This window comes from Comamonas sp. UBA7528 (assembly GCF_002479375.1).
Lineage (GTDB): Bacteria > Pseudomonadota > Gammaproteobacteria > Burkholderiales > Burkholderiaceae_C > Comamonas.
The window spans coordinates 356,984-472,326 of record NZ_DLMU01000005.1 but is presented as its reverse complement, the minus strand read 5'-3'; the positions used below and the strand labels follow the sequence as shown (position 1 = coordinate 472,326).

Sequence of the window (115,343 nt, the reverse complement as noted above, 5' to 3'; positions counted from 1 at the left end):
ACCGGTACCAACGGACACGGTGCCCGTGGCGTTGTTTTTCAGGGTGCCTGCGTTGCTGATCGTGCCTTCCGTGGTCAGCGTGCCGTTGTTGTGCAGCCGGCTACCGCTGTCGATGTCCAGTTGACCGCTGGCGCTGTTGAACAGAGTGCCGGCGTTGACCAGCCCGCTATAGCCTTGCATAGCATTGGACAGGTGCAAGGTGCCACTGTTGGTGAGTGTGCCGTGGTTGGTCAGTATGTCGTTGATGGTCAGGGTGCCGGCATTGTCCAGCGAGGCGTAATTAACCAGCGAGCCATTGTTGGTCAAGGTGCCCTCATTGCGCAGCACGCTGCTCGCATTGCCTGTGGTTCCGTTGTACAGCACGCCGTTGTTGATCAGCGTGCCGGTATTGAACAGCCCGCTGCCAGGCGAGGCCTGCAGATCATTGGCATTGCTCAGCGACCCGTTGTTGGTCAAGGTGCCGTCGTTGTTCAGCGTGTGGTAGTTGGTCAACGTACCACCAGTGTTCTTCAGCGTGGCACCAGTGTTGTTGTTTAGCGTACCGTAATTGTTCAGTTGGTTGGCGACGCTGTTGATCAGCGTGCCGTTGTTGTTCAGCGTGCCGAACGCGTCATTGACCAACTGGCCATCACTGTTGGTGAGTGTTCCGTCGTTGGTGAGCGTGCCCTTGTTACGGAGTTCGTCGCCGCCTTCATTGGTCAACTGGCCGTCGATATGGTTGTTGAACGTTCCCAAGCTGATCAGCGTGCCATGGTTGTTCAGTGTGCCGTCGTTGTTCAACGTGCCATAGGCGTTGATCAGGGTGTAGCCGCTGGTGACGTCCAGCGTTCCGGTGGCGGCAATGTTGCCGCCAGCGAACTCGTTATCGGGGTAGTTGACTGCCGTCATGGTCTCGCTGACGCCCGCAGCCACATCGATGTCGGGCGGTGAATAGGCCGCAGCGCCCATGCTCATCAGCCCCATTGCCAGCGCGGCGGCCAAGGGTTTCCATGCAGGCAGGTCGGCCGACGGAAAAGACAGTGCCAGGCGGGCGCGGCGAAGGCTGGTGCCGCCTGTGCGTGCGGTTTCGGGGGCTGCCACCCAGGTACCCAAGGTGGCGTTCCAGATGCTGTGGTAAATGCGGTTCATGAAGGGGAGTTCCAGTGTTTCCGGGGCTGATGGGTTGCCAGCCCCGCTGCCGCATGCGCTGCGCAGCGACGAACGGTAGTGCACTGTAAGGTAAAAATTACAAAATTTAACAATTGGGTAAGCTTGTTCTTTGGCGTTTGCCACGGAGGCCCATGCGCACATGGGCTGCAGCACGGTTCCTTGTGGCGCCATTTCCATAGCCGGTGTGGCAGAGGCCTGTCTGCGCGGGATGGTTCATGGGACATGGCACGCCGCAGGGCCGTGATCTCGTGCAGCAGCGTGCCGTGTTGGAGGGGGGACGGCTGACTGCGTGCGATGGGGGATCCGCAGCCCGCTGCCCAGGAGCTTTGATCCAGTCGCTTTGCAATGGAGCGCTGCCGGTGCGCATGGCCGCAGCGCCGGCCTGCAGGCGCTGCTAGTCCGCCACCCGGTGCAGCGTCCGGTATTCCGCCGGGCTGTGGCCGGTCCAGGCCTTGAAGGCGCGCAGAAAGCTTTTGTCGCTGGCAAAGCCGCAGGCCTGGGCGATGCGTTTGAGCGGGCGGTCGCTGCGCAGCAGCAAGGTGGTGGCGCGGTCCAGGCGCACGCTGTCTTTCAGGGCCTGCAGGGTCTGGCCTTCGGCCTGTAACTGCCGGTGCAGGCTGCGGGGTGACACCAGCAGGGCGCGGGCCAGGGTGTCGGCGGTGTGCAGCAACTGGGTGTCGGCCACCAGCAGCTGGCGCACGCGGGCGCTCCACTGCTTTTCGCGGCGATAGGGCAGTACCTGGATGGGCAGGGCGCGTTGCAGCATCTGCTGCAGCGCGGTTTCGTCGCGGGCCAGCGGCAGGTCCAGCAGGCGGGCTTCAAAGCGCAGGCTGGCCCAGGGGGCGTCAAAGCTGACCGTGCCGGGGAACATCAGCGGGTAGGCGTCGGCATGGGGTGGTGCCGCAAACGGGAAGCTGGCTTCCAGCAGCGGCAGGCGGGCGTCGATCAGCCAGCTGGCCACGCCATGCGCGTTGCGCAGCAGCGAGACGGTGCAGAACTCCCGCACCGGGCCCAGGTCGCGCCGCTCCTGCAGGCGCAGCTCGGCCAGTTCGCTGTGGCGCACCAGCTCCAGCGTGACATCGTCATTGAGCAGCCCATGGTGGCGGCACCAGCGCGCCATGGCCAGGCCCAGCGTGGGGCTGCTGATGCTGGCGCGCGCCAGCATGCCGTAGCTGCCCCAGGGCAGGCGGCGGCCGAACCAGCCCAGGGCTTCGTCGTCCAGCTCGCGCATGGCATGGGCGCAGAGCAGCTCCATCTGCAGTGCGGTGATGCGGGCGCGGGTCTTGGCCACCTGTTCTGGCGCAATTTGTGCCGCTTGCAGTGCAGCAATCGGGTCCAGGTCGCGTTTGGCATAGGCCCAGACCACGGCCTGCACAAAGGCCATGGGCGTGAGTGCAGGGGAGGCGTGCAGGGCGGAGGCGGTCTCGGGGACCAGGCTGGGCGTGTACATGGTGTGGCAATTATTGCAACCTTGCTGACGCCATCTGGGCAGGAGAGACCCGTATCCTGAACCCACCTATCGACATGGCGGCGCCACGCAGCGCTGCCGGCAGCAGGAGACACATTCCCATGGACGCCACCCTTTTGTCCACCAGCCATGCACGCGGTGCGACCGACCAGCCGCTGATCGAGCAGACCATTGGTGACTTCTTTGCGCAGATGGCTGCACGCCAGCCCGCGCGTGAGGCCCTGGTCAGCCGCCACCAGGGGTTGCGCTATACCTATGCCGAGCTGCACCGCAGCGCCCGCCAACTGGCCAGCGCACTGCTGGGCCTGGGGCTGGCGCCGGGCGACCGCGTGGGCATCTGGAGCCACAACAACGCCGAATGGGTGCTGATGCAGCTGGCCACGGCGCAGGTGGGCATCATCCTGGTCAACATCAACCCGGCCTACCGCACGGCCGAGGTGGAATATGCGCTGAACAAGGTGGGCTGCAAGGCGCTGGTGGCCATGCCGCAGTTCAAGACCAGCGACTACCTGGGCATGCTGCGCGAGCTGGCGCCCGAGCTGTCCGACCACACGCCCGGTCAGCTGGAGGCCGCCCGCCTGCCCACACTGCGCACCGTGGTGTGGATCGACGTGGCGGACGAAGGTGACGACCAGCCCGGCATGGTGCGCTTTTCGGATCTGCTGGCCGAGGGCCATGCCGAGGATGTGCGCATCGACCAGATCGGAGCCACGCTGCAGAACACCGATCCCATCAACATCCAGTTCACCAGCGGCACCACGGGCTTCCCCAAGGGGGCCACGCTGACGCACCGCAACATCCTGAACAACGGTTTCTTCATCGGCGAATGCATGCGGCTGACGCCCGAAGATCGTCTCTGTATTCCTGTGCCGCTGTACCACTGCTTTGGCATGGTGCTGGGCAATCTGGCCTGCTTTACCCACGGCAGCTGCATCGTCTACCCGAACGACGGTTTTGATGCCCTGAGCGTGCTGGAAGCGGTGCAGGCCGAACGCTGCACCGGCCTGCATGGCGTGCCCACCATGTTCATTGCCGAGCTGCAGCACCCGCAGTTCCAGACGTTCGATCTGTCCACGCTGCGCACCGGCATCATGGCCGGTTCGCCCTGTCCCATCGAGGTGATGAAGCGTGTGGTGCGCGACATGCATTTGTCCGAAATCACCATCGCCTACGGCATGACGGAGACCAGCCCGGTCAGCTGCCAGAGCGATGCCGGCACGCCGTTGGAAAAGCGTGTGGCCACGGTGGGCAAGGTGCAGCCGCACCTGGAAGTGAAGGTGATCGATCCCGACACCGGTGCCACGGTGGCGCCCGGCACATCGGGCGAGCTGTGCACCAAGGGGTATTCGGTGATGCACGGCTACTGGGGGGACGAGGCCAAGACGCGCGAAGCCATCGATGCCGAGGGCTGGATGCACACCGGCGACCTGGCCACCATGGACGCCGAGGGGTATGTGAACATCGTCGGCCGCATCAAGGACATGGTGATCCGTGGCGGCGAAAACATCTACCCGCGCGAGATCGAGGAGTTTCTCTACCGCCATCCGCAGATCCAGGATGTGCAGGTGGTGGGCCTGCCCGACAGCCGCTACGGCGAGGAGCTGTGCGCCTGGATCATCGCCAAGCCCGGTGAAAGCCTGGACGAGGACGGGGTGCGCAGTTTCTGCCAGGGCCAGATCGCCCACTACAAGGTGCCGCGCTACATCCGCTTTGTGGACGCTTTCCCGATGACGGTGACCGGCAAGATCCAGAAGTTCCGCATCCGCGAAGAGATGGTGGAACAGCTGCAGCTGACCACGGACCGCACGGCATGAGCTGCACGGCCCGTCGCACTTCCCCCGGCTGCGCGCCGTGGCGCTCAGTGCGCCCCGCCAGCGTGGGGCAGGGGCGTCAGGCCGGCGGCACGGCGGGCCACCACCAGGCGTTTGCGCAGCGCCACTTCCGACATGTCCAGCTCGCTGACCATGGCGCGCAGGGTCTCGTCGTTGATACGGTGGGCCTGGCGCTCGGCGTACAGGGTGTCGCGCTCCACGTGAATGCAGTGCAGGCGCAGTTCCATCTCGCGCAGATAGCGCAGGCGGCGCTCCTGCACCATTTCGGGCGTGTCGCGCTGGGCTTCGGTAGAGGTGGCCACGCCGCTGTCGTCCAGCAGGTGGATGCGGTTGCGGTACTCCTGGGTGATGCGCCCCACCACTTCCTGGTACTGGGCGATCCAGGCTTCGTCGTGCTTTTGCGCTTCTTCCTCGGTCATGGTCAGGCTGGCAATGGCCGCCTTGCAGGCCGCGGCGCGGGCACTGCGCTCCTCGTGCTGGGTCTCGGTGTCTTCGTGCGCGGGCATGCGGCGCAGCAGCAGCGGCAGGGCGATGCTGCCCAGAATCAGCGTGAACAGAATCACTCCGGTGGCCAGAAAGGTCAGCAGATCGCGCGAGGGAAAAGGTACGCCGCTGCGCATATGGACCGGAATGGACAGGGCCGCCGCCAGCGTGACCGCACCGCGGATGCCGGCCATGGTGGTGGCCAGGTTCAGCAGGTGGGAGGGCTTTTCCAGCATCTTGCCCTCCTGGTGGGCGCGGCGCAGGGCGCCGTGCACGCCCAGCGTGATCCACACCCAGCGCATCAGCAGCAGGGCAAAGGAAATCACCACCACATAGGCCACCAGCTTCCACCAGTCGTCACCGGCGTCCAGCAAGGTCACGCCGATGATGGACGGCAGCTGCAGGCCCAGCAGCAGGAAGATGGCACCGTTGAAGGCCGACTCCACCATGCTCCAGGTGCCCTCGGTCTGCAGGCGCTCGGAGATGAAATTGCCACGGTCCAGATCGGCAAAGTTGGTGGCAATACCGGCGGCCACGGCGGCCAGAATGCCCGAGACCCCGATTTTTTCGCCCGCGAGGTAGGCCGCGAAGGGCAGCAACACCAGCAGCAACACCATCTGCGTGGCGGCCAGATCGCCCACGCGGCGGGTGATGGCATCGCGCGCGGTGCTGAAACCCCAGCCCATCAGCGCACCAATGCCCAGGCCGCCCACGGCCATCCAGGTGAAGTCCTTGGCCACGGCGCCCCAGGAGAAGGCGCCGGTCAGCGTGGCGGCCACGGCGAACTTGACGGCCACCAGGCCGGACGCATCGTTCAGCAGCGATTCGCCTTCGAGCATGTGCATGGTCTTGTGCGGCATGCCCAGGTTGCGCGTGATGGCCGATACGGCCACGGCGTCCGTGGGCGAGACCACGGCCGCCAGTGCAAAGGCCACCGTCAGCGGGATGGACGGAATCATCCAGTGGATGAAGTAGCCCAGGCCCAGCACCGTGAAGCACACCAGGCCGAAGGCCAGCAGCAGGATGGGACGCGCCAGGGCAAAGAATTCGCGCTTGGGAATGCGCCAGCCGTCGGCAAACAGCAGCGGCGGAATGAACAGCAGCAGAAACAGTTCAGGATTGAAGCTGATGTGCAGCCCCTTCTGGGGCCAGGCAATCACGGCGCCCAGGGCAATCTGGATCAGGGGCAGCGGAATGGCGCGCATATAGCGTGCGGCAATGCCGGTGACGGCACCGAGCATCAGCACGAGCAGGACGGTTTCAACGGTGTGCATGGGGGCATTTTCTGTGAGAGCACCCGGCGCGCGCGTATCGGAAAGAAGCAAAAACCATGGGAAAAACTAGGGTAAACCCGCAAAGGTAGACGATGAACATTCTGGGGACACAACTCAACCCGCGTTCCGCGGATTTCCAGGCCAATGCCGCTGCGATGCAGACGGTGGTGGACGACCTGCGTGCGCGCTGTGAACAGGTGGCACTGGGGGGCGGTGAGGCCGCCCGTGCCAAGCATGTGGCACGCGGCAAGCTGCTGCCGCGCGAACGCGTGCAGCGCCTGCTGGATCCGGGTACGCCGTTTCTGGAGCTGGCGCCGCTGGCCGCCCTGAACATGTATGGCAACGATGCACCGGGTGCCGGGCTGATTGCCGGCATCGGCCGCGTCAGCGGCGTGGACTGCATGGTGGTGTGCAACGATGCCACGGTCAAAGGCGGCACCTACTACCCCATCACGGTCAAGAAGCATCTGCGCGCCCAGGAAATTGCCGCGCAGAACCATCTGCCGTGCATCTACCTGGTCGACTCCGGCGGCGCCAACCTGCCGAACCAGGACGATGTGTTTCCGGACCGCGAACACTTCGGCCGCATCTTCTTCAACCAGGCCAATATGAGCGCCCAGGGCATTTCCCAGATTGCCGTGGTCATGGGCAGCTGCACGGCTGGTGGTGCCTATGTGCCGGCCATGAGCGATGAGTCCATCATCGTCAAGAACCAGGGCACGATCTTTCTCGGTGGACCCCCTCTGGTGAAGGCGGCCACCGGCGAGGTGGTCAGCGCCGAAGACCTGGGCGGCGGCGATGTGCACACGCGCCTGTCCGGCGTGGCCGACCATCTGGCGCAGAACGATATGCATGCGCTGGCGCTGGCCCGCCAGGCAGTGGCGAATCTGAACAAGAACAAGGCGTCAGCGCCGGGCGACAGCACGCCGGCAGCGCCGCTGTTTGACGCCCAGGAACTGTACGGCGTGATCCCGGTGGATACGCGCAAGCCATTCGATGTGCGCGAAATCATTGCCCGCATCGTGGACGGCAGCCAGTTCGACGAGTTCAAGGCCCGCTTCGGCAGCACGCTGGTCTGCGGTTTTGCCCGCATTGAAGGCATGCAGGTGGGCATCATCGCCAACAACGGCATTCTGTTCAGCGAGTCGGCCGTCAAAGGCGCGCACTTCATCGAGCTGTGCTGCCAGCGCAAGATTCCGCTGGTGTTTCTGCAGAACATCACCGGCTTCATGGTGGGCCGCAAGTACGAGAACGAAGGCATTGCCCGCCACGGCGCCAAACTGGTCACGGCCGTGGCCACGGCGGCGGTGCCCAAGTTCACCATCATCATCGGCGGCAGCTTTGGCGCCGGCAACTACGGCATGTGCGGCCGCGCCTTTAGCCCGCGTTTCCTGTGGATGTGGCCCAACGCGCGCATCTCGGTGATGGGCGGCGAGCAGGCGGCCAGTGTGCTGGCCACCGTCAAGCGCGACGGCATCGAAGCCAAGGGCGGCAGCTGGAGCGCGCAGGAGGAAGAGGCCTTCAAGTCCCCCATCCGCCAGCAGTACGAAGACCAGGGCCACCCCTACTACGCCACGGCCCGCCTGTGGGACGATGGCGTGATCGACCCGGCAGACACCCGGCGCGTGCTGGCGCTGGGCCTGTCGGCCAGCCGCAATGCACCGATCGAGGACACGCAGTTCGGCGTGTTCCGCATGTGAAAGGGAGGATGCCATGACTCACCGTTATCTGACCCTGACCGTCAACGCCGGCGTGGCCACCGTCACGCTGACGCAGCCGGAGATCCGCAACGCCTTCAGCGACGAAGTGATTGTGGAAATCACCGAGGCCTTCCGTGTGGCGGGCGAGCGCCCGGATGTGCGCGCCATCGTGCTGGCGGCGGAAGGCACGGCGTTCTGTGCCGGTGCCAACCTGAACTGGATGCGCCGCATGGCCGACTACGACCGTGCCGAGAACCTGCAGGATGCGGGCGCATTGGCCGAGATGCTGCGCACCATCTACCACTGCCCCAAACCCACCATCGCCCGCGTGCAGGGCGATGTCTATGCCGGCGGCATGGGCCTGGTGGCGGCCTGCGACATGGCGGTGGCGGCAGAGAACTCCGGCTTCTGCCTGAGCGAGGTGAAGATCGGTCTGGTGCCCGGCACCATCGCCCCCTATGTGCTGCGGGCCATGGGCGCGCGTGCCGGCCACCGCTACTTTCTGACCGGCGAACGCTTTGATGCGGCCGAAGCGCTGCGCATCGGCTTTGTGCACCAGGTGGTGGCGGCCGAGCAACTGGACGATGCCGTGGACAGCCTGCTCAAGGCGCTGCTGGTGGCCGGGCCGGACGCGGTGCGCAGCTGCAAGAAACTGGTGCTGGACGTGGCGGAGCGGGAAATCAACGCCCAGCTGATCGCTTCCACCGTGGAGGTGATTGCCGATATCCGCGCCAGCGAGGAAGGCAAGGAAGGCGTGCAGGCCTTTCTCAGCAAGCGCAAGCCTTCCTGGCTGTCGTGAGAGGTCTCTGACTTCCTGAAAGCGCACGGCCATGACCGAGTACTGGAACGCCTTCCTCCAATGGCTGCACCGTGTGGGCCTGCACCCCGACCGCGAGGCGGTGGAGCAGGCGGCACGCCAGGCGGGCGATGCCATGGCATCGGCCGGCGGCGCGGTGGCGGACACGGCGGGCAAGGCCCTGAGCGGCATGGACATGGCCAGTTTGCTGGCCCTGGCTGCGGCACTGGGCTGGGCCAGCGGCTTCAGGCTCTACATCGTGGTATTCCTGGTGGGGCTGCTGGGCGCCACCGGCCTGGTGGTGCTGCCCGGCGGCCTGCATGTGCTGGAACACCCGGCCCTGCTGTTTGCCAGTGGCGGCATGCTGTGTGTGGAGTTCCTGGCCGACAAGATCCCCGGTGTGGATTCGCTGTGGGACTTGTTGCAGAGCGTGCTGCGCGTGCCCGCCGGGGCGGCCCTGGCTGCAAGCGTGTTCGGTGCCGACAACGCCACCATGGCCACGGTGGCCGCACTGATGGGCGGCACGCTGGCGGCCACCAGCCAGGCCGCCAAGACCAGCACCCGTGCGCTGATCAACACCAGCCCGGAGCCGTTTTCCAATGTGGGTGCCAGCCTGGTGGAGGACACCACGGCCGTCGGCGCCATCTGGCTGGCGCTGTCCCACCCGCTGGTGTTCGGCGTAGTGCTGGTGGTGGTGGTGATCGCCATGTGGGTGGTGACCTGGATGCTGTGGCGCTTTGTGCGCGGGGCGGTCCGCCGCCTGCGTGGCTGGTTCGGTGCCGAGGCAGACGCACTGCCAAAGACCTAGAGATCTAAAGACTTGGCGGCTTGTGCAATTTGAGCGGGCACAAGCGCCTGAGAAGACCCCAAAATCCTGGAGACAATATGTTCACAAAGATCCTGATTGCCAACCGCGGTGAAATTGCCTGCCGCGTGGCGGCCACCGCCCGCCGGATGGGCGTGCGCACCGTGGCCGTGTATTCGGATGCGGACGCGAACGCCAAGCATGTGGCGGCCTGCGACGAGGCCGTGCACATCGGCGGCAGTGCGCCCAAGGACAGCTATCTGCGCTGGGAGCGCATTCTGGAGGCGGCCAGGCAGACAGGGGCCGAGGCCATCCACCCCGGCTATGGCTTCCTCTCGGAGAACGAAGACTTTGCCAATGCCTGCGCGGCCGCTGGCCTGGTCTTCATCGGCCCGCCCGCCAGTGCCATCCGTGCCATGGGCCTGAAGGCCGAGTCCAAGCAGCTGATGGAAAAGGCCCAGGTGCCGCTGGTGCCCGGCTACCATGGCGCCGGGCAGGAACCCGCCATGCTGCACCGGGAGGCGGACCGTATCGGCTACCCGGTGCTGATCAAGGCCAGCGCCGGTGGTGGCGGCAAGGGCATGCGCCTGGTGGAAAAAAGCGAGGACTTTGCTGCTGCGCTGGAGTCGTGCAAGCGCGAAGCCATCAACAGCTTTGGCAACGATGCCGTGCTGATCGAGAAATACGTGCTGCGCCCCCGCCATATCGAGATTCAGGTGTTTGGCGACACGCATGGCAACTGCGTCTACCTGTTCGAGCGCGATTGCTCTGTACAGCGCCGCCACCAGAAGGTACTGGAAGAGGCGCCTGCCCCCGGCATGACCGAGGCGCTGCGCAAGAAGATGGGCGAAGCCGCTGTGGCTGCCGCCAAGGCCGTGAACTATGTGGGTGCGGGCACAGTCGAGTTCATCGTCGAACAGCCCGGCGGCTATGACCAGCCCGATGCCATGCAGTTCTACTTCATGGAAATGAACACCCGCCTGCAGGTGGAGCATCCGGTGACGGAGGCCATCACGGGCGAAGACCTGGTGGCCTGGCAGTTGCTGGTGGCGGCAGGGCAGCCGCTGCCCAAGCCGCAAAGCGCGCTGAAGATCATCGGCCATGCCATCGAGGCACGGATCTGCGCTGAGAACCCCGAAAACAACTTCCTGCCCGCCACCGGCAGCCTGAACGTCTACCGCAAGCCCGATTGCACCAGCTTTGCCATCGGCGATGTGCGCGTGGACGACGGCGTGCGGGAAGGCGATGCCATCAGCCCCTTCTACGACAGCATGATCGCCAAGCTGATCGTGCATGGCGACGACCGTGCCCAGGCGCTGGCACGGCTGGATGCGGCGCTGCAGCAAACGCATATCGTGGGCCTGGCCACCAATGTGCAGTTCCTGCGGCAGGTGGTGAAGAGCACGGCCTTTGCCACGGCCAAGCTGGATACGGCGCTGATCGAGCGGGAGCGTGCCGTGCTGTTCGGTCAGGATGACGTGGGCCGCCAGCTGGCGATTGCCGCTGCCGTGGCCGCCACGCTGGAGCAGGAAAAAGCCACCCAGACGGCCGACCCCTTCAGCCAGCGTGACGGCTGGAGCATGTATGGCCGCTCGCAGCGCTACTTCCAGTTTGCCTACCAGGGCATGGAGCTGGCGGCCACGCTGGCCTACGCCCAAGGCGGCGCCCCGGCGCAGCTGAGCGTGACCGAAGTGGGGGCGCAGGCCGCAGGTGAAGCCCAGACACTGCAATGGCGTGCTGTGGGCACCAGTGGGCTGGATCTGCAGCTGGGTGCGCAGCGCTGCTCCGTGCAGGTCTATGTGCAGGGCGAAGCCGTGACCGTGTTCACCCCGGCCGGCAGTGCCCAGCTGACCGAAGTCGATCTGCTGGCCCATGCCGGCGACAGCGGCGCCGAAGGCGGCCGCCTGACGGCGCCCATGCCCGGCAAGGTGGTGTCGTTTGCGGTACAGGCCGGCGACAGCGTGACCAAGGGCCAGCCGCTGGCGGTAATGGAAGCCATGAAGATGGAGCACACCATTGCGGCACCAGCCGATGGCGTGGTGCAGGAGCTGCTGTACGCACCCGGCGACCAGGTGGCGGAAGGGGCGGAGCTGATCCGCATCACCAGCGCCACTACTGTGGCGGCTTGAATGGCGGAGGGCGCGGCTGGGGCGCACATGGCGAGCGGTGATGGCCGCCATCGAAAAGTGTGCGCCCTGCGCGTCTGCCGAAGGATGGGGGCCGTATCTGTTGGAAACCCAGTCTTCATGAGCCCATGCAGCTCCTTTTTTTGCCAAGGGCTTGCGCTGCCGATGACAGCGCCACCCTGCCAACCCGGTTACGCTTGCGCGCCATGAGAGTCACTTTTTGTTGTACGGGCACCAAGGCCGAACCTTGGCTGGAAGGCTTGCGCGCCGCGCTGCCGGATGCGGACATCAGCGTGTGGGCGCCAGGCGCGCCCCAGGCGGACTATGCCGTGGTGTGGGCGCCGCCCCAGCAGTTCATGGACGAGCAGCCGGGGTTGAAAGCGCTGTTCAACATCGGCGCCGGTGTGGATGCGCTGATGAAGCTGAAGCTGCCGGCCAGCGCCCAGGTGGTGCGCCTGGACGATGCCGGCATGTCGGTGCAGATGGCCGAATATGTGACGCAGGCGGTGATCCGCCATTTCCGCGAGCTCGATGGCTATGAGGCCGATATGCGCGCCGGGAAATGGGCGTTCCGCAAGCCGCGCACGCGCGAGGACTTCACCGCGGGCGTGATGGGCCTGGGCGTGCTGGGCGAACGCGTGGCCAAGGCGCTGACGGTGTTTGATTTTCCGGTGCTGGGCTGGAGCCGCTCGCCCAAGGCGGTGGACGGTGTGCGCACGCTGCACGGCAGCGATGGTTTTGCGGAGTTTCTGTCGCAGACCAAGGTACTGATCAACCTGCTGCCGCTGACACCCGAGACCGAAAACATTCTGAACCGCCAGAATCTGAGCCAGCTGCAAGCCGGCGCCTATGTGGTCAACGTGGCGCGTGGCGGGCATCTGGTGGAGGACGACCTGCTGGCGCTGCTGGCCGAAGGCCAGATCGCCGGGGCCACGCTGGATGTGTTCCGCCAGGAGCCGCTGCCCGCCGGCCACCCGTTCTGGGCCGAACCGCGCATCACCATGACACCCCATACCTCTGCCCGCACGCTGCGCGATGAAAGCATTGCCCAGATCGTCGGCAAGGTGGTGGACCTGAGCCAGGGCAAGCCCGTCAAGGGCATGGTCGACCCGCGGCGCGGGTATTGACCCGATGACCTGACGAGGGGGATGGCGGATTTGGCCGCACAGCAGGCCCGAGTGGGCAACAATGCGGCCCGTTGTGCAGCTGGAATCCTGGAATGAACATGCGTCCCCACGCCACTTTGGCACCCCTGAATGACCGCCGCCCGGCCCCCCGGTGGGGAGGCGGCTTGACGGCCCTGGCCTGGCTGTGGTTGTTTCTGCCTCTGGTGTGGATGTGGCCTTCCTCGCGCACCCTGGGGGATGTGGTGCTGTCGGCCCTGCTGTGGTGCGGTTGCCTGCTGTGGCGCCCCTTGACCCGCGTGGCGGCATGGCTGCTGGTGCTGGTGGGGGCCTGCTATCTGGGTTATTTCTACGCCGTGCGTTCGGCGCCGGACGAGTTCTTCTGGTATTCGGTGCTGGGTGCCTCCACCATGGAAGCCTGGGAGTACGCCAGCTCCTACCGGCTGCAGGATCTGGCGAGCCTGCTGTGCTGGCTGCTTCCCGCAGTGGCTGCTGCCGTGCACCTGTGGCGCCGCGCGCCGCTGTTGACGGGGCGGGTGCTGCGGGGGGTGGGCTGGGTCTGCTGGCTGGTGTGGGGTGTGCTGGCAACCACCGGCGTGGCCAAGGGCTATGGCCTGGAGGGCACGCTGCGCCGTGTGGACCGGGTGTACCCCATGACCCTGGGCGAGTCGTACGCGCGGTATGCCCATGCCGCCGAATCGATCTACCGCATTCCGCCCATGGCGCCTCCCGCTGCACCGCCCATGGCCGATGTGGTGGTGATGGTGATCGGCGAAAGCGCCAGCGCGCAGCGTTGGTCCCTGCTGGGCTACCAGGGCAACGATACCAATGCAGCGTTGCGCCCCTGGCGTGACGGGCTGGTGGCCTTGCCGGTGACGGCCAATGGCAACAACACCGGCAAGACGGTTCCGGTGCTGTTGACGGGGCAGCGCATGGCAGAGATGCCGGAGTCCGGCGTGGTGACCGTGCTGGACCAAGGTCGGGCCGCCGGCTTCCGCGTGGAGACGCTGAGCAACCAGAGTGCGTCGGGCATGTCGCTGAGTTTTGCGCACGCGGCATTCCGCCAGCGTTCCGACCGGTTTGTGAACCTGCAGGATGGCCTGCAGGACGGGGCGTTGACGGAGCTGCTGGCCAGCAGCCTGCAGCAACGGGCGGCGGGGCAACCTGCGCTGATCACGCTGCACATGTATGGCAGTCACCCGCGGGTCAACAAGCGCTATCCGCAGGATTTTGCGCAGTGGGAAGACCCCTACGACAACAGCATCGCCTATTCCAGCAGCCTGCTGGCCGACTGGATTGCCCGGCTGAACGCCCTTGAAGGGGTGCGGGCCGCGCTGGTGTATGTGTCCGACCATGGACAGAATTTCCCGCAATGCGGAGGTTCCTACACCCATGGCAGCACCCGCAGCGCGTACGAAGTCCCGTTGCTGGTATGGGGGAATGCCGCCCTGCGCCAGCAGCAGCCGCAGTGGTGGGGACAATTGCAGAAAGTGGCCGCTCACGCCGTGGCCCCCGATGGCAGTCTGCGCCAAACCAATCTGCTCTATACCGGCGTGGTCCAGGATCTGCTGGGCTACCAGGTGCATGCGGTGGACAAGGGCGCGGCCAGCCATGTCAGTCCGTCGGGTGACGGACCCTATCCGCCCACGGCAGAGCACAACGGTTGCGATGACTGGTTTGCGCAGGTGGCGCAGCAGCATCCCGCTGCCACGCCTTAGGCCTTGCAGCGGATACCGCCACGATGACCCGCTACCCGCTACCCGCTTGCGCACCGCCCGACGATGTGAATCTGAACAGGAGACAGCCATGACAAGTTATCCCCAACGCGTGAAATTGGTCGACGTCGGCCCCCGCGACGGTCTGCAGAACGAGAAGCAGCCGGTGCCGGCAGCCGTCAAGGTGGAACTGGTGCACCGTCTGCAGAATGCAGGCCTGACCGAGATCGAGGTCACCAGCTTTGTGTCGCCCAAATGGGTGCCGCAGATGGCGGACAACGCCGAGGTGATGGCCGCCATCGCGCGCAAGCCGGGTGTGCGCTATTCGGTGCTGACGCCCAACCTGAAAGGCTACGAAGCAGCGGTGCTGTCCCGGCCCGACGAGATCGTGGTGTTTGGCGCGGCCAGCGAGGCGTTCAGCCAGAAGAACATCAATTGCTCCATTGCCGAGAGCATCGAGCGCTTTGCGCCCGTGGTGGAAGCGGCCCGTGCCGCCGGTATCTACGTGCGCGGTGCGATGAGCTGCACCGTGGGCTGCCCCTATGAGGGCGAGGTGGCGCCGGAGCGCGTGGCCTATCTGGCCAGGCTGATGAAGGGCATCGGCGTGCAGCACATCGGCGTGGCCGACACGATTGGCGTGGGCACGCCGGTCAAGGTACGCAAGGCCATCGAAGCCACGCTGCAGCATTTCGACATCAACGATGTGTCGGGCCATTTCCACGATACCTACGGCCAGGCGCTGTCCAACACGCTGGCCGCACTGGCCATGGGCGTGTGGCAGTACGACACCTCGGTGGCCGGTCTGGGCGGCTGCCCCTACGCCAAGGGGGCGACGGGCAATGTGGCGACCGAAGACGTGGTCTACATGCTGCACGGCATGGGCATCGACACCGGCATCGATCTGGACCAGCTGATCGATGCCGGAGCGTTCATCAGCGAGCACCTGGGTCGCCCCACGCAGTCGCGGGTGGCCAAGGCCGTGCTGGCCAAGCGCGCGAGCAGCGCAGTCTGCGAGGCCGTGTGATGTGCGGATCGGAATTGCACCAGTTGCCCGAGGGCGTGCAGCGCGTGGCGCGCTATCTGCAGGAGGCCGGTCATGCCCATGGGCCGCAGATGCTGGATGGCGCGGCCCGAACCTCGCAGGAAGCAGCGGACCAGCTGGACATTGCCGTGGGACAGGTGGCCAAGAGCGTGGTCTTCAAGCGCAAGGAAGATGGTGCCCATGTGCTGGTGGTGGCGGCCGGCGACCGCCGCGTGGACGAGAAGAAGCTGGCGGCCCTGGTGGGCAAGGTGGGGCGCGCCGATGCCGACTATGTGAAGGCGCGCACCGGCTTTGCCATTGGCGGCGTGAGCCCGGTGGCGCACCTGCAGCCGCCGGTGACGGTGATCGACGCCAGCCTGGCGCGCTTTGAGGTGTTGTGGGCGGCGGCCGGTCATCCGCATGCGGTGTTTCCGCTGGATATGGCGGCGCTGCAGCAGCTGACCGGTGCGCCGGTGGTGGATGTGGTGGAGTTGCCGGCCGGGGAGGTCGCATGAGCTGTCCTTTGCCACCCGATGCCTTGCTGGACAAGGCCCGCACCGTGCTGGGTCAGGGCCTGCTGGACGCCCATGCCGTGGAGGCACCGCCTTCGCCCTGCATCTCGGTCTGCCGCATGGATGACGACCGCAGCCACTGCGTCGGCTGCCTGCGCACCTTGGATGAATTGCGCCAGTGGGGCAAGTCGGATGCCGCCACGCAGCGCCAGATTTGGGGCGCCGTGCTGCAGCGTTGCGGCATGGCGCAGCCCACGTTGTGAGTCGGATAACGCCCTAGCGGCACAGGGAGGCGCAGATGCGCGAGATCACGTTCTATCTGGATTTTGTGTCGCCCTATGCCTGGCTGGCGTTCGCCCAGTTGCCTGCGCAGCTGGAGGGCATCAGCTGCCATGTGCGCTACCGTCCGGTGTTGCTGGGCGCGTTGTTGAAGCAGCACGCCAACCCCGGGCCTGCCGGTATTCCTCCGAAGCGGGCATGGACCTACCGCCATGCCGAGTGGCTGGGACATGCGCAAGGCACGACGCTGCAGATGCCGCAGCGCCACCCTTTCAACCCGCTGCCCCTGCTGCGTCTGGCGCTGGAGTGCAGCGAGGACGGCTGCATCAACCGCTTCACGGCGGACGCATTGTTCCGCCATGTGTGGGAAGGCGGGGGCGACGTACTGGGGGCGGAGCGCATCGCCGCCTTGCGTGAGCGCCTGGCGGCGCAGCTGCGCACCGATGCGCAGGCCGCAGAGCGCGCCAAGGGCCTGCTGCGCACCAATACCGAAGAGGCCGCAGCCGCGGGCGTGTTCGGCGTTCCCACAGTGAGCGTGGACGGCCGCACCTTCTTCGGGGTGGATGGCCTGCCCATGCTGCGGGACTATCTGCAGGGCGGAGGCTGGTTCACCCAAGGCCGCTGGGAGGCGGCTGCAAGCGTGGAGCAAGGCTTGCAGGCTTGAATGCCTGCGCTATGCCCAATGCCTTCAATTTCGCCGTTTCCCCGTTCGATTGTCTGACGCCTGACGAGCAGGCCCTGGTCCGCAGCGGCGTCGACATCGCCTACTTTCCCGAGGGTGCTGTGGTGCTGGACCGGGGCATGGCGCCGACCCACCTGTTTGTCATCATCAAAGGCCATGTGGAGCAGACCGAGGGCGAGCAGTTGCTGGCCTCCTACGGGCCCGAAGACTGCTTCGATGGCCGGGCCCTCGTGGCGGGGCGTGCCAGCAGCCGTTTTGTGGTGGTCGAAGAGCTGGTGGCCTACCAGCTGGCGCATGAGACCGTCAACGAGCTGATTGCGCGCAACACGGCGTTCGGTGCGCTGCTGTTTGCCGATCTAGGCCACAAGCTGGGGACCCTGGCTCAGCGCGCCGACCAGCATGAGCGGCAGTCCCTGACCCTGATGCGGGTGGAGCAGGCCTTTGTGCGCCCCGCCCATGTGGTGGATGCGGCCACCGACATCGTCAGCGTGACCCGGCTGTTCCAGGAACAGCGCACCACCAGCGTGCTGGTGTCCGGGCTACCGCAGGGCATCGGCATTTTTTCCAATACCACCTTGCAGCGCGCCATCCTCGACGGGCGCCCCCTGGCGCAGCTGGCGGTGGGCGAGTTCGCCAGCAGTCCGGTGATCAGCGTACGGGCCAGCGACCAGTTGGGGGATGCCATGGCACTGCTGCTGCGCGCCCGCGTGCACCGGCTGGCGGTGCTGGACGGGGACGGCCAGGTGTGCGGGATGCTGGAGGCGCTGGACCTGTTCAGCTTTCTGGCCAACCATTCCCACCTGATCCTGGTGCAGATCGAGCAGGCCGGCGACCTGCAGGCGCTGGAGCAACCGGCCGCACAGATCACCCAACTGCTGTCGGCACTGCACCGCGGCGGCACACGCATCGCGCTGATGGCACAACTGGTGCAGCAGCTCAATGCCCGGCTGTTCGAGCGCGCCTGGCAGATGCTGGCACCGGCCGATCTGGTGGCCAACAGCTGCCTGTTCGTGATGGGCAGTGAAGGGCGCGGCGAGCAGTTGCTCAAGACCGACCAGGACAACGGGCTGTTGCTGCGCGATGGATACACGCCACCGGCCGATCTGGACGCCATCTGCCATGCCTTTTCGGCGGTGCTGCAGCGTTTCGGCTACCCGGAATGCCCCGGGCACATCATGCTGAACAATCCGGAATGGCGCGGCAGCGTCAGCGACTTTGGCCAGCGTGCCAGGGAATGGCTGCTGATGCCCAGTGCCGACAGCCTGATGCGGCTGGCCATTTTTCTGGACGCCCATGCCGTGGCCGGTGATGCCGCGCTGCTGGCCGGGGTGCGCCAGCAGTTGCAGAGTCTGGCCACGGACAACGATGCCCTGATTGCCCGCTTTGCGTCGGTGATCGACAGCTTCGGCGAATCCGGCGGCTGGTGGAACCGCTTGCTGGGCCGCAGCGATGCATTCAGCAGCGTGCATCTGAAGAAAGCAGGCATCTTTCCGCTGGTCCATGGCGTGCGCAGTCTGGCGCTGGTGCGGCATGTGGACACCACCAGCACGGTGGACCGCATCGAAGCGCTGGTCGCCGATGGCACCCTGGATGCCCCGCTGGGGCGAGAGATGCGAGAGTCCTTGCACCTGCTGATGGGCTTGCGGCTGCAGGCGGGCCTGTCCGAGATCGAGCGCCACCGGCCGGTGACGGGGGAGGTGGACCCTTCCACCCTCAGCAGCCTGGAGCGGGATCTGCTCAAGGATGCCCTGGCGGTGGTGCGGCGTTTTCGCACGCTGCTGCAACAGCGTTTGCGTCTGGATGCGCTGTGAGTACGCGTCCGTACCCGTGGCACCCGCTGCGCCACTGGCTGGAGGGCTGGCGCCGCCAGCGGCTGCTGCGCCAGCTGGCCGATCCGGCCCTGGCCTTTGTGCTGGACCCGGCGCCGCCGGACGAGTGGGTGTCGCTGGACTGCGAGACCACCGGGCTGGATGTGCGCCGGGACCACATTGTGTCCATCGGTGCCGTGCGCATCCAGGGGCAGCGCATTCTGACCAGCCAGCGGCTGGAGCTGCTGGTGCGCCCGCCCCATGGTGTCAGCGCCGACAGCGTGCGCATCCACCAGCTGCGTGCGCGGGATCTGGCCCAGGGCCTGCCCGTTCAGGATGCGGTGCTGCAGCTGCTGCATTTCATCGGCAGCCGGCCCTTGGTGGGCTACTACCTAGAGTTCGATCTGGCGATGATCAACCGGGTGCTGCGGCCCTTGCTGGGTATTGCGCTGCCGCAGCCACGGAACGAAGTGTCCGCGCTCTACTACGACCACAAATTCCGGCAGCTGCCACCCCACCGACAGCAGTCGCCGGAGATTGATCTGCGCTTTGACACGCTGATGCGAGACCTCGGCCTGCCGCAAAGCCGCGCGCACGATGCCGTCAACGATGCGGTGATGGCCGCACTGGCCTTCATCAAACTGCGCCAGCTGCAGGGCGCGCGGTGACAGTGGTGCGGTGACAAGCGCCGTGGACCGCAAGGTCACGCGGGGCCACAGGCCATGGGCATGAAAAAAGCCGGGTTCTCGAACCCGGCTTTTGCATGACGCCAGCGCGGCAGCCGCCGCGCTGCGAGGGGCTTAGTGGCCCGATGCGCCCGATGCGCCGAACCCGGTTTCCGAACGCACTTGCTGAGCTTCGAAAGCCGCACGTTCCTTGTCCGCCTGGCCGCTCTTGTCGAGCACCGAGAACAGCCATACGCCCACGAAACCGATGGTCATCGAGAACAGGGCGGGCGAGGTGTAGGGGAACCAGGCCGAGCCGGGAGGGTTGCCGAACGTGGCTTCCCAGACCGAGGGCGACACGATGGTCAGGCCCACGGAGGAGACCAGACCCAGGAAGCCGCCAATGACGGCGCCCTTGGTGGTGCAGCCCTTCCACAGCACCGACAGCAGCAGCACGGGGAAGTTGGCCGATGCGGCGATCGCGAAGGCCAGGGCCACCATGAAGGCGACGTTCTGCTTCTCGAACACAATGCCCAGCAGCACCGCGATGACGCCCAGTGTCAGCGTCGTCAGGCGGGAAACGCGCAGTTCCGACGCGCTGTCGGCCTTGCCGTTCTTGAACACGGTGGCGTACAGGTCGTGCGACACGGCAGAAGCGCCCGACAGCGTCAGACCCGCCACCACGGCCAGGATGGTGGCAAAGGCCACGGCAGAGATGAAGCCGTAGAACACATCGCCGCCCACGCTCTTGGCCACCAGCACGGCCGCCATATTGGCCGTGCCAGCGCCGCCCTTGATGACGCCCTTGACGGTGTCCGCCATTTCGGGGTTGGTCAGCACCATGGTGATGGCGCCAAAGCCGATGATGAAGATCAGGATGTAGAAGTAGCCGATCCACACCGTGGCCCAGCCCACGGACTTGCGTGCTTCCTTGGCGTCCGGCACCGTGAAGAAGCGCATCAGGATGTGGGGCAGGCCGAGCGTGCCGAACATCAGCGCCATGCCGAAGCTGATGGCCGAGATGGGGTCCTTGATGAAGCCGCCGGGGCCCATGATAGACAGGCCCAGCTTGGCCGCCACATCGGGCTCCTTGCCGCCGGCTTCTGCGATCGCGGTCTTCACCTTCACGCCTTCGGCGAACAGCGTTTCAAAGCTGAAGCCGTACTTGGACATGATCATGAAGCCCATGAAGGTCACGCCGGCCAGCAGCATGCAGGCCTTGATGATCTGCACCCAGGTGGTGGCGGTCATGCCGCCAAACAGCACATAGACCATCATCAGCACACCCACCAGCACCACGGCGATCCAGTAGTCCAGGCCGAACAGCAGCTTGATCAGCTGGCCCGCACCCACCATCTGGGCGATCAGGTAGAAAGCCACCACCACCAGGGTGCCGCTGGCGGCGAACATGCGGAAAGGACCTTGGGCAAAACGGTAGCCGGCCACGTCGGCAAAGGTGAACTTGCCCAGGTTGCGCAGGCGTTCGGCCAGCAGGAAGGTCAGAATGGGCCAGCCCACTAGGAAACCGATGGAGTAGATCAGGCCGTCGTAGCCGCTGATCATGACCTGGGCGGAAATGCCCAGGAACGATGCGGCAGACATGTAGTCCCCCGCAATCGCCAGGCCGTTCTGAAAGCCGGTGATGCCGCCGCCAGCGGTGTAGAAATCGGCGGCAGAGCGGGTCTTGGAGGCAGCCCACTTGGTGATCCACAGGGTGCCGGCCACAAAGGCCACAAAAAGAATGATGGCGGTCCAGTTGGTGGCTTGCTTGGCGGTGTCGCCAATGTCGCCACCGGCGGCCAGGGCAGAGCCCGTCGCCGAGAGCATGAGAGAGGTCGCCAGCGTGGTTGCCAGCGTGCGTTGCATGGAGCTCTTCATTTTGACTGGGCGTCCTTCAGGATTTGCTGGGTCAGCTGGTCGAACTCGTTGTTCGCGCGGCGGATATAGAACAGCGTGATGGCCACGGTGAACACGATCACGAACAGGGCAATGGGTATGCCCAGGGTGGTCACGCCGGAGCTGCTCAGTGGCTGGGCCAGAAATTCCTTGTCGAATGCAATCAGCGCCACATAGCCGTAATAGACGAGCAGCATCAGCACAGTCAGCACCAACCCCAGGCGATTGCGCTTGCTGCGCAACTCCAGATATTTCGGGTTGCGCTGGATTTTGGTGACCACGGTATCGGTCATGAGTTATGTCTCCTGCGGTTTGTTTCTGTGCCGCAATAGGCATAAATGCTCACTGCGACACCGCAGGCGATTCTGGGTAGAAGTACTGACCTTGCACTTACGGCAGTGCAACATAAGCCGCAGGGTTTGCCCTTGGATTTTCACATCAAGAAAACAAGCCCTAGGGTTGCCACCGAAGCTGTAAGAACCGGTTCAGTTCGGCGTCAATCTCTGTAAGAATCACGTCAGAGCGGTGTCAATCTGCTGATGGATAGTGAATTTACGTGCCTGTCGCCAAGGCTCGTTACATATTCATACATCAGGAGACAAACATGGCCATTAACGCAGCAAAGGGCGTCGGCGCGCAGGGGGCGGGCACAGCCCGGCCCATGACGCCCGAAGAGCGCAAAGTGATTTTCGCGTCTTCACTCGGAACCGTTTTCGAGTGGTACGACTTCTACCTGTACGGTTCGCTGGCGGCCATCATTGCCAAGCAGTTCTTCAGCGGGCTGGATGCCGGATCGGCCTTCATCTTTGCGCTGCTGGCCTTTGCTGCCGGCTTCATCGTGCGCCCCTTCGGCGCGCTGGTGTTCGGCCGCCTGGGCGACATGATCGGTCGCAAGTACACCTTCCTGGTGACCATCCTGATCATGGGTGTGTCCACCTTCATCGTGGGTATCCTGCCCAACTATGCTGCCATCGGCGTGGCGGCACCGGTCATCCTGATCGTGCTGCGCATGCTGCAAGGTCTGGCACTGGGCGGTGAGTACGGCGGTGCGGCCACGTATGTGGCCGAGCATGCACCGCACGGCAAGCGCGGCGCCTATACCGCCTGGATCCAGACCACCGCCACGATCGGTCTGTTCCTGTCGCTGATCGTGATCCTGGGGGTGCGCACCACCGTGGGTGAAGAAGCCTTCCAAGACTGGGGCTGGCGCATTCCGTTCCTGGTGTCGCTGGTGCTGCTGGGCATTTCGGTGTGGATCCGTATGCAGCTGTCCGAGTCGCCCGCCTTCCAGAAGATGAAGGCCGAAGGCAAGGTCTCCAAGGCACCGCTGTCGGAAGCCTTTGGCCAATGGAAGAACCTGAAGGTCGTGATCTTGGCCCTGGTGGGCCTGACCGCCGGACAGGCCGTGGTGTGGTACACCGGCCAGTTCTATGCCCTGTTCTTCCTGACGCAGCAGCTGAAGGTCGATGCCGTGACGGCCAACCTGATGATCGCTGCCGCGCTGCTGCTGGGCACGCCTTTCTTTGTGGTCTTCGGCACGCTGTCGGACAAGATCGGCCGCAAGCCCATCATCATGATGGGTTGCGTGCTGGCCGTGGTGACCTACTTCCCGGCCTTCAAGATGCTCACCGAAGCCGCCAACCCTGCGCTGGCCGCCGCGCAGGCCGCCAACAAGGTGGTGATCGTGGCAGACCCGGCCGAGTGCTCGTTCCAGTTCAACCCCACCGGCACGACCAAGTTCACCAGCTCCTGCGACGTGGCCAAGCAAGCGCTGTCCAATCGCTCGGTGAGCTATGAAAGCGAAGTCGCTCCGGCTGGTACGCCGGCCGTGATCAAGATCGGCAGCCACACCATCCCCAGCTACTCGCTCAAGGGCCTGAGCCCCGACGAGCTGAAGGCCAAGGGTGCCGAGTTCAACAAGGCTGTGAGCGAAACACTGAAGAACGACGGCTATCCCGAGAAGGCTGATCCCGCCAAGATGAACAAGGTCATGATGGTCGTCATCCTGTTCTATCTGGTGCTGCTGGTGACCATGGTCTATGGCCCCATCGCTGCCATCCTGGTGGAGATGTTCCCCACCCGCATCCGCTACACCTCGATGAGCCTGCCCTACCACATCGGCAATGGCTGGTTCGGCGGCCTGCTGCCCACCATGTCCTTCGCCATCGTGGCGCAGACCGGCAATATGTACAACGGCCTGTGGTACCCCATCATCATTGCCGGTGCGACGGCCGTGATCGGTACCCTGTTCCTGCGTGAAACCAAGGACGTGGACATCTACGCCGAAGATTGAAAACGCACCATTTGGGCGCAAGCCTGGATGAATCTGCACCCCGATGGCGCAAGCCGTCGGGGTTTGCTTTTTGCGGCTGGTGCATGGTGGTGCGCGGTGTTGTTGCAAAACATCAGATGCCGCTTTTGCGCCCAGCTGGCAAGGGTTTTGGGCGACATGCCACCTACAATTTGTCTACCTAGCAGCCGTCAGAAGCAAGGCATAACGCCTCAAGCCTTCGGCCCCGCTGGCACCAACGAACTGAAACCATCCACAAGGAAATCCAATGAAGATCCAACGTCTGATGCTGGCCGTTCTGGCCGTGTGCGGTACCTCGGCTGCTCTGGCTCAAAGCAGCGTGTCCATCTATGGTCGTTTGAACACCTCGATCGAACGTCAAAAGATCGGTGATCAAAGCACCACCGGCATGTTCAACAACGCTTCGCGTATCGGTTTCAAGGGCGTGGAAGATCTGGGCGGCGGCCTGAAGGCGGGTTTCCAGCTGGAAGCCGGTTTTGGCTCGGATGATGGCTCCGGCCCCCTGAACTTCAAGCGCCAAAGCGAACTGAACCTGTCGGGCAACTTCGGTATGCTGCGCCTGGGTCGCTGGACTGCAGAGTCCTACTACGCTGTGGCTGACTACGGTGTGCTGGATGAGCCCAACCACGACACCGGCTTCTTCTCGGACCAGCTGTACAGCTATCTGATGCGTGATGACAACAAGATTGCATACCGCACACCCGTGCTGGGTGGCTTCACCCTGGAAGGTGCAATGTCCTTCCACGAAAAGGCGGATGGCATCAATGCCACCGGCCCTTACGCCAACAAGAACGCTTATGACGTTGCTGCCAATTGGGAAAGCGGTCCGCTGGCTTTGGGTGCTGGCTACACCAAGTTGGGCGATGCCAAGCAGTATGGTCTGCGTGCCCACTACACGATCGGCGACTTCCAAATCGGCGGCTACTACCAGCGCTCGGACAATGTCGGCTTTGATATCAGCCCCACTGGCACTGGCGGCTTTGGTGCACTCGGCGATTTCGGCAAGCGCAATCTGTTCCGCCTGACCGGTGGCTACACCTTCGGTGCTTCGCAAATTGCCGTGGGCTACGGCCACGCCGGCAACATCGGCGGTCGTGATGACACCGGTGCCAGCCAATTCATCCTGGGCTACAACTACAACCTGAGCAAGCGCACCAAGGTGTACGCTGCCTACACCAAGATCAACAACAAGGACAACGCCACCTACGGTGGTGTGGGCACGGCTGGGGCTGGCAAGAATGCCTCCAGCTTCGGCGTCGGCGTCCGCCACAACTTCTAATCACCGGGCAGCGTAAGCTGCTTGCAATCCAAGGCTGTTTCAATCGGCCTTGGTCTGCTTCAAGGTGCAGGCCCTGCGTTGGCAACAACGCAGGGCCTTTTTCTTGGTCCAGAGCCCGCCGGCCATTGCGCCATTGTTGGTACACAAGATGATTGGAGACAAAGCATGTGGAAGATTGTTGTGGGTTTTGTGGTGTTTGCCGCAGTGAGCCTGTTCGTGATCATGAAGGCCGGTGACAAGGTGGATATGAGCGGTGAAAAGCACGGCGCCGATGCCGTGCATGTGCCGGAGCCCGCCCCTGCAGCGTCTGCCGCTCCGGCCGCAGAAGCGCCTGCCGCCGCACCGGCTGCCGAGGCACCCGCTGCACCAGCCGCAGCCAAGTAAGGCCCACACAGCCGATGCGGGCGCTGCGTGCGCCTGCTGCCAAGCCCCTGTCGCAACGCAGGGGCTTTTTTGTTGCCTGGGGCCGGAGGAGGGGATGCCTCATCGCGATTTGTGCAGCATGCAAGCGCAGAGGCTGCTCCTGTTTGAAGAGCGCCGGCCAGGAATGCGCGAGGGATGCGGTACAGGTGCCTAGAATGTTCGGCCTCCTTCTGAAAAGTACACCGCAATGACCCAGGGCCAGATCCGCATCCGTGGCGCACGCCAGCACAATCTGCAAAACGTTGACCTCGACATCCGCACCGGTGAATTGACGGTGGTGACCGGTCCCAGCGGCTCGGGCAAATCCAGCCTGGTGTTCGACACGCTGTTTGCCGAAGGCCAGCGCCGCTATGTCGAGACGTTCAGCGCCTATGCGCGCCAGTTTCTGGACCGCATGGACAAGCCCGCGGTGGACCGGGTGGAAGGCGTACCGCCCGCGATTGCCATCGACCAGACCAATCCGGTGCGCAACTCGCGCTCCACGGTGGGCACGATGACGGAGCTGAACGACCACCTGAAGCTGCTGTTCGCCCGCGCTGCGCATTTGTTCGACCGCGCCACCGGTCTGCCGGTGCAGCACGACACGGCAGAGACGATCTACGCCGCGTTGCAGCAGCGCTGCGAAGCCGCGGGCGACCCGCGCATTGCGCTGACCTTCCCGGTGGAACTGCCGGCCAATACCTCGGCCGAAGAGGTGGAGCAGTGGCTGTCGGCCAGCGGTTTCACCAAGGTACAGGCCGAGCGCGAGGTGGAGCGCGCACACGCCGCAGCGGATGTGCCGGCCAAGGGCAAGAAGGCCAAGGCCGTGGCCCCCGAGAAAATCAAGGTGCTGGACGTGGTGGCCGACCGCTTTCGCGTCAGCCGTGTGGAACGTGCCCGGGCCATGGAGGCCATCGAGGTGGCGCTCAAGCGCGGCAGCGGGCGGCTGACGGTGTATGTGATGCCGGAAGAGGGCGAACAGTCCCTGTGGAAGTTCTCCGAAGGCCTGCATTGCCCGGAAAGCAATCTGAGCTACACGGCACCCATGCCTTCGCTGTTTTCGTTCAACTCCGCCGTGGGCGCATGCGACAGCTGCCGTGGCTTTGGGCGGGTGATCGGCGTGGACTGGGGGCTGGTGATTCCCAACGACAAGCTCACGCTGCGCACCGGCGCCATCAAGGCCATCCAGACGCCGGCGTGGAAGGAGATCCAGGACGATCTGATGCGCCATGCCGAGGCCGAAGGCATTCCGCGCGACATCGCCTGGAGCAAACTCACGGACGAGCAAAAACGCTGGGTGATCGACGGCTCGCCCCAATGGAACGGCAAGTGGAACCAGACCTGGTACGGCATCCGCCGCTTCTTCGAGTACCTGGAAACCAAGGCCTACAAAATGCACATCCGCGTGCTGCTGTCCAAGTACCGCAGCTACACGGAATGCCCGGCCTGCCAGGGCGCGCGGCTCAAGACCGAAAGCCTGCTGTGGCGCATCGGCGGCAAGCCGCAGGCCGATGCGGTGCTGCAGGCCGAACAGCGTTTCATGCCGGTGGGCGTGGACTGGTCGCCCGCACAGCTGCAGGCCTTGCCGGGATTGAACCTGCACGATCTGATGCGCCTGCCCATCACCCGGCTGAGCCAGTTCTTTGACAGCCTGAAGCTCACGGACCAGATGGGCCTGGCCGAAGGCGAGCTGCAGGCACTGAAGCTGCTGAACGAGGAGATCGGCACCCGCCTCCGCTACCTGGTGGATGTGGGGATAGGCTACCTCACCTTGGACCGCCAGAGCCGCACGCTCAGCGGTGGCGAGGTGCAGCGCATCAACCTGACTACGGCCCTGGGCACGTCGCTGGTGAACACGCTGTTTGTGCTGGATGAACCCAGCATCGGCCTGCACCCGCGCGACATGGAGCGCATCACCCAGGCCATGCACCGCCTGCGTGATGCCGGCAACACGCTGGTGGTGGTGGAGCATGACCCGGCGGTGATGTTCGCTGCCGACCGCATGATCGACATGGGCCCCGGCCCCGGTGCCAAGGGTGGACATATCGTGTTCGACGGCACGCCCGAAGAACTGAAGCGGGCCGACACCCTGACCGGTGCCTACCTGGGCGGCCGCAAGCAGGTGGGTTTCGGCATCAAGCGCATGGTGACCGAATCCACGCCGCGCCTGATTCTGGAAGGCGCACGCGAACACAATCTGCAGAACCTGAACGTGGATTTCCCGCTGCAGCGGCTGGTGACGGTGACTGGTGTGTCCGGCTCCGGCAAGTCCACGCTGATCCAGGACATTCTGGCGCCTGCGCTGATGCGCCACTTCGGCAAGCCCACCGACAGCCCGGGCGCGCACGACCGCCTGCTGGGGGCCGATCACCTGGCCGATGTGGTATTCGTGGACCAGTCGCCCATCGGCAAGACGGCCCGCTCCAACCCGGTGAGCTATGTGGGTGCCTGGGACAGCATCCGCGAGCTGTTCGCGCTGACGCCGCTGTCGCAGCAGCGCAGCTACAACGCGGCCAAGTTCAGCTTCAACAGTGGTGACGGCCGTTGCCCGACCTGCGGCGGATCGGGCTTCGAGCATGTGGAGATGCAGTTCCTGTCGGATGTGTACCTGCGCTGCCCGGACTGCAACGGCAGCCGCTACCGGCCGGAGATTCTGGAAATCACGCTGGAGCGTGGCGGCCGTGCCCTGAGTGTGGCCGATGTGCTGGAGCTGACCGTGGCCGAGGCCGCCTTGCTGTTCAGCCAGGATGCGGACGTGATCCGCGCGCTGCAGCCCATCGTCGATGTGGGCCTGGAATACGTGAAGCTGGGCCAGCCCGTGCCCACGTTGTCCGGTGGCGAGGCGCAGCGCCTGAAACTGGCGGGCTTTCTGGCCGAAGCAGCGCGGACGGCGTCCAAGTCCAAACAGAAGCTGGCGCGCAAGGGCACGCTGTTCCTGTTCGATGAGCCCACCACCGGGCTGCACTTCGAGGACATTGCCAAGCTGATGCGCGCGCTGCGCAAGCTGCTGGAAGCCGGTAACAGCCTGATCGTCATCGAACACAACCTGGACGTGATCCGGGCCAGCGACTGGCTGATCGACCTGGGGCCGGAGGGCGGCGATGGCGGCGGCCAGATCGTGGCCCAGGGCACGCCCGAAGAGGTGCGCCAGGTCAAGGCCTCGCACACCGCGCAGGCGCTGCGCGAGTACGACCAGGCCATGGGGGTGGGCGGCCAGCGCGTGGAAGAAGTGGCGCCCATGCTCACCAAAACGGAGCGTTCCAAGCGCGCCGCAACGGCTTCGGCCTCCGTGGCCAAGAATGCCATCGAGATCGTCAATGCCAAGGAACACAATCTGAAGAACCTGAGCGTGGACATCCCGCGCGGCAAGTTCAATGTGGTGACCGGGGTGTCGGGTTCGGGCAAATCCACGCTGGCGTTTGACATCCTGTTCAACGAAGGCCAGCGCCGCTATCTGGAATCGCTGAACGCCTATGCACGTTCCATCGTGCAGCCGGCCGGCCGGCCCGAGGTGGATGCGGTCTGGGGTATTCCGCCCACCGTGGCCATCGAGCAGCGCCTGTCGCGCGGCGGGCGCAAGTCCACCGTGGGCACGACCACCGAGGTCTGGCATTTCCTGCGCCTGCTCTACGTGAAGCTGGGCACCCAGCACTGCGTACACGACGGCGCCGCAGTGGAGCCGCAAACGCCCGAACGCATTGCCGCACAGCTGCTGGGCCATTTCAAGGGCCAGCACATCGGCCTGCTGGCGCCGCTGGTGATTGCGCGCAAGGGCGTGTACACCGAGCTGGCCGACTGGGCGCGCCCCAAGGGCTACACGCACCTGCGTGTGGATGGCGCGTTTCTACCGACCACCGGCTTCCCGCGCCTGGACCGCTTCAAGGAACACACCATCGAGCTGCCGGTGGCCAGCGTGAAGGTCACTGCCGCCAACGAAGCCGTGCTGCGCACGCAGCTGGCCAAAACGCTGGAGATCGGCAAGGGCGTGGTGCATGTGCTGTCGGGCATCGACAACCTGGAAACGGCGATCACTGCCGCCGACCAGGGCAAGGGCGTGGGCACCCTGCAGGTGTTTTCCACCCAGCGTGCCTGCCCCATTTGTGCCACCAGCTATGCCGAACTGGATCCACGCCTGTTCAGCTACAACAGCAAGCACGGCTGGTGCCCGGACTGCGTAGGCACGGGCGTCAAGCTGACCAAGGAACAGCGCAAGGTCTACGACGACAGCACCTTGGCCGAAGACAACCGTGGCCGCGAGCTGACCTTTGATGGCCAGGAGGTGGAAGACCTGCAGGAAACCACCTGCCCCAGCTGCAAGGGCACACGCCTCAACCCTACGGCCCGGGCCGTGCTGTTCCACGGCCTGTCGGTGACAACACTGGGCCAGATGGCGGTGACCAGTCTGCGCGAATGGTTCCAGGCGCTGCAGCCCACAGGGCGTGAGGCCGACATTGCCCGCGATCTGCTGCCCGAAATCCTGGGCCGCCTCGAGTTCCTGGAAGAGGTAGGTCTGGGCTATCTGACGCTGGACCGCGGCGCCCCCACCCTGAGCGGGGGCGAGGCGCAGCGCATCCGCCTGGCCGCCCAGCTGGGCAGCAATCTGCAAGGCGTGTGCTATGTGCTGGATGAGCCCACCATTGGCCTGCATGCCCGTGACAACCACATCCTGCTGAACGCCCTGCACAAGCTGGGCGACAAGGGCAACACCCTGGTGGTGGTGGAGCACGATGAAGACACCATCCGCCGCGCCGACCATGTGATCGATATCGGCCCCAGCGCCGGCAAGCGCGGTGGCGAACTGGTGGCCCAGGGCACACCGGCCGACATCATGGCGGCCGCCAACTCGCAGACGGGCCGCTATCTGCTGCACGCCATGCGCCACCCCTGCCAGGCACGCCGCCCGGTGTTGGGGATGGTGGATGCGGCCACGCTCGGAACCGATGCGGCCTCTGCGCCGGCCGAGGGCGTAAAGCCCAAGAAGCGGACCAAGAAACAGATCGCGGCCGATGCGGCCGCGGCGCTGCAGGCCGCCAGTGCCGAGGCCAATGCCCAGCTGGGGCAGCCGGTGTCCACGGCCGGCCCGCTGCACTGGCTGACGGTGGCGGGTGCCCAGTTGCACAATCTGCAGGAGGTGGAAGCCAGCGTGCCGCTCAAGCGCCTGGTGGCGGTGACGGGGGTGTCCGGATCTGGCAAGTCCACGCTGGCGCGCGATGTGCTGCTGGCCAATGTGGCCACGCTGGTGGCCCAGAACGCCACCCGGGCTGGCCGCGAAGAGATGGAGGCGGGCAAACGCATCAAGCTGGTGGGTGCCAAGACCGTGACCGGCACCGAGGTCATCGACCGCGTGCTGGAAGTGGACCAGACGCCCATCGGCAAGACGCCGCGCTCCTGCCCGGCCACCTACATCGGCTTCTGGGACACCATCCGCAAGCTGTTTGCCGACACCTTGGAAGCCAAGGCGCGCGGCTATGGGGCCGGGCGCTTCAGCTTCAACACCGGCGAAGGCCGCTGCCCGGCGTGCGAGGGCCAGGGCATGCGCACCATCGAGATGAGCTTTCTGCCCGATGTGAAAGTGCCGTGCGAAACCTGCCACGGTGCGCGTTTCAACGCCGAGACGCTGGCGGTGACCTGGCGTGGCAAGAGCATTGGCGATGTGCTGCAGATGGAAGTGGACGAGGCCGTGGCGTTCTTTGCCTCCATGCCCAACATCGCCCACCCGCTGCAATTGCTCAAGGATGTGGGCCTGGGCTATCTGACGCTGGGCCAGCCTTCGCCCACGCTCTCCGGGGGCGAAGCCCAGCGCATCAAGCTGGTGACCGAACTGACCAAGGTGCGCGACGACGTCACCAAGCGTGGGAACAAGGCGCCGCACACGCTGTATGTGCTGGACGAGCCCACGGTGGGCCTCCACATGGCCGACGTGGACAAGCTGATCCGGGTGCTGCACCGCCTGGTGGATGCCGGTCACAGTGTGGTGGTGATCGAGCACGATCTGGATGTGATTGCCGAAGCCGACTGGATCATCGACCTGGGCCCCGAAGGCGGCACCGGTGGTGGCCAGATCGTGGCAGCGGGTACGCCGGAAGACCTGGTCAGGGCCGGAACCCACACCGGCAAGGCCTTGGCACCGGTGCTGGCACGGACCTGAGAAAAGCCTAATGGCCTGCCGACCATGCAGGACGCGGCAGGCCAAGGGGGCTCCTTCCGGCAAGGGCTACGCGATGGTGTGCCTGTGGGCACCCTGGCGTGTGGCGGTGCGGGGTGCCAGACCAGGCCTTATGCCAGGGGGCTTCCGACTGGGGCCGGTCATGCCCAGGAACGGCGCACGACCGGTGATTCCCTGGGGGCGATGTCAGTGCCCCACCACGGCCACGGGCATGGCGCCGGCCGCGGAAGGCAGGCGCTGGCTCCAGCCCACCAGGAGCAGCCCCACCACGGTGAGTGCTGCTGCAGACCAGCCCAGGGACAGCAGGCCGATGCCCGACAGCACCAGACCGCCCACCCAGGCGCCCAGGGCATTGCCCAGGTTGAAGGCGGCAATGTTCAGGCTGGACGCCAGGTTGGCGCCTTGCGCGCCGGCTTGCTGCAGCACGCGCATCTGCATCGGCGCCACGGTGGCAAAGGCCACAGTGCCCAGCAGTACCACATAGACCATGGCGACGGCGCTGTGGCCAAAGGCCCAGCGGCCGGCGGCCAGCACCACGGCCAGTGTGGCAATGCTCAGCACCAGAGCGCGCATCACGCCGCGGTCGGCCAGCTTGCCGCCCAGTAGGTTGCCTGCGGCCAGACCGGCACCAAACAGCAGCAGCGTCAGTGCCACCAGGCTGCCGTCCATGTGGGTGATCTGCGTGAGCAGCGGCTCGATATAGGTGTAGAGCGCAAACACACCAGCAAAGCCGAACACGGTGATGCCCAGGCCCAGCCAGACCTGGAGATTGCGCAGCACGGCCAGCTCCTGATGCAGCGGGGGCACGGCAGGGCGGCCTTGGTCACGCGGCACGAACGCCACCAGAATGGCGAAGGCCACCACGCCAATCGCGGCCACCGCAGCAAAGGCCATGCGCCAGCCAAAATGCTGGCCGATCCAGGCGCCGGCAGGCACCCCCAGCAGGGTGGCCAAGGTCAGGCCCGAGAACATCAGCGCAATGGCCGAGGCTTTTTTCTCCGCCGGCACCAGGCCGGTGGCGACCACGGCGCCCACGCCAAAGAAGGTGCCGTGGGTCAGCGAGGTCAGCACGCGCGCAGCCATCAGCGACAGGTAGTTGGGGGCGATGACGGCGGCCAGATTGCCGGCGATGAAGATCAGCATCAGCCCCAGCAGCAGGCGCTTGCGGGGCCAGTGGCGGGTGAGCAGTGTGAGCACCGGGGCGCCCACCGCCACGCCCACGGCGTAGCCCGAGATCAGGGTGCCGGCCGTGGGGATGCTGATGCCCAGGTCGCTGCTGACCTGGGTGAGCAGGCCCATGATGATGAATTCCGTGGTGCCAATGCCAAAGGCACCGGCGGCCAGGGCCAGAAGAGAGAGCGGCATGGAAATTGTCCTGTGAAACGTCGAAAACGGTAGGGGGGTGACTGTGCGCGTTGCGGCTTCCTTTGTGTAGATGGAATAATGGAAATGCATTTGTGCCTGTGTGGAATAAATAACCCCGCTATTGCCTGCCATGCCTGATATCCCCCGTTTGTCGCCGCTGGTTGCTCCTGGCAGCGAGGTCAACCGTTCTGGCGAGCTGGAAGTGCTGGTGCTGGTGGCCGAGCAGGGCAGCCTGTCGGCCGCGGCGCGGTTGCTGGGGGTGTCGCCTTCTGCGGTCAGCAAGACCATGTCGCGGCTGGAGGCCCGGTTGGGGGTGCAGTTGTTGCAGCGAAGCACCCGGCGTGTCCAGCTGACGGCAGAAGGGGCGCAACTGGTGGAGCGCGGCAAGCGCCTGCTGGCAGATCTGAACGAGCTGGAAGCCGCCGTGGCCGCCCGCAGCGCTCCCCAGGGGGTGGTGCGCATCAGTGCCAGCTCCGCAACCGGCCAGCGCCTGCTGGTGCCGCTGGTGGCGCCGTTGCTGGAGACGCACCCCGGCATACGGCTGGAACTGCTCTTCACCGACCAGGTGGTGGACCTGGTGGAAGACAGCATCGACATTGCGATCCGCTGGGGCCAGCTGCCGCCCTCTGACATGGTGGCGCGGCGCCTGGGCGCCACGCTGCAGGTGATTGTCGGGGCGCCGGACTATCTGGCACGCCATGGCGTGCCACTGCATCCGGATGAGCTGTCTGCCCACCGGCGGCTGGGCTGGACCTACCAGCGTGCCGTTCCGCACTGGCCATTCCTGGTGGACGGCCGGCGAGTGGCGGTGGAAATTGGCGATGTGCTGCGTGTGAACGACGGCGATGTGTTGCGCAGCCTGGCCGTGCAAGGCGCCGGGCTGGCACGGCTGTCCCTGTTCCATGCCTGGGAAGATCTGCAGGCCGGCCACCTGCAGGTGGTGCTGGAAGACTTCAACACCGGCGATCTCGAGCCCATCCATGCGGTCTACCCTGGCAAGCCGGACCGCCTGCCGCCGCGCACGCGGGCGGTGCTGGATTTTCTGCAGGCCCGGGTGGACCTGCGCCACGCGGCCCAGCTGCCGCCACCCTGGCGGGCGTAAACCGTTTGCAGCACCTGCGGCGCATGCCCACGCGCCACCCAGGCGACAATCCGGCCCACCATGACCGCCCCTGAACAGCGCACCATCTACCTGCAGCCCGCCGCACCGCCCAAACCGGCCATGGGCGCAGCGTGCAATGGCTGCGGACTGTGCTGTCTGGCCGAGCCTTGTCCGCTGGGCATCTGGGTGTCACGCCGCCGCACCGGGGCCTGCAAGGCCCTGCAGTGGGACGAAGCGGGGCAGCACTACCGCTGCGGCATGGTGAGCGATCCGGGCGCGGTGCTGGGCTGGCGGCAGCCCTGGGCCGTGCGCCTGGTGGCCCGGCTGGCGCGGCGCTGGATTGCGGCGGGCGCGGGCTGCGATGCCGATTGGGAAGCGCAGAAGGCGCATAAGGCGCCGCCGCGCCGGTGACGTGCTCAGCTGCGCTTGCGCGGCTTGTCCACCAGGGGCGTGCGTGCCAGTCGCCGTGCGTTGCTGCTGGCTTTGCGTTCAATGGGGGTGAGCGCTGCATTCACCACCTTGGCCATGGGGGCGCTGCTGCGTTCGGCCAGCTTCCACATCGCCCAGGGTGAGCCACCCAGCATGCCCCCGGACAGCGCCGTCTGCCAGGTGGACCAGGCCATGCTCCACGGGCCTTGCAGCATGGCATTCCAGGCGGCCCACCATGACTGGGCAAACGCCATCTGCTTTTCCAGCACCATGCCGGCGAACTCTTTCTGGTCCCGCGCACTGGGCACCGGCCCGGCCAGGGCCATGCGGGCCAGGCGGTGGGCCACCACCTGGGGGGCGGCAATGCCCAGGTCGAGGGTTTTTTGGTGCGCCTGGACGGTGGCGCGGCGAGAAGCGGATGCCATGGGAATCACCTCCTGGAACCAGTCTGGCACGCAGCGGCGGAGCTGCCGTGCATGGCCGTGGGGAATATCGGGAATGGGGGCTGCACAGGAATGCGCAGGCTCAGAGAGAGCAGAGAGCACCCTGCCCACCATAAAGCGGACGGCGCTGCCGTGGGTTGACGCCTAGGCGACGCCTTCTAGGGGATTGCCCGCAATGGCGGCACACTGGCGCAGTTCTACATTTGAAATGTCATTTCTTAATAAGAAAAATGACATTGCCGCCATCCGTAGGGACCGCGGCCGGCCACCCGATACGAGAGACAGAGACATGGCATTCACTTTCCGCACGCTCACCCTGGGCGCAATCGCCACCGCTGCCGTCTGCAGCGCAGGCCTGGCGCTGGCCCAAGACCCGGCCCAGTGGCCCACCAAGCCCATCAAGCTGACCGTGCCCTACACCCCGGGTGGATCGACCGACATCGTCAGCCGCACGGTGTTCGATGCCGTCAGCAAGAAGCTGGGCCAGCCCGTGATCGTGGAAAACCGCCCGGGTGCCAACAGCACCATCGGTGTGACGCAGCTGGCCCGCGCCCCTGCGGACGGCTACAGTTTTGTGAGCGTGCTGGCCGCTTACACGGTGAACATGTCGCTGTACAAAAAGCTGCCTTACAAACCCACGGACTTCATCGCAGTGAGCCACATGGCCGATCTGCCGATGTTCCTGTTTGCCGCCAACAAGCTGCCGGTGAAGAGCGCCAAGGAGCTGGCCGAGTATGGCAAGACCCACCCGCTGAACTACGCCTCCAGCGGCACCGGCGCCAGCGCCCACATGATCGGCGCGCGCTTTACCCAGGAAAACGGCCTGAACGCCCAGCATGTGCCCTACAACGGCAGTGCCCCGATTCTGTCCGACCTGATGAGCGGCCAGGTGGATGTGCTGTTTGACCCTGCGCTGGTGCCTATGCCGCATGCCAAGAGCGGCAAGATCAAGGTGCTGGCCGTGGCGTCCAAGCAGCGCTGGCCCGGTGAGCCGAATGTGCCCACGATGGAGGAGTCGGGCTTTCCCGGCTTTGTGATGAATTCCTGGGTGGGCCTGCTGGCCCCCAAGGGCACGCCCCAGCCCATCGTCGACAAGCTGTCCAGGACCATTGCCGATGCCGTGCAGTCGCCCGAGGTGAAGAACAAGCTGGAGCAACTGGGCTTTGGCGCCATCGGCAGCACGCCCGCGCAGTTCCAGGCCCTGATCGACAAGGACACGGCCATGTACAAGAAAGTGATCGAGACCGCCAAGGTCAGCATCGATTGACGCTGGAAGCACAGCACTGAACCGGGGCATCCTCCGGACGGTGCAAGGCCGGAGCGCCGCAACAAAAAAGCCCGCAGACCTGGTGCTGCGGGCTTTTTGTTGGAAGTCACGGAGACGGCGCTGGAGGGCTGTGCCGGCCGCTCTTCCCGCACCAGCGCTGTCTATGCCGCCAGGATGTGGTCGGCCAGCTGCACAAAACCGTCGCCGCGCTCGGCAGTGGTCACATAGCGCGGCAGGTGGTGCAGCTGCGGCACGAAGCGCGCGATATTGGCCACGCCCACGGACAGCGGAACGTTCTGGAACATCAGCTGGTCGTTGGTGGAGTCACCGATGTAGATCCACAGGCCCAGCGTGGCGTCCAGGTCGATGTCAAACAGCTCGCGCACGATCCAGCGCGCACCTTCCAGCTTGTTGTGTGCGCCGAACCAGCCATTGATGTGGATGGAGCTGACGGTGGCGTTCATGCCGGCCGCCTTCATGATCTGCACGCACTGGTCGATCTGCGCCTGTGGCATGTGGGTGAACTCGCTGTGGTCCACGGCGATGTCGCATTCACGGCCCATGGAATCGGTGGCGCGGCTGGCACCGGGTACCGTGGACTCGATCTGGCTCAGCACTTCCTGCATGCGCGCAAAGTTGTGGACCCGGCTGTCTTCGTCCTGCTGGTAGAGCTTGTCCAGCCCGCCATGGCCATTGCGGCGCAGCGCCACGGCGCCGTTCTCGGCCACGATGGCATCCACCGGCCAGGCCGATGCAAATGGCACGCTCCAGCCGACGGGGCGGCCGGTGATGGGCACGACCTTCAGGCCGACTGCCTTGAGGCGGGCGATGGCCGCCACCACATGGGCAGGCACCACGCCCTCGGTGGTCAGGGTGTCGTCGATATCGGTCAGCACGCCCAGCACGTTCGCGGGAACCGGCAGTGCAGACAAGGGTTGCAGAAATTCTTGGCTCACAGTTCTATCCAAATAAGCCAGCCCGCATGTGCCTGGCAGATGCGGGCTGTGTCGCTCACCAGTGGTGATCAGTTCGCGGATCCCAGGGCCAGGCCCGCATGCTCGCGCAAGGGGTGGAAGTGGATCTTGGGGAAGCGCTCCTGCGCCAGGCGCACGTCATACGGGCTGGTGCACAGATAGGCCAGCGTGTCGGCGGCATCGTGCGCCAGGCGCAGGGGGTAAGCGTTTTCAAACTCGCGCAGCTCGGCCGGGGAGTTGGCCGTGATCCAGCGGGCGCCGGTGTACTGGCAGCCTTCCAGGCGCACGTCGCAGTCGTATTCGGTCTTCAGACGGTGCTGCACCACTTCAAACTGCAGCTGACCGACCGCGCCCAGCAGCATGTTGCCGCCCACATCGGGCTTGAACACCTGGATGGCGCCTTCTTCGCCCAGCTGCATCAGACCTTGCTGCAGCTGCTTGGTACGCAGCGGGTTCTTCAGCACCACGGTCATGAACATTTCGGGCGCGAAGAACGGCAGACCGGTGAATTGCAGGCTGGGGCCGTCGGTGATCGAGTCGCCCAGCTGCACGCCACCGTGGATGGTGAAGCCGATGATGTCGCCGGCATACGCTTCATCCACTGCTTCGCGGCGTTGGGACATGAAGGTGACCACGGAGGTGGGGCGCAGTTCCTTGCCGGTGCGTTGCACCTTCATCTTCATGCCGGGGGTGTACTTGCCGGAGGCCACGCGCACGAACGCAATGCGGTCGCGGTGGTTGCTGTCCATATTGGCCTGCACCTTGAACACCACGCCCGAGAAGCCGCTGTCTTCGGGCTTGACCACGCGCTCTTCGCGGGTGCGGTTCACTTCAGTGAAGGCAATGCGCTGGCCCGGGGGGGGCGACATGTCGACCACGGCGTCCAGCACTTCCATCACACCGAAGTTGTTCACGCCGGAGCCGAAGAACACAGGGGTCAGCTTGCCTGCCAGGAAGGCTTCATGGTCCCATTCGGCCGAGGCGCCCACGGCCAGTTCCATGGATTCCAGGGCATCGTCGAAAGCCTTGCCGAAGCGCGCGCGCAGCTTGTCGCCATCGCTCAGCGGAATGACTTCGAAGTCCTTGGGCCCCCGGTCGCTGCCGGGCGTGAACACCGTCATGCTCTGCGTGCGCAGATTGATGATGCCGCCAAAGGACTTGCCCTGGCCCACGGGCCAGGTGATGGGGCAGCAGGGCATGCCCAGTTCGCGCTCGACTTCGTCCATGATGTCCAGCGGATCGCGCACTTCCCGGTCAAACTTGTTGACGAAGGTGATGATGGGCGTGTGGCGCTGTCGGCAGACTTCGATCAGGCGGCGGGTCTGCGATTCCACGCCGTTGGCCGCATCGATCACCATCAGTGCCGAGTCCACGGCGGTCAGCACCCGGTAGGTGTCTTCCGAGAAGTCCTTGTGGCCGGGGGTGTCGAGCAGGTTGATCACATGGTCGCGGTAGCTCATCTGCATCACCGACGATGCCACCGAGATGCCGCGCTGCTTTTCGATCTCCATCCAGTCGGAGGTGGCGTGGCGCGACGCCTTGCGCCCCTTGACGGCACCGGCAATCTGGATCGCACCCGAGAACAGCAGCAGCTTTTCGGTCAGCGTGGTCTTGCCCGCGTCCGGGTGGGAGATGATGGCGAACGTACGACGGCGCCGGGTTTCTGAGGCGTATGACACGGTATTGAGTGCGCGTGAAGGCAGGGCGGGCCGGCCAGGATAGAAGGGCGGCCATGGGTCTGCCAGCACGGCAGAGGGCCTGAAGCCCGCCATTTTAACTTTGGCCGCAAAGCGCTGCAGGCATGGGGGCAGGCCCTGCCGTGCAGAGAAGATGCGCCTGGGCGGCACTTATCCTCCATACTGCAGGCCCGATTGCCCTTGCTGGAGATTTCCATGGCCCTGGCCGCGACTGTCGTGACTGCCTTGATTGCGCTGCTGCACCTGTACATCCTGGTGCTGGAGATGTTTCTGTGGGACAAGCCTGCGGGCCGGCGCGCATTCGGCATGTCGCTCGAGCAGGCCCAGGCGACCAAGACGCTGGCCGCCAACCAGGGGCTGTACAACGGCTTTCTGGCCGCAGGGCTGCTGTGGGGTCTGTGGTGGGGCGGCGCCGAAGGCCTGGCGGTGCAGCGTTTCTTTCTGGGCTGTGTGCTGGTGGCAGGCCTGTATGGTGCTGCCACTGCCAACCGCAAGATCCTGTGGATACAGGCAGTCCCCGCCGCGCTGGCCTTGCTGCTGGGCGGGGGGCGCTGACCCGGCTGCGAAGACGACCGCTGCCTGGCGGTCTTGATGCCATCTTGATACCGCAGATGGCAATCTCTACCCGTTCTTGACGGGGACATTTCTACATTTTCTCCATCGCAACCAGGCTGATTGAACAGCTTGCGGGAGGAAATGAAATGACCATGCACTGGATTGAAGCCCTGGCCGCCGCGGTGGCGTTGGGGCTGTTTGCCTATTTGGGCTATGCGCTGCTGCGCCCCGAGAAATTCTGAGGGGCTGCCATGCACGTGCTGCAAGACCTGATTTTTGTGAGCCTGACGGTGGTCTGCTTTGTCGGACTGCTGGGGGCAGTGCGCGCTTTGGCGCGCCTCTGAAAGGGGGACACCATGTGGTTACCCTGGATGGAATTTGCTGCCGTGCTGACGGTGGCGACCTTGCTGACCATACCCATGGGCAAGTGGCTGGCACGCTGCTTTACCAGTGAACACCATGGGTGGCTGGAGCGGCTGAGCTACCGCGCCATGGGCGTGAATCCGCAGGAGCGCATGGGCTGGCAGCGCTATGGCGCAGCCCTGGTGCTGAGCAATGCCGTGATGATGCTGCTGGGCTATCTGCTGCTGCGGCTGCAGGCGGGCCTGCCGTTGAACCCGCTGGCGATCGCGGCGCAGTCCCCGGATCTGGCCTTCAACACCGCCGCCTCCTTTATCACCAACACCAACTGGCAGGCGTACGCGGGCGAGAACAGCCTGAGCAATGCCACGCAGATGGTGGTCATCACCTTTCTGATGTTCGCCGGAGCGACCACGGGGGTGGCGGCCGGCGCGGGCTTTGTGCGCGGTCTGGCACGTTCGAGTGCCCAGGACATCGGCAACTTCTGGGTGGACTTCGTGCGCGTGTTCTGGCGCGTGCTGCTACCGCTGTCCTTCCTGCTGGCGCTGGTCTATGTGTGGCAGGGCATTCCGCAGACCCTGCACACCGAAGCCGTGGCGACCACGCTGGAAGGCGCCAGACAGCAGCTGCTGGTGGGGCCGGTGGCCAGCCTGGAAAGCATCAAGCACCTGGGCACGAATGGCGGCGGCTTCTTCAGCATGAATGCCGCCCACCCGTTCGAGAACCCGACGCCGCTGACCAATCTGCTGCACATTCTGGCGATGCTGCTGATCCCGGCAGGCATGACCTATGCCTTTGGCGCCATGCTGCTGCGCCGCAAGCAGGGCTGGGTGCTGTTTGCGGCCTGCATGGTGATGTTCATCGGCTTTCTGAGCCTGGTGTTCGTGGCCGAGCAACAGGGCAGCCAGCTGCTGGCACGTGCAGGTGCCGATCAGCAGTGGAGCCCGACCCAGTCCGGCGGCAACATGGAAGGCAAGGAGCTGCGTTTCGGCATTGCCGACACGGCCCTGTTTGTCACCGTCACCACGGCCGCCACCACGGGGTCGGTCAACGCCATGCACGACTCGCTGACCCCGCTGGGCAGCATCACGCCGCTGGCGCAGATGATGCTCAACTGTGTGTTCGGCGGAGACGGTGTAGGCCTGATCAATCTGATCCAGTACGCCATTCTCACGGTGTTTCTGGCCGGCATGATGATTGGGCGGACCCCCGAATTCCTGGGCAAGAAGATCGAGGTGCGTGAGATCAAGCTGGTCATGCTCGCGGTGCTTGTGCCCCCGGCCTGCATTCTGGGTTTCACGGCGCTGGCCGTGCTCTGGCCCGATGCGGCTGCCAGCCTCAACAACCGCGGCCCGCATGGCTTCTCGGAGATTCTCTACGCCTATGCCTCGGGCACGGCCAACAACGGCTCGGCCTTTGCCGGACTGAATGCCAACACGCCGTTCTTCAACACCACCATCGGGCTGGCCATGCTGGCGGGGCGCTTTCTGACGCTGCTGCCCATGCTGGCCGTCGCCGGCAGCCTGGCCGCCAAGGCCACCGTACCCGCCGGCCCCGGCACGTTCCCGACGGCCACGCCGCTGTTCATGGGACTGCTGGTGTTTGTCGTGCTGGTGGTGGGCGGGCTCACCTTTCTGCCGGCGCTGGCGCTGGGCCCGGTGATCGAGCATCTGCAGATGCTGGTCGGCCAGTTGTACGCATAACGCAAATCTTGCCAACGGTCTGCCGCCCTGTGTGGCGGCAGACCCCGGAGCAAACCATGAAAACATTGAATCAAACGCTTTCCGCTGCCCTGGTCCCCCACCACGCCGCAGCACAGCCGCAGGCGCCATCCGCTTCCTGGCCCCGTTTACTGGGTAGCAGCGTCCGCGCTGCCGTGCTGGTGATGGTGGTCTCGGGCATTGCCTACCCCTTGCTGACCACGGGGGTGGCGCAGGCGCTGTTCCCCCAGGCGGCCAATGGCAGCCTGGTGGAGCGCCAGGGACAGATCGTGGGCTCCGCCCTGATTGGCCAGCAGTTCAGCGGGCCGCAGTACTTCCATGGCCGCCCCAGTGCCACGACCGCGCCCGACCCGCAGCAGGCAGGCGCCAGCATGGCGGTTCCCTATAACGCGGGCCTGTCGGGGGCCAGCAACCAGGGGGCCACGCACCAGGATCTGTCAGCGGCCGTGGCGCAGCGCGTGGCGCAGTACCGCGCCGACAACGGCCTTGCGGCCGATGCTGCGGTGCCGGTGGATGCGGTCACTGCCTCGGCCTCGGGGCTGGATCCACATATCTCGCTGGCCAATGCCTTGCTGCAGCTGCAGCGGGTGGCGCAGGCACGCCAGTTGCCTCCGGAACGGGTGCAGGGCCTGATGGAACAGGCCACCGCGCCGCGCAGCCTGGGTGTGCTGGGCGAGCCGCGGGTGCATGTGCTGCAGCTCAATCTGGCGCTGGATGCCTTGCAGCCCCGCCATCAACCGGGGAAGGAGTAAGCCATGCGTGCTCAGAAAATGGGGGCAGGCCACAGCCTGCTGGATGCCCAGCTGGTGAAGTCGGCGCTGTGGGATGCGGTGCGCAAGCTCTCGCCCCGGACGCAGTGGGCCAACCCGGTGATGTTTGTGGTGTACCTGGGGGCGGTGCTGACCAGTCTGCTGTGGGGACAGAGCCTGCTGGCACCGGATGGCCAGAGCGATGGATTTGTGCTGGCGATTGCGCTGTGGCTGTGGTTCACCGTGCTGTTTGCCAACTTCGCCGAGGCCTTGGCCGAGGGCCGCAGCCGCGCCCAGGCGGCCAGCCTGCGTGGCATGAAGCGGGACACCGTGGCCAAGGTGCTGCAGCAACCGCAGGTGGGCAGTGCATGGATTCCGATACGGGCCAGCGAGCTGCGCAAGGGGGTGGTGATCTATGTGGAGGCGGGTGACACGATCGCCCTCGATGGCACGGTGATCGATGGCGTGGCGTCGGTGGACGAAAGCGCCATCACCGGCGAGTCGGCCCCCGTGATCCGCGAGGCCGGCGGCGACTTCTCGTCCGTGACCGGCGGCACGCGGGTGCTGTCGGACTGGCTGGTGGTGGAGGTCACGGTCAATCCTGGCGAGTCGTTTCTGGACCGCATGATCTCCATGGTCGAGTCGGCCAAGCGCCAGAAGACGCCGAATGAAATGGCGCTGACGATCCTGCTCGTGGGGCTGACGCTGGTGTTTCTGCTGGTCATTGTCACGTTGTGGCCGTTTTCGGCTTTCGCGGTGGCGCAGGCCGGCACTGGGTCGGTGGTCGGCATGGCGGTGCTGATTGCGCTGCTGGTCTGCCTGATTCCGACCACGATCGGCGGCCTGCTGTCGGCCATTGGCGTGGCGGGCATGAGCCGCATGATGCAGGCCAATGTCATCGCCACCTCGGGCAGGGCGGTGGAGGCGGCTGGCGACGTGGATGTGCTGCTGCTGGACAAGACCGGCACCATCACGTTGGGCAACCGCCAGGCCAGCGAATTCCTGCCCGCCCCGGGCGTGAGCGCCGCGCAGCTGGCCGAAGCGGCCCAGCTGGCCTCGCTGGCCGATGAAACCCCGGAAGGCCGCAGCGTGGTGGCCCTGGCCAGGGAGCGCCATGCCCTGCCGGAGCGCCGCAGTGCGGATTTTCCGGGCGTGTTCGTGCCCTTCACGGCCCAGACGCGCATGAGCGGGGTGGACCTGCAGGGCCCGCAAGGGGAGCGCAGCCTGCGCAAAGGGGCCGCGGATGCCGTGCGCCGGCATGTCGAGGCACTGGGCGGCAGCTTTCCCGCTCCGGTGCAGCTGTCGGTGGACAACGTCTCGCGCAAGGGCAGCACGCCGCTGGTGGTGGTGGATGGCGCCAGGGTGCTGGGCGTGATCGAGCTCAAGGATGTGGTCAAGCCCGGCATGCGCGAGCGCTTTGCCGAGCTGCGCCGCATGGGCATACAGACGGTGATGGTGACCGGTGACAACCCGCTGACGGCTGCCGCGATTGCCGCCGAGGCCGGGGTGGACGATTACCTGGCCGAAGCCCGGCCCGAAGACAAGCTGCAGCTGATCCGCTCGCACCAGGCGGCAGGCCGGCTGGTGGCCATGACCGGGGACGGCACCAATGACGCACCGGCCCTGGCCCAGGCCGATGTGGCCGTGGCCATGAACAGCGGCACCCAGGCGGCGAAAGAGGCCGGGAACATGGTGGACCTGGACAGCAACCCGACCAAGCTGATCGAGGTGGTGGAAACCGGCAAACAGATGCTGATGACGCGGGGGGCGCTGACCACCTTCAGCATTGCCAACGATGTGGCCAAGTACTTCGCCATCATTCCGGCGGCCTTTGTGGGCACCTACCCGCAGCTGGCCTCGCTCAATGTGATGCAGCTGCACAGCGCGGATTCCGCCATCCTGAGCGCGGTGATCTTCAACGCGCTGATCATCATCGCCCTGGTGCCGCTGGCCTTGCGGGGGGTGCAGTACCGCGCCGTGGGCGCCGCCATCCTGCTGCGCCGCAACCTGCTGATCTACGGTCTGGGCGGGCTGGTTGTGCCATTTGTCGGTATCAAGCTCATCGATCTGTTGCTGACCGCGCTGGGGCTGGTATGACACGGAAATCTTCGACAATGACTGTACGATGCCATTGACACCCAGCACCAGCTCCGCGCCTGCGCGCCCGGATCCCGATGTCCTCGTGGCCCAGCTGCAGGCCCAGCAGGCCCAGGCCGGGCGGGGCAAGCTGCGCATCTACTTCGGCTCCAACGCCGGAGTGGGCAAGACCTACGCCATGCTGGCGGCCGCGCAGCGTGAGCGGCTGGCCGGACGCCGCGTGCTGGTGGGGCTGGTGGAAACACATGGCCGCGCCGAGACCGAGCAGCAGCTGCATGACCTGGAGCTGCTGCCGCGGCGCCCGCTGAATTACCTGGGCAAGCAACTGACCGAGTTCGATCTGGATGCCGCATTGGCACGCCACCCGGATGTGCTGCTGCTGGACGAGTTGGCGCACAGCAATGTTGCTGGCTCGCGCCACCCCAAGCGCTGGCAGGATGTGCAGGAGCTGCTGGAGGCGGGAGTCGAGGTGTGGACCACGCTCAACGTCCAGCACCTGGAGAGTCTGAACGATGTGGTGAGCGGCATCGTCGGCATCCAGGTCCATGAGACCGTGCCCGACCATCTGTTTGACGATGCCGACGAGGTCATCGTGGTCGACATTCCCCCGGAAGAGCTGCTCAAGCGCCTGAAGGCGGGCAAGGTCTACCCGCTGGAGCAGGCCGAGCGGGCCTCGCGCAACTTCTTCCGGCAGGGCAATCTGCTGGCGCTGCGGGAGCTGGCGTTGCGCCGCACGGCCGACCGGGTCGATGAAGACATGCGCGACTACCGGCGCGAACGCGCCATCGGCGATGTCTGGCCTACGCGGGAGCGCCTGCTGGTGGGCGTGGGCGGCCGCGCCGGTGACGATGCCCTGGTGCGCCAGGTGGCACGCCTGGCACGGCGGCTGGAAGCCGACTGGGTGGTGGTCTATGTGGATGCACCGCAGCGCCAGCACCGCCCCCGGGCGGCGCAGGAGGCCGTGCTCAAGACCCTGGCGCTGGCCGCGCGCCTGGGGGCGGAAACGGCCACCATTCCGGGAGCCCAGGTGGCGCAGGCCTTGGTGGACTTCGCACGCGAACGCAACGCCAGCCATCTGGTGCTGGCCAGGGTGGACCAGCCTTGGAACCGCTGGCTGCCTTGGCGTCCGGCCAGCCTGTCGGAGCAGATCGCCTTGCTGGACCCCGGTCTGGATGTGCTGCTGCTGTCCGTCAAAAAGGTCAAGCCTGACAGCAGCGTGCGCTTTCCCGTGGTGCGCGAGCAGGCGATTCCCTGGAAGGGCTATGGAGGCGTGACACTGGCCTGCCTGGCCGCGACCGCGCTGGCCGAGCTGCTGCTGCAGGTGTTCGACCCGGCCAATGTGGTCATGCTGTTCCTGCTGGTGGTGGTGCTGTCGGCCGTGCGCTGGGGGCGCGGCCCCGGGGCCTGGGCGGCCCTGCTGTCGGTACTGCTGTTCGACTTCTACTTTGTGCCGCCGCGCAATTCTTTCAGCGTCAACGACACACAGTACCTGTTCACCTTCTGCCTGATGCTGGGGGTGGCCCTGGTCTGCGGCCAGCTGACGGCGCGATTGCGCCATGAGGCGCGTGTGGCTGCCGAGCGCGAGCGGCGTGCCGGCGCACTGGCCAGGCTGGCGCGGGATCTGTCGGGTGCACTGACGCAGCAGCAGGTCACGCAGATTGCGCTGACCACGATTTCCGGCGTCTTTGGGGCACAGACTGGCTTGCTGCTGCCCGATGCCGATGAGCAGTTGCAGCTGGCGCAGGGCAGCGCAGGCGCGATCGACGCCAGCGTGGGGCGCTGGAGCATGGAGCATGGCCAGATGGCGGGTCAGGGAACGGACACCCTGGCCGCCGCACCCGCACTGTATGTGCCGCTGATGGCGCCCGTGCGCTCCCGCGGCGTGCTGGTGCTGCAGCTGAGCGCTCCGCAGAAGTTGCGGGTGCCCGAAGAGCGCCGTCTGCTCGATGCCTGTGCCAGTCAGATTGCACTGGCGCTGGAGCGGGTGCATTTTGTGGACGTGGCGCAGCAGACCCAGATCGCCATGGAAGGCGAGCGCATGCGCAACACCTTGCTCTCCGCCGTGTCGCACGACCTGCGCACACCGCTGACCGGCATTCTGGGGGCGGCCCAGGCCGCACTGCCCCATGCGCCGCAGGGCCCGGTGCACAGCATGCTGGTGCAGATCCGCAACCAGGCACAGGCCCTGCAGCAGCTGGTGGACAACCTGCTGGCCATGGCGCGCCTGCAGCAAGGTGGCGTGCACCTGAAGCGCGAGTGGCTACCGGTGGATGAACTGGTGGGCAGCGCCCTGGCGCAGATGCGCGAGCGCCTGGCTGGGCATGTGCTGCACACGGCGCTGCCGACCGGTCTGCCCTTGCTGGAGCTCGACGCCGTGCTGATGGAGCGCGTGCTGGTCAATCTGCTGGACAACGCCATCAAATACACCCCCGCAGGTACGGCGATCACCGTGGCGGCGGGTGTGGAGGGCGGAGACTGTGTGCTCAGCGTGCAGGACGCAGGCCCGGGCCTGCCCGCCCACCTGTCGGCGCAGCAACTGTTCGAGCCCTTTACCCGCGGGCAGTCGGAGAGCGCTGTGTTTGGCATGGGGCTGGGGCTGGCTCTGGCGTTGCGCATTGTGCAAGCCCATGGCGGCCGTCTGGAGGTGGAAGCGGCGGAGCCCGGGCCGGGAGCGGTCTTCCGCGTGCGCCTGCCTGTGCCCGAGCAGCCATCCATGGACGATTGAGCCGACAATCCCGTGCACCACCCGCAAACCCGAACATGACGACCGTCGCTCCCCGCATTCTGCTGATCGAAGACGATGCCAGCATCCGCCGCTTTGTGCGTCTGGCGCTGGAGGACGAAGGCTGGCAGGTCTTCGAAGCCGAGACCGCCAAGCGCGGCCTGATCGAGGCTGCCAGCCGCCAGCCCGATGCCGTGGTGCTGGACCTGGGGCTGCCCGATGCCGATGGCAAGACCGTGATTGCCGAGCTGCGCGGCTGGAGTCTGTTGCCGATTCTGGTGCTGTCTGCCCGCGAGCGGGAAGAGGAGAAGGTGGCGGCACTGGATGCCGGTGCGGATGACTACCTGACCAAGCCTTTTGGCGTGCCCGAGCTGCTGGCACGCCTGCGTGCGATGCTGCGGCGCCGCCAGCAGGCGTCGGCCACCGACAAGCCCGGCACCAGTGCACGCTTTGGCAGCGTGACCGTGGACCTGGCAGCGCACGATGTGGTGCGCGACGGGGTGCCGGTGCACCTGACCCCCATCGAGTTCCGCCTGCTGGCGGCCCTGGTTGCCGGCCATGGCAAGGTGCTGACGCACCGGCAGTTGCTGCTGCAGGTCTGGGGAGCGGAATACCTGGACCGGCCCCACTATCTGCGCGTGCACATGGCCAATCTGCGGCAGAAGCTGGAGCAGGACCCTGCGCAGCCCGCTCACCTGGTGACCGAGCTGCAAGTCGGGTATCGGCTGGTCGGTCTGGCGGCTTGACCGGTCAGTGCCCGTATAATCCCAGCTCATCCGAGGAGCGTTGCAGCGTTCCCCAGTCCCGCCACCCGCGGGGCGTCAGCGGGGCGTGAGGCTCGGATTTCATCCCGCAACGACGCTCACCCACGCTTTCTGTGCGGTGAGACGGTATTTCCCCTTCTGCTTCAGAACGTGGTTTTTCATTCAATTTTTGGAGAAAACCATGAACGCTGCTGTTCGCTTCAACCCTGCCGATTCGGCCATCACCGACATTTCCCTGGCCGCCTGGGGCCGCAAGGAAATCAAGATTGCCGAAACCGAGATGCCCGGCCTGATGGCGGTGCGCGAGGAATTCGCTGCTGCCCAGCCGCTGAAGGGGGCGCGCATCACCGGTTCGCTGCACATGACAATCCAGACGGCCGTGCTGATCGAGACCTTGACCGCTCTGGGCGCACAGGTGCGCTGGGCGTCGTGCAACATCTTCTCGACCCAGGACCATGCAGCAGCGGCCATCGCTGAAACCGGCGTGCCGGTGTTCGCCATCAAGGGTGAATCGCTGAAGGACTACTGGGATTACACCCACAGCATCTTCGAATTCGGCGCTGCCGGCACCGACAACGAAGGCCCCAACATGATCCTGGACGATGGCGGCGATGCCACCATGCTGATGCACCTGGGCAAGAAGGCCGAGAAGGACCTGTCCGTGCTGGCCAACCCCGGTTCGGAAGAAGAGAAGATCGTCTTCGCCGCCATCAAGGCCAAGCTGGCCGTGGATCCCACCTGGTACAGCCGCAAGTCGGCCCAGATCCTGGGTGTGACCGAAGAAACCACCACCGGCGTGCACCGCCTGAACGAAATGTCGGCCAACGGCAGCCTGCTGTTCCGTGCCATCAACGTGAACGACTCGGTCACCAAGTCCAAGTTCGACAACCTGTACGGCTGCCGCGAGTCGCTGGTGGACGGCATCAAGCGCGCCACCGACGTGATGATCGCCGGCAAGGTGGCCGTGGTGGCCGGCTACGGCGACGTGGGCAAGGGCTGCGCCCAGGCCCTGTCCGCGCTGCGCGCCCAGGTGTGGGTGACCGAGATCGACCCGATCAACGCCCTGCAGGCCTCGATGGAAGGCTACAAGGTCGTGACCATGGAATATGCCGCCGACAAGTGCGACATCTTCGTGACCACCACCGGCAACAAGGACATCATCCGCCACGAGCACATGCTGGCGATGAAGGATGAGGCCATCGTCTGCAACATCGGTCACTTCGACAACGAAATCGACGTCGCGTCGATCGAGAAGTACCAGTGGGAAGAAATCAAGCCCCAGGTCGACCACATCACCTTCCCGGATGGCAAGAAGATCATCCTGCTGGCCAAGGGTCGTCTGGTGAACCTGGGCTGCGCCACCGGCCACCCCAGCTTCGTGATGTCCAACTCCTTTGCCAACCAGACCCTGGCGCAGATCGAGTTGTTCGCACGCCCCGACGCCTACGAAGTCGGCAAGGTCTACGTGCTGCCCAAGGTGCTGGACGAAAAGGTGGCGCGCCTGCACTTGAAGAAGGTGGGTGCCCAGCTGACCGAACTGACCGAAGCCCAGGCCGCCTACATCGGCGTCAAGAAGGAAGGCCCTTACAAGCCTGAAACCTACCGTTATTGATGGGCGGAGGCCGTGGCAGCCGTTGGCTGCCACGGTGCATGACCTGCGGGCTTGACTTCAGCTTGCCATGCGAATGCCGAAATCATGGGTGCAAGGCCCCGTACACAGGAGGCCGATTCATTTTCGGATCGCATACAACAAGGAGAAGCCAGGTCATGAGAGGTGTGTTTCAGCCCGCTGTGGCATTGATGTCGCGTTTGCGACTGGGTCCCAAATTCCTGTTGGCGGGCATTCCGCTGCTGCTGATGCTGGGGCTGGTGGGAGCCATGGCGGCACAGCGCTACCAGGCGCGGGTGCAGGCTCTGGTGGCCAAGCGTGCCGCGGTGGCGCTGATGGCCGATCTGGTGGAGTGGAACCAGGTGCTGATCGAAAGCCGCCGGGTGGCCATCACCGGCCAGGCCGGCGATGCGGCGCTGATGCAGTCCTTCCAGCGCCAGGCGGCGGTGGTGGACAAGACCCTGGCCAAGATCGAAGCCCGCGTCGCGGCGCAACAGCGCTACTACGACATGCGCAAGGAAACCGAAGGCCTTCAGCAAGGCTGGAAGGAGCTGCAGGGCAAGATTGCCGCGCTGCCGGCCGATGCCGAATTCGCACAGAAGGCCTTTGCCGCGCATGCGCCCGAATACGCACGCCTCTACGCCTTCATGCGCGATCTGGGCAACCGCTCCGGTCTGGCGCAGGATCCGGATGCCGATATCTTCTACCTGGGCTACCCGCTGGCCAACCACACGCCGTCGACGGCCGGCATTGCCGTGCGCATTGCCGCCTACGCGCTGCTCAACGTGAGCCGTGGCGTGGTGGATACCAAGGACAAGGTGTTCTACGAAGTGACCGAGGCGCGCCTGAACGACACGTTTTCGGGCGTGGAAACCCAGCTGTCGCAGTCCATGCAGGCCAATGCTGCGGTGCAGCAGGCGCTGGGCGCGCGTTTTGACGCGCTCAAGGCCACCTCCAAGGAACTGCTGGGCTATGTGCGCAAGCATTTCACCTTGGTGGACCAGGTGGCGGTGTCGCAGCAGGAGGTGCAGACCGCGGCCCAGCCGACCATCGATGCGGCCTGGGCACTGGTGTCGCAAAACGGCGTGGTGCTGGATCAGTTGCTGGCCGAGCGCGGCGCAGAGGCGGCCACCCAGCGCAACCTGCTGGTGCTGCTGCTGGCACTGGGCATTGGCGCTTCGGTCTATCTGTATGTGGGCGTATACCTGAGCATGGCGGCCAGCCTGGCACAGGCCTCGCAGGCCGCCAAGTCGATTGCGGCTGGCAATCTGGGCACGGTGCAGGCTCCAGTATCCAAGGACGAATTTGCGCGCCTGCTGGAAGACCTGCGCAGCGCGGACCGGGCACTGGCCCAGGTGATTGCCGGGGTCAAGGAATCTTCGGAATCCATTGCCACGGCGACCAGCGAGATTGCGTCCGGTACACAGTCGCTGAGCAGCCGCACCGAGCTGACCGCCAGCAGCCTGCAGCAGACAGCAGGCTCCATGGCCCAGCTGACGGATGCCCTGTCGCACAGCCGGGGTTCGGCCGATTCGGCGCGCCAGCTGTCGGTGTCGGCCGCTGATGTGGCGCGGCGCGGCGGCACGGTGGTGCAGCAGGTGGTGCAGACCATGGATGCCATCAACCAGAGCAGCCGCAAGATTGCCGACATCATCGGTGTGATCGACGGCATCGCCTTCCAGACCAATATCCTGGCGCTGAATGCCGCCGTGGAAGCCGCCCGTGCGGGTGAGCAGGGCCGGGGCTTTGCCGTGGTGGCCAGCGAGGTGCGTGCCCTGGCCGGACGCAGTGCCGAAGCGGCCAAGCAGATCAAGGACCTGATTGGCAGCAGCGTGGGCAAGGTGGACGAAGGCGCCCGCCTGGTCAGCGAAGCCGGCGCCACGATGCACGAGATCGTGGATTCGGTGGGACGGGTGGACGCGGTGATCGGGGAGATCTCGGTCGCGGCGGGTCAGCAAAGCCAGGGCATTGCGGAAATCAATACCGCCGTGGGCCAGCTGGACGACATGACGCAGCAAAATGCGGCCCTGGTTGAACAAAGTGCGGCGGCCGCCGAAAGCCTGCGTGAGCAGGCCAGGCTGCTGGCCGAAGTGGTGGGCAACTTCCGCATCCATGGCGGTGGGGAGCTGCGCCGCCTGACATAAGGAGAAGGTGTGGTGCATGCGCCCGCCTTCACAGCACAAGTTGATAGCGGCTTGTGTCCATTCATAGAGAGTTGGGGTGTGCTTTGGGGCCGGGATCGGTGGCTGCAAGCACAACCCGCTTGGAAAACAGGCGCAGGCCGCACACAGCGGCCTGCCCGGTGAAGTTGAAGGAGAGCGCGATGCGCGCAGACGTTTTTTTGGTGGAGGCAGGCCATGCCACCACCCGATCGCAGGCCCAGCGCCTGATTGCAGCCGGTGTGCAGTGGCGCACCATGCCGTTGGCGCCGTGGACCGCGGTGGCCAAGAACGGCGACGACATTCCCGCGGGTGCGCAGGTGCAGCTGCTGGACGCGTCCGAGGCCAAGTACATCTCGCGCGGCGGCCTCAAGCTCGAGGGCGCGCTGGCGGCGGCGGACCTGCAGGTGAGTGGCCTGCGCTGCCTGGATGTGGGGCAGAGCACCGGCGGCTTCACCGACTGCCTGCTGCAGGCAGGCGCGGCCCAGGTGATCGGTGTGGATGTGGGCCACGACCAGTTGCATGAGCGCCTGAAGAGCGATCCGCGCGTGGTGGGCGTGGAAGGACTGAACGCCCGCGCCATGACCGCCGAATCGCTGGTGCAGGGCTGCGAAGATGCGCTGTCCGAAGTCATCGAAGAGCAGGAGGATAACGACACCCAGCCCCAGGCCCCCTATGCCTGGATGCGCAATGGTGGCATGGTCGATGAGGACTATGACGACAGCGAAGACGCCAAGGAGCAGGACATCGAGTCCTTCAAGGCCGAGCGCGCCGCCAAGGACAAGGCCCGCGCAGACGGTACGGCGCCAGTGGAGCGCCGCCGCAGGCCGGGAACCGAGGACATCGACACCACACCGGTGTTCGACTTCGTCACCGGTGATGTGTCCTTTATCTCGCTGACTCTGATCCTGCCGCAGCTGGTGCCGCTGATGGGCCAGGGCGCGCCGCTGCTGATGCTGGTCAAGCCCCAGTTCGAATTGCAACCCGGCCAGATCGGCAAGGGCGGCATCGTGCGCGACCCGGCGCTGTATGCCGAGGTGGAGCAGCGTATCCGAGCCTGCTGCAAGGAAGTGGGCCTGAAGGTGGTGGGCTGGTACGACAGCGCCATCGAAGGCGGCGACGGCAACCGTGAATTTTTTGTGCACGCCACCAAAGCGTGAGGAAGACCCCGATGGCGCAGAACGATTCGACCGCATTCCCGGTCAGCTTTGAATTCTTTCCCACCAAGACCGCCGAAGGCGCAGCCAAGCATGTGAACGTGCGCCAGGAGCTGTACGCCCGCAAGCCGGAATTCTGCTCGGTGACCTATGGCGCCGGCGGCTCCACGCAGGAAGGCACGTTCCGCATGGTGCAGGCCATCCAGGACGAAGGCGTGGCCGCAGCGTCGCACTTTTCCTGCGTGGGGGCCACCCATGCCAAGGTGCGCGAGGAACTGGCCCAGCTCCAGGCCATGGGTGTCAAGCGCATCGTGGCGCTGCGCGGCGACCTGCCCAGCGGCTACGGTCTGGGCGGCGAATTCCAGTACGCCAGCGACCTGGTGGCATTCATCCGCAAGGAGTTCGGCGACTGGTTCCACATCGAGGTGGCGGCCTACCCCGAGACCCATCCGCAGGCCAAAAGTCCGGATGTCGACCTGCAGGCTTTTGCGACAAAAGTGAAGGCGGGAGCCGATTCGGCTATCACACAATACTTCTTCAACGCCGACGCCTACTACCGCTTTGTGGAGGGAATTCAAGCACTTGGCATCCAGATTCCGGTCGTCCCGGGTATCATGCCGATCACTAACTCTTCTCAACTCATGCGCTTTTCCGATGCGACTGGCGCTGAGATTCCCCGCTGGATCCGCCTGCGACTGCAGGCTTTCGGGGACGACGTGGCTTCCATCCGTGCCTTCGGGCTGGACGTGGTCACGCACCTGTGCGAGCAGCTGCGCAGCCAAGGCGCGCCGGGCCTGCACTTCTACACCATGAACCAGAGCACAGCGACCTTGGAGCTGTGCCGTCGCCTCGGGCTCTAAGGGCTGCGGTTTGTTCCGCTGATCCCGCCTGCGGTGGTGGCACCACCGTCTGTGCGTGACAGAGGACATTGCATGCCATCCATCTGCCAATCTGCGGGAATCGTCTCCCGGGCGGCACGCCATCGCTGGGCTGCGGCCTGGACGGTGACGTTATTCATCAGCGGCTGCGCGCCGCTGTCCCCCACGCCGGAAGGCGCTGCCACCGCCACGCCCACCCAGGCGGGTGCCGGCACGGCCGCGCCCATCCCTGAGGGCCCCAACGCCCGCCCCAGCCGTTGGGGTTGGTGGAGCCACGACCGCAAGGGGGCCGACGCACTGGCCAAGGCTGCTCCCAAGCCGCCCAAGCTCAGCGACAAGCCCGATCCGGCGGCGCAAGCCGCGCCGGATGCCCGGGACAGCGACCAAAAGGGGCTGGCCTCCTGGTATGGCCCCGGTTTTCACGGCAAGCTGACCGCCAATGGCGAGCGGTTCAACAGCGGCGAACTGACCGCTGCCCACCGTTCGTTTGCCTTTGGCACGCGGGTGTGCGTGCGCAGCTCGGTTACCGGCAAGACGGTGGTGGTGCGCATCAACGACCGGGGGCCTTTTGCCAAGAACCGGGTGATCGACCTGAGCCAGGGCGCGGCCGAGCAGCTGGGCATGATGGGCCTGGGGATCAAGCCGGTGGAGTTGTGGGCCCTGGCCGACGACGAAGCCCAATGCCCGGGCGAGGACGATGATCTGGACGGCCAGCTCGAAGCGCGCCTGTCCGACCTGAGCCCCGAAGCCCGCCGCGCGGTGGAGGCTCATCGTCAGGCCCATGGCGAACCCGCCAGCACGGTGGCCAAGCAGGTCAGCAAAAAGAAGAAGTGAGCGCCTGGGGGGCATGTGAAAAAGGGTTCAAGGCGAAACGTCCTTGAACCCTTTTTTGCATTGTGAGGAGGCCGCGCTGCGTGGCGCAGCGGTGGGCCGCAGCCCCTGGCTTTACTGGCCGGATTCCAGCGTGAACGCGGCGTGCTTGTCCTGGCCGAGCAGCTTGACCATCTGCGGCAGGGCGGTCTTGAGCTTGTCCTTGACGGTGTAGGGCGGGTTGATCAGGAACATGCCGCTGGCCGGCAGGCCGGGGCGCTTGCTGGGCTCGTCCTCGGTGGCCGACAGGGCGGCCGACTGCATCTTGCTGGATTTGACCGTCAGCGTGGCGTGCAGCCAGCCCTTGCCGGCCTTGGTGGCCAGGGTCTTGAGGCGGCGCGGCAGATCGTGTGCGTCCTGGCGGGCGATGATGGGGTACCACACGGCATAGGTGCCGGTGGCAAAGCGCGCCAGCGCGTCCTGCACCATGTCGGCCACGCGCAGGTAGTCGGTCTTGATCTCATAGCTGGGGTCGCACAGCACCAGGCCGCGGCGCGACGGTGGGGGCAGCAGTTTCTTGACACCGGTGAAGCCGTCTTCCTGCGCAATCAGAATGCGCTTGCCCGGGTCCAGCTGGGCGATGTTGCCGGCCAGCGTGCGCGAATCGGTGGGGTGCAGCTCGAACAGGTGCATCTTGTCCTGCGGGCGCAGCAGGCTGTGACTGATGAACGGCGAGCCGGGGTAGACGCGCAGCTTGTTGCCCTGGTTGAAGCTGGCCAGCACCTGCAGATAGTCCTGCAGCGCGGGCGCCAGTTGGTCAAACGGAGTGTCCAGCAGGCGTTGCACGCCTTCGGTCGCCTCGCCGCTGGTGTTGGCATAGTCACCGTCCAGACGGTACAGGCCGGCGCCGGCATGAGTGTCGATCACGCTCAGCGCGGTGTCCTTCTGCGTCAGGTGTTGCAAGGTGGCGATCAGCACGGTGTGCTTGAGCACATCGGCGTGGTTGCCGGCATGGAAGGCGTGGCGGTAGCTGAACATGGCAGTCGAAGGCGGTGGCCGCAGGGCGGCAGATGGTGTGAGGGTAGGGCGAGCGGGCCTTCCCCGGTGTGGTGTGGCCGCCACCGTGGCACAAAAACGGGTGCTCTGGTAGGGGCGTTCCCCCCTATTGGACGCTATTTCGTATAATGGCGGGCTTCGCAGCGATTTTATGGGTCCCGCGGCGAAGGTTGAAACTCCGGTTTGAACATCCCCGCCTAAGAGGCTTCCTTTAAAAGACTTGTCTTTTTCAAGAAGAAGCACCGACCGCGGAAAAGGGCCCGCCAAACCCTCTTGAAAGAGAAAACTCATGTCTACATTCAGCGCAAAGCCCGCTGAGGTGCAACACGAGTGGTTTGTGATTGACGCCACCGATAAGGTGCTCGGACGTGTCGCCAGCGAAGTGGCACTCCGTCTGCGCGGCAAGCACAAGGCCATTTACACACCTCACGTTGACACCGGTGACTTCATCGTCATCATCAACGCCTCCAAGCTCAAGGTCACTGGCACCAAGAACCTGGACAAGGTGTACTACCGTCACTCCGGTTTCCCCGGCGGCATCACTGCCACCAACTTCCGCGATCTGCAAGCCAAGTTCCCTGGCCGCGCTCTGGAAAAGGCCGTCAAGGGCATGCTGCCCAAGGGTCCCCTGGGCTACGCCATGATCAAGAAGCTGAAGGTCTACGGCGGTGCTGAGCATCCTCATACCGCACAGCAGCCTAAGGCTCTGGAAATCTAAGGAGACTTGAATGATTGGTGATTGGAACAATGGTACCGGCCGTCGCAAGTCCAGCGTCGCCCGTGTATTCCTGAAGAAGGGCTCCGGCAAGATCACTGTGAATGGCAAAGACATTCAGCAGTACTTCGGCCGCGAAACCTCCATCATGATCGCAAAGCAGCCTCTGGTGCTGACTGGCAATGTCGAAGCTTTCGACATCCAGATCAACGTCCACGGCGGCGGTGAATCCGGCCAGGCTGGCGCTGCCCGCCACGGTATCACCCGCGCTCTGATCGATTACGACGCTTCCCTGAAGCCCGCACTGAGCCAAGCCGGCTACGTGACCCGTGACGCTCGTGAAGTCGAACGTAAGAAGGTCGGTCTGCGTTCTGCACGCCGCGCCAAGCAGTTCTCGAAGCGTTAATCCGCTTCTGCTGCAGGGTGGTCCTCCTCCGGGAAGGCCATCCGCCAAAAAAGCCGCCAGGCCTTCGGGTTCGGCGGCTTTTTTGTGGGCGTTCCCGCTCCGGCATGCTCCGGTGCGGCCGCACCTCCCCGGTCCGGGCGAAGCCCCTGGCGTCCTCCGGGGCAAAGCCCCCACTTGCACTGTCGTCAAAGCTGGAAGCGACGGCAATTCCCGAGCCCGTTGCTGTACCATTCGGGCCAATTCAGAACCATCGGAGTATCCCCATGAGCGCCGTTGCCGAAAACACCATCACCGACATGCCAGCCCCCATCCTTTTCACCGACAGCGCGGCTGCCAAGGTGGCGGATCTGATCGCCGAAGAAGGCAATCCCGACCTGAAGCTGCGCGTCTTTGTGCAAGGCGGCGGCTGCTCGGGTTTCCAGTACGGTTTCACCTTCGATGAGATCACCAACGACGACGACACCACCATGACCAAGAATGGCGTGTCGCTGCTGATCGACGCCATGAGCTACCAGTACCTGGTCGGCGCCGAGATCGATTACAAGGAAGACCTGCAAGGCGCCCAGTTCGTGATCAAGAACCCCAATGCCAGCACCACCTGCGGCTGCGGTTCCAGCTTCTCGGTGTAAGCGCCTTCTGCCTATGCAACGGGATGCCGCCGACACTGCGCCATCCCCCTCGATCAAGCCGCTGCACGCCAGCGGCTTTTTTGCGTCCGTTGCACGCATTGCCGTGCCAGTTTTGCTTCCCTGTTTCTCATGAGTGAATCCCTCGCCCCCCACCGTGAACGCCTGCTGTGGCTGGTGGCCATCGCCTTTTTTCTGCAATCGCTGGATGCCACCATTTTGAACACGGCGCTGCCGGCGATGGCGCAGTCGCTGGGCCAGAGCCCGCTGAAGATGCAGTCGGTGATCGTGGCCTATTCGCTGACTACGGCCATGCTGATCCCGGCCTCTGGCTGGGTGGCGGACCGCTTTGGCACGCAGCGGGTCTATGCGGCGGCGATCGCGCTGTTTGTGCTGGGCTCGGTGCTGTGCGCGCTCTCGCCCAACCTGGGCTTTCTGGTGGCCGCGCGTGTGGTGCAAGGGGTCGGGGGCGCCCTGATGATGCCGGTGGGCCGGCTGGCGGTGCTGCGCAGCCACCCCAAGGGTGAATTCATCCGTGCCATGAGCTTCATTGCCATCCCGGGTCAGGTGGGCGCGCTGCTGGGCCCCACGCTGGGCGGTGCACTGGTGGAAGTGGCCAGCTGGCACTGGATCTTCTGGATCAATGTGCCGGTGGGGCTGTTCGGCATGTGGGCCACACGCCGCTGGATGCCCGTGGGCGCGGAGCAGCCGCGCCGCAGGTTCGACGGCTGGGGCTATGCGCTGCTGTCGTTCGGCATGGTGGCGGTGTCCGTGGCGCTGGACGGCCTGTCCGGCATGGGCCTGGGCACGGCCCTGGTGGCCGTGCTGATGGTGTTTGGCCTGGCCAGTCTGGCGGCCTACTGGATGCATGCGCTGCGGGTGCCCGAGCCGCTGTTTCCGCCTGCGCTGTTCAGCGTGCGTTCGCTGCGGGTGGGTCTGCTGGGCAATCTGTTTGCCCGTTTCGGCAGCGGCGCCGCGCCGTTCCTGATTCCGCTGCTGCTGCAGGTGGGGCTGGGCATGTCGCCCTTCCATGCCGGGCTGATGATGCTGGCCACGGTGGTGGGCAGCATGCTGGTCAAGCGCATTGCGGTGCGCACGGTGCAGCGCTACGGCTACCGCCGGGTGCTGCAGGTCAATTCCGTGCTGCTGGGCCTGGTGCTGGCCAGCTTCGGCCTGGTGTCGCCGCAGCAGCCGCTGGGTTTGCTGCTGGCCCAGCTGTTTGTGTTTGGCGGCATCAACTCGATGCAGTTCTCGGCCATGAATTCGGTCACGCTCAAAGACGTGGAAGGCGAGTTCGCCAGCAGCGGCAACAGCCTGCTGTCCATGGTGCAGATGCTGTCCATGGGCATGGGGGTGGCGCTGGCCGGTGCACTGCTGGGCGGGTTTTCCGATGTCTGGAGCGCGCTGGGCGACCAGTCGCTGCGTGCCATCCATGCCACCTTTGTCACCGTGGGGCTGATGACATTGGCCTCCGCCCTGGTGTTCAGCCAGCTCGATGGCGATGAACGCGTGCGCCCGGCCCCGGACATCGGCGACTGAAAAATATCTGCCGGCCTGCGTGCGGGAGTCTGACAGCCTCCGCCGGAGGCGGGGCGGCAGACAGATTGGTGCTGTGCCGGCAGCAGCGTAGTTGAAAAGCTTTTTTCAGGCTGGGTAGATGGCGCCCAGCACGCGCGGACCGCAGGCGCCGGTCACCGCCGGCAGATTGCCCGGCAGGCCGCGCAGGCATTGGCGCGCCAGCCAGGCGAAGGCGGCGGCTTCCACTTCCAGCGGCGGCAGGCCGCGTTCGGCGGTGCTGCCCACCTGCACGCCGGGCAGCAGGGCGGCGATGCGCTGCATCAGGTGGGTATTCAGGGCGCCGCCACCGCAGACCAGCAGAGTGCTGCCGTCCCGGCCCCAGCGGCGCACGGCATCGGCGCAGCTGGCGGCGGTCAGCTCGGTCAGCGTGGCCTGGATGTCCGCCGCAGTGGCTGCGGTCGCCCCCGGTGTGGCGGCCAACTGGCCAGCCAGCCAGTCGGCGTGGAACAGGTCGCGGCCCGTGCTTTTGGGCGGCTGCTGCGCAAAGAATGGCTCAGCCAGCAGGCGTTGCAGCAGGGGTTGCTGCACCTGGCCGCTGGCGGCCCAGCGTCCGCCGTCGTCATAGGGCTGCCCGGTGTGGCGCTGGCACCAGCCATCCATCAGTGCATTGCCGGGGCCGCAGTCGAAGCCCTGCACGGCACCGTCCGCACCCAGCACACTCAGGTTGGCAATGCCGCCAATGTTCAGCACCAGCGTGGTCCGGCCGGCCTGGCCGAAGACCCCCTGGTGGAAGGCCGGCACCAGGGGCGCCCCCTGGCCGCCAGCGGCCACATCGCGGCTGCGCAGATCGGCGACCACGGTGATGCCGCTGCGTTCGGCCAGCAAGGCTGGGGCGTTGAGCTGCAGCGTGTAGCCCGTGCCGTCAAACAGCTGCGGGCGGTGGCGCACGGTCTGGCCGTGGGCGCCGATGGCAGCCACCCGGTCAGCCACCACGCCACTGCGCTGCAGCAACTGCTGCACCACCTGGGTGTAGTGGCCGACCAGGGCATTGGCGGCCAGGGCGGCGCGGTGCAGCTCGTCCTGGCCGCCGGGGGTGTTCAAGGCCATTAGCTCGGCGCGCAGGCCGGGCGCGAAACCGCAGCTGGCGTGCTGCAGCACGCGGGTGCCCTGGCTGAAGTCCACCAGCACGCCGTCCACCCCGTCCAGCGAGGTGCCGGACATCAGGCCGATGAAGAGGTCGGAAGCGGGAGCAGCAGCGGTCATTGCGGGCAGAAACGGTCGGTACAACAGCAAAGGCGCAGTATGCCCCGGAAATGACAAAGGCCCCGAAGGGCCTTGGCAAGAGAGAGTGCCGGGCGCTTACTGGGCGCTGGCCTGCTGCACGGTCTGGGCTGAGTCCAGCTGCATGCGCATCTGGCCAGCATACTGCTTGAAGGCGGCTTCGTTCCGGCGGTCGATCGGAGCGTCGGCCGCGTTCTTGGCCATCACCACCAGCGGATCTTCGTGCTTGCCGTTGACACGGAACTCGAAGTGCAGGTGCGGGCCGGTGGCCCAGCCGGTTGAGCCCACGGCGCCAATGGTCTGGCCCTGTTCCACGCTCTGGCCCTTGCGCACATCGATGCGGCTCAGGTGGGCGTAGACGGTGACATGGTCGGCGTTGGCATGCTTGACGAACACCACATTGCCGAAGCCGTTTTGCACACCGGCAAACTCCACCACGCCGTCACCGATGGTGCGGACCTTGGTGCCAGTGGCGGCGGCAAAGTCGGTGCCCAGGTGGGCCTTCCAGGTTTTGTGGATGGGGTGCAGACGCATGGCGAAGCCGCTGGACACACGGGAGAATTCCACTGGAGAGCTCAGGTAGGCCTGACGCAGGCTGCGCCCGTCCAGGTCGTAGTAGCTGCCGCGGCTGGCGCCTTCGGGCTGGTACCACATGGCCTGGTGGGTCTTGCCGTTGTTGTGGAATTCCACGCTCAGCAGGCGGCCGGCGCGCAGGGGCTCGCCGTCGGCTTCCAGGCTTTCGTAGACCACGGAGAAACGGTCACCCTTGCGCAGCGAACGGCGGAAGTCGATGCTGCCGGACAGCACGTCGGCCATCTGCACGGCCACGCTGTCAGGAATGAAGGCGGCGTCGGTGGCGGCAAACAGCGAGCTGCGGATGGTGCCGCCCGCCAGGCGTGAGCCCACGGTCAGCTCGGCCGTCTCGATGGAGGCGGTGAATTTACCGTTGGCGCCGCGTTCCACGACCAGGCGCTGGAACTCATCGCTGTCGTCGTTGGTGGTCCAGCGGGCGGTGAGTTTTTGCAGCTGGTGGTCGTTGGTGGCTTCGGCAGACACCAGTCGGCCGGCGCGGCCCAGCAGGTTCTGGCGCACGTTGTTGTCTGCACGCAGGAAGGCGGAAGCCGAGGGGTCGGCAATGCCCAGGCGTTGCAGCAGCGCTTCTGCCGTATCCGTACCGCGCGTGTAGTCGCTGCGGTACAGGGTGAAGCTGTTCAGGTCGGCCAGATCGGCCAGCGACGTATCTTCCACGAGGGAAGGCACAGTCTGTGTGATGGTGCGCACCGGCATATCGGCCACGTCGGGTCCGAGCGATGCCACCGCAAACGCAGCTCCGCCGCCGGAGAGCAGCAGGGCGGCCACTCCGCTTGTGACGCGTTTGGGGTGCTTTTGCACCAGAAGGGCCAGCCGTGCTAGCAAAGCACTGCCGGCAGATATCAAGCTGTCTTTCAAAACGATGTCCTAGGGTCTGGCACACCGCCGACTTCCTGCGCGAGATAGCGTAGGAATGGGGCGTGCAAGGTGTCGGATAGCAGCCATACGGCGGAGTAGATACAGGATGCCTACTAGAATCCGCCACTGCGACCGAGCCCGGAGTATAACGGGCGACCTCTCCATCGCATCCAAGAAAACCCTTATGAATCAAGATAGTGTTAAGACGTACCCGTTGACGGAAGGTGTAGGACAAGCGCTGGAAGTGACGTTGCGCGGAGTGGATGAACTGCTGCCCAAGGACGAATGGATCCAGAAACTGGCGAAGTCCGAAGCTACGGGCGTTCCCCTGCGCATCAAGCTGGGTCTGGACCCCACGGCCCCCGACATCCACCTGGGCCACACCGTGGTCCTGAACAAGATGCGCCAGCTGCAGGATCTGGGCCACCAGGTGATTTTCCTGATCGGCGACTTCACCACGCTGATCGGTGACCCGTCGGGCCGCAACAGCACCCGTCCGCCGCTGACGGCCGAGCAGATCAAGACCAACGCCGAAACCTATTACACCCAGGCCGCCAAGGTGCTGGATCCGGCCAGGACCGAGGTCCGCTACAACAGCGAATGGTGCGACCAACTGGGCGCGCGCGGCATGATCCAGCTGTCGGCCAAGTACACCGTGGCCCGCATGATGGAGCGCAACGACTTCCACACGCGTTTCACCGAAGGCAGCTCCATCAGCCTGCACGAGTTTCTCTATCCTTTGTTGCAGGGCTATGACTCGGTGGCGCTCAAGGCCGACCTGGAGCTGGGCGGCACCGATCAGAAGTTCAACCTGATGATGGGGCGTCATCTGCAGGCGGAGTATGGTCAGGAGCAGCAGTGCGTGCTTACCATGCCGCTTCTGGTGGGTCTGGACGGCGTGCACAAGATGTCCAAGTCCAAGAACAACTACATCGGCATCACCGAAGACGCCAACACCATGTTTGCCAAGGTGCTGTCGATTTCGGACGACCTGATGTGGGACTGGTACACGCTGCTGTCCTTCCAGAGCCTGGAACACATCGCCCGGCTGAAGGCGGACATTGCCGCCGGCGGCAACCCCAAGCATGCCAAGGTGGCGCTGGCCAAGGAAATCACCACGCGCTTCCACAGTGCGGCGGCGGCCGATGCGGCCGAGCAGGATTTCGCCAACCGCTCCAAGGGCGGCATTCCCGACGATATCCCGGAAGTCAGCCTGTCCGGCGCCCCGCTGGGCATCGGTGCCTTGCTCAAGCAGGCCAATCTGGCCCCTTCGACCAGCGAGGCCAACCGCCTGATCGACGGCGGCGGCGTGCGCATCGATGGCACGGTCATCAGCGACCGCGGTCTGAAGCTGGACGCCGGCAGCTTTGTGCTGCAGGTGGGCAAGCGCAAGTTCGCCCGCGTGACGCTGGACTGAGCGGGTCTGCCAGGCCGAGAGAGCCTGAAAACCAAAGCAGCCTGTGCACAGGCGCCCTGCATGTCGGATGGTGTCCCGTCCTTTATGCCGGGTGCTGGTGCACAGGCTGCGTTGTTTCTGGTGGGAGTGACCAGGTCAGGGTCCATGCCCCGCCGCGGCCCTGCCGGGTGGGCCTGAACGGGGCTACACCTGCAACTCCGCCGCAGGGACGGGGCGTTCCACGGCGCTGTCCTGCACCTGGTTGCGGCCGGCGGCCTTGCCGCGGTAGAGCGCTTCGTCGGCCCGGTGCACGGCGGCCTGCAGCGGCTCCCCCGGAGCCAGATGGGTCAGGCCGACGGTGACGGTGATGAACAGCAGCTCGCCGGACAGCAGGCGCACCGATGTCCGTTCCACGCTGGCGCGCAGGCGGTAGGCGACCATGCGGGCCACGGCCATGTCGGTCTGGGGCAGCAACACCAGAAATTCCTCGCCGCCCCAGCGGCACACATGGTCGCCGCCGCGCGTGCATTCCAGCAGTTGGCGGTAGAAGGCCTGCAGCACCTGGTCGCCGACCGCATGGCCGTACTGGTCATTGACCAGCTTGAAATGGTCCAGATCGCACAGCAGCAGCGCGCTGTGGGTGTCGGCGGCCGGGGGCAGTGTGGCCACCTGGGCCAAGCGGCGGCGGTTCAGCGCGCCGGTCAGCGGGTCGGTGAAGGCTTCATGCCGCAGTGTCTCGTGTGCCTCCACGATGATGTCGTGGTAGCGCAAGGCGATGGTGATGAAGGCCAGGAACAGCGTGACCAGGCAGCCGTATTCCAGCGCCTGCAGCAGTGTGTCGGACAGCCGGTAGAAGGGCGCGTGCCGGCTGCTCCAGAACCGCAGCCCGATATAGACCAGCGAAATGCACAGCACGATGGCCATGCGCGCCGCCCGCGGCCGGGAGGCCGACAGCATGCACACCGGCACCATGGGAATCATCAGGTAGTGAAAGCCGCTGCTCCAGCCGATGGCCAGCGTGGCCGCGACGGCGTGCAGGCCGATTTCCAGGGCAATCACATCGGCTGCCATGCGCACATTGCCCTGGGGCCGGCTTTGCCAGTAGGCGTAGGCATAGGCCAGCACGCTCAGCACATTGCCGGCGGCCAGCGCATGCACCCCCGTGCCGGCAAAGATGGGAATGAAGGCCAGGTGCACCAGACAGACCACCACTGCGCAAAAGCGGATCAGCAGGCGGTAGCTTTCGTGCAGCGGCTGGGTGGTGGTGGACATAGGCAGATGGGGCTGCTGCCATTATGGAAAGTGCCTCCCGCACGCAGTGCCCCGCCGCAACCGGCTGCGCCCGCGGTGGCGCCGAATGGTGGGTGCCGCCGGGCGGCGTGGCTATGTCGGATCGTCCACCGGCGCCATGGCCTGGCGGGTGTCGTGGGCCTGCTGCTGCAGCCACTGGGCAAACGCCTGCACTTCGGGCCGCTGGCCGCTGCGCGGGCCGGTCAGCAGCCAGTAGGCCAGTGGGGAGTCCAGCCGCTGGCGCGGGAAAACTTCCACCAGCCGGCCGTCGGCCAGGGCCTCGGCCACCAGCGGCAGGCGGGTCAACGCCAGACCCTGGCCGGCCAGCGCAGCCTGCACGATCTGGTGGGCATAGCGCAGATAGACCCAGCGGCGTGGCTGCAGGTCGGCGCAGTCCTGGTCACGCAGCCAGCGGTGCCAGCTGAGCCACTGCAGGTGCGGATGCTGGTCGGCGTCGGTGGCTTCGATCAGGCTCCAGCCCACCAGATCCTGTGGCCGGCGCGGGGCGGTGGCCGATTGCAGCAGCCAGGGGCTGGCGACCACGGCCAGTTGCTCGCCAAACAGCTCGGTCATGCCGCGCAGCGCGGCCGTGGGCCGGCTGTAGCGGATGGCCAGGTCCACGTCGGTGGTCTCCAGATCCACCAGGCTGTCGGTGGTGTCGATGCGGATGTCGATGTCCGGGTGCTGGCGCTGGAAGTCCTCCAGCCGCGGGATCAGCCACATGGCGGCGAAGCTGGCCCAGGTGGTGATGGACACACTTTTGCGCCCGGCGCTCTGGCGAACGCTGCGCACGGCGGTGTCGATGCGTTCCACCGCCGGCGTCCAGGCGCGCAGCAGCTGGGCGCCGGCGCTGGTCAGTTCCACGGCGCGGGTGTGGCGCAGGAACAGCGGCAGGCCCACTTCGTCTTCCAGACCCTGGATCTGGCGGCTGACCGCAGATTGCGTCAGCGCCAGCTCTTCGGCGGCGGCGCGGAAGTTCAGGTGCCGGGCCACGGCCAGAAAGGCGCGCACATGGCCGATGGCAATGGGGCGGGTGCGCAGGGTCAGGCCGGAAGCGCTGGAACTGGAGGCGGTGGACATGGTGGCGGCTGCAGGGCCGGAAAAAAGAGGGGAGGGATGGCGCTGCACGGTGCGTTCTGCCAAAGCGCCATATTACGCAGGCCCGGGCCGTCCACCAAGCGGCCGGCGGTGCGATCCGAACATGCTGCCGGGGACAGCCAGTGCTCACAGCCTGCGCGCAGGGACGGATAATCGGCCGGTCTTGCAGCACTGTGGCCCTGCCCTGCAGCGCCCGGTTCTGCCTTCTGTCCACCACACACCATCCTCTATGACCGCAGCATTGGACCTCATCATCATGGCCGCCGGCAAAGGCACGCGCATGAAAAGCCGCCACCCCAAAGTCTTGCAGAAGCTGGCGGGGCGGGCACTGCTGCAGCATGTGCTGCACACGGCGGGCCAGTTGCAGGCACGTTCGGCGGTGGTGGTGACCGGCCATGGTGCCGCCGACGTTGAAGCGGCCCTGGCCAGCGGCCCGGGCGCCGATGCCGGTCTTGAACTGAAATTCGTGCGGCAGGAGCCGCAATTGGGCACCGGCCATGCGGTGCAGCAGGCCGTGCCCGCACTGGCAGGCGACGGCATGGCCATCGTGCTGTCGGGCGATGTGCCGCTGACGCAGGCCGACACCCTGCAAGGGCTGCTGGATGCGGCGGGTAGCGACAAGATGGCGCTGCTGACGGTGACCATGCCCGACCCGACGGGCTACGGCCGCATCGTGCGCAACGGAGCGGGCACGGTGCAGCGCATCGTGGAACAGAAAGATGCCAGCGAGGCCGAGCGTGCCATCACCGAGATCTACAGCGGCATCATGGCCGTGCCGGTCCGCCACCTGACGCAGTGGCTGGCCAACCTGAACAACGACAACGCCCAGGGCGAGTACTACCTGACCGACATTGTGGCCATGGCCGTGGCCGACGGCGTGCCCGTGGTGGGCCACCGCATCAGCGATGTGCTGCAGGTGGCCGGCGTGAACAGCCCGCTGCAGCTGGCTGAACTGGAGCGCGCCCACCAGCTGCGTGCCGCCAAGGCACAGATGGAACAGGGCGTGCGCCTGGCTGATCCGGCGCGCTTCGACCTGCGTGACGACGCCCGGGGCACATTGGCCCAACTGGTGTGCGGCCAGGACGTGGACATCGATGTGGGCTGCATCTTCAGCGGCCAGGTGCGCATTGGCGACGGCGCGCAGATTGGTGCCTATTGCCACATCAGCAATGCCACGATTGCGGCGGGCGCGGTGATCCATCCCTTCACCCACATCGACGGCGAAAAAGCCGGTGCCAGCGTGGGCGAAGGGGCGCTGATCGGCCCGTTTGCCCGTTTGCGCCCCGGTGCGCAACTGGGCCGCGAAGTGCACATCGGCAACTTTGTGGAAGTGAAGAATTCCACGCTGGCCGATGGGGCCAAGGCCAACCACCTGGCCTATCTGGGGGACGCCACCGTGGGCGAACGCGTGAACTACGGCGCCGGCTCCATCACCGCAAACTATGACGGTGCCAACAAGCACCGCACGGTGATCGAGGCGGATGTGCACATCGGCAGCAACTGTGTGCTGGTGGCGCCCGTGACGATTGGCGCAGGCGGCACCGTGGGCGGCGGCTCCACCATCACCAAGAGCACCGAGCCGGGCGCCCTGAGCGTGGCACGTGGCAAGCAGATCAGCAAGGCCAACTGGGCGCGCCCGGTCAAGCCGCCCAAGGCCTGAGCCATGGAGCGCGACTGCCTGCCCGATGGCGCTGCTGCCCCGTCCACCCAGGACGCCATGCGGGCCGAGCTGGCGGTCTGCCAGCAGCAACTGGCCCAGTTGCAGGACGCGCACGAAGGGTTGCTGCGTGCCGTCTCGCACGATCTGCGTGCGCCGCTGCGACATCTGACCTCGTTCGCACCGCTGCTGCGCGAGTCCGTGGAGCAACTGGCCGCGGCGGTGCCCGGCGAGGCTGCAGACGAGGCGCAGGAATTTCTGGGCACCATGGAACAATCTGCCCACAAGATGGGCCGCATGCTGGATGCGCTGATGCAGCTGTCCCGCGCGGTGCGCCAGCCCCTGGATCCGCAGGCCGTGGATGTGTGTGGTGTGCTGCAGTCCTGCGCCGCCCGCAGTCTGCCGCAGGCGGACAGCGTGGCCTGGGAGCTGCCGGTACAGCCGGCACTGCTGCAGGCCGATCCGGCCGCGCTGCACACGGTGTTGGGCGAGCTGCTGGGCAATGCCGCCAAGTTCACCGCCCGGCAGATACTGCCCCAGGTGCAGGTCAGCCTGTCCATGCCGGTTCCTCGGTTGTGGCGCATTGCCATCCGTGACCATGGCGTGGGCTTTGAATCATCCCGCATGGCGGTCAGCTGGCCGCCGTTCCAGCGCATGCACCGCGAGAGCGACTTTGCCGGCATGGGCTGTGGCCTGGCCCTGGTGCACGCCCTGGCCCAGCGTCATGGTGCCAGCTTGCAGCTGCACTCCCGTCCCGGCGAGGGCTGTACAGCAGTGCTGGAGTGGCCGGCAGCGGGGTGATGTGACCGCAGTGGTGCCGCGTGCTGTTCTTGCGGGGTAGTCGCTGTTTGGCGGATGGCCCCTGGCGGACAGTGCCGCATGGCATGGCGTGCCAGGTCCTTGCACGTCCCTGCGCTCCAGTGGTGCGGATGCTCAGCGGGGCAGGGTGTGGTGGTCGCCGCTGTCCGGCCCTGTTGCCAGCAGCGGCAGGTGCGGGCTGAACTTGGCGCGCTTGGTGGCGAAGAACGCCTTCACATTGCGCACATTGGCATGCTGGGCAAACAGGCGCTGTGACAGCGCCAGATAGGCCGGCATGTCCCGGCAATGCAGCACCAGCATGAAGTCCGGTCCGGGCGAGACCCGCCAGCACTGCTGCACGGCGTCTTCTGCCACGGCCAGGGCCTCGAAGGCGTCCAGCGCCTCGGCACTCTGGCGATCCAGCGTGATTTCCACCAGCGCCTGTAGGCCGTGGCCCAGCAGGCTGGCCGCCCGCTCGGGCTGCAGCACCGTCACAGAGCGCTCGATCAGGCCCAGTGCATGCAGCCGGCGCACGCGCCGCAGGCAGGTGGGCGCCGACAGGCCCAGCCGTTCGGCCAGTGTCTGGTTGCTCAGACTGGCATCGCGTTGCAAGGTATCGAGCAACTGCAAATCTGTGTGATCGAGTGTTTCGTTTTCGTTTTTTTCTTTCATGTAAAGTTGATTATAGAAATTTAATTTCTATATTGTTATTGTGTGAAAGAAATTTGCATAAATGGTGTTTTGATTTTTTGAAAATTCCTTTTCAAAGCTTCTAGCATTCGCCATCCTTTTGAACCGGAGCTTGTTTTATGTGTGGCATCGTCGGCGCCGTCTCTACCCGTAACATCGTTCCCCTGCTGGTGCAGGGCCTGCAACGCCTGGAATACCGGGGCTATGACTCCTGCGGCGTGGCGGTGCACCGCCTGGTGCAAGGCAGCCCCATCAGCCAGGGCCTGCAGCGCGCCCGCAGTACCTCCCGCGTGGCTGAACTGCTGGAGCAGGTGCGGACCGAAGACCTGCAGGGGCTGACCGGCATTGCCCACACCCGCTGGGCCACCCACGGTGCGCCGGCCGTGCACAACGCCCACCCGCATTTCAGCTATGGCCCGGGCCTGACGGCCGAATCGGGCAAACCGGCCCGCGTGGCTCTAGTACACAACGGCATCATTGAGAACTACGAACAGCTGCGTGCCAAGCTGCAGGACAAGGGCTATATCTTTGCCAGCCAGACAGACACCGAAGTCATTGCCCACCTGCTGGACAGCCACTACAACGGCGACCTGTTCGAAGCCCTGAAAGCCACACGTACGGAGCTGCACGGCGCCTATGCGCTGGCTGTGATGCACAAGGACGAGCCCCACCGCGTGGTGGGCGCGCGCGCCGGCTCGCCCCTGATTCTGGGGGTGGGCGTGGACAACAGCGAGTTCTTCCTGGCCAGCGACGCCATGGCCCTGGCCGGTGTGACGGACCAGATCGTCTACCTGGAAGAAGGCGACCTGGTGGACCTGCAGCCCGGGCGTTACTGGATTGCCGCCAAGGACGGCCATGTGGTGCTGCCCGAACAGCGCCCCGTCAAAACCGTGCATGCCCACAGTGGCGCGGCCGAGCTGGGCCCGTACCGCCACTACATGCAAAAGGAAATCTTCGAGCAGCCGCGCGCGATTGGTGACACGCTGGAAGGCATCGTCAACATCGCCCCCGAGCTGTTTGACGGTGCCGACGGCACCGCGGCATGGCGTGTGTTCAAGGAAATCGACCAGGTGCTGATCCTGGCCTGCGGCACCAGCTACTACAGCGGCTGCACCGCCAAGTACTGGCTGGAAGCCATTGCCGGCATTCCCTGCGCGGTGGAAGTGGCCAGCGAATACCGCTACCGCACCAGCGTGCCCAACCCGCGGACGCTGGTGGTCACCATCACCCAGTCCGGTGAAACCGCCGACACGCTGGCCGCACTGCGGCACGCCCAGAGCCTGGGCATGACGCATACGCTGACCATCTGCAACGTGGGCTCCAGCGCCATGGTGCGCGAATGCAAGCTGGCCTACATCACCCGCGCGGGCGTGGAGATCGGCGTGGCTTCCACCAAGGCGTTCACCACCCAGCTGGCGGGGCTGTTCCTGCTGACATTGGCGCTGGCCCAGTCCAAGGGCCGACTGAGCGAAGAAAAGGAACAGCAGCATCTGACGGCGATGCGCCACCTGCCTGTGGCCCTGCAGGCTGTGCTGGCGCTGGAGCCCCAGGTCATCAGCTGGGCGGAAGACTTTGCCAAGATGCAGAACGCCCTGTTCCTGGGCCGTGGCGCGCACTATCCGATTGCCCTGGAAGGCGCGCTCAAGCTCAAGGAGATCAGCTACATCCACGCCGAAGCCTACCCGGCCGGCGAGCTCAAGCATGGCCCGCTGGCGCTGGTGGACAGCGCCATGCCCGTGGTCACCGTGGCGCCCAACGATGAGCTGCTGGAAAAGCTCAAAAGCAATATGCAGGAAGTGCGCGCGCGCGGTGGTGTGCTGTATGTGCTGGCCGACGCCAAGACCAACATCGAAAGTGAGGAAGGCATGCATGTGATCCGCATGCCCGAGAACTATGGTGCGCTCAGCCCCATCCTGCACGTGGTGCCGCTGCAGCTGCTGGCTTACCACACGGCCGTGGCACGCGGTACCGATGTCGACAAGCCGCGCAATCTGGCCAAGAGCGTGACAGTGGAATAAGCGGGGACGGTGGGGGCAGAGTGTTCCGTGCAATCAAAGCCGTAATCCTGCCTTTCTTCGCCGGCGCTCCACACCATTCCCCAACCCAAAAGAAAAAGCGCTCCATCGGAGCGCTTTTTCTTTTGGGTTGAGGGGGCAACGGCGCATGACAGCGTGTCAGATCGATTCATGCAGTCGTTTGGAGTGGCGAGTGGAGTGCGGTTCTACTTTGGCGACTGTAGCGGCCATGACTTCGCCGCACCTGCCAATTCCTGTCGGTGGTGAGCCATGCGCTTTGGCTGTCTGGAGCAGGTCTCTCGTTGATCCATGTCTGCAGATGGACGACGGCTGTTTGAGATTCAGGAGATGGCACAAAGCCTAAGCCTGATGGTTGTGCGCATAGGCGAGTGACCATCTCCCAAGATGCGTGGATTTCCCATGCTCAACGCAAATGCACTGCCCCGCTTTTGCCTGCGATGCGGCAGTTGGGATGGCATGGGCCGTGCAGTGAATTCCTCAAGTTTGAGGACTCCAATAAAGGTGTCACAAACAGCTGTCAGTATTTGGCGGTTTCCCCGTCCTTCGATGCGCATTGGGGCTGAGTTTATGTCTGTATCACTGTTTGGACTGTGTCGCGGTGCGTGCGTTGAATTGCGTTGCGACGCTGATGCTTGCTGATGGGGAAACGCTGGTTGGGAGTCCATTGGGTTCCCTGGTTTGCTGTGGTTGGCATGCAGTGCAGTTATGCACAGGGAGTGCCGCCTGCGAGTCGCACCCCCATGAACGTTTCACGCCCACTGTCATCGTCCACTGATGCCGCGAAGTTCGATTTCGACATCGAAAGACAGCCCTTGGCCGCAGCGCTGTACCAATACGGCAAGGTCTCTGGGCAACCGACCTTGTTTGACGCCAGCATGTTGGACGGGCGCATGTCCACGGCTGTGCACGGGCAGTTCACCCAGGAGCAAGCCTTGGCCCAGATGCTCCAGGGCACGGGTTTGAAGGCCATACCTCTTTCCTCCGAGCACGGCGAGACCTTTTTGCTCAAGGAACGCGACATGGAAGGGGACGCAGCCTCATACAGCCTTCCAGCCTTCCTCAAAGGCAGTTCCTATCCAGGAGTGGTGCAGTCCGGCATCCTGCACAGTCTGTGTAGTGATCCGCGCACGGCGTCGGGCGGATACAACGCGCTGTTTCGTTTCCAGATCGACGCACAGGGGCGTGTGGCGGTGCCGCAATTGCTGGGCAGCACCGGCGATGCGCAGCGTGACAAGGCGCTTCTGAAGGTTCTTCGAGACCTGCGCTTTGGTGCTGTACCCCCATCGGGATTGGCGCAGCAGACATTGACGATGTCGCTGGCTCCGGGTCCGGAAGGGTTGAACTGCCGTCTGGAGCAGAAAGCACATTGAGTCATGTCGAACGAAGCGGCGCCCGTTTTACTGGACTATCTCAACAAGAGCTATGCGAGCCTCAAGCGTCGCCTGACTCAGGTGCTGGGAAATGCCGACCTGGCCAGCGACGCGCTGCACGACACCTGGGTGCGCGTCAAAGACCGGGATGACCGCCGACCCATTGCGCAACCCGCAGCCTACCTGATGCGTGTCGCCACGAACATCGCTGCGGATATCCAGCGTCGGCAGCGTCGCAGCCTCTCGGGTGACGATGTGGATGCATTGCTGGAAGAAATGGTCGATCCGGCACCAAGCCCGCAGCGCATGGCCGAGGCGCGTTCGGACTTGAACGCATTGACGCAGGTCATGGCGTCCATGCCGGAACGCCGCCGGGTCATTCTGGTGTTGGTGCACTGGGACCACATGGCGCAGAAGGACGTTGCCAGCCGCCTGGGCATTTCGTTGCGTACGGTGGAGTACGAGCTGCGGCGTGCGCACGATGAGCTGAACACGCGAATGGACATCCATGGCACGGAATAATTGCGGGTTTTGTCGCTGACATTCGTTGTAATGCTATGGAACGGGTCAAACGATCATGGATGCTGTGGTGCGCAAGCACGGCGAGGGATTGCCGCGCCCGCTCTCCGTCGGTGGCAACGACACAATGAAAACACCTGAGCACGACCCCCAAGGTTTGTCCGAGATCCTGTCGCAGCAGGCTTGGCAATGGCTGCGCCTGTTGCATTCCGGCTCGGCAGGTCCACAGGATGCCCACGATTTTCGCCAATGGGTGCTCAGCAGCCCTGCGCACCAGGCCGCCTACAACGAAGCCAAGCTGCGCTGGGACGCGCTGAAGCAGTCTGCTGGGGACCTGTTGCAGGCCCAGCCAGAACTGGTGTCGGGCCATGAGCGTGCCTTGCGCGAACGCCTGCGTACGCGCCGGGCCTTTCTGGGGGCTGCGGGCGGTACGGCAGCCATGGCTGCCGTGGCGGTCAATTACTCGCCCTGGGGGCTGTGGCTTACAACGGGCGAATGGGTCGCCGACTACCGCACTGGCGCGGGCGAACAGCGCTCCGTGGCACTCAATGCACATGTCCAACTGACCTTGAATACCCGCACCAGCGTCAGCCAGCAGATGGATGCCGGGAAGGCCGTCGGGCTGCATCTGGTCAATGGAGAGGTGGCGGTGAATGTGGCAACCGGTGAGCAGCCGTTTGCCGTGCGGGCGGGGGGAGGCCGCACGGTGGCCGATGCAGGGCAGTTCGAAGTGCGCAACTGGGACCACAAGGTCTGCGTGACCTGCCTGACGGGCTCGGTGCGGGTATCGCACCCTGCGGGCAGCCGGAATCTGGGCCCTCGGCAGCAGGCGGTGTATGACGCCAGCGCGATCAGCGGAGTCAGGGCTGTGGATCAGTCTGCGGTTTCTTCCTGGCGTCGGGGATTGCTGGTGTTCAAGCAGACGCGCTTGGGCGATGCGCTGGAAGAGATCAATCGCTACCGGCCGGGCCGCGTGGTGCTGCTGAATGCTGCCGCCCGCGAGAAATCCGTAACCGGGCAATTTGTCATTGCCTCGCTGGACCTGGCACTCACCCAGCTGCAGCACGTCTTTGCGCTGCGCGCCCGCTCTTTGCCCGGCGGACTGCTGCTGCTGAGCTGAGTTTTCATTCCCGGTTGATTCCCTGTGCGGGCCGATAGCGGCCGCGCAGGCGCGAGCTTGCGCGGCCGAAACAGCACCCTGTAGAAATTTTGCTGAATCTGTTGCGGGTTTGCGAGCAACTGTTCGTTGTAGCCATAACGGAGGGACTTTGCTGCACGGCGCTCCCGTCGCCCTCTTTGCGTAAGGCCAGCCGTCTTCGGATCGCCATACGGAACCGACTCAACCTTTTGGCAGAACTCAGATGATCACACGCGTAAGCAGCCAGGCTCATTCTCCTTACAGCAAGAGCTTTCGTGCATTCCGGCGGGCACCCATCGCACAGGCGATCGCGCTGGCCCTGGTGGCCGGCAGTTCCATCGGGCAAGCCCATGCCCAGAAGGCTTTCAGCAGTGCCTGGTTTGCTGCCAAGGGAGCGGTGCAGAGCACGGCTGCGCAAACCGGCATGCTGCCCAACGGTATGCCTGCCATGTCTGCGAACAATCCGGATGTTCAACGGCAAAAGGCCAATGAGCAGCTGGTGCGTTCCATCAACAATCTGGGGATGGCGGCACGCGGCATTGCTGCCCAGCAATCTGCCCAGGCTGCTGCGCGCGCAGCAGCACTGGCCGCAGGGAATGGCGTGCCCGACGGGTTGGCCGAAGGCGGGCTCAAGATCGACAGCAACAGCCTGACCGCCGGTTGGATCAACGCCAATGCGCCCAAGCAATCCACGGAGGCCGGCAAAACCCTGGTGGCGATTGAGCAGACGGCGGACAAGGCCATATTGAACTGGGAGACCTTCAACGTGGGCAAGAACACCACGGTGGAGTTCCAGCAGCAAAAAAATTGGTCGCTCTTGAACCGCGTCAACGACCCACAGGCACGGCCTAGCCAGATCCAGGGGCAGATCAAGGGTGACGGCACGGTGATGGTCGTCAACCGCAATGGCATTGTTTTCAGTGGTTCCAGCCAGATCGACACGCGCAACCTGGTGGCGGCGGCCGTGGGCATGAGCGATAGCCAGTTCGCCAAGGGCCTGTACAGCGACGCTCAGGGTAACGCCCACATTCCGAGCTTTGCCAACGATCTGAATACCACGGCCAACAGCTTTACCCATGGGGCGGCGACAGGGGATGTGGTCATCGAGCAGGGGGCACAGATCACGACCCGCAAACCTGCATCGGTGACCGAGGGCGGGGGCTATGTGCTGCTGCTGGGGCGAGAAGCTCACAACCACGGTGTGATTGAAACACCCTCCGGTCAGGCGGTGCTGGCGGGTGGCGATGCCTTTGTGATCAAGAAGGGGATGGGAACCGACGCCAATCAGGGGTCGACCACGCGGGGCAACGTTGTCACGCCCTTGCTAAGCCAAGGCTCTGCAGCAGGGGTTGCCAGCAACAGTGGTCTCATGCTTGCGCCCACGGGAGATATCACGTTGACCGGGCGTGACGTACGCCAGCAAGGGGTGGCGGTGGCGACCACATCGGTCCACACGCGCGGGACGGTTCACCTGAACAGCGTTGCCGGCGGAACGAACGGCAGCGTTCTGCTCGACCAGGGCAGTGTCACGGCCATTGTGCTGGATGAGACCGTGGCTACGGCGTTGGATACCCAGCGTGATGCGCTGATCAAGGAATCGGACAAGGTGGGCGATGGCGTGGCCCACCGGCGCGACCAATCCCTCATCCTCATCGACAGCGCCACAGGCGCCGTGAACTTTGCAAGCGACTCGCTGACCCTGGCCACCGGTGGCCAAATACTGGTCAATGCCAGCCGCTCGCAGGTGGCGGAAAGGGCCTTGATCGATGTATCGGGTGCTGTGGGCGTACGTGTGGCCATGGAATCCAACAACGTGTTGGTTAATGTCCAGGGCAACGAGCAGCGGGATGCCCCTGTCAATCGCGACGAAGGTGCATTGCGCAACAACAACATCTGGATCGATCGACGCTATCTGGTCAAGGTGCCGGCCGGCACCAACGGCTACGAAACAGACCGTTGGTACACCGCAGGAGGCTTGCTGGAGGTTGGCGGCTATCTGGGAACGACCGGACACAGCATGGGGGAGTGGGCTGCCCAAGGGGGAACGGTGCAGTTCAGCGGTGGTTCGCTGGAGACCCAGGCCGGCAGCTGGATCAATCTTGCCGGGGGCACGCTGGATGTGCAAACGGGCTATGTCTACCAGACCTTCCTCAAGGGCAGCGACGGACGCTTCTATGCTGCGTCGTCCGCGCCGGGCGACCTGCTGTACACGGGGCTGTACAAAGGCTTTGAAACCTACAACGCCCGATGGGGCGATGCAGCCAAGCAAACCTTCTACAACCCTTTGATCGCGCCGGCACGCCGCCTGGAGAACGGCTATACCGTGGGCCGGGATGCAGGGCGGCTGATTGTCGCGACCCAGTCCGCCGTGCTGGAGGGCAATCTGGACACGGGGACCTACCAGGGGCCGCAGCAGACCAGAGGGCGTGATGTCGGGCTGGATGGCTATGACCAGGCGCAGACAGCAGTGGCCCAGCGTGGGCAATTGGTGATTGGCAGTTGGACGCCTGTGTACGACGCGGCGACCGCTTCTTTGCGCTTCAGCCCCGGGGCCATCGCCAAGGAGGTCTCGATAGGGATGGGTGGGCAGGCGGACGGTGGGACGGTCGACGGCCGCATCGTGCTGGATGCCGACTGGCTTACCGAGCAGAAGCTGGGCGGGCTGGGGGTCTATGTGCAAGGGGGCCTGACGGTTGATGATGCGGTGACGGTGGCTGCGGGAGGCAGCATTGCGCTGCATGCAACGCAGGTGAACGTGAACGCCGACCTGACGGCGCGTGGCGGCCACATCACGCTGGGCAACATGGTCGAGCGCATGACCAACCCCAGTGTGGGTTGGGTTCACACGACACTGACGGCAACGCCGCCCGCAACTTATACCGAGCAGACCAACATTGCGGAAGGCGTCACATTGGATGCTCGCGGCCTGTGGGTCAATCTGCTGCAGGGCGATGGCGATGCCAGCGTCTTGCCTTTTGTGAACGGTGGCCGGATTGAAGTTCGCAGCACTGGGGAGGTGCACATTCGCCCCGGCTCGCTGCTGGATGTGTCTTCGGGTGCAGCGGTGCTCGTTGATGGCCGCGAGCGCGGCGGCAAGGGCGGCAGCATCACGCTGATCGCCGACGGCATGCTGGGGGCCGCGGACCAGGCGCCTGGGCGCCTGGTGCTCGAAGGGGAACTGCGCGGGTATGGCGTGGGGGGCGGTGGCACCCTGCATCTGCAGACAGGCCAGGCGGTGGTCATCGGCGGGCAGGTGGCGGGCAGTGATGGTCAACTGGTCGCGGGGCAGTCCTCGCTGTCGGATCTGGTGCTGAGCGAGGCATTCACCGTCGCCGAGGGCGCGATACTGCCGATGGACTACCACTTCGTCCGTTCGATTGCCATGCCGGGTGAGGTATTGGGAGGGGCTCCGTTGGTGGACCTGAACAATGCGTCCAGCTACATCACTTTGGCAGCGGACTGGTTGGCTCCGGTGCCTGCAGGGGGCTACTACCAGCTATGGACCGACAGAGGTTCTGTCGGCATGTACAACTTCAGCCAACCGACCCTGGTGCGCGCCGGCACGGTCATTCGCCGCATAGAGAATCCAGAGAACTTCCCGACAAACTACGTCGTGCCAGCCGACGCCTTTCCCCGTGGCATCAACATCAGTCCCACGACGGTGCAGATGAAGGCTGGAACCGTGGCGAGCAGCGACGTGACCTTTGCTGCCGGTACGGTGTTGAAGGCTGGCATCACGCTGCCTCATACGGTGGCCGTGTCGCCATTACTGCATCTGGACGATAGCTATTTCCGGCAGGGCTTCGGGCAGTACGAGGTGGTCGGCGGCGGAGGCATGACCGTGGCGGAGGGCGCACAGTTGCAGGTACGGATGCCCGTACTTCGGCTGGACCGCAGCGTTGCGCAGACCTTGCCATCGGGTGCCGATCCGTCCGATGCTCTGGCGTTGTGGGAGCCTGTGCTTTTCACGGAGAACCCCCAGGCTGGGGAGCTCACACAACGCAGCGGAGCCAGTCTGTCGTTGACCGCCGGGTATACCGCCGGTGAGCGCATGCCTACGCTCACCGTGGGGCGTGGTGCCCAGATGGAGGTGGACCCAGGTCAGGTCATCTCGCTGGCGGCCAATGGCCAGATCACGGTGGACGGTACGTTGCGTGCGGCGGGCGGGACCATCGACATCCAGGGTTTGGGCTACGGTGCGGCAGGGGTCAGCGCGAAGGGCCATGACCGCTCGGTATGGATCGGTGAGCATGCCGTGCTGGATGTGGCCGGCGTGGCCTACACGGCATCGGATGCACTCGGCCGACGCTATGGGGTGGTGCAGGGCGGAGGGCGCATTCAGATCGGCGATCGCTACGATGCCGATGCCACCTCATCTCCCGGCCTGGACAGCTTTATCGTCGTACGACCGGGGGCGCGCCTCGACGCATCGGGCGCAGCAGCCTTGCTCGACCTGCCACAGAAAAGCGGCTCCTTGGTGGCAGGTGACGGCGGGCTGATCTACTTGAGCAGCTTCAACGGCCTGTACCTCGACGGGGACCTGCGCGCGACCGCTGGCGGTGCCGGCGCCGCTGGCGGCACACTGGCGCTCACGCTGGCGACGCCCAACTACGCCACGGCGGCAGGGCCCGATGCACGCGTCATGGTGCACCGCGAATTGGCCTTGGTGAATCAGCAAGCCCCCGAGGCACTGGTTGCGGACCTGCTGCCGGGCCAGGCGGATCCTGCCCTGGCTTACGGCCATGCCCGCTTGGGTGTGGACCGCGTCAAGGCCGGAGGGTTCGACAACTTGAACCTGCAGGTCAACGGCGTGCTCACGCTGGAGCCCGGGCTGGACCTGCAACTGGGCCAGAGCCTGCGCCTGACAGCCGGTAGCCTCAGTCTGCCTGCGCTGGCAGGCGATGGAGCCAGCGTGAAGCTGGCGGTTCCTTATGTGCGACTCGCCGGCGACACGACAGGTCAGGTCGACCACCATGTCATGCCCAGGCCAACCACATCCACGACACAAGGGCTGACCGGTCTGCCGGTTGCGGAAGCTGGTTCGAAGTTGCTGGTGGAGTCGTCCCTGCTGGACGTGATCGAAAATGTGGGATTCGGAACCTACGGCTACGTCCGGCGAGCGGTGGGGGAAGAGTTGGTCACCCGCCCTGGGTTCGATCTGGTGGAGCTGCGCAGCCAAGGAGATATGCGCATGCTGCCATCCGGCCTCGGCGAACTGTTCAATACCTCGCTCACCACGGCGGGCGACCTCGTGCTGGCTGCCAGCCAGCTTTATCCCGGCACTGGCGCGAAGGCCGTGATCACGGCGGGGCGAGCAGGGCAGACCAACCAGTGGGGGGCTTTCCAGGCGGGTTACGACGCCACCCGCAGCCTGCGCATCGAGCACAGCGGAGGGCCCGAGACAGGACTGCCGTACTCGGTTTTTGGCTCGCTGCAGCTGCTGGCAGCCAACATTGAACAAGGTGGTGTGGTGCGAGCCCCGTTGGGGACGTTGACCATCGGCCTCGGCAACACGGCAGGCATGCCGGTCTCGAGCGTGAGCCTGCTGCCAGGCAGCATCACGTCGGTCAGCGCCCACGGCATTGTCATGCCCTATGGGGGGACCGTAGACAACCTCACCTACAACTACAACGGTCTGGACGTACCGTACTTCGGCCTGGGCTCCGGGCTGGGCAGTGTGTCGCTCACGGCCACGGCCATCGATGTACAAGCTGGCGCGGTGCTGGATCTGCGTGGTGGTGGCGAGCTCAAGGGTGCGGCCCTGCTCAGCGGGCGCGGTGGATCGACCGATGCACGGTTGTCCCCGTTGGTGCAGACGTCGTCCAAGGGCTTCGTGCTGCCGTCGCTGTCCACCAATCCGGTCTACGCCATCGTCCCGGGCGTACAGCCCGGTGCCGCTCCCGTGGGGGCCGAGCATGGCGCAGGCAATCCCGCTATCGGCCGTCAGATCACCATTGGCAGTGGCGTGCCCGGCCTGCCTGCTGGAACCTATACCCTGCTGCCATCCACCTATGCGCTGATGCCTGGTGCATTCCGGGTCGAACTCAACGGTCTGGTGACGCACCAGAGTGCCTTCGGTAGCACTACCGGCATGCGCAACGGTTCCTACAGCACGGCCGCGCGCCTGGGGGTGGCTCATACCGATATCGTGGACGCCCAGACCACGCAGGTGGTGCTCACACCGGCTGACACGCTGCGCCGCTATACACAGTACAACGAGAGCAGCTACGCCCAGTTCGGCCTGGATTGGGCCACACGCGACAACGTCCCACGCCCGCAACTCGAACGCGACGCACGCGTGCTCACGCTCACGCCGGGCAAGCAGTTGCAGATTGCTCCGGGAACTGTGCAGTTCGCTGCGGCTCAAGGCGGTCGGGGCGGAACGGTGTCGCTCAATGGTCCGGATATCGAAATCCGTGCCAGCGGTACCGCCCCCACGGCCGGCTATGAAGGACTGTCGGTCGAGGCAGGCCTGCTCAACGACATCGGCGCTTCCGTTATCGCCATTGGTGGACTGCCTCAATCGACATTTTCGGCGCAGTTGGGCTACGGCTCCACGGCCAATGCCTGGCAGGTGGGGTTGGGCCGTGCCTGGGATGCCTCCCATTCGATCGTGTTGCGCAACGGCGCCCTGCTATCGGCGCCCCAGGTAATGCTGATGACGGGCCGCACCGAGGGCGGCATTACATTGGAGCAGGGCGCAGGCATCAGCACCCTGGGCCGCGGTGCGGCAGCCTGGAGCGCTGACGACGGCTATGTGCTTTCGCCAGGGGCCATGGGGCTGCTGGCCTTGAGCAATGGGCGCATGGATGCGCTGGCGCCGACCGCAAGCAGCGACAGCACAGGGGCAGGCCACATCCATATTGGCGTGTGTTCCACGGGCCAGGCTTGCACGGCGGAAAGCAGACTGTATGCCGAGGGCAGTATCACGGTCGCAACAGACCAATCCTTCCAGTTGGCCGATTCTGTGCGGTTCGGAGCGCGTGATCTGGTGCTGGCTGTGGGCGCCATCAATGTGGGCACGCAGGCCGAGCTCGCGAACGCGAGCGGTGCGGGGGTGCTGCCTGCAGGCCTGACGCTGGGACAGCAGGTACTCGACCGGCTGCTGCGCGGCGATACCAGTGCCGGGGCTCCCGCGCTGGAAAACCTGGTGCTCACGGCACGTGATTCGGTCAATTTCTTTGGCGATGTGACGCTGTCTACCTTTGATCCCGTGAGTGGCAAATCATCGCTGGAACGCCTGGTTCTGGGCGCTCCGGCACTCTATGGCCACGGACAGGCCGGCGAGGTGGCCCGCATCGAGACCGATACCCTGGTGTGGAATGGCGCGCGAACACCAGCAGGCGCCGTGATAGCCGGCGGTGCGGGTACAGGCAGCGGCAGCCTGGTCGTGGATGCGCGCCAGATCGAATTCGGTTACGGTCCGCGCAGCCAGGCAGACACCGTCAACAGCCAGGACCGTCTGGTGCTGGGCTTTGGGTCCGTCTACCTGAACGCCAGCGAACGCATCACGGCCAACCACAAGGGCAGCCTGGCGGTGTACCAGCAGCAGGGTGCATGGAATGATGCCACCAAGTCCTTCGACCGCAGCGGTGGCAACCTGCATCTGCTCACGCCACTGCTCACCGGGCATGCGGGCTCGGTCAACAGTCTGACTGCGGGTGGCAGCATCGTGGCGATGGCCCCCGGCGGCAGTGTCTCGCCGCTGCACGATAACGCGGCACTCGCAGATGCGCTGGGCGCCACGCTTTCGTTGCAGGCCGGCCAGCAACTCACCTTGGACACAGCTGTGCTGCTGCCCAGCGGGAAACTCACGCTGGCGGCGCAAGGTGATGTGCGCCTGCAGGACGGTGCACAACTGGACCTGGCAGGGCGCAAGATCAACTTCTATGACGCCAGCCAGTACAGCTGGGGCGGCGAAGTCACGCTACAAAGCCAGAGCGGCAGCGTGGTGCAGCAGGCTGGTTCGCACATCGGTCTGGCGGCGGTGAACAACCGGGCAGGTCGTCTCATGGCCATTGCACAGCAAGGCTTGGTGGATCTGGCCGGTGCTGTGGATGGCCGGTCGTCCGGTTATTCCGACGCTGGTGGCACTTGGGTGCCTTTTGCGGCGGCTACGGTGGACGTACGCGGACTGCAGATTGCCGACTTCGCGGGGCTGAATGCGCGCCTGACCGAAGGCGGTGTGTTTGGCGGACGCAGCTTCCAGCTGGGGCAGGGCGATCTGGTGATCGGCGATGAGCTCAAAGCGCGCGAGATCAATGTCTCTGTGGACCGTGGCAGCCTCACGGTCAACGGCCGCATCGATGCCAGCGGTGAACAGGCCGGCAGCATCCGCCTGGCGGCTAATGGCGGCCTGACCTTGTCTGGCCATGCCGTGCTCGATGCGCGTGCCAGCGTGCTGCGCCGCGACAGCTACGGGCAGGTCATTGAAGCGCCCAACCGTGCAACCATTGAACTCGACTCGGGTGATGGGCGGCTGGTACTGGCCACAGGTGCGGCCATGCATCTGGACGTGGCGGGTACTGCCGCCACCTACGGGACGATGGCGCTCAATGCGCCGCGTCTGGGCGGTGCCACGGGCAATGATGTGGACATCGACGCAGCCGGTGCGGTCCGGATCACCGGCGCGCGCAGCATTGCCGTCAATGCTTTCCAGCGCTACGACAATGCCCCTGTGGGCTCGGAAGTAACGGCCGATGGCCGCAGCTACCAGTACATCGACCAGGCGTGGCTGGACCAGCGCCACGGCGAGAGTGCCACATTTATCCAGAATGCCCACGCGAATGGGGCGTTGATGAACGGCAAGCTGGCCGGCCTGCGCGCTTATTCCGACCAGTTCCGGCTGCGTCCGGGCGTGGAGGTGGTCACTGGCGGTGATCTGCATGTGGATGGTGACATCGACTTGTCGGGCCATCGCTATGCCAGCGTCAATCCGCACACGCCTCTGACGGGTGTGTATGGTTCCGGCGAAGCCGGTGCGCTGGTGTTGCGTGCGGGCGGAAACCTCGAGATCTTCGGAAGCATCAGCGATGGCTTCGATGGCTCGCGCCTGCCGTCCACATCGGATGACAATGGCTGGGTGCTGCCGGCTGGGCGCATGCCCTTCGGTGGCGATCTGGTTATTCCACGTGCCGGCCTGGTCACGCTGGACGTGGGCACGGTGTTCAAGACCGGGCGCACACTCAACTACGACCTGCCGGTGGCTGGCCTGAACTTGCCGGCCGGCACGGTGCTTCCCGTGGCCATGTCGCTGGGTCAGAGCATGACCTTGCCCGCGGGTACGGCATTGGCAGCGGCGGTGCGCGATGCCAACGGGCAGGTACTGCACGCTGCAGGCACCGTGCTGTCCGAGCCACTGACGCTGGGCGCAGGTCAGCGGCTGGACGCGGGTTTCCGGCTCTCTGCAGCCACCCTGTTCGGCGCCACGGCCTGGCCTGCAGGTGTACCGTTGCCCCTGGACCTCACGCTTTCGCAGCCGCTCACACTGGCCAAGGGGGCCATCGTGCCGTCCGAAACCGATGTGGTGCTGCCTGGCGGCGTCACGATGGTGGACCTGCGCCCCAAGGGCGCCGACGGCAACCAGGGCCGGACGTGGGCGCTGGCGCCGATGCTGGCGGCAGGCTCACAGTCCAGCGACTTGCGTCTGGTCGCCGGGAGCGATCTGGGGGCCGCCGATGCGCGGCTGACCCAGGTTGGCAGTTCGGCCACGCTGAAACTGGCGGATACGCACTTCGGCCTGGGCGCGAAACGCAACACGCTGTATGCCATCGCGGCGGATGCCAGTCCTGATCTTCTGGATTTTCTCAGCTCGATGGGTGTCGCACTGCAGGCCGGCGACTTGCTGACTCCCGATATCGTGCAGACCTTGTTTGACAATGGGGTGCTGTGGAGCGGCGCAACGGATCTCAACGAATATGGTTTCGGCACCGTTCTCACGGCGGCCAGCACGACCATCACCCCCGAGCCGGCACGCCAGCAGCTTTTCAGCGTGTTGCGCACCGGTACCGGTGATCTGGACTTGGTGTCGGCAGGAGATATCGACATGCGCACGCCTTTCGGGGTGTACACGGCTGGTACGGCTGCGGCGGGAGTGGATGCCGGATACAACCAGGCCCGTGCGCGCAATGCCGACGGTACTGTTCTGCAAGTCGAGGGATCGCCCTTCGAGTCCCTGGTGGACGGCAGCAGCACCAGCCTGTATGCGGCTTGGTACCCCGAGCACGGTGGCAATGTGCTGCTGCGTGCGGGAGGCGACCTCAAGGGGGACTTGATCGGCAACAACGGTGGCGTGAACGATTACGGATACACCTTCGCCAATACGCGCCAGCAGTTGGCCAGTACCGCGGTCGGTAACTGGCTGTGGCGCCAGGGCACCGGTAGCGTGGAAGCGGGCGCCGATGCCGTGCCCACCGCCTGGTGGATCAATTTTGGTACCTATGTGGCGTTGGGGGGCAGCGGTCAGCGGGACCCTTACGACAGCTGGCTTTTCGGCAATGACGCCACACTCACCGGCTTCACCGGCGTGGGCACGCTGGGTGGGGGCAACTTGCGGGTCGAAGCCATGGGGGATGCCGGCATGATCGAGGTGCGCGGCTCGACGTCGAAACATACGCCACGAAGCCAGGGCGTGCACCTAGTGGTGGGCAGCACCGGCCGCGTGGCGCCCGACGGCACGCTGGTGCAGACGGGTGGTGGCGACCTCGATCTGCGCCTGGGGGGCACGCTTAATCCCAATGCCGTCGTGCGGGGCAACGAGCACGACCTCAATTCCACCTTTACCAACTTGCGCGGGGCATTACGTATCGATGCCGGCGCTGTAGGTGGTGTGCAACTGCGCTACGGCATGCTTGACCCGGTGGACACGCGCACCGGAGACCCCTATGCGGCAGGAAGGGCCATCGCCAACGGAGGTCCTATCCTTGTGCTTGGTGACTCCACGGTGCGTATCGACACGCGCGGTGATCTGGTGCTGGGCGGTGCCGCCGACCCGGGGCGGACGCTGCAACTCGAGTCTGGCGCATTCAGCTACCAGGGGCTGCAGCACGCGAACAATGGCTGGAGCTGGTTCTCGATGTGGACACCGGCCACGGCCATTGACTTGCTCAGCGCGGGTGGGCAGCTCACCCCAACCACGGCCTGGGCAGGGGGAGGCGGGTCGGAAGACGTACGCTGGAATGCTTCCGGACGCAACGAATCCGGCAACAACGATGGCTACTTTTACCCGTCCATCCTGCGGGCAGCGGCAGCCAATGGCAGCCTGTACTACGGTGTGGGCACCACAGATTTGCAAAACAGCTTTACACCTCCTAACCCGCTGCGTGTCGGTTATGGCGTGACGCTGGCACCGTCGCCCACGGATGCACAGTTCGTCAACGTGACGGGCAAGGGAGAGCTGCAGCTGCTGGCCAGCGATTCCATCTATGCCAGCGGTTTTGCGATCAACACCTCCACAGCGAATCCGGTGGCGTTGCCCAGCGTGTTCCGCCCAGGCTTCATTGGCCAGGTGGCGGCCACGGGGGGCGGTCAATATGGATTTGATCCGCTGTATGCCTACAACGTTGCGCCAGAGACCGTCGGGTTGAACAGTTGGATCGCACGTGAAGGTGGTCGAATCAACGTGGCGCCGCTCTTTACCTTCGGCAGCCCTGCGACGTCTGGGTACGCGATGGTGGGGCAGGAGCCTTCGCGTTACTACGCGGTGGACGGCGACATCGTCGGCCTGCGGGCGGGCAGCGAAGTCTTGCTGGGCTATCCGGCAGGCGCTGCCGGTGTACGCTACGAGGCTTCGACGCCGGTGGCCATCCGTGCCGGCCGCGATATCACCGATTCCGGGACCCAATTGGGTCGCAAGGATACCGTGACTGGTCGCCTGACTTCCACGGCCGACACGCGCGGCAATCTGATTGCACATGCTTTCGCTGACGATGTGTCGGTGGTGCAAGCCGGGCGCGATATCCGCTACAGCAGCTTCTATGTCACAGGGCCCGGCCTGCTGGACATCAGTGCCGGTCGCAATATCTACTTGGCTGACAAAGGCGAGTTCAAGAGCTTGGGCCAGATTGTGGGCGGGGCGGCGAGTGACCGCGCCAGCGGGGCCAGCATCGCCGTGGCGGCGGGTATGGGAGCCGGAGCCCAATGGGATGCGTTCGCGGCGCGATATCTGGATCCAGCCAAGCTGGCCAACCCGGACCTGCCTTTTGCCGACCAGCCGGGCTCGGCGCTGTATGACTACAGCGGCGCGCTGACGTTAGGCCAGTGGCTGGCGCGGGAGTTCGGCTACAACGCTGCCAAGGACGGTGCGCCGGAAGCCTACATGGCCGCGCAACAGGCCGCGCTCGACATGGCACACCAGCAGGCGCTGAATAACGGGGGGGCGGTAGCTAACCGTGCGCTGGCGCGCGAGTACAAGGTGGAGAGCCGGCTGCACCTGGTCAACTGGCTCAGCGAGCGCTTTGGCACCGAAGGCAGCAACCGCTCGGGACTGGTCTTCGATGCCGCGGCGATGGATGCACGCGCCTTCTTCGCGCAATTGCCGCTCGAACAGCGCAGCGCATACCTGCGCAATGTGTATTACGCCGAACTCAAGGCTGGCGGGCGCGAGTACAACGACGTGGATGGCAAGCGCTACGGCAGTTATCTGCGAAGCCGCGAGGCCATCGCCACGTTGCTGCCCACACAAGATGCGAATGGCCAGGCACTGAGTTACCAGGGTGATCTGACCATGTTCAGCAGTGCCCTGTACTACAACGCCGACTACGTGAACAACAACACTGGTAAGCCGCGCCCAAAGCCGGGTACCAACTACATCACCAAGGCCGAATGGACCGCGTTGGGCAGTCCAGGCTACAACGTCTCTTTCTACGACGTGCTGGATGCCGGGATCCACACCAACTTCGGCGGCGACATCAGCATCATGACTCCGGGGGGGCGTACGCTGGTCGGTGTGGACGGCGGTTTCAAGCCCGGTCCGGGATCGGGCGTGATGACGCAGGGCGAGGGGGACATCCACATCTATGCGCTGGATGACATTCTGATGGGCCAGAGCCGTATCTTCACTACCTTCGGCGGCAACATCCTGGCATGGTCGGCCCAGGGGGACATCAACGCCGGCCGCGGAGCCAAGACCACCGTGGTGTCCACGCCGCAGCAGCGCCTGTACGACACCGTGGGCAATGTCTCGCTGTCTCCATCCACTCCCAGCACGGGCGCGGGCATTGCGACGCTTAACCCGATTCCCGAAGTACCGCCTGGGGATATTGACCTGATTGCGCCACTGGGCACCATTGACGCAGGGGAAGCCGGTATCCGCGTTTCCGGCAACGTCAATCTGGCCGCATTGCAGGTGGTGAATGCCGAGAACATCCAGGTGCAGGGCAAGGCCGTCGGCATTCCCATGGTGGCGGCCGTGAACGTGAGCGCAATGACCAATGCAAGTGCTGCCGCCTCACAGGCGACGACGACTGCCCAGGAAGTCTTGCAGCGTGAACGTGCTGCAGCGCGGCAGGGGATGCCTTCGGTGTTTACCGTGAGGGTGGTGGGCTTCGGCAACGAGCCGCTGCAAGGCCGCGACAAGCTGTCACAGGCGCCGGCGACACCTTCTCGGCCTATAGCGCCGGGCTACGACGCGCAAAGCGTGCTGCAGTTTGTGGCTGTTGGCAAAGAGACCGACCCCCTGCAGTTGGCACGTTTGAGTGCGGAGCAGCGACGCCAGTTGCAGCAGTGACCGCGTTGGCGGTGCCTGGTTCAAGGTGAGCCGCCCGGAGCTTGTATCCGGGCGGTTTTTTTCATGAGAGGTCCGTCTTTGATCGGCCGATCTTGAGAGATGGCTTGGCTAGGCCGGCGCCAGTGAGCTGTCCGCTCAGCGCCCGGCGGGGGGCATGGGAATGGGACGAGGCTGAACGCCGATGTCGGGTGGGCGTTGAGGAAAGGCAGAGATGCCGAACTGGTTGCCCATGCGATGGCCTGTGGCAGCGCGATTGAACAGTCCGAGCTGGTTGGAGGGGCGCTGAGTGATGGCCTCTGCAGCCAGCGGTGCATCTGCAGCGCGGGGATTCGCCGCCGGTTTGGGGGCCGGTTGGAGCTTGCGGGTCAGGCATTCTGGCAGCGGTGGCACACGCTGCCCGTTCACTGTGACCTCTACACAGGTTGGTGCGTTCTGGAGTGCGGTGTCCGAGGCGGTTTGGGCCAGCACTACGCAAGGTCCCACGGCTGTGGCCAGCCATAGCACGGCCAACCCTGTCGCCCATTGGGCGGTCACACCAGGCGAGGACCGTTCGGAACGGTGAACCGGTGAGAGGGGGCGCGACACGATGTGGTGCTTACCTGGAAGTCGAGGGTGACAGATCACGCAGAACTCCTGTTCGAAATGGTGAAACCCGCGGTTTCGAATGAATGGGGTGGGGTTTCCGCATTCTCAAATCATCACAAGTGTCTTTGATGACGCTGCGCACTTTGTCTCATTACAGCGGATGTGCATTCCAAGAGTTTTATGAAGTTTTGGTGACAAATGGCGGGTTCTGATGTTCCCAAACGTCTAGCTACTAGGACGTGTTTTTCTGTCATCTGAGCACTCCACGATGGCCATGCCACCTTGTGTCCGGACACCAGATTTTGGGAATCGAGTTCATTCAATGAATGCCATAAGAACGAGCAATTGCTTTGGATTGAGAAGCGCTGTGAGCTGGGCTGCTATGACCATGTGTGTCGGTGCTGCATGGGCTCAATCCTCAACACAAGATGCATCTCCAGCCCCGCAGGAGCGTGCCGTTGACGTCATGGAGTACATCGTGCGCGGCAATACGGTGTTGGATGCGCGCAGCATCGAGCGCGCGGTTTCTCCGTTCCTGGGGCCGGGCAGAAGCTTGAAGGACATCGAAGCTGCGCGTGACGCGTTGCTGGAGGCCTACCAGGCCAAGGGCTATCAGTCTGTGTATGTGGACCTGCCGGAGCAGCAGGTGACGCAAGGACTGGTTTTCCTTCAGGTCAGCGAAACCCGCGTGGGGCGGGTGAGAGTGACTGGTGCTGAATACAGCTCACCTGTGGAGGTGCGGGACCAGGTCCCCGCTTTGCGGGAGGGCGTGGTGCCAGACTTCAGCCAGGCGCAGCAGGAGCTCACGGCCCTCAACCGCACTGGCAGGCGCCAGGTCATGCCGGTGGTGCGCCAGGGCAGCTTGCCGGGCACCATGGATGTGGACCTCAAGGTGGAGGACAACAGTCCTTGGCGGGCCAGTGCGGGACTCAACAACGACCGCAGTGCCGACACCAAGGACATGAGGCTGTCGGCATCACTGGGTCACGACAACCTGTGGCAGCTCGGTCACAGTGCCTCGCTCAGCGTGTTCACCACGCCGCAGGACACCCAGCAGACCATGGTGTGGTCCGGTTCATACTCTGCGCCCTTGCGTGGCACGCAATGGAACCTAGAGGCGTCGGCTTACAACTCCGACAGCGATGTGTCTACCGTGGGTGGGACCAGTGTGGTCGGCAAAGGGTATGCCTTTGGCTTGAAAGCGGGCTACACGGTTCCTGACAGCGGTGCCTGGTGGCACAACTTCAGCTTCGGGGTTGACTTCAAGAACAACAAGGAATCTCTGCGTTTTGGTGGCACCAGCGACGATGTGCCTCTCAAGTACGCACCCATTACCCTGGCCTATTCCGGTTACTACCAGGGCGAACGTCTGCAGTACGGCCTGGGCATGTCCGTGGTGACCGGCACCCGGTCGCTGTTCGGCTGGGGCAGTGACTGGAAAGCCTTCTACTACAAGCGCTACAAGTCCTCGCCCAGCTTCCAGTTGGTCAAAGCGGACTTCAACGGCAGTTATGCCCTGGCCAACGAGTCGCAGCTGGGCTGGCGGCTGGCCGCCCAGGTGACGGAATCCCCTTTGGTGTCGGGCGAGCAAATCGCTGCTGGCGGGGCCAATTCGGTGCGTGGGTACCTTTCTGCCGAAACCACCGGCGACATCGGGGCCGTCGGCTCGGTGGAGTGGCGTACCAGCCCGCTGACCTGGCTTGGCGATGCCGTGGAGGGCTGGCGCCTCTATGTCTTTGCGGATGCAGCCCATCTGCGTCTGCGCATGCCACTGGTCGAGCAGCAGTCCCGGTTCTCGCTGGCATCGCTAGGGGTCGGCACCAGCTTCAAGTTGGGCTCTCACCTCAACGGGCGTCTGGATCTTGGCTATCCGCTCAAGGATGGGCCGCGCACCAGCAAGCACGACCCACGCCTGACCTTCCATCTCAATGCCAGCTACTGAGGCAGCACTGATTCCACGGTTCATTTCCTCGCGTCTTCGGAGACCTCCTGTCATGCGACGTATCTATTTCCTCTTATTTGCTGCGCTGAGTGCGCTTTTGCCCAGCCTGGCGCAGGCCGCCTGGTGGCAGGCCGACTGGGCCTACCGCAAGCCCATGACCATTGATGCGGGGCCCCAGGGCGCGGCCATTGGTGCGGATGCTGGCCGCACTCCGGTGCTGGTGCGCCTGCACACCGGCAACTTCAATTTCGACGGAGTGAACGACACCGGCGCTGATCTGCGCTTTATCGCCGGCGACGAAAAGACGGTGCTCAATCACCAGATCGAGCAGTTTGATCCCCTGTTGGGCATGGCCCTGATCTGGGTCGATCTGCCGGCATTGCCAGTGGCCGCGTCCCAGCAGATCTGGATGTACTACGGCAACAAGAAGGCCCCGGCCTCGGGCAATGGCCAGCGCAGCTTCGATCCCGACTACACCCTGGTGTACCACTTTGCCGAGAGCGGCGTTCCCGCTCGGGACACCACGGCGTATGGCAACCATGCCCAGACGATGACGACCACGGCAGAGGGCTCGTTGATCGGACGCGGCTCGATGTTGGGCAATGCGCCGCTGACCTTGCCGGCCTCGCCGTCGATGGCTGTGGCAGCAGGAGGCAACTTCACTTTCAGTGCCTGGGTGCGTCCCGAGACCCTGGGTGCTGGTCAGGTGGTCTATGTGCGCCGTGATGGCAGCGCAGAGCTGATCGTTGGCGTGGACCAGGGCGTGCCGTTTGTGCAGGTCAATGGCCAGCGCAGCAGCCCGGGGCAGCCCATCCAGGCAGGTCAGTGGTCCCACCTGGCAGTCAAGGCTGATGGCCAGACCGTGACCTTGCTGGTGGGTGGCCGCACGGCCGCTACGCTGGCGACGGCATTGCCCGCCTTCAACACCCCTTCCACACTGGGCGCAGACAGCTCGGCTGCCAACGGCTGGAACCCCATGGTGGGGGTGATCGATGAGGTGCGTGTCTCCAAGGTGGCCCGCCCAGACAGTCTGTTGCTGGCCGATGCCTTGTCGCAGGGCGCGGAGTCAGGCCTGACCGCCTTTGGCCCGGATGAGCAGCAGGCTGGCAAGAGCCACTTTGGTTTCATTCTTGCTGCGATGCCCCTCGATGCCTGGATTGTGGTGGCCGTGCTGGGCCTGATGATGGTCTTCTCCTGGATGATCATGATTGGAAAAAGCCGTAGCTACGGCGCCATTGACAAGGCCAACGCCAGTTTCATGAGCCATTTTCGTGATGCCGCAGGCGCGCCTCTGGACAGTCTGGCCAAAGGCAACAAGGTCCCGGAGTCGATTCGCAAGGATTCGTCGCTGTGGCGCCTGTATGCCGTGGCAGTCGAGGAAATGGGCCGTCGCCATGCCCGGGGCTATGACCTGAATGCGGTGTCCAGCGCCACGATCGGTGCCATCCGCGCGGCAATGGATGGCGTCATGGTGCGCGAGAACGAAAGCATGTCCCGGCGCATGAACTGGCTGTCGACCACGATTGAAGGCGCACCCTATGTGGGGCTGTTTGGCACCGTGATCGGCATCATGCTGGTGTTCGTGGTGGCGGCCATGGCCGGTGCCGTGGACATCAACTCGGTGGCTCCTGGTATGGCGGCAGCCTTGCTGTGTACAGCCGCTGGCCTGGGCGTCGCCATCCCCGCGCTGTTCGGCTACAACTGGCTGGCCTCACGTTCGGATGCCATTGGCGCCGACATGGCGGTGTTCGTCGACGAGTTCGCGACCCGCCTGGCCGAAGAGCAGGGCGAAGGCCGCACACTGCGGAGCGTCTGAGCCATGGCCCAAGCTGCTTCCAAGTTCGGAACCAAGAAACGCTCCGGAGGCATCAACATCACGCCCTTTGTGGATGTGCTGTTGGTGGTGCTGGTGATCTTTATCCTGACCAGCAATGCCAGCATCCCTGGCATCAAGGTAGATCTGCCCAAGGCCAGTTCGTCAGTGGCCCTGGAAAAGCCCAAGACCAAGGCGATTTCCATCGACAACGATGGCCGCGTGTTCCTGGATGCCTATCCTGTGACTTTGCCGGAGTTGGAAGAGCGCTTGCGGACCGAAAAGGCTTTGTCGCCCGACTTCCCGGTCATTGTGCGGGGAGACTCGGCGGTGCAGTACGCCAAAGTGGTCGAGGTGCTGGATCTGCTGCGTCGCATCGACCTGAACCAGATTGGCCTGGTGACAGGCAAGCCGGCCGCGTGAGGAGTGCAAATTGAACATGCACATCTCCCAAAGTCCGCAGGCCATTTCGGCTGCCACCTGGTGGCGCCGCTGGGGGGGCTGGGTAATAGGTGCGTCGGTCGGACTCGTGCTGCTGGCGGTGATGTGGTACCTGCTGGCAGGGACCGCCAGCACCAAGCGTGAGGTCGCTGCCACACCGACGCTGGTACTGCCTCCTCCCCCCCCTCCGCCGCCAGAGCCCGAGAAACTGCCGGAACCGGAGCCGGAAAAGATCGAGCCGCAGGTGACGGAAGTGGAGCCCGCCCCGGTCGACACCATGGACAAGCCGATGGATGACGCCGCGCCCAGCCCGTCACAGGACATGGGCGATCCCATGACGATGAACGCCGATGCCCAGGCGGGCAATGACGGTATCGCTGTGGGTGGGGGTGGTGGCATGACGGGCGGCGGCGGCGGAGGTGCAGGCGCCGCTGCGTACCAGAACTACATAGGGGCACGTCTGCAGCAGGCCTTGGCACGTGATGCACGTACGCGCAACCTGGTTTTCAGCGATCTGCGCGTTGACCTGTGGCTGGCGGGCGACGGAAGTGTCACGCGCGTTCAACTGGCGCAAGGGAGTGGCAATGGCAAGACCGACGAGCTGGTGCTGGCCATGCTGAACGACATCCGTGCCCTGGACGAGCGACCGCCCCAGAGCATGCGCTTTCCCATGCGTCTGACGATAACCGGCCGCCGCCCGTGACGCTGCCTGCTGGCCGGTGCCCCGATTGCTTTCTTTCTCAATTTTGAATCAACCATGACCTCTCTTACACCTTCTCCGATGGCTGCAGGGCGCCAGGCGCCGCGATGCCCTCAACTGACGCGCAGTACGCTGGCCCTCGCCGTGGTGGCTGCCATGGCCATGACTACGCTGGCGGTCCATGCGCAGGCTTCGAAATGGGATGCTCCTGTCAGCGAAAGCGCCATGGTGCGATTGATCCGTGGGCTGATTGAAAGCGGCACCCTGACCAAAGATGTCGGCGAGGCGCTGCTGGCCCAGGCACAAACCGAAGCCATGGCCGCACAGCATGCACAACGCCAGGCGGCGTCAGCCACAGGAGCTTCGGCCAACGCCTTGCAGCCGGCTGCAGGGGATGTGCGTGTCCCCTACATTCCGCAAACGGTGCGCGACGAGATCCGCAACGACATCAAGGGCGAGGTCATGGCCCAGGCCAAGGCGGAAGGATGGGCCGCACCCAACGAAACTCCCGAGTGGACCCAACGCATCCGCTTCGAAGGAGATTTGCGGGTGCGCAGCGAGTCCCGATTCTTCTCGGAAGGCAACAGCAACGAGATCGTGGGCTATGCGGCCATCAATGAGGGCAATGGCTACGACGTCAATACCAACTCGACTGCAGGATTTCCTCCGCTGCTCAACACGCGGCAGAACCGCAAGAACCAGCTGCGTGCCCGTGCCCGCATCGGCCTGGCGGTCGATATCTCCGACGCCACCAAGGCGGGTGTCCGGTTGGCCAGTGGGAGTGACGACAGCCCGGTATCGACCACGCAGACGCTGGGAGGGGGTCTTGGCAAGAAGAATGTGTGGCTGGACCAGGCGTGGCTGTCGCACAAGCCTTATGACTGGCTGACCATCACGGGCGGACGTTTTGCCAACCCCTTTGTGTCGACGGATCTGCTGTTTTCCAGCGACCTGAATCTGGATGGCATTGCCTTGCAGTACCAGAAGCCGCTGCCGTCGAACCGCGACGTGGAGCTGTTCGGAACTGTGGGCATCGTCCCGCTGGAGTATTCGTCCGACAACTTCCCTTCGCGCTCGCTCGACAAGGCCTCCAGCGAGGTCAAATGGCTGCTGGGTGTGCAGGCCGGTGCCAGCTGGAAAGTCGATGAACGCAATCGCTTGCGCGGGGCGCTGGCTTACTACGACTTCCGCAACGTGAACGGCAGACTGTCCAGCCCCTGCGCCTTGTATGCCGGCGCGGAGGCCTGCAGCACTGACTGGGCGCGTCCCGCATTCATGCAAAAGGGCAACACGCTGATGATGCTGCGCGACATCATGCTGAACCCCAACGATCCCGCCAACACCGCCCAACCCCAGTACTTCGGCCTGGCATCGAAATTCCAGCTGCTGGACCTGAACATGCGCTGGGACGCCAAGGTGGCGGGTGCTTATGGCTTGCGCCTGGATGCCAACTTCGTGCGCAACCTGGCCTACGACAAGGACGCGATGTTCCGCAGGGCCCGCGGCGGCATCATCAACAACTATGCGGCGAACGCGCCGCTGGTCCCCACACAGGCGGACTTCCAGAGCGGCGGCAATGCCTACATGCTGCAGGCGACCTTGGGCAAGCCCAGCCCGGCAGCCCGCGGAGACTGGAACATCCTGGCTGGCTACAAGCGCATCGAGCCGGACGCCATGCCAGATGGCTACAACGACTCGTCTTTCCATCTGGGCGGTACCAACGCGCGTGGCTACTACATCGGCGGCTCCTACGCGATCGACAAGAACACCTGGTTCACGGGGCGCTGGATGTCGACGAAGGAGGTTTACGGCGCCCCCTACCAAATCGACATGTTGCAGCTTGAATTCAATGCACGATTCTGAGGGGCCTGACATGAAGCCGTTTTACATCCAGCAGTGGAACCGCCAAAAGGTGGCTGCTCTTGTCGCCCTGATCGGCTGGCTGCCATGCATGGGGCATGCGCAGGAGCAGAGCATGGAAGAGCGCCTGCGAGCGCAGCTGCGCACGGTCACTGGCCAATTGCAGCAGGCTCAGAATGAACTGGCCTTGCTGAAGTCCGGTGGTGGCACCGCAGCCCGCGCAGCGAATCCACCGCAAGAGGAGGCCTTGCGCGCCGAACTGGCACAAAGCCGCCAGCAACTGGCACGTGAGCGCGAGCACAGCAGCCGGCGCGACGCCGAGGTGCAGGCCGTGCGGCAGCAGGCGACGGAGGTGATTGGAAAGTCCAACGCCCAGGTGAACCAGTTCCGTACGGCTTACAACGAGCTGTTGAAGATCGCACGCGTGGCCGAAGCCGAGCGCCTGCGCCTGGCAGAGGCCGCAACGGCCCAGCAAGCCGCCATCACGCAGTGTGAGGCGAAGAACAAGCAGTTGCATGCCCTGGGGCAGGAAATCTTGCAGGCCTATGAAACGCTGGACCTCGGAACACTGATTTCTGCCCGCCAGCCGTTTGCGGCGAAGAGCCGGGTGAAGTTCGAGGAAGTGGCACAGCAGTACGGTGACAAGCTGTACGAAGGTAAGTTTGACCTGCGCAGCGTGCAGGTCCCTGCTGCGGCTGGCGGCAGGCCAGGTGCTCCGTCCGAAGGTGACTCCGACTCCTTCCAGCTTGAACCCCAGGCAGCAAGCCAGCACCAGCCTTGAGCGCTTGAAAATTGTAGGAGTACCAAAGAATGAGTGTGAATCTATGGCTTTCCCGTACACGCTGGCTGGCGCGTTGTTCTGCGACCGTGATGGCGGTCGGCTTCGGTGTGTTGGGTTGGGCCCAGCAGCCTGACCCTTCTGTGGCCGGTACCGCCGTTGTGGCGCGGCTGGCAGACATGCAGGTTCGGCAGGACGAGGTCGAACAGTTCATGCGTGCACTGCCGCCCGCCGATCGCGTTGCAGTGCGGCAAAACGGCGCGGCAGTGGAGCTGATGCTGCGCCAGCGCTTGGCGAATGAGGCCTTGTTGAAGGAGGCCAGGCAGCAGCAGTGGGCAGAGCGACCGGAGATCCGGGCGAAACTTCAGGCCGCAGTCCAGGAGGTCACGGACCGGGTGATCAGCAGCAGCTATCTGGACTCGGTGACACAGCTTCCCGCGGGCTTTCCCAGCGATGCAGAGCTGAACGCGGCCTACGAGCGGACCAAGCCCCAGTTGCAGATTGCGGCCACCTACCACGTGGCGCAGATCTACTTTCCGGTCGAGCAGGGTACGAGCAGTGTATCGGTGCAAGCCGAGGCGGCCAAGCTCTCGAAGCAGGCACGGCAAGGGGATTTTGCGGCCCTGGCGAAGGCCCGTTCCCAGGATGCCCCCAGCGCTGCCCAGGGAGGGGATGTGGGCAGCCTGCCGTTGGCGCAGATGCGTCCGGAGTTCCGGGAGACGGTGGCGGACATGAAGCCTGGCGAGGTCAGCGAACCGTTGCAGTCTCCTTCGGGCTTTCATGTGCTCAAACTCCTGGCACATCAGCCTGCACGTGTGGCGACATTCGAGGAGGCCAAGCCCGGGCTGCAGACACTGATGCGTGAGCAGCGCCGCCGGGAGCTTGCATACAACTATCTGAACAAGCTGGCTCCCGCTTCTGGTGTGAGCTTTGACCATGCCGCTCTGGATGCGGCACTTCGAAACGTTCGCTAGCGCAAGCGCTGGCGCGGGTGTGTCTATTTTTCTGACTGTGAGCGAAAGCATGAACAAGCAAGAGCAAGAAGTTACCTCCAACTCCTCCAATGCCCCCCAGGGTGATTTGGTGTTCACCATGAACGCCGAGCGGGTGGCAGAGGCCATCAAGGAATCCGGCTGCGCCGTTACAGCCGTCGATCAAGACGGTGTGGTGCGTCTGCACAGTGCCAGCCAGGGGATTGGCTTTCAGGTGCTGTGGGGCAATGCCTTGAGCGCGGGTGAGTATGTGGATCTGACCCTGAGCTGCCCGCTGCGTGTGGAAGGCGGGACGTTGCCCGAGGGGATGCTGTCCGACTGGCACCGCAGCAAGCGCTTTGCCCGTGTGGCCCAGCACGGAGACTTTGTGGTTCTGGAGATAGATGTATTGGTTGCAGGAGGCGTGAGCCCGAGACACCTAACCGTGGTGATGCAGTTGTGGAACCAGATGATGGGGCAATTCTTCCAGCATCTGCGCAATTTCAGCCAGCCTGCCGCGTCATCGCCCAGCGGCGCGGAAAATGCTCCCGAGGCTTCTTTGGCAGCTGAAGCTCCTGCCGAGGTGGCCACGGCTTGATGCCGTCCAGCTCGGCCCTTGCGCCGAGCGCGTGCCTTGCCCTTGAACGGGCTTGGCACGGCGGTGCAACACTGCCTGCGTGAAGAGGGGTCTCACGTGTCAAACAGATGTGTGGAGGTGGGCTTGCGCGCGGCATTGCAGCGCGTGTGGAGCCTTGCCGCGGTGTTTCTACTTTGCTGCTCCATCCAGCCCGTGTGTGCGCAGGCCGCTTCACAGGCGGTACCCGGGCACTGGATGGCTTATGCTCAATGGGTGGGTGAGCAGTTTCAGGGTAGGTTGGGTAGCCAAGACAGTCCTGCTGCAATGCGTTTACGAGACTGGATGTCGGCGCACCAACGAGTGCCGGTATCCGAGCACCAAGGACAGGCCCGGTCATCCGCCAATTTGATCTTGCAAGTGTGGGTGGCACAAACGGGCAAGGTTGCACGGATTGAGCTGGATTCTGCGGGGGATGGGCAGGTCGATGCAGATCTGTGGCAGTTGCTCGCTGCAGAACCGCTCCACAATGAGCCTCCAGCCGATTTACTTCAACCGATGGTGCTGGAGTTGACACTGGACCTCCAGTAGGACGAATGCTGGGGCTGCGTGAGTGTGGAGTCTGCTGTTTCCACTTTGGGATGAGCTCAGTCTCAGGCTTACGAGGCTGAGGTGTTTACGACATTAGCTGAACATGTGATGACGCGATTGGTCTCGCAAGCCGCATGGATGCTAGATCGTTGTTTACGACTTTAATTGTCCGGAATATCTGCTGGGACGGGCATCAGGCATCGGCGCTGTGCCCGCCTGGCAGACCACCCGCTGGCACAGCACTGAGGCGACAGCGATGCCCCTGTGGGATCGGCGGGGCTTGCTGCGCTCTGCCGGGTCGATGCCATCAGCGCTTTTGCACGCCTTCAGCAGTATGTCGACAGCGCGCTCGATGTAGGTTCTTTGCTGCTCGGGTGAACCCACATCGAGTCCCAGCAATGCATGGGCTTGGGACGGGTCGCAATCATGGACGTGAAGACTCTCACCGTGGTGAAGTCTCTGGGCTGCTCCAGATCGCCAAATTTCATGCGGAGGATTTCTTGAAGAAAAGCATGGAAGTCATTCAGCGCGGGTGCTGGAGCCCTTCTACCGCCTGGAGCATTCGCGCAATGCGGATTCGGGCGGCATGGGTCTCGGCCTGTCCATTGCGCAGACCGTGGCGCATGCGCAGGGTGGCCAGTTGCTGCTGCGCAATGAGCCAGAGGGAGGCTTGGAGGTGACGCTGAAGCTGCCGCAACGGTGATGGCTTGGGGTGGCTGCGGCTGCGGTTTCAGCCTGTAGGCAGCCGGCTATTTTTTTGCCGTCGCTTGGAAGTTGCCGAGCGCGTTACGCCAAGAGCACCCAGGGTCTCACCTCCACGGCCTTCTTGCCCAGCAGGCGCGTCTCCATCCATCCTGCGTTTGGGGGCTGACAGGAGCTCTGAATCCTGTGTGTCGCTTCAGGCTTGCACCTCATCCGTGCGGTCTGCCAGACGCTTGGAGAGCACCGCGCAGACAAACAGCTGAATCTGGTGAAAAAGCATCAGAGGCAGCAGCAGCGTGCCCATGGAGCCGCCTATGAACAGTACCTGGGCCATGGGGACGCCCGTGGCCAGGCTCTTCTTGGAGCCGCAGAACAGGATGGTGATGCGGTCGGGGAGGTCAAAGCCCAGGCGGTGGCCCAGCCACCAGGTCGTGCCCAGCACCAGGGCCAGCAGCACGCAGCAGGCCAGGGCCAGCACCAGAATCTGCTGCAGTGGCAGCTGTGACCACAGGCCCTCGACCACGGCGCTGCTGAAGGCCGTGTAGACCACCAGGTAGATCGAGGTCTGGTCCACATGCTTGAGCACGGCCTTGCGGCGGTCCACCCAGGCGCCGATCCAGCGGCGCGCCAGCTGGCCCAGCACAAAAGGCAGCAGCAGCTGCAGCATGATCTTGAGCACGGCATCGCCAAACGGCAGGCTGTGCGCGCTCTGACCCAGCATCAGCAGCACCAGCAGGGGGGTGATGAAGATGCCCATCAGACTGGATGTTGCGGCCGAGCAGATGGCCGCCGGGATGTTGCCGCGCGCGATCGAGGTGAAGGCGATGGACGACTGCACGGTCGAGGGCAGGGCGCTGAGGTACAGCATGCCGCGGAACAGGTCCTGTCCCAGCAGGGGCAGCAGCACGGGCTTGAGCGCCAGCGTCAGCAGCGGAAAAAGCAGGAAGGTGCAGGCGAACACCAGCGAATGCAGGCGCCAGTGCCCCATGCCCTTGACAATGGCGTTCAGCGACAGCTTGGCTCCGTGCAGGAAGAACAGCAGGGCGATGGCCAGGTTGGTCACCGTGCTCGCATAGTCGGCATAGACACCGCGCACGGGCAGCACGCTGGCCAGCACCAGCATGGCCAGCAGGATGAGCATGAAATTGTCGGGGAGAAAACTAGGGCGTCGCATGGCAGAGGCAGAAAGACAAAGCCGCAAGCGGATTGCGGCCAAAAGCGGCACGGGGCCGCGATGGGCCACACTCTAGTACGCTGGAAACTTTCCTGCTAACGACATCAGGCGTATGAATATCGCTGAAACGACAAAACGCCGGGACCTGGCCTCGCGCCCCGTGCCCGTGCTGGCCCGGCTCCCGCGGACCGTCTACGCCCGCGCCGAGCAGATGCAGCGCAAGGCCGCCACCGTGGCGCATGCCCACGACTGGGTGCAGTTCTCCTATGCCAGCCAGGGCGTGCTGCAGGTACAGACCCACCAGGGCCTGTTCATTGCGCCGCCGCAGTGGGCCATCCTGATTCCGCAGCAACTGGTGCACAGCGTGGTCAATGCGCCGCGCACCGAAATTCGCAGCCTGTACATCGCGACCCCTGCTCTGCAGGACCTGGGAGGGGCGTGCCGGGTGCTGGAAGTGTCGCCGCTGCTGCGCGAGATGATCCGCCACTTTGCCACCTTGCCCGTGGAATATGCCGAGGAAGGGGCCGACGGGCGCCTGGTGCAGGTGCTGCTGGACCAGATCCATGCCGCGCCCCAGGCCGCACTGCGCCTGCCTTGGCCGGAGGACGAACGCCTGCGTGCCTGGTGCCGCCACCTGCTGGACGTGCCCGATGCCCCGCTGCAGCTGGCGCAGTGGAGCCAGGAGCTGGGGGTGTCCGAGCGTACGCTGGGCCGCTGGTTCCAGAGACAGACGCAGATGAGCTTTCGCCAATGGCGCCAACGCGCGCGCCTGCTGGCGGCCTTGCCCCAGTTGCAGGACCTGCAGAGCGTGACCGAGGTGGCCCTGGTCTGCGGCTATGACTCGACCTCGGCCTTCATCGCGGCGTTTCGCCAGCTGTTCGGACGTACGCCGGGACAGTTGTTGCGTGCTGCTGCGGCCTGAATCCGTCGTTTCTGGTGCTCTCCCTGCGTCGGTTCTTTCGCATTCGCAATTCAACGCTGCGTAGACGCGACCGTTCCCCGCCAGGCAGAGCCGCATGCGGTGGTGCCCGTTGACGCCTGCGTCACCTGCCGTGTCACCTGCAGGACGGCGCAAAAGGGTTTGCCCCACGCACACCCGCTCCCGGGACACGCACTAATGCACCGGTGGATAGCAATTCGCACGCCGGCGGCGGCCTATCCGCTACGGGCGCCTGATCGCAAGCTGCTTGTACAAGGAGGTGCACATGGTGAAGTCGTGGAACCAGGCCGGCTGGATGGCATGGACGGTGGCTGTGGCGGCCGGATGGAGTGCCGGGGCCATGGCCGCGGAGACGTTTCCTTCCAAGCCCATCCGCATCGTGGTGGGCAATGCCGTGGGCGGTGTCGACGATATCTGGGCGCGCCGCTATGCACAGCAGATGAGCGAGCGGCTGCAGCAAACGGTGGTGGTGGACAACCGCCCCGGTGCATCAGGCACACTGGCGGCGATGGAGGTGCTCAAGGCCCCCAAGGATGGCTACACGCTGCTGTATGGTGGCATGGCTTCGCTGATCCAGTTTCCGTCGGCCGGTGGAACGGTGCGCTACAAGCCTAAGGAAGACTTCGAACCCGTGGCCATGGCCACGCTGGGCTATCCGGTGCTGACGGCGGGCAGCAACTCCTGGGCCAAGAGCATCCAGGACCTGGTGCACAAAGCCAAGGCCGCGCCAGCCAACGCGGATGCCTATAGCTGCGGCACCAGCGGCCAGGCGGCCACCAGCCACTTTGCCTGCATGATGGTGGCCAAGGCCGTGGGCGCAGAGTTCAAGCCCGTGCCCTACAAAGGGGGCTCGTTGGCGGCCACGGATGCCGCTTCCGGGCATGTGGATTTTGCGGTGGGCTTCTACGGCGAGATCAGCCCGCTTACGCTGGGCAAGCGCCTGACGCCCCTGGTGGTGTTCAGTCCAAAGCGCTTTCCGTTGTACCCCGATACGCCAACGGTGAAAGAGGTGGGGCTGGAAGGACTGGAGATGGTCAGCTTCAGCGCCTTCTTTGCGCCCAAAGGCACGCCGGCCGAGGTGGTGCAGCGGCTCAATACCACCGTGATCCAGTCGTTCCACACGCCGCAGATGGAGCGCTGGCTGAGCGATGCCGGGGCCTTCTACCAGGACATGTCCCCGGCCGAGCTCAAGGCGTTCTACTTCAAGGAAATCGACCTGTGGAAGCAGCGCTCGGTGGAGCACGGTATCCGGGTGGAGCAGTGAGCGAGTGCGCAGCGTGTGGGAGCCTGGGCCGCGGAGGCTTTGAACCTGCTCCATGAGGCTGCCCCCCACTGCGGATTCGGGGGGGCCTCGCGTCAGCCCTCTCCCAGTGGGTGTAGTCATGAAAAAAGCGCTCCATCGGAGCGCTTTGTCTTGGTCAGGGCGGTGGCAGGGACTGCGGTGTCAGGCAGGGACCTGGCCATTGGGGCTGAAAAAAAAGCTTCAGGCCACCTTCTGGGCGCAGGCATCGGGAATCCAATGCCTGCCCGGAATCGCCTCCAGCAGTGCCCGTGTGTAAGGGTGCTGGGGCTGGCTGAAAACGCGGGCGGTGTGGCCGGACTCCACAATCTCGCCGGACTTCATGACGATGAGCTGGTCGCAGATCTGTGCCGCCACCCGCAGATCGTGGGTGATGAAGACCATCGACAGCCCCATCTGCTCGCGCAGGCGGGTGAGCAGGTCCAGCACCTGTGCCTGCACCGAGACATCCAGGGCGGACACCGGCTCGTCGGCGATCAGTATCTGCGGCCGCATGGCCAGCGCCCGGGCGATGCCGATGCGCTGGCGCTGGCCGCCCGAGAATTCGTGCGGGTAGCGGTCCAGCGCGTCGGGGGACAGGCCGGTGAGGGCAAACAGCTCGCGTGCATGGGCCAGGGCCTGGGCGCGGGATTCCCCATGCGCAATGGGGCCCTGGGTGACGATGTCGCCCACGCGCTGGCGCGGGTTGAGGGAGCTGTAAGGGTCCTGGAACACCATCTGCACGCGGGTGGCGTGCAGCCGGCGCTCGGCAATGCTGCGCAGCTGCACGGTGTCGTTGCCGACCCGGAATTCGCCTTCATCCGGCACCAGCAGGCCCATGAGGTTGCGCGCGAGCGTCGACTTGCCCGATCCGCTCTCACCCACCACCCCCAGCGTCGTTCCCGCAGGCAGGCTGAACGAGATGTCCTTGACCGCGTGCGTGGTGCGGCTGGTGCGACCCAGCCAGTTGCGCTGGTGGTAGGTTTTGGACAGGCGCGCGACCGACAGCGCGGTAGGCGTCTGGCTTGCCACACCGCGCACGGGCGCCTGCAGCGGAGGCACGGCAGCGATCAGGGCCCGGGTGTAGGCATGCTGTGGGTGGTCGAGCACGGCCTGGGCCTCCCCACTCTCGACCAGCACGCCGTGCTGCATGACGGCCACCCGGTCGGCAATTTCGGCCACCACGCCAAAGTCGTGCGTGATGAAGAGCACGGCCATGCCTTTGCGCCGCTGCAGATCGTGGATGAGGTGCAGGATCTCGGCCTGCGTGGTGACGTCCAGCGCCGTGGTAGGTTCGTCGGCGATCAGCAGGGCCGGCTCCAGCGCCAGCGCCATGGCGATCATGGCGCGCTGGCGCTGGCCGCCAGAGAGCTCGTGGGGGTAGGCTTTCAGGGCCTTGTCCGGATCGGGGATCTTCACAGACTCCAGCAACCCCAGGGTGCGCGCACGGATGGTCTTGCGGGGCAGCCGGGTGTGCGTACGGAACACCTCGCCGATCTGGTCGCCGATGGTGCGCAGCGGATTCAGCGCGGTCATCGGCTCCTGGAAGATCATCCCGATCTCGCTGCCGCGCAGTTTGCGCAGGCCCTCGGCACCGAGTTGCAGCAGATCCTGCCCGCGCCACAGAATCTGGCCGCTGCGGACCTGGACGCCTTCGGGCAGCAGGCCCAGTACCGCACTGGTGGTGAGCGATTTGCCGGAGCCGCTTTCGCCCACGACACACACGATCTCACCCGGGTGCAGGTCCAGGCTCACCTGCTGCAGCGCGTGCGGACGATCTCCCCCTGCGGGCAGGTCGATGGTCAGGTTCTGGATGGACAGCAAGGCACTCATAGAAGGTCTTCGGAATTCAAACGGCGGAACATGCAATACAGCACATGCGGTCGGCGCATCAGATGCGCTGGCCGCCACTGGCGTCGATGCGCTGCGCGGTCACCCAGCGGGCGGCATCGCTGGCGAGGAAAGCCGCAATGCCCGCGATGTCGTCTGGCTGGCCCACGCGGCCCAATGCCACGCTCTGGGCAATGATGGCCGCCTGCGCGGGGTCTCGGGCCCGGGTGTTCAAGTCGGTGGCGGTCGCACCGGGCAGCACCGCATTCACGGTGATGCCGCGCACGCCCAGTTCGCTGGCCAGCAACAGCGTCAGTGCTTCCAGCCCGGCCTTGGCAGGGGCGTAGACGCTCATCTCCGGATACGCGGCACGCGTGCCCATCGACGAGATGTTGATGATGCGCCCCCCGTCCCTCAGCACGGGCAGCAGGCGCTGGATCAGGAAGAACGGTGTTTTCAGATTCACCTGCAGCACATGGTCGAAGTCGGCGGGCTGCACATCGGCAATGCGTGCCTTCAGGCCCACCCCCGCGTTGTTCACCAGGATGTCCAGACCGCCAAGGCCAGTGGCCTGCAATTGCCCGGCGAGGGCATCGGCGAGCTGGTCCGCGCCCTGCGGGAGGCTCAGATCGGCGGCCAGCACCGATGCCTGGCCACCGATCTGCGCGATCTCGGCCTGCAGCGACCGGGCGGCATCGGCTGCCTGGTGGTAGTGGATGAACACCTGCGCGCCCTGCTGCGCCAGCGCCAGGGCAATGCTGCGCCCGATGCCGCGGCTTGCGCCGGTGACCAGGGCCGTCTTGCCGCTGAGGTCAAAGCCGCTCATGCCAGCACCTCCGTGCCGTGCTGGTGCCAGGCCTGGCGCTTTTCCAGATCGCGGGCCAGCTGCACCAGGGCATGCCGGTCGACCTTGTTGGTGCCCGCCCAAGGCAGGTCCTGCACAAAGCAGACGCGGCGTGGATGCTGGTAGGCCGGGCCGTGTGCCAGTGCATGCTGCTTCAGGGTTTCCGCATCCACCGAAGCGCCTTCGCGCCGGACCACAAAGGCCACGGGCACCTGCGCACGTTCCTCGTCGGGCAGCGGCACCACGCTGCACTGGGCCACGTCGGGGTGCTTTTCCAGCAGCTTCTCCACTTCCACGGGGTAGATGTTCTCGCCCGCGCAGACAAACATGTCATCGGCGCGGCCGATGAAGTAGTAAAAGCCATCGGCATCGCGGCGCATCACATCACCGCTGTAGTACCAGCCGTTCTGCAGCACCTGGGCGCTTTTCTCCGGGAGGTTGTGGTAGCCGGACAGCAGGGCAGGATTGCGCATCAGCAGCACCCCTTCGTCGTCGCTGGGGCCGTCCACCAGCCGCACCTGGGCCGGGTCGATGGGGTGACCCAAGGCCAGTCCCGGCGTGGGAATGCCGGCAGGGTGCGGTCCGAACACGGCGGGGCCGGCCTCCGTGGTGCCATAGCCATGCGTCACGCGGGCGTCGGGGAAGGCGTGCTGGATGCGCTGGAGCAGGTCCAGCGTCATCGGGGCCGAGCCCAGCATGACCCGTTTGAGCGCGGAGAAGTCCCGTCCTTGCAGCTTGAGCGGATCCTTGATGATGCGCGCGAACATGGTCGGCACTGCCGTCAGCACCGTGATGCGGTAGCGCTCCAGCGCGTCGATGTAGGCATCCACATCGAACCCGGGCTGGATCACCAGCAGCCCATGCACGGCGAATGCGCGCTTGGACATGAAGAGTCCGTTCATGTGGAACAGCGGTTGTGCCAGCAGGTAGCGCGCCTGCGCGGCACCGGGGGCCTCCGTGGTGGCCTGCAGCGCCCAGAGCTGGCCGGCATGCGTGAGCGGAACCCCCTTGGGCTTGCCGGTGGAGCCGGAGGTGTAGAGCATCTGCGCCACATCGTCGTGCGCCGGGCGCACGCTGTCCACGTCGGCGGGCACCACGCGTGCGGCAAAGCCATCGGGTCCGGCATCATCGAAATCGATCACCGGCACGTGGCTTGCCAGCGCGGCACGGCGTGCGCCATCGGTGAAGGCCAGCACCACGTCGGCATCCTGCAGCACATATTTCAGAATTTCCGGCGACTGCTTGATGTTGAGGGGCACGGCCACATGGCCGGCACGCATGATGCCGAAATAGGTGATGAGGTATTCGGCGCGATTCAGCGAGGCGATGGCAATCCGCGAGCCTGCGGGGAATGCCTGTTGCGCCAGCCAGCGGGCCACCCCGCCCGCCAGTGCGCGCACCTCCGCATGGCTGTAATGGCGCGGCAGGGCGGGTTCGCGCAGGTCGATGATGGCGGTGCTTTCCAGCGAAAGCGCGGGATCGTTGAGATCCCCCAGGTTGTAGCGGTGAGAGGTCATGGTTCGAGGGGGGGAAGTGGCTGCCGCGCCTCAGCGCTTGCGCAGCTTGGGGTTGAGGGCGTCGTTGAGCCCGTCGCCGACCAGATTCAGAGAGAGAACCGCCAGCATGATGGCCACGCCGGGTACGGCGCACAGGTACCAGGAGGTGCGGATCAGGCTGCGCCCTTCGCCCACCAGGCGTCCCCAACTGGCGACATTGGGGTCGCCGAGACCGAGAAACGACACCACGGATTCATAGAGGATGGCGCCCGCCACCACCAGCGACGACATGACGATCACCGGGGGCAGCGCATTGGGCAGGATTTCCTTGAAGATGATGTGTGCCGGATGCAGGCCGACCGAACGGCAGGCCTGGACGAACTCCCGCTCCTTGAAGGACAGGAATTCCGCGCGCGTGAGCCGTGCGATCGGGGGCCAGGAGACCAGGCCGATGGCCAGGGTGATGGCTTCGATGTGGGGGCCGAGAATCGACACCACCGTGAGCACGAAGACCACATTCGGGATGATCTGAAACAGCTCCGTCACCCGCATCAGCACCTCATCGACCCAGCCGCCGGCCCAGGCGGATGCCGCGCCAATGCCCACCCCCAGCAGGGTGGCGGTGGTGGCCGCCACCAGACCGATGAGCAGGGTGGCACGCGCACCGTGGGCGATCATGGCAGCAATGTCCCGGCCCAGCGAATCGGTGCCCAATGGATGGCTCCACTGGGTGAAAGGCCAGATCTCGGGCGTCGCCACGATGCGCAAGGGATCGGTGGGGAACAGCAGGTCCGCCGCCAGGGCCACGGCCGCGATGGTGCACAGGATCACCGCGCCGATCACGGCGCCGCGGTTGCGCGCAAAGCGGCGCAGGAACGGGCCGATGGCGCCCGCAGCCTTGCGGGCTGTTTGTGAGGCGCTGGGCCCCGCAGGAATGGGGGTAGGGATGGAACGCATGTCAGAGCGCCTTGATGCGCGGGTCAAGCCGTGCGTACAGAATGTCCACGGCAATATTGGCCAGAATCACTACGGCCGAGCTCAGGACCAGAATGCCCAGCACGACCGGGTAGTTGCGGCTCATCACGCTGTCGAACAGCACACTGCCGATGCCCGGCCAGCTGAAGACAGCTTCCACCACGATGCTGCCGCCCAGCACGGCACCCAGCTGGAGCCCCAGCAGCGTGACGATGGGAAGCACCGCATTGCGGGCCATGTGCCGCAGCACGATGGCCACGTCCTTCAGGCCCTTGGCCTTGGCCGTGCGCACATAGTCCATGCGGCTGACCTCCAGCATGGAGGCACGCATGACGCGGGCGTAGCTGGCGCTGTAGAACAGCCCCAGGGTGATGGCCGGCAGTGCCAGGTGGTGGAGCACATCCAGGGTCTGTTGCCAGAGTCCGCCATCCAGCCCGATGGTGACCATGCCGCCCACCGGAAACCAGCCCAGCTTCACCGCGAACAGGACGATGAGCATGATGCCCAGCCAGAAGCTGGGCGCCGCAAAGCACAGCGTGGCAAACAGGGAGACCGCCGTATCCCACCAGGTGTTCACCTTGATGGACGAGACGATGCCCGCAGCAACCCCCACCAGCACCGCAATCGCCAATGCGGACAGCATCAGGATCAGCGTGGCCGGCAGGTGGGCACCAATCACGTCGATGACCTGGGTGTTGTGCCGGTAGGAATAGCCCAGGTCCAGCTGTGCTACCGAAGCGATGTACTTGAGCAGCTGCACGCTGGCAGGCTGGTCCATGCCATAGGTCACGCGCAAGCGCTCGATGAGTGCCGGATCGGTGACCTGGCGCTCCGCCGTCATGACATCCAGAAAGGTGCCGGGCACCATCTGGATGAGCAGGAAGTTGAGCACCACCACCCCCAGCAGGAGTGGAACCGCCTGTCCCAGCCGGCGCAAAATGAGGTTCACCAGCATGTGCTCACCTCAAGCACCGATCCAGACATCGTCCAGCGATCCGCCCTGCACGTCGGCCACAGAAGTGAAGTTGTGCAGCTTCTTGCTGGCCAGCGTGAAGGCCTGGATTTCCACCAGGGGCACCAGCGGCACTTCGGTGGACGCCAGCTTTGCAAAGGCATGCACCAGCTTCTTGCGTTCCTGGGGCCTGGTTTCCACCGTGATGCGGCCAACCAGCGTATCCATCTCGGGGTTGGAGAAGCCGGTCGCGTTGCGGAACGCACCACCACGGACAATCCCGTCGGTCGTGAAGTACTGGGTTACGGTGGGAACCGGCTCCAGCGGTGCCGTGAAGTTGGAGATGGCGATGTCGTAGTCGTAGTCGCTGTAGATGCGCTTCAAGGCGGTTGCACGGTCCACCGAGTCCAGCTTCACCGCAATCCCCACATCCTCCAGCGCCTGCTTGAGGTACTGTCCCAGCTTGGCGTTCTCTTCAAACCATGCTGCGGCCAGCAGATTCACGCTGAAGCGCTTGCCGTCCTTGAGCGGCAGGCCTGCCGCATCCAGCAGTGCGCCGGCCTTCTTGGGGTCGAAGGCATAGCGCGGCACATCGTCCGTGAAGAAGATGGGGTTGCTGCTGAAGATCGGCGAAATGGCAGGCTTGCCGCGGCCGTAGTAGATGGTGTCGACAATGAACTGGCGGTTGATGGCGTGCAGGATGGCCTGCCGCACTTCCCGGCGCTTGACATGCTCGCGGCGCTGGTTGAACTCCGCGGTGACCGTCCAGGCTGCGTTCTCGTAGCCACGGGTTTCCAGGGTCACCTTGCCGGTCTTGACCAGCCGGTCGATGTCACGGGCCGGCACGGGGCTGGAATAGGCCAGGCCCAGCTCGCCGGTCTCCAGCGCGGCGCCGCGGGAGGCAGCATCCGCCCACCAGCGCACGATGAGCTTGTCGATATAGGGCTGTCCCTGGCGCCAGTACTGTTCATTGCGCTGGTATTGCACGTGGCTGCCACGCACCCATTGCCCGTACTTCCAGGGGCCGGTGCCGACCGGCGTGTTGTTGGCCGGGTTGGTGATGATGTCCTTGCCTTCGTACAGGTGGCGCGGCAGCACCAGCTGGTACGCGCCGGCCAGGGTGGACTTCAGGAAGAACTCCGGCACCGGGGTCTGGAAGGTCAGCAGCACGGTGTGGCTGTCCACCGCCTTGGCGTCGGCCAGCGCTTTCAGCGCAATGCCGGCGGAAATGGGTTTCCAGTGCTGCAGCGCGTTGAAGACCACATCCTGCGCGGTGAAGTCCTTGCCGTCGTGCCATTTCACGCCCTGGCGCAGCTTGATGGTGTACTGCTTGAAATCGGCGGAGGGGGTCACCGACTCGGCCAGCACGGGCTGGAACTGCAGCTTGTCGTCGATGCGCAGCAGGCGCTCCAGGATCTTGGTGGACGTCTGGTAGGGCGCAGAGCCGCCGCCACCGGGCACATAGAGCGCCTGTGGCTCCAGTCCCCCCCAGGAGATGACCAGCGTGCCGCCACGCCGGGGTGTGGTGGCCTGGGCCTGGGCGGGCAGGCCCCAGCTGTAGCTGGCGGCGGCGGTCAGGCCTGCAGCGCTGCGAATCAGAACGTCACGGCGTGACAGAGCGGTGGGTTGGGTCATGGTGGTTTTCACTTGCTTGCGTGGTCAGCCCAGCGTGGCGTAGCTGGCGCGGCCGATGGCGACCAGGACGCCCTGGTCATTGAACAGATCGACATCGGCCACGCCCACCGTCTTGCCCACGCGGCGGGCCTTGGCGACCGCCTTGAGGTTGGTGCCGATGGCCGGGCGCAGATAGTCCACCCTGAAGTTGATGGTGGGCAGGCCGCGTCCTACCAGCATGCCGACGGCGAAATCGCCCACGGTGTCGATCACGGCGGCCAGCGGGCCGCCATGCCATTGGCCGGTGTTGGCACTGCGGCCCAGTGCATCCTGAAAAGGCGCATGGACCGTCAGCTCACCCGCTTCGTGGTCCACCTCCAGCGCTTGCAGCTGGAGCCAGGCAATGAAGGGGGAGCGGTCAAAGTGCGCCTGGATCTGTTGCAGATCCAGGCGCTCCGGGGCGGCAGAAGCCTGCGTCTGCGCAGGCAGGGTGGCGGCTTCGCTCATGCGGCCACCAGCACCTTGCCGAAGACCTTGCGGTCTTCCAGGGAGGCCAGTGCCTTGGCGCCGTCATCCAGCGGCCACTGGCGGTCGATCAGGACCTTGAGCTGTCTGGACTGCACCAGCTCCAGCAGCTCGTGCAGGTCCTCGCGCTCCCAGCCGTTGGAGCCGCGGATCTGCAGCTCGAACGTCCAGATGAAGCGCAGATCTTCCTTGGGGTCGAAGCCTGCCGTGGCGCCGCAGGTCAGAGCCCGGCCACCCAGGCGCAGGCAGCGCAGCGATTTCACCCAGGTGTCGCCACCGGTGAAGTTCACCACCACATCCACGCCACCGCCGGCCTGGCCGCGCCGGCGCGCAGGCTTGCCATAGCGTGTCTGCACCGCCTTGAGGAAGTCTTCTTCCGTGTAGAGGATGACATCATCGGCGCCCAGCTGGCGCAGCTGTTCGGCCTTCTCCGGGGTGCCTGCACAGGCAATCACCGTGGCGCCGGCCAGTTTGGCCAGCTGCACCGCGCAGACGCCCACACCGCCGCTGGCGCCCAGGATCAGCACCTTTTCGCCGGCCTTGACCTGACCGATGCGGTTCATCATGCGCAGCGCCGTGCCGTAGGCCACCGGGAGTGCCGCCGCTTCACCGAAGCTGACCTGGTCAGGCAAGCGGATGAGCTGGTGCGCGGGCACCCGGCACAGCTCGGCCAGGCCGCCATGGATGGTTTCGCCTACCAGCCCGCCATCGACACGGTCAATGGGGTCCACCAGCACCCGGTCACCGGGCTTCCAGTCGGTGACGTTGGCACCCACCTGTTCCACCTCGCCAGCCACATCGAGGCCGATGATGACGGGAAAGGACAGGCGGATGCCGGGCATGCCGCGGCGGGTGAAGACGTCGTGGTAGTTCAGCGACGAGGCCTTGACGCGGATGACCACGTCATCGGCGCCCGGTGTCGGGTTGGGGAATTGGGGTTCCAGCGTCAACTTTTCGTTGTCGCCATGTTCATGCAGTACGAGAGCTTTCATGGGGATGTATGTCGCTTGGGGTTCAATCAGTTCCACTGGGCCAGGCCATGCAGGGCCTGGTCGGTGATTTCCACGCCGTGCCGGAGCACGGATTGGCGCCAGATGCCGGAATAGGGGACGAAGGTGTCGATCAGGTCGTGCCGCAGCTGGGCGTCTCGGGCCGCATCGGCCTGCTGCGGCGCGCGAAAGCGCAGCCACTGGTCCAGGCGCAGCGATTCGCTGGTGTTGGTGCCGCGGGTGCCGAACTCGATCACGGCGCCGGCGACCTTGCGGCCCGGTAGGAAGGCCTCCACACCGCGAAAGACCAGTCCCTGGTAATCGGGGCGTGCCATCCCATGCGGGCGCTGGCCCAGCACGCGTTCATGGCTCCACCACTGGGCGGCCTGCTGCTGCTCTTCGCTGCCATCGGCGTTGAAGCACAGGAAGAAGGGTTCGCCGTATTCCCCGATGCCGGTGTGCCAGTCGATCAGGGCCACCCGCTCGGTGTGCGCCAGGTGCTCGCCGAGGATGCGCTCCAGCGTGAGGTTGGACCATTCGCGCTGCTGGCCGCCAAAGGCCAGGCCCTGGGCGTGGCGGTACTGGCCGCTGGCCATGGCATTGAAGGTGGCATCGGCCCCATGCGCGTCGCGGAAGGCCTGGATGGCGCTCTGCACACCTTGGCGGCCGGTGGCCGTCCAGTTGTCCGGAACTAGCTGCGCATGCAGCGCGTCGTAGGCGGTGTTGGAGGGCCGGGGGGCGGCGTGGTCGATGAAGTTGCGGTTCAGGTCGACATTGCTTTCGTTGGTGCGGGTGTCGTGCGACCAGCCGAAGGGATTGAGTGCGTGCACCAGCAGCACATTGGTGTCGGGCGGCAAGGACTGCGCGGTCTGGCTGGCCAGCCAGGCATTCTGTACGGCAGAGCCGGCGGCGCCTTCCAGGCCATGCGTGCCGCTGATGAGCAGCAGCGTGCGGGTGGCGTCCGCCGGGCCCAGGCGGGCCACGTCCAGCGTGAGCGGCTGACCGTCCGGCGTGCGCAGAGTGGGGTGTGCGTAGTGCGAGAGCTCTGCACCGGCGCGCTGGGCCTGGGCAATGAAGCGCTGGCGGCCGTCGTTGTAGTCGTTCGCAAAGGCTTCCCAGATTTCCAGAACGGTGCTCATGCGTGGGACTCCTGCACGAACACTTGCAAGGCACCTGCCGCATCGGCGGGGTTCACCACCAGCTCGCCGTAGGCGTTGTCCTGGGCCTGTACGCCGTTGGTGGCAAGGACGTGGCGGGTCTGCACCAGATCGCGCACACCGATGATGGAACCGGCGAACCAGGTCCCATCTGCAGTAGCCGGTTGCGGGATGCCCGGGAACCGGGCCTGGAAGGCCTGGGGTGTGAGAAACAGCAGCCGCAGCGAGCCACGGCGCAGCGTCCAGCCATCCGGGCCGGTGTTGCCGATGGAAATGCGGCCAAACGCCTGTTCGTAGGCGCTGCGCAGACTCAGCGGATCGGGGTGGACCACGACGAGTGCTTCAATGCGGCGCGCCGTGTTGGGATGGTCCTGCCATTCCGGGCGATAGACCAGGTGGCGTGTCAGATGCCCGCAGGTGAAGAAGTCCGGCGCGCCCAAGGCACCTGTGGGAAAGCGCGTGTTCAGCCAGGCCGCATCCTCGGGGCCATCCTGCAGATGCACCGGGCGGCCGCCGCCTTCGGGCGCTTCGGCGTGGATGCCGACCTGTGCCAGCTCACGGTGCACGGCTGCACTGTCGGTGGTCTGCAGTGCGACTGCCACCGGCCCTTGATAGGACTCAGGGTAATGCGCGAAGCGTGAGGTGGATTGCAGCGCAGGGGGGAAGTACAGCAGTTCCAGGTAGTTGGCATCCAGAATCAGCGTCTGGTTGCGGGTGCCCTGGTGGTGCACGCCCTGTGGTGCCAGCGCGAATCCCAGCTTGCGGTACTGCACAGTGGCAGCGTTCAGGTCGTTGACCCGGATGATGTAGTGGTCCAACCCTGTGACCGATGGCAAAGACATATGTTTTCCTCGCTTGGCAGCTAAGGCAGCGAGGTTCCCACCGGGTGGGCTTTTCGGAAAAGAATGCTTGTGCGTATCGATATGCGGAACCGTTCATTGACATGCCGGGGTGCGGTTTGTAAGCAATGTGTAGGGTTGCCTGGAATTTCGGTGCGGATGGCAGCCTGCCCAGAGGGCAGAAAGCCACTGGGTGGCGCGGTGTCGGGCCCTGCTCCGGCGTGCGGATGGCAGGTCCATGGCGGGTGAGGGGTTGGACCCATCCGGCGCTTCCGCCCGCTGTGTGGGCGGCATGTCCCGGAGGGTGAAAGGGTGTTTGCGGCGGAGGGGACTGCGCTGGGCAGTCCTTGGGGTGAGGTGATGAGAAGGGCCTGGGGGGCCCGGTCGGACTGGGCTGGTGCGCACCAGGCCAAGCAGGGCTGCCCGTTTCAGCGCTGCGGCTGGCCCTGCAAGGGATGCGTGGCAACCGGGCCGCAGAGCCAGAGCTGCGCCCTCGGCAGGTGCCTCACGTCCCGCAGGGAACGCGGGTCGTGGCGCAGGCCGCCGGTATCATGCTGTGCCGGACACCATGGGCAGGGCCATGCGGATGATGCGAATCACCGCAGGCCCCAGGACGACCATCACAATCGCCGGGAAGATGCAGGTCACCAGGGGCAGCAGCATCTTGGTGGGGATCTTGGAGGCCAGTTCTTCGGCGCGCATCTGGCGTTTGTGGCGCAGGTCTTCCGAGAACACGCGCAGCGACTCGCCAATGCTGGTGCCAAACCGGTCGGCCTGCGTCAGCATGGCGGCAAAGGTGTGGATCTCGTCCACGCCGGTGCGTGCGGCCAGGTTGCGCAGTGCTTTTTCACGGGCACTGCCGGCCCGCATCTCCAGGTTGGTCCAGTGCAGTTCCTCGGCCAGGGCGTCACTCTGAAGGCGGATTTCCTCTGCCACCTTGGTCAGGGCCGCATCTAGACCCAGCCCGGCCTCGACGCACACCAGCATCAGATCGGCTGCGTCCGGAAAGTTCTCGAAGATTTCGCGTTTGCGGCGCGAGGCCATCCAGCGCAGGACCAGGTTGGGCAGGTAGCAGGCCACCAGGGCCGCCACCAGCGGGTAGAACATGCGTTCGTTGCTGCTGGCCTTGCTGACGGTCAGCATAAAGGAGTAGACGGCCAGGGCGGCGCCCACGGGCAGCAGCGTCTTGATGCCGAAGTACAGCATGGGGGCGCTGTGGTGGCGGATGCCGGCATTCAGAAAGCGCAGGCGCAAAGGCGTGGCATCGATACCCGCAGTCGGCGATGACAGGTGGGCGAAAGGACCGATCAGCCTGACGGCCGTCTCGGTCCAGTTGCTATGGCCGGCCGTTGGCGCCAGTGCTTGCAGGCGTTGCGCCGCGGCGGTGGGAGTGAGCCAGAAAAACAGAGCCCCCGCAGTGAGCATGACCGCGGCAAAGGTGAGCAGGGCGAAGATCAGCATGGTGACTCCTTGCATTCAAGACAGGCTCAGACCCGGATACGGATGATGCGGCGCAGCATCAGCATGCCGATCACCATCATGACGGCCAGCCACTTCAGGATGGTGATCCCGATGGGGTCCTTCCACATGGCAGACATGAATTCCGGATTCATCAGGTTGAGCAGGGCGGCCAGGGCAAACGGCATCAGCCCCAGGATCCAGGCAGACATCCGGCCTTCGGAGGAGAGCACCCGCACCTTGGCGTAGAGCTTGTGCCGCTCCCGGATCAGGTGGCTCAGGTTGGACAGGATCTCGGTGAGGTTGCCCCCCGATTCGCGCTGGACCAGCACCGCCACAATGAAGTAGCGCAGGTCCGTGATCGGCACCCGCTCCCCCAGGTTGTTCAGTGCCTGCTGCAAGGAGGTGCCGTAGTTGATCTCGTCGTGCACCAGCCGGAACTCACCGGCAATGGGGTCGGGCAGCTCGTCGCCGGCCATCTGCAGGCCTGCCGAGAAGGCATGGCCGGCACGCAGCGCGCGCCCGATCAGGTCCAGTGCCTCGGGGAGCTGGCGCTCCATCAGCACCAGGCGCTGGTGCCGTTTGCGCTGCAGATAGAGCCAGGGCAGCGCGGCCAGCGCGGCGCCGGCGGCCACCGCCAGTTCTAGGGGCTGGCGGAGCATGCTCAGGGTCAGCGCTCCTGCGGCCCACAGCACGGCGCTGGTGAGCAGCAGCCCCGACACCGTCCACTCCAGGCCCGATTGCACGATCAGCCGGTCCAGCTGGTGTGCATGCGGCATGCGCTGCAGCGTGCGTTGCAGCCCCGGCATGTCGCTGAGCACCCTTTCCTTGACCAGCTTGGACGGGGTGCTGCGGTCATCGGCTGCTGAGAGGGCGCGCAAACGGCGTTCCAGCTGCTTGGCTTCCGGACTTTTGTACTGTCGCCACAGCACCTGGCAGGCTTCCAGCAGCAGCAGCAGGGCCACAAACACCAGGGCGACGATCACCAGTGCCGAATGGGTGGAAAAAAAGGATGACATGGCGGCTCCTTTTCGGGGTGTTCACTGGTAGTGGCGTGTCGGGTCGAAGACGGTGTCCGGCAGCGCGATGCCGAAGCCTTTGAGCCGCTCGGCGAACTTGGGGCGCACGCCCGTGGCATGGAAGTACCCCTGCACGTCGCCGCCCGAGCCGATGCCGGTCTGGGTGAAGGCAAAG

At 65.0% G+C, this 115,343-nt stretch carries 84 protein-coding genes and 1 riboswitch (2 of these 85 running past the window's edge); of the genes, 55 read left to right on the top strand and 29 right to left on the bottom strand.

Features of this window, described 5'->3' with window-relative positions:
* Positions 1-1,128, bottom strand: partial view of an autotransporter domain-containing protein gene (locus B3349_RS07915; RefSeq protein ID WP_291587872.1) — the 5' end (the start) only. It extends 1,845 nt beyond the left edge of the window; 1,128 of the gene's 2,973 nt are visible here — the first part of the coding sequence; the start codon lies at positions 1,126-1,128; the stop codon falls past the left edge of the window.
* Between the two features lie 415 nt (positions 1,129-1,543).
* Positions 1,544-2,599 carry an AraC family transcriptional regulator gene (locus B3349_RS07910; protein WP_291587869.1) on the bottom strand — a complete coding sequence of 352 codons (1,056 nt, stop codon included), beginning with the start codon at positions 2,597-2,599 and terminating at the stop codon, positions 1,544-1,546.
* A 119-nt stretch (positions 2,600-2,718) separates the two neighbouring features.
* Between B3349_RS07910 and B3349_RS07905 the strand changes: the two genes are divergently transcribed.
* Positions 2,719-4,431, top strand: a complete 1,713-nt coding sequence (locus tag B3349_RS07905; protein WP_291587866.1) for an AMP-binding protein — start codon at positions 2,719-2,721, stop codon at positions 4,429-4,431.
* Between the two features lie 44 nt (positions 4,432-4,475).
* On the opposite strand, the gene B3349_RS07900 is transcribed toward B3349_RS07905, so the two are convergent.
* A complete protein-coding gene (locus B3349_RS07900; protein WP_291587863.1) occupies positions 4,476-6,206 on the bottom strand; it encodes a Na+/H+ antiporter in 1,731 nt (576 codons plus the stop codon).
* A gap of 92 nt (positions 6,207-6,298) precedes the next feature.
* Between B3349_RS07900 and B3349_RS07895 the strand changes: the two genes are divergently transcribed.
* The 12 genes from B3349_RS07895 (at position 6,299) to B3349_RS07840 (ending at position 19,442) form a co-directional block, all read left to right on the top strand.
* Positions 6,299-7,906, top strand: coding sequence for a carboxyl transferase domain-containing protein (locus B3349_RS07895; RefSeq protein WP_291587860.1), 1,608 nt, complete (start codon positions 6,299-6,301; stop codon positions 7,904-7,906).
* A gap of 13 nt (positions 7,907-7,919) precedes the next feature.
* Positions 7,920-8,705: an enoyl-CoA hydratase/isomerase family protein gene (locus B3349_RS07890; RefSeq protein WP_291587858.1), complete on the top strand. Its 786-nt coding sequence runs from the start codon at positions 7,920-7,922 to the stop codon at positions 8,703-8,705.
* A 31-nt stretch (positions 8,706-8,736) separates the two neighbouring features.
* Positions 8,737-9,510: a DUF4126 domain-containing protein gene (locus B3349_RS07885; RefSeq protein WP_291587856.1), complete on the top strand. Its 774-nt coding sequence runs from the start codon at positions 8,737-8,739 to the stop codon at positions 9,508-9,510.
* Positions 9,511-9,587: 77 nt separating this feature from the next.
* A complete protein-coding gene (locus B3349_RS07880; protein WP_291587854.1) occupies positions 9,588-11,636 on the top strand; it encodes an acetyl-CoA carboxylase biotin carboxylase subunit in 2,049 nt (682 codons plus the stop codon).
* A 203-nt stretch (positions 11,637-11,839) separates the two neighbouring features.
* Positions 11,840-12,760, top strand: coding sequence for a 2-hydroxyacid dehydrogenase (locus B3349_RS07875; RefSeq protein ID WP_291587852.1), 921 nt, complete (start codon positions 11,840-11,842; stop codon positions 12,758-12,760).
* 92 nt (positions 12,761-12,852) lie between these two features.
* Complete coding sequence (locus B3349_RS07870) at positions 12,853-14,475, top strand: sulfatase-like hydrolase/transferase (protein WP_291587850.1); 1,623 nt, start codon at positions 12,853-12,855, stop codon at positions 14,473-14,475.
* A gap of 88 nt (positions 14,476-14,563) precedes the next feature.
* Complete coding sequence (locus tag B3349_RS07865; RefSeq protein WP_291587848.1) at positions 14,564-15,496, top strand: hydroxymethylglutaryl-CoA lyase; 933 nt, start codon at positions 14,564-14,566, stop codon at positions 15,494-15,496.
* Entirely contained in the window at positions 15,496-16,008 is a 513-nt protein-coding gene (locus B3349_RS07860) for a YbaK/EbsC family protein (RefSeq protein WP_291587847.1), read from the top strand. The genes B3349_RS07865 and B3349_RS07860 overlap by 1 nt, the downstream gene beginning before the upstream one ends.
* Positions 16,005-16,268 (top strand): DUF1289 domain-containing protein, encoded by a 264-nt coding sequence (locus B3349_RS07855; protein ID WP_083520567.1) that lies wholly within the window; start codon positions 16,005-16,007, stop codon positions 16,266-16,268. The genes B3349_RS07860 and B3349_RS07855 overlap by 4 nt, the downstream gene beginning before the upstream one ends.
* A gap of 35 nt (positions 16,269-16,303) precedes the next feature.
* Entirely contained in the window at positions 16,304-16,948 is a 645-nt protein-coding gene (locus tag B3349_RS07850) for a 2-hydroxychromene-2-carboxylate isomerase (RefSeq protein ID WP_291587846.1), read from the top strand.
* An 11-nt stretch (positions 16,949-16,959) separates the two neighbouring features.
* A complete protein-coding gene (locus B3349_RS07845) occupies positions 16,960-18,777 on the top strand; it encodes a DUF294 nucleotidyltransferase-like domain-containing protein (protein ID WP_291587845.1) in 1,818 nt (605 codons plus the stop codon).
* Complete coding sequence (locus tag B3349_RS07840; protein WP_414646860.1) at positions 18,774-19,442, top strand: 3'-5' exonuclease; 669 nt, start codon at positions 18,774-18,776, stop codon at positions 19,440-19,442. The genes B3349_RS07845 and B3349_RS07840 overlap by 4 nt, the downstream gene beginning before the upstream one ends.
* Positions 19,443-19,574: 132 nt before the next feature.
* Here the strand turns inward: B3349_RS07840 and B3349_RS07835 are convergent, their stop codons facing one another.
* Complete coding sequence (locus tag B3349_RS07835; RefSeq protein ID WP_291587843.1) at positions 19,575-21,317, bottom strand: cation acetate symporter; 1,743 nt, start codon at positions 21,315-21,317, stop codon at positions 19,575-19,577.
* The gene (locus B3349_RS07830; protein WP_066539987.1) at positions 21,314-21,628 is read right to left on the bottom strand and encodes a DUF485 domain-containing protein; all 315 of its coding nucleotides are present in this window, start codon (positions 21,626-21,628) and stop codon (positions 21,314-21,316) included. The genes B3349_RS07835 and B3349_RS07830 overlap by 4 nt, the downstream gene beginning before the upstream one ends.
* Positions 21,629-21,939: 311 nt before the next feature.
* On the opposite strand from B3349_RS07830, the gene B3349_RS07825 reads away from it, so the two are divergent.
* The 4 genes from B3349_RS07825 to uvrA all read left to right on the top strand — a co-directional run bounded on the left by B3349_RS07825 (position 21,940) and on the right by uvrA (position 31,475).
* The gene (locus B3349_RS07825; protein WP_291587841.1) at positions 21,940-23,628 is read left to right on the top strand and encodes an MFS transporter; all 1,689 of its coding nucleotides are present in this window, start codon (positions 21,940-21,942) and stop codon (positions 23,626-23,628) included.
* Between the two features lie 265 nt (positions 23,629-23,893).
* Positions 23,894-24,925 (top strand): porin, encoded by a 1,032-nt coding sequence (locus B3349_RS07820; protein ID WP_218333112.1) that lies wholly within the window; start codon positions 23,894-23,896, stop codon positions 24,923-24,925.
* A gap of 165 nt (positions 24,926-25,090) precedes the next feature.
* Positions 25,091-25,309 (top strand): hypothetical protein, encoded by a 219-nt coding sequence (locus tag B3349_RS07815; RefSeq protein WP_291587840.1) that lies wholly within the window; start codon positions 25,091-25,093, stop codon positions 25,307-25,309.
* Positions 25,310-25,535: 226 nt separating this feature from the next.
* On the top strand, positions 25,536-31,475 hold the full coding sequence (gene uvrA / locus B3349_RS07810) for an excinuclease ABC subunit UvrA (RefSeq protein ID WP_291587838.1): 5,940 nt from the start codon (positions 25,536-25,538) through the stop codon (positions 31,473-31,475).
* A 204-nt stretch (positions 31,476-31,679) separates the two neighbouring features.
* On the opposite strand, the gene B3349_RS07805 is transcribed toward uvrA, so the two are convergent.
* Entirely contained in the window at positions 31,680-32,858 is a 1,179-nt protein-coding gene (locus B3349_RS07805) for an MFS transporter (protein WP_291587835.1), read from the bottom strand.
* 139 nt (positions 32,859-32,997) lie between these two features.
* Here B3349_RS07805 and B3349_RS07800 point away from each other — a divergent pair, with 139 nt between their 5' ends.
* Both B3349_RS07800 and B3349_RS07795 read left to right on the top strand, forming a co-directional pair.
* Entirely contained in the window at positions 32,998-33,960 is a 963-nt protein-coding gene (locus B3349_RS07800; RefSeq protein ID WP_414646863.1) for a LysR family transcriptional regulator, read from the top strand.
* A 60-nt stretch (positions 33,961-34,020) separates the two neighbouring features.
* Entirely contained in the window at positions 34,021-34,371 is a 351-nt protein-coding gene (locus tag B3349_RS07795; protein WP_291587831.1) for a hypothetical protein, read from the top strand.
* A 5-nt stretch (positions 34,372-34,376) separates the two neighbouring features.
* On the opposite strand, the gene B3349_RS07790 is transcribed toward B3349_RS07795, so the two are convergent.
* On the bottom strand, positions 34,377-34,814 hold the full coding sequence (locus B3349_RS07790) for a polyhydroxyalkanoate granule-associated phasin (RefSeq protein ID WP_291587829.1): 438 nt from the start codon (positions 34,812-34,814) through the stop codon (positions 34,377-34,379).
* Between the two features lie 307 nt (positions 34,815-35,121).
* Between B3349_RS07790 and B3349_RS07785 the strand changes: the two genes are divergently transcribed.
* A complete protein-coding gene (locus tag B3349_RS07785; RefSeq protein WP_291587827.1) occupies positions 35,122-36,099 on the top strand; it encodes a Bug family tripartite tricarboxylate transporter substrate binding protein in 978 nt (325 codons plus the stop codon).
* Between the two features lie 161 nt (positions 36,100-36,260).
* Here B3349_RS07785 and B3349_RS07780 read toward each other — a convergent pair whose 3' ends face one another.
* Positions 36,261-37,055, bottom strand: a complete 795-nt coding sequence (locus B3349_RS07780; RefSeq protein WP_291587825.1) for an HAD-IIB family hydrolase — start codon at positions 37,053-37,055, stop codon at positions 36,261-36,263.
* Between the two features lie 68 nt (positions 37,056-37,123).
* Positions 37,124-38,752 carry a peptide chain release factor 3 gene (locus tag B3349_RS07775; RefSeq protein ID WP_291587823.1) on the bottom strand — a complete coding sequence of 543 codons (1,629 nt, stop codon included), beginning with the start codon at positions 38,750-38,752 and terminating at the stop codon, positions 37,124-37,126.
* 213 nt (positions 38,753-38,965) lie between these two features.
* Between B3349_RS07775 and B3349_RS07770 the strand changes: the two genes are divergently transcribed.
* From B3349_RS07770 to B3349_RS07715, 12 genes are all read left to right on the top strand, one after another.
* The gene (locus B3349_RS07770; protein WP_291587821.1) at positions 38,966-39,325 is read left to right on the top strand and encodes a DUF1304 domain-containing protein; all 360 of its coding nucleotides are present in this window, start codon (positions 38,966-38,968) and stop codon (positions 39,323-39,325) included.
* A gap of 146 nt (positions 39,326-39,471) precedes the next feature.
* Positions 39,472-39,567, top strand: a complete 96-nt coding sequence (gene kdpF / locus B3349_RS07765) for a K(+)-transporting ATPase subunit F (protein ID WP_066540019.1) — start codon at positions 39,472-39,474, stop codon at positions 39,565-39,567.
* A gap of 114 nt (positions 39,568-39,681) precedes the next feature.
* The gene (gene kdpA / locus B3349_RS07760) at positions 39,682-41,388 is read left to right on the top strand and encodes a potassium-transporting ATPase subunit KdpA (protein ID WP_280000043.1); all 1,707 of its coding nucleotides are present in this window, start codon (positions 39,682-39,684) and stop codon (positions 41,386-41,388) included.
* Between the two features lie 56 nt (positions 41,389-41,444).
* Positions 41,445-42,158 carry a K(+)-transporting ATPase subunit C gene (gene kdpC / locus B3349_RS07755; RefSeq protein WP_291587816.1) on the top strand — a complete coding sequence of 238 codons (714 nt, stop codon included), beginning with the start codon at positions 41,445-41,447 and terminating at the stop codon, positions 42,156-42,158.
* Positions 42,159-42,161: 3 nt separating this feature from the next.
* Positions 42,162-44,252, top strand: a complete 2,091-nt coding sequence (gene kdpB / locus B3349_RS07750; protein ID WP_291587815.1) for a potassium-transporting ATPase subunit KdpB — start codon at positions 42,162-42,164, stop codon at positions 44,250-44,252.
* Between the two features lie 28 nt (positions 44,253-44,280).
* Positions 44,281-46,977 carry a DUF4118 domain-containing protein gene (locus B3349_RS07745; RefSeq protein ID WP_272972140.1) on the top strand — a complete coding sequence of 899 codons (2,697 nt, stop codon included), beginning with the start codon at positions 44,281-44,283 and terminating at the stop codon, positions 46,975-46,977.
* A 35-nt stretch (positions 46,978-47,012) separates the two neighbouring features.
* A complete protein-coding gene (locus B3349_RS07740) occupies positions 47,013-47,720 on the top strand; it encodes a response regulator (protein WP_066540035.1) in 708 nt (235 codons plus the stop codon).
* A gap of 26 nt (positions 47,721-47,746) precedes the next feature.
* A riboswitch (S-adenosyl-L-homocysteine riboswitch) is annotated at positions 47,747-47,845 on the top strand.
* 74 nt (positions 47,846-47,919) lie between these two features.
* The gene (gene ahcY, locus B3349_RS07735; RefSeq protein ID WP_291587812.1) at positions 47,920-49,350 is read left to right on the top strand and encodes an adenosylhomocysteinase; all 1,431 of its coding nucleotides are present in this window, start codon (positions 47,920-47,922) and stop codon (positions 49,348-49,350) included.
* 155 nt (positions 49,351-49,505) lie between these two features.
* A complete protein-coding gene (locus B3349_RS07730; protein WP_291587811.1) occupies positions 49,506-51,491 on the top strand; it encodes a methyl-accepting chemotaxis protein in 1,986 nt (661 codons plus the stop codon).
* 179 nt (positions 51,492-51,670) lie between these two features.
* Positions 51,671-52,666 (top strand): TlyA family RNA methyltransferase, encoded by a 996-nt coding sequence (locus B3349_RS07725; protein ID WP_291587809.1) that lies wholly within the window; start codon positions 51,671-51,673, stop codon positions 52,664-52,666.
* Positions 52,667-52,677: 11 nt separating this feature from the next.
* The gene (metF, locus tag B3349_RS07720; RefSeq protein WP_291587807.1) at positions 52,678-53,523 is read left to right on the top strand and encodes a methylenetetrahydrofolate reductase [NAD(P)H]; all 846 of its coding nucleotides are present in this window, start codon (positions 52,678-52,680) and stop codon (positions 53,521-53,523) included.
* Positions 53,524-53,595: 72 nt separating this feature from the next.
* Positions 53,596-54,375, top strand: a complete 780-nt coding sequence (locus B3349_RS07715; RefSeq protein WP_349682183.1) for a septal ring lytic transglycosylase RlpA family protein — start codon at positions 53,596-53,598, stop codon at positions 54,373-54,375.
* Positions 54,376-54,486: 111 nt separating this feature from the next.
* Here the strand turns inward: B3349_RS07715 and B3349_RS07710 are convergent, their stop codons facing one another.
* Positions 54,487-55,389 carry a 23S rRNA (adenine(2030)-N(6))-methyltransferase RlmJ gene (locus B3349_RS07710; RefSeq protein ID WP_066540047.1) on the bottom strand — a complete coding sequence of 301 codons (903 nt, stop codon included), beginning with the start codon at positions 55,387-55,389 and terminating at the stop codon, positions 54,487-54,489.
* A 307-nt stretch (positions 55,390-55,696) separates the two neighbouring features.
* Here B3349_RS07710 and rplM point away from each other — a divergent pair, with 307 nt between their 5' ends.
* The 4 genes from rplM to B3349_RS07690 all read left to right on the top strand — a co-directional run bounded on the left by rplM (position 55,697) and on the right by B3349_RS07690 (position 58,693).
* Positions 55,697-56,125, top strand: a complete 429-nt coding sequence (gene rplM, locus B3349_RS07705) for a 50S ribosomal protein L13 (protein ID WP_066540049.1) — start codon at positions 55,697-55,699, stop codon at positions 56,123-56,125.
* Positions 56,126-56,135: 10 nt separating this feature from the next.
* The gene (rpsI, locus tag B3349_RS07700; protein ID WP_291587803.1) at positions 56,136-56,528 is read left to right on the top strand and encodes a 30S ribosomal protein S9; all 393 of its coding nucleotides are present in this window, start codon (positions 56,136-56,138) and stop codon (positions 56,526-56,528) included.
* 263 nt (positions 56,529-56,791) lie between these two features.
* Entirely contained in the window at positions 56,792-57,157 is a 366-nt protein-coding gene (gene erpA / locus B3349_RS07695) for an iron-sulfur cluster insertion protein ErpA (protein ID WP_291587801.1), read from the top strand.
* Between the two features lie 129 nt (positions 57,158-57,286).
* Positions 57,287-58,693, top strand: a complete 1,407-nt coding sequence (locus B3349_RS07690; protein ID WP_291587799.1) for a multidrug transporter subunit MdtD — start codon at positions 57,287-57,289, stop codon at positions 58,691-58,693.
* 105 nt (positions 58,694-58,798) lie between these two features.
* On the opposite strand, the gene B3349_RS07685 is transcribed toward B3349_RS07690, so the two are convergent.
* Entirely contained in the window at positions 58,799-59,935 is a 1,137-nt protein-coding gene (locus B3349_RS07685) for an anhydro-N-acetylmuramic acid kinase (RefSeq protein ID WP_291587796.1), read from the bottom strand.
* A gap of 96 nt (positions 59,936-60,031) precedes the next feature.
* Positions 60,032-61,402, bottom strand: a complete 1,371-nt coding sequence (locus tag B3349_RS07680; protein WP_414646859.1) for a M23 family metallopeptidase — start codon at positions 61,400-61,402, stop codon at positions 60,032-60,034.
* A 184-nt stretch (positions 61,403-61,586) separates the two neighbouring features.
* On the opposite strand from B3349_RS07680, the gene tyrS reads away from it, so the two are divergent.
* The gene (tyrS, locus tag B3349_RS07675) at positions 61,587-62,819 is read left to right on the top strand and encodes a tyrosine--tRNA ligase (RefSeq protein ID WP_291587790.1); all 1,233 of its coding nucleotides are present in this window, start codon (positions 61,587-61,589) and stop codon (positions 62,817-62,819) included.
* Positions 62,820-63,002: 183 nt separating this feature from the next.
* Here tyrS and B3349_RS07670 read toward each other — a convergent pair whose 3' ends face one another.
* The gene (locus B3349_RS07670) at positions 63,003-64,070 is read right to left on the bottom strand and encodes a GGDEF domain-containing protein (protein WP_291587787.1); all 1,068 of its coding nucleotides are present in this window, start codon (positions 64,068-64,070) and stop codon (positions 63,003-63,005) included.
* 111 nt (positions 64,071-64,181) lie between these two features.
* A complete protein-coding gene (locus B3349_RS07665) occupies positions 64,182-65,168 on the bottom strand; it encodes a LysR substrate-binding domain-containing protein (RefSeq protein ID WP_291587784.1) in 987 nt (328 codons plus the stop codon).
* Positions 65,169-65,415: 247 nt separating this feature from the next.
* On the opposite strand from B3349_RS07665, the gene glmU reads away from it, so the two are divergent.
* Both glmU and B3349_RS07655 read left to right on the top strand, forming a co-directional pair.
* A complete protein-coding gene (glmU, locus tag B3349_RS07660; protein ID WP_291587782.1) occupies positions 65,416-66,846 on the top strand; it encodes a bifunctional UDP-N-acetylglucosamine diphosphorylase/glucosamine-1-phosphate N-acetyltransferase GlmU in 1,431 nt (476 codons plus the stop codon).
* A gap of 3 nt (positions 66,847-66,849) precedes the next feature.
* Entirely contained in the window at positions 66,850-67,644 is a 795-nt protein-coding gene (locus B3349_RS07655; protein ID WP_291587780.1) for a sensor histidine kinase, read from the top strand.
* A gap of 132 nt (positions 67,645-67,776) precedes the next feature.
* Here the strand turns inward: B3349_RS07655 and B3349_RS07650 are convergent, their stop codons facing one another.
* A complete protein-coding gene (locus B3349_RS07650) occupies positions 67,777-68,313 on the bottom strand; it encodes an Lrp/AsnC family transcriptional regulator (protein ID WP_291587778.1) in 537 nt (178 codons plus the stop codon).
* A 137-nt stretch (positions 68,314-68,450) separates the two neighbouring features.
* On the opposite strand from B3349_RS07650, the gene glmS reads away from it, so the two are divergent.
* The 14 genes from glmS to B3349_RS07580 all read left to right on the top strand — a co-directional run bounded on the left by glmS (position 68,451) and on the right by B3349_RS07580 (position 98,078).
* Positions 68,451-70,349, top strand: coding sequence for a glutamine--fructose-6-phosphate transaminase (isomerizing) (gene glmS, locus B3349_RS07645; protein WP_291587776.1), 1,899 nt, complete (start codon positions 68,451-68,453; stop codon positions 70,347-70,349).
* A 758-nt stretch (positions 70,350-71,107) separates the two neighbouring features.
* Positions 71,108-71,737 (top strand): TonB family protein, encoded by a 630-nt coding sequence (locus B3349_RS07640; protein WP_291587774.1) that lies wholly within the window; start codon positions 71,108-71,110, stop codon positions 71,735-71,737.
* Between the two features lie 3 nt (positions 71,738-71,740).
* Entirely contained in the window at positions 71,741-72,259 is a 519-nt protein-coding gene (locus tag B3349_RS07635; protein ID WP_291587772.1) for an RNA polymerase sigma factor, read from the top strand.
* Positions 72,260-72,383: 124 nt separating this feature from the next.
* Positions 72,384-73,376, top strand: a complete 993-nt coding sequence (locus tag B3349_RS07630) for a FecR family protein (protein ID WP_291587770.1) — start codon at positions 72,384-72,386, stop codon at positions 73,374-73,376.
* A gap of 241 nt (positions 73,377-73,617) precedes the next feature.
* Positions 73,618-87,120 carry a filamentous hemagglutinin family protein gene (locus B3349_RS07625; protein ID WP_291587768.1) on the top strand — a complete coding sequence of 4,501 codons (13,503 nt, stop codon included), beginning with the start codon at positions 73,618-73,620 and terminating at the stop codon, positions 87,118-87,120.
* A gap of 1,051 nt (positions 87,121-88,171) precedes the next feature.
* A complete protein-coding gene (locus tag B3349_RS07620; RefSeq protein ID WP_291587766.1) occupies positions 88,172-89,647 on the top strand; it encodes a ShlB/FhaC/HecB family hemolysin secretion/activation protein in 1,476 nt (491 codons plus the stop codon).
* Positions 89,648-89,699: 52 nt separating this feature from the next.
* Complete coding sequence (locus B3349_RS07615) at positions 89,700-91,463, top strand: DUF2341 domain-containing protein (RefSeq protein WP_291587764.1); 1,764 nt, start codon at positions 89,700-89,702, stop codon at positions 91,461-91,463.
* Between the two features lie 3 nt (positions 91,464-91,466).
* Positions 91,467-91,883, top strand: coding sequence for an ExbD/TolR family protein (locus B3349_RS07610; RefSeq protein WP_279998962.1), 417 nt, complete (start codon positions 91,467-91,469; stop codon positions 91,881-91,883).
* 16 nt (positions 91,884-91,899) lie between these two features.
* On the top strand, positions 91,900-92,604 hold the full coding sequence (locus B3349_RS07605; RefSeq protein ID WP_291587761.1) for a TonB C-terminal domain-containing protein: 705 nt from the start codon (positions 91,900-91,902) through the stop codon (positions 92,602-92,604).
* Positions 92,605-92,757: 153 nt separating this feature from the next.
* Positions 92,758-94,464, top strand: a complete 1,707-nt coding sequence (locus tag B3349_RS07600; protein ID WP_291587759.1) for a putative porin — start codon at positions 92,758-92,760, stop codon at positions 94,462-94,464.
* A gap of 10 nt (positions 94,465-94,474) precedes the next feature.
* Complete coding sequence (locus tag B3349_RS07595; RefSeq protein WP_291587757.1) at positions 94,475-95,242, top strand: hypothetical protein; 768 nt, start codon at positions 94,475-94,477, stop codon at positions 95,240-95,242.
* 89 nt (positions 95,243-95,331) lie between these two features.
* Positions 95,332-96,213 (top strand): peptidylprolyl isomerase, encoded by an 882-nt coding sequence (locus B3349_RS07590; RefSeq protein ID WP_291587755.1) that lies wholly within the window; start codon positions 95,332-95,334, stop codon positions 96,211-96,213.
* On the top strand, positions 96,176-96,808 hold the full coding sequence (locus B3349_RS07585; protein WP_291587753.1) for a YbjN domain-containing protein: 633 nt from the start codon (positions 96,176-96,178) through the stop codon (positions 96,806-96,808). The genes B3349_RS07590 and B3349_RS07585 overlap by 38 nt, the downstream gene beginning before the upstream one ends.
* 1,048 nt (positions 96,809-97,856) lie before the next feature.
* The gene (locus B3349_RS07580; RefSeq protein WP_291588002.1) at positions 97,857-98,078 is read left to right on the top strand and encodes an ATP-binding protein; all 222 of its coding nucleotides are present in this window, start codon (positions 97,857-97,859) and stop codon (positions 98,076-98,078) included.
* Between the two features lie 195 nt (positions 98,079-98,273).
* Here B3349_RS07580 and B3349_RS07575 read toward each other — a convergent pair whose 3' ends face one another.
* Positions 98,274-99,251, bottom strand: a complete 978-nt coding sequence (locus tag B3349_RS07575; RefSeq protein WP_291587751.1) for a bile acid:sodium symporter family protein — start codon at positions 99,249-99,251, stop codon at positions 98,274-98,276.
* 112 nt (positions 99,252-99,363) lie between these two features.
* Here B3349_RS07575 and B3349_RS07570 point away from each other — a divergent pair, with 112 nt between their 5' ends.
* Both B3349_RS07570 and B3349_RS07565 read left to right on the top strand, forming a co-directional pair.
* Entirely contained in the window at positions 99,364-100,173 is an 810-nt protein-coding gene (locus B3349_RS07570; RefSeq protein ID WP_066540085.1) for an AraC family transcriptional regulator, read from the top strand.
* 283 nt (positions 100,174-100,456) lie between these two features.
* Positions 100,457-101,455: a Bug family tripartite tricarboxylate transporter substrate binding protein gene (locus B3349_RS07565; RefSeq protein ID WP_127446180.1), complete on the top strand. Its 999-nt coding sequence runs from the start codon at positions 100,457-100,459 to the stop codon at positions 101,453-101,455.
* A gap of 219 nt (positions 101,456-101,674) precedes the next feature.
* On the opposite strand, the gene B3349_RS07560 is transcribed toward B3349_RS07565, so the two are convergent.
* The 13 genes from B3349_RS07560 to B3349_RS07500 all read right to left on the bottom strand — a co-directional run.
* Positions 101,675-103,303, bottom strand: a complete 1,629-nt coding sequence (locus tag B3349_RS07560) for an ABC transporter ATP-binding protein (protein WP_291587749.1) — start codon at positions 103,301-103,303, stop codon at positions 101,675-101,677.
* A 58-nt stretch (positions 103,304-103,361) separates the two neighbouring features.
* Complete coding sequence (locus B3349_RS07555; RefSeq protein WP_291587748.1) at positions 103,362-104,126, bottom strand: SDR family oxidoreductase; 765 nt, start codon at positions 104,124-104,126, stop codon at positions 103,362-103,364.
* Positions 104,123-105,661 carry a class I adenylate-forming enzyme family protein gene (locus tag B3349_RS07550; protein ID WP_291587747.1) on the bottom strand — a complete coding sequence of 513 codons (1,539 nt, stop codon included), beginning with the start codon at positions 105,659-105,661 and terminating at the stop codon, positions 104,123-104,125. The genes B3349_RS07555 and B3349_RS07550 overlap by 4 nt, the downstream gene beginning before the upstream one ends.
* 30 nt (positions 105,662-105,691) lie before the next feature.
* Entirely contained in the window at positions 105,692-106,597 is a 906-nt protein-coding gene (locus B3349_RS07545) for an ABC transporter permease (protein ID WP_291587746.1), read from the bottom strand.
* 1 nt (position 106,598) lies between these two features.
* Complete coding sequence (locus tag B3349_RS07540) at positions 106,599-107,570, bottom strand: ABC transporter permease (RefSeq protein ID WP_291587745.1); 972 nt, start codon at positions 107,568-107,570, stop codon at positions 106,599-106,601.
* Positions 107,571-107,579: 9 nt separating this feature from the next.
* Positions 107,580-109,202 carry an ABC transporter substrate-binding protein gene (locus tag B3349_RS07535; protein ID WP_291587744.1) on the bottom strand — a complete coding sequence of 541 codons (1,623 nt, stop codon included), beginning with the start codon at positions 109,200-109,202 and terminating at the stop codon, positions 107,580-107,582.
* Between the two features lie 24 nt (positions 109,203-109,226).
* Positions 109,227-109,688 carry a PaaI family thioesterase gene (locus tag B3349_RS07530; protein ID WP_291587743.1) on the bottom strand — a complete coding sequence of 154 codons (462 nt, stop codon included), beginning with the start codon at positions 109,686-109,688 and terminating at the stop codon, positions 109,227-109,229.
* Positions 109,685-110,698 (bottom strand): quinone oxidoreductase family protein, encoded by a 1,014-nt coding sequence (locus B3349_RS07525; RefSeq protein WP_291587742.1) that lies wholly within the window; start codon positions 110,696-110,698, stop codon positions 109,685-109,687. Before B3349_RS07525 ends, B3349_RS07530 begins: the two co-directional genes overlap by 4 nt.
* A 26-nt stretch (positions 110,699-110,724) precedes the next feature.
* The gene (locus B3349_RS07520) at positions 110,725-111,834 is read right to left on the bottom strand and encodes a M14 family metallopeptidase (RefSeq protein WP_291587741.1); all 1,110 of its coding nucleotides are present in this window, start codon (positions 111,832-111,834) and stop codon (positions 110,725-110,727) included.
* Positions 111,831-112,694: a VOC family protein gene (locus tag B3349_RS07515; protein WP_291587740.1), complete on the bottom strand. Its 864-nt coding sequence runs from the start codon at positions 112,692-112,694 to the stop codon at positions 111,831-111,833. Before B3349_RS07515 ends, B3349_RS07520 begins: the two co-directional genes overlap by 4 nt.
* Before the next feature lie 546 nt (positions 112,695-113,240).
* Positions 113,241-114,152, bottom strand: coding sequence for a type II secretion system F family protein (locus B3349_RS07510; RefSeq protein ID WP_218333071.1), 912 nt, complete (start codon positions 114,150-114,152; stop codon positions 113,241-113,243).
* A gap of 26 nt (positions 114,153-114,178) precedes the next feature.
* Positions 114,179-115,168, bottom strand: coding sequence for a type II secretion system F family protein (locus B3349_RS07505; protein ID WP_066540113.1), 990 nt, complete (start codon positions 115,166-115,168; stop codon positions 114,179-114,181).
* A 21-nt stretch (positions 115,169-115,189) separates the two neighbouring features.
* A protein-coding gene (locus tag B3349_RS07500; protein ID WP_291587994.1) for a TadA family conjugal transfer-associated ATPase crosses the window boundary here: on the bottom strand, positions 115,190-115,343 show its 3' end. It continues 1,265 nt past the right edge of the window; the window shows 154 of its 1,419 coding nt (coding positions 1,266-1,419); its start codon lies off the right edge, out of view; it ends in the stop codon at positions 115,190-115,192.

What these genes read in the sequence shown, in the direction of transcription:
- B3349_RS07910 (WP_291587869.1), bottom strand. Translation starts at nt 2,599, where the DNA reads ATGTACACGCCCAGCCTGGTCCCCGAGACCGCCTCCGCCCTGCACGCC.
- B3349_RS07905 (WP_291587866.1), top strand. Translation starts at nt 2,719, where the DNA reads ATGGACGCCACCCTTTTGTCCACCAGCCATGCACGCGGTGCGACCGAC.
- B3349_RS07900 (WP_291587863.1), bottom strand. Translation starts at nt 6,206, where the DNA reads ATGCACACCGTTGAAACCGTCCTGCTCGTGCTGATGCTCGGTGCCGTC.
- B3349_RS07895 (WP_291587860.1), top strand. Translation starts at nt 6,299, where the DNA reads ATGAACATTCTGGGGACACAACTCAACCCGCGTTCCGCGGATTTCCAG.
- B3349_RS07890 (WP_291587858.1), top strand. Translation starts at nt 7,920, where the DNA reads ATGACTCACCGTTATCTGACCCTGACCGTCAACGCCGGCGTGGCCACC.
- B3349_RS07885 (WP_291587856.1), top strand. Translation starts at nt 8,737, where the DNA reads ATGACCGAGTACTGGAACGCCTTCCTCCAATGGCTGCACCGTGTGGGC.
- B3349_RS07880 (WP_291587854.1), top strand. Translation starts at nt 9,588, where the DNA reads ATGTTCACAAAGATCCTGATTGCCAACCGCGGTGAAATTGCCTGCCGC.
- B3349_RS07875 (WP_291587852.1), top strand. Translation starts at nt 11,840, where the DNA reads ATGAGAGTCACTTTTTGTTGTACGGGCACCAAGGCCGAACCTTGGCTG.
- B3349_RS07870 (WP_291587850.1), top strand. Translation starts at nt 12,853, where the DNA reads ATGAACATGCGTCCCCACGCCACTTTGGCACCCCTGAATGACCGCCGC.
- B3349_RS07865 (WP_291587848.1), top strand. Translation starts at nt 14,564, where the DNA reads ATGACAAGTTATCCCCAACGCGTGAAATTGGTCGACGTCGGCCCCCGC.
- B3349_RS07860 (WP_291587847.1), top strand. Translation starts at nt 15,496, where the DNA reads ATGTGCGGATCGGAATTGCACCAGTTGCCCGAGGGCGTGCAGCGCGTG.
- B3349_RS07855 (WP_083520567.1), top strand. Translation starts at nt 16,005, where the DNA reads ATGAGCTGTCCTTTGCCACCCGATGCCTTGCTGGACAAGGCCCGCACC.
- B3349_RS07850 (WP_291587846.1), top strand. Translation starts at nt 16,304, where the DNA reads ATGCGCGAGATCACGTTCTATCTGGATTTTGTGTCGCCCTATGCCTGG.
- B3349_RS07845 (WP_291587845.1), top strand. Translation starts at nt 16,960, where the DNA reads ATGCCCAATGCCTTCAATTTCGCCGTTTCCCCGTTCGATTGTCTGACG.
- B3349_RS07835 (WP_291587843.1), bottom strand. Translation starts at nt 21,317, where the DNA reads ATGAAGAGCTCCATGCAACGCACGCTGGCAACCACGCTGGCGACCTCT.
- B3349_RS07830 (WP_066539987.1), bottom strand. Translation starts at nt 21,628, where the DNA reads ATGACCGATACCGTGGTCACCAAAATCCAGCGCAACCCGAAATATCTG.
- B3349_RS07825 (WP_291587841.1), top strand. Translation starts at nt 21,940, where the DNA reads ATGGCCATTAACGCAGCAAAGGGCGTCGGCGCGCAGGGGGCGGGCACA.
- B3349_RS07820 (WP_218333112.1), top strand. Translation starts at nt 23,894, where the DNA reads ATGAAGATCCAACGTCTGATGCTGGCCGTTCTGGCCGTGTGCGGTACC.
- B3349_RS07815 (WP_291587840.1), top strand. Translation starts at nt 25,091, where the DNA reads ATGTGGAAGATTGTTGTGGGTTTTGTGGTGTTTGCCGCAGTGAGCCTG.
- uvrA (WP_291587838.1), top strand. Translation starts at nt 25,536, where the DNA reads ATGACCCAGGGCCAGATCCGCATCCGTGGCGCACGCCAGCACAATCTG.
- B3349_RS07805 (WP_291587835.1), bottom strand. Translation starts at nt 32,858, where the DNA reads ATGCCGCTCTCTCTTCTGGCCCTGGCCGCCGGTGCCTTTGGCATTGGC.
- B3349_RS07795 (WP_291587831.1), top strand. Translation starts at nt 34,021, where the DNA reads ATGACCGCCCCTGAACAGCGCACCATCTACCTGCAGCCCGCCGCACCG.
- B3349_RS07790 (WP_291587829.1), bottom strand. Translation starts at nt 34,814, where the DNA reads ATGGCATCCGCTTCTCGCCGCGCCACCGTCCAGGCGCACCAAAAAACC.
- B3349_RS07785 (WP_291587827.1), top strand. Translation starts at nt 35,122, where the DNA reads ATGGCATTCACTTTCCGCACGCTCACCCTGGGCGCAATCGCCACCGCT.
- B3349_RS07770 (WP_291587821.1), top strand. Translation starts at nt 38,966, where the DNA reads ATGGCCCTGGCCGCGACTGTCGTGACTGCCTTGATTGCGCTGCTGCAC.
- kdpF (WP_066540019.1), top strand. Translation starts at nt 39,472, where the DNA reads ATGACCATGCACTGGATTGAAGCCCTGGCCGCCGCGGTGGCGTTGGGG.
- kdpA (WP_280000043.1), top strand. Translation starts at nt 39,682, where the DNA reads ATGTGGTTACCCTGGATGGAATTTGCTGCCGTGCTGACGGTGGCGACC.
- kdpC (WP_291587816.1), top strand. Translation starts at nt 41,445, where the DNA reads ATGAAAACATTGAATCAAACGCTTTCCGCTGCCCTGGTCCCCCACCAC.
- kdpB (WP_291587815.1), top strand. Translation starts at nt 42,162, where the DNA reads ATGCGTGCTCAGAAAATGGGGGCAGGCCACAGCCTGCTGGATGCCCAG.
- B3349_RS07745 (WP_272972140.1), top strand. Translation starts at nt 44,281, where the DNA reads ATGCCATTGACACCCAGCACCAGCTCCGCGCCTGCGCGCCCGGATCCC.
- B3349_RS07740 (WP_066540035.1), top strand. Translation starts at nt 47,013, where the DNA reads ATGACGACCGTCGCTCCCCGCATTCTGCTGATCGAAGACGATGCCAGC.
- ahcY (WP_291587812.1), top strand. Translation starts at nt 47,920, where the DNA reads ATGAACGCTGCTGTTCGCTTCAACCCTGCCGATTCGGCCATCACCGAC.
- B3349_RS07730 (WP_291587811.1), top strand. Translation starts at nt 49,506, where the DNA reads ATGAGAGGTGTGTTTCAGCCCGCTGTGGCATTGATGTCGCGTTTGCGA.
- B3349_RS07725 (WP_291587809.1), top strand. Translation starts at nt 51,671, where the DNA reads ATGCGCGCAGACGTTTTTTTGGTGGAGGCAGGCCATGCCACCACCCGA.
- metF (WP_291587807.1), top strand. Translation starts at nt 52,678, where the DNA reads ATGGCGCAGAACGATTCGACCGCATTCCCGGTCAGCTTTGAATTCTTT.
- B3349_RS07715 (WP_349682183.1), top strand. Translation starts at nt 53,596, where the DNA reads ATGCCATCCATCTGCCAATCTGCGGGAATCGTCTCCCGGGCGGCACGC.
- B3349_RS07710 (WP_066540047.1), bottom strand. Translation starts at nt 55,389, where the DNA reads ATGTTCAGCTACCGCCACGCCTTCCATGCCGGCAACCACGCCGATGTG.
- rplM (WP_066540049.1), top strand. Translation starts at nt 55,697, where the DNA reads ATGTCTACATTCAGCGCAAAGCCCGCTGAGGTGCAACACGAGTGGTTT.
- rpsI (WP_291587803.1), top strand. Translation starts at nt 56,136, where the DNA reads ATGATTGGTGATTGGAACAATGGTACCGGCCGTCGCAAGTCCAGCGTC.
- erpA (WP_291587801.1), top strand. Translation starts at nt 56,792, where the DNA reads ATGAGCGCCGTTGCCGAAAACACCATCACCGACATGCCAGCCCCCATC.
- B3349_RS07690 (WP_291587799.1), top strand. Translation starts at nt 57,287, where the DNA reads ATGAGTGAATCCCTCGCCCCCCACCGTGAACGCCTGCTGTGGCTGGTG.
- B3349_RS07685 (WP_291587796.1), bottom strand. Translation starts at nt 59,935, where the DNA reads ATGACCGCTGCTGCTCCCGCTTCCGACCTCTTCATCGGCCTGATGTCC.
- tyrS (WP_291587790.1), top strand. Translation starts at nt 61,587, where the DNA reads ATGAATCAAGATAGTGTTAAGACGTACCCGTTGACGGAAGGTGTAGGA.
- B3349_RS07670 (WP_291587787.1), bottom strand. Translation starts at nt 64,070, where the DNA reads ATGTCCACCACCACCCAGCCGCTGCACGAAAGCTACCGCCTGCTGATC.
- B3349_RS07665 (WP_291587784.1), bottom strand. Translation starts at nt 65,168, where the DNA reads ATGTCCACCGCCTCCAGTTCCAGCGCTTCCGGCCTGACCCTGCGCACC.
- glmU (WP_291587782.1), top strand. Translation starts at nt 65,416, where the DNA reads ATGACCGCAGCATTGGACCTCATCATCATGGCCGCCGGCAAAGGCACG.
- B3349_RS07655 (WP_291587780.1), top strand. Translation starts at nt 66,850, where the DNA reads ATGGAGCGCGACTGCCTGCCCGATGGCGCTGCTGCCCCGTCCACCCAG.
- B3349_RS07650 (WP_291587778.1), bottom strand. Translation starts at nt 68,313, where the DNA reads ATGAAAGAAAAAAACGAAAACGAAACACTCGATCACACAGATTTGCAG.
- glmS (WP_291587776.1), top strand. Translation starts at nt 68,451, where the DNA reads ATGTGTGGCATCGTCGGCGCCGTCTCTACCCGTAACATCGTTCCCCTG.
- B3349_RS07640 (WP_291587774.1), top strand. Translation starts at nt 71,108, where the DNA reads ATGAACGTTTCACGCCCACTGTCATCGTCCACTGATGCCGCGAAGTTC.
- B3349_RS07635 (WP_291587772.1), top strand. Translation starts at nt 71,741, where the DNA reads ATGTCGAACGAAGCGGCGCCCGTTTTACTGGACTATCTCAACAAGAGC.
- B3349_RS07630 (WP_291587770.1), top strand. Translation starts at nt 72,384, where the DNA reads ATGAAAACACCTGAGCACGACCCCCAAGGTTTGTCCGAGATCCTGTCG.
- B3349_RS07625 (WP_291587768.1), top strand. Translation starts at nt 73,618, where the DNA reads ATGATCACACGCGTAAGCAGCCAGGCTCATTCTCCTTACAGCAAGAGC.
- B3349_RS07620 (WP_291587766.1), top strand. Translation starts at nt 88,172, where the DNA reads ATGGAGTACATCGTGCGCGGCAATACGGTGTTGGATGCGCGCAGCATC.
- B3349_RS07615 (WP_291587764.1), top strand. Translation starts at nt 89,700, where the DNA reads ATGCGACGTATCTATTTCCTCTTATTTGCTGCGCTGAGTGCGCTTTTG.
- B3349_RS07610 (WP_279998962.1), top strand. Translation starts at nt 91,467, where the DNA reads ATGGCCCAAGCTGCTTCCAAGTTCGGAACCAAGAAACGCTCCGGAGGC.
- B3349_RS07605 (WP_291587761.1), top strand. Translation starts at nt 91,900, where the DNA reads ATGCACATCTCCCAAAGTCCGCAGGCCATTTCGGCTGCCACCTGGTGG.
- B3349_RS07600 (WP_291587759.1), top strand. Translation starts at nt 92,758, where the DNA reads ATGGCCATGACTACGCTGGCGGTCCATGCGCAGGCTTCGAAATGGGAT.
- B3349_RS07595 (WP_291587757.1), top strand. Translation starts at nt 94,475, where the DNA reads ATGAAGCCGTTTTACATCCAGCAGTGGAACCGCCAAAAGGTGGCTGCT.
- B3349_RS07590 (WP_291587755.1), top strand. Translation starts at nt 95,332, where the DNA reads ATGGCGGTCGGCTTCGGTGTGTTGGGTTGGGCCCAGCAGCCTGACCCT.
- B3349_RS07585 (WP_291587753.1), top strand. Translation starts at nt 96,176, where the DNA reads ATGCCGCTCTGGATGCGGCACTTCGAAACGTTCGCTAGCGCAAGCGCT.
- B3349_RS07575 (WP_291587751.1), bottom strand. Translation starts at nt 99,251, where the DNA reads ATGCGACGCCCTAGTTTTCTCCCCGACAATTTCATGCTCATCCTGCTG.
- B3349_RS07570 (WP_066540085.1), top strand. Translation starts at nt 99,364, where the DNA reads ATGAATATCGCTGAAACGACAAAACGCCGGGACCTGGCCTCGCGCCCC.
- B3349_RS07565 (WP_127446180.1), top strand. Translation starts at nt 100,457, where the DNA reads ATGGTGAAGTCGTGGAACCAGGCCGGCTGGATGGCATGGACGGTGGCT.
- B3349_RS07560 (WP_291587749.1), bottom strand. Translation starts at nt 103,303, where the DNA reads ATGAGTGCCTTGCTGTCCATCCAGAACCTGACCATCGACCTGCCCGCA.
- B3349_RS07555 (WP_291587748.1), bottom strand. Translation starts at nt 104,126, where the DNA reads ATGAGCGGCTTTGACCTCAGCGGCAAGACGGCCCTGGTCACCGGCGCA.
- B3349_RS07550 (WP_291587747.1), bottom strand. Translation starts at nt 105,661, where the DNA reads ATGACCTCTCACCGCTACAACCTGGGGGATCTCAACGATCCCGCGCTT.
- B3349_RS07545 (WP_291587746.1), bottom strand. Translation starts at nt 106,597, where the DNA reads ATGCGTTCCATCCCTACCCCCATTCCTGCGGGGCCCAGCGCCTCACAA.
- B3349_RS07540 (WP_291587745.1), bottom strand. Translation starts at nt 107,570, where the DNA reads ATGCTGGTGAACCTCATTTTGCGCCGGCTGGGACAGGCGGTTCCACTC.
- B3349_RS07535 (WP_291587744.1), bottom strand. Translation starts at nt 109,202, where the DNA reads ATGACCCAACCCACCGCTCTGTCACGCCGTGACGTTCTGATTCGCAGC.
- B3349_RS07530 (WP_291587743.1), bottom strand. Translation starts at nt 109,688, where the DNA reads ATGAGCGAAGCCGCCACCCTGCCTGCGCAGACGCAGGCTTCTGCCGCC.
- B3349_RS07525 (WP_291587742.1), bottom strand. Translation starts at nt 110,698, where the DNA reads ATGAAAGCTCTCGTACTGCATGAACATGGCGACAACGAAAAGTTGACG.
- B3349_RS07520 (WP_291587741.1), bottom strand. Translation starts at nt 111,834, where the DNA reads ATGAGCACCGTTCTGGAAATCTGGGAAGCCTTTGCGAACGACTACAAC.
- B3349_RS07515 (WP_291587740.1), bottom strand. Translation starts at nt 112,694, where the DNA reads ATGTCTTTGCCATCGGTCACAGGGTTGGACCACTACATCATCCGGGTC.
- B3349_RS07510 (WP_218333071.1), bottom strand. Translation starts at nt 114,152, where the DNA reads ATGCTGATCTTCGCCCTGCTCACCTTTGCCGCGGTCATGCTCACTGCG.
- B3349_RS07505 (WP_066540113.1), bottom strand. Translation starts at nt 115,168, where the DNA reads ATGTCATCCTTTTTTTCCACCCATTCGGCACTGGTGATCGTCGCCCTG.